The sequence below is a fragment of the Herpetosiphon sp. NSE202 genome (assembly GCF_042688385.1).
Lineage (GTDB): Bacteria > Chloroflexota > Chloroflexia > Chloroflexales > Herpetosiphonaceae > Herpetosiphon.
This window is the reverse complement of sequence record NZ_JBHUPY010000013.1, coordinates 1-115,343: the sequence shown is the minus strand read 5'-3', so window position 1 is coordinate 115,343 and position 115,343 is coordinate 1. Positions and strand designations below refer to the sequence as shown.

Annotated in this window: 96 protein-coding genes (1 of these 96 running past the window's edge); 52 read left to right on the top strand and 44 right to left on the bottom strand. The window is 51.2% G+C overall.

Translation table 11 applies throughout. The annotated features are described in order from the left end of the window. The 9 genes from ACFMKP_RS16960 to ACFMKP_RS16920 form a co-directional block, all read left to right on the top strand. A protein-coding gene (locus ACFMKP_RS16960; protein ID WP_110513445.1) for an NADH-quinone oxidoreductase subunit B crosses the window boundary here: on the top strand, positions 1-237 show its 3' portion. 303 nt of this gene lie to the left of the window's left edge; the window shows 237 of its 540 coding nt (coding positions 304-540); its start codon lies beyond the left edge, outside the window; the stop codon is at positions 235-237. Positions 238-383: 146 nt separating this feature from the next. Next, a complete protein-coding gene (locus ACFMKP_RS16955) occupies positions 384-899 on the top strand; it encodes an NADH-quinone oxidoreductase subunit C (RefSeq protein WP_110513446.1) in 516 nt (171 codons plus the stop codon). 6 nt (positions 900-905) lie between these two features. Beyond that, positions 906-2,174 carry an NADH dehydrogenase (quinone) subunit D gene (gene nuoD, locus ACFMKP_RS16950; protein WP_382293402.1) on the top strand — a complete coding sequence of 423 codons (1,269 nt, stop codon included), beginning with the start codon at positions 906-908 and terminating at the stop codon, positions 2,172-2,174. A 14-nt stretch (positions 2,175-2,188) separates the two neighbouring features. Continuing rightward, positions 2,189-2,713 (top strand): complex I 24 kDa subunit family protein, encoded by a 525-nt coding sequence (locus tag ACFMKP_RS16945; protein ID WP_382293400.1) that lies wholly within the window; start codon positions 2,189-2,191, stop codon positions 2,711-2,713. A gap of 91 nt (positions 2,714-2,804) precedes the next feature. Next, a complete protein-coding gene (gene nuoF / locus ACFMKP_RS16940) occupies positions 2,805-4,073 on the top strand; it encodes an NADH-quinone oxidoreductase subunit NuoF (RefSeq protein WP_382293398.1) in 1,269 nt (422 codons plus the stop codon). Positions 4,074-4,136: 63 nt separating this feature from the next. Continuing rightward, positions 4,137-4,559 (top strand): GxxExxY protein, encoded by a 423-nt coding sequence (locus tag ACFMKP_RS16935; RefSeq protein WP_382293396.1) that lies wholly within the window; start codon positions 4,137-4,139, stop codon positions 4,557-4,559. Positions 4,560-4,654: 95 nt separating this feature from the next. After that, positions 4,655-7,396: an NADH-quinone oxidoreductase subunit NuoG gene (gene nuoG, locus ACFMKP_RS16930; RefSeq protein WP_382293394.1), complete on the top strand. Its 2,742-nt coding sequence runs from the start codon at positions 4,655-4,657 to the stop codon at positions 7,394-7,396. A gap of 3 nt (positions 7,397-7,399) precedes the next feature. Next, the gene (gene nuoH / locus ACFMKP_RS16925) at positions 7,400-8,473 is read left to right on the top strand and encodes an NADH-quinone oxidoreductase subunit NuoH (protein ID WP_382293392.1); all 1,074 of its coding nucleotides are present in this window, start codon (positions 7,400-7,402) and stop codon (positions 8,471-8,473) included. Positions 8,474-8,592: 119 nt separating this feature from the next. Continuing rightward, complete coding sequence (locus ACFMKP_RS16920; protein ID WP_382293390.1) at positions 8,593-9,141, top strand: GNAT family N-acetyltransferase; 549 nt, start codon at positions 8,593-8,595, stop codon at positions 9,139-9,141. A gap of 573 nt (positions 9,142-9,714) precedes the next feature. Here ACFMKP_RS16920 and ACFMKP_RS16915 read toward each other — a convergent pair. From ACFMKP_RS16915 to ACFMKP_RS16875, 9 genes are all read right to left on the bottom strand, one after another. Further along, complete coding sequence (locus ACFMKP_RS16915) at positions 9,715-10,605, bottom strand: SDR family oxidoreductase (protein WP_382293388.1); 891 nt, start codon at positions 10,603-10,605, stop codon at positions 9,715-9,717. A gap of 96 nt (positions 10,606-10,701) precedes the next feature. After that, entirely contained in the window at positions 10,702-11,847 is a 1,146-nt protein-coding gene (locus tag ACFMKP_RS16910) for an NAD(P)/FAD-dependent oxidoreductase (RefSeq protein ID WP_382293386.1), read from the bottom strand. Continuing rightward, a complete protein-coding gene (locus ACFMKP_RS16905) occupies positions 11,844-12,230 on the bottom strand; it encodes a response regulator (protein WP_054534135.1) in 387 nt (128 codons plus the stop codon). The genes ACFMKP_RS16910 and ACFMKP_RS16905 overlap by 4 nt, the downstream gene beginning before the upstream one ends. Positions 12,231-12,355: 125 nt before the next feature. Beyond that, the gene (locus ACFMKP_RS16900) at positions 12,356-12,724 is read right to left on the bottom strand and encodes a response regulator (RefSeq protein WP_204754295.1); all 369 of its coding nucleotides are present in this window, start codon (positions 12,722-12,724) and stop codon (positions 12,356-12,358) included. A 12-nt stretch (positions 12,725-12,736) separates the two neighbouring features. Further along, positions 12,737-13,135 (bottom strand): hypothetical protein, encoded by a 399-nt coding sequence (locus ACFMKP_RS16895; protein ID WP_382293384.1) that lies wholly within the window; start codon positions 13,133-13,135, stop codon positions 12,737-12,739. A 139-nt stretch (positions 13,136-13,274) separates the two neighbouring features. Then, positions 13,275-14,807, bottom strand: a complete 1,533-nt coding sequence (locus tag ACFMKP_RS16890; protein WP_382293382.1) for a S1 RNA-binding domain-containing protein — start codon at positions 14,805-14,807, stop codon at positions 13,275-13,277. Between the two features lie 204 nt (positions 14,808-15,011). Further along, positions 15,012-15,809, bottom strand: coding sequence for a VWA domain-containing protein (locus ACFMKP_RS16885; RefSeq protein ID WP_382293380.1), 798 nt, complete (start codon positions 15,807-15,809; stop codon positions 15,012-15,014). Positions 15,810-15,985: 176 nt separating this feature from the next. Beyond that, complete coding sequence (locus tag ACFMKP_RS16880) at positions 15,986-17,080, bottom strand: ATP-binding protein (protein WP_382293378.1); 1,095 nt, start codon at positions 17,078-17,080, stop codon at positions 15,986-15,988. A gap of 285 nt (positions 17,081-17,365) precedes the next feature. Next, the gene (locus ACFMKP_RS16875) at positions 17,366-18,223 is read right to left on the bottom strand and encodes a DUF1028 domain-containing protein (RefSeq protein WP_382293376.1); all 858 of its coding nucleotides are present in this window, start codon (positions 18,221-18,223) and stop codon (positions 17,366-17,368) included. 118 nt (positions 18,224-18,341) lie between these two features. Here ACFMKP_RS16875 and ACFMKP_RS16870 point away from each other — a divergent pair, with 118 nt between their 5' ends. Together ACFMKP_RS16870 and ACFMKP_RS16865 are read left to right on the top strand one after the other, a co-directional pair. Continuing rightward, positions 18,342-19,436, top strand: coding sequence for a methyltransferase (locus ACFMKP_RS16870; RefSeq protein WP_382293374.1), 1,095 nt, complete (start codon positions 18,342-18,344; stop codon positions 19,434-19,436). 216 nt (positions 19,437-19,652) lie between these two features. Next, positions 19,653-20,609, top strand: a complete 957-nt coding sequence (locus ACFMKP_RS16865; protein WP_164689170.1) for a prohibitin family protein — start codon at positions 19,653-19,655, stop codon at positions 20,607-20,609. Between the two features lie 68 nt (positions 20,610-20,677). Here ACFMKP_RS16865 and ACFMKP_RS16860 read toward each other — a convergent pair whose 3' ends face one another. After that, positions 20,678-21,283: a sulfite oxidase-like oxidoreductase gene (locus ACFMKP_RS16860; protein ID WP_382293372.1), complete on the bottom strand. Its 606-nt coding sequence runs from the start codon at positions 21,281-21,283 to the stop codon at positions 20,678-20,680. A gap of 424 nt (positions 21,284-21,707) precedes the next feature. On the opposite strand from ACFMKP_RS16860, the gene ACFMKP_RS16855 reads away from it, so the two are divergent. Continuing rightward, positions 21,708-25,337, top strand: a complete 3,630-nt coding sequence (locus ACFMKP_RS16855) for a GAF domain-containing protein (RefSeq protein ID WP_382293370.1) — start codon at positions 21,708-21,710, stop codon at positions 25,335-25,337. 252 nt (positions 25,338-25,589) lie between these two features. On the opposite strand, the gene secF is transcribed toward ACFMKP_RS16855, so the two are convergent. From secF to ACFMKP_RS16835, 4 genes are all read right to left on the bottom strand, one after another. After that, the gene (gene secF / locus ACFMKP_RS16850) at positions 25,590-26,555 is read right to left on the bottom strand and encodes a protein translocase subunit SecF (RefSeq protein ID WP_382293368.1); all 966 of its coding nucleotides are present in this window, start codon (positions 26,553-26,555) and stop codon (positions 25,590-25,592) included. Positions 26,556-26,595: 40 nt separating this feature from the next. Then, entirely contained in the window at positions 26,596-28,116 is a 1,521-nt protein-coding gene (secD, locus tag ACFMKP_RS16845; RefSeq protein ID WP_382293366.1) for a protein translocase subunit SecD, read from the bottom strand. 595 nt (positions 28,117-28,711) lie between these two features. Further along, complete coding sequence (locus tag ACFMKP_RS16840) at positions 28,712-30,601, bottom strand: M14 family zinc carboxypeptidase (RefSeq protein WP_382293364.1); 1,890 nt, start codon at positions 30,599-30,601, stop codon at positions 28,712-28,714. A gap of 192 nt (positions 30,602-30,793) precedes the next feature. Further along, positions 30,794-31,381 (bottom strand): TetR/AcrR family transcriptional regulator, encoded by a 588-nt coding sequence (locus ACFMKP_RS16835; protein WP_382293362.1) that lies wholly within the window; start codon positions 31,379-31,381, stop codon positions 30,794-30,796. Positions 31,382-31,487: 106 nt separating this feature from the next. Here ACFMKP_RS16835 and ACFMKP_RS16830 point away from each other — a divergent pair, with 106 nt between their 5' ends. Continuing rightward, the gene (locus ACFMKP_RS16830) at positions 31,488-31,910 is read left to right on the top strand and encodes a VOC family protein (RefSeq protein WP_382293360.1); all 423 of its coding nucleotides are present in this window, start codon (positions 31,488-31,490) and stop codon (positions 31,908-31,910) included. 290 nt (positions 31,911-32,200) lie between these two features. On the opposite strand, the gene ACFMKP_RS16825 is transcribed toward ACFMKP_RS16830, so the two are convergent. Further along, a complete protein-coding gene (locus ACFMKP_RS16825) occupies positions 32,201-33,247 on the bottom strand; it encodes a hypothetical protein (protein WP_382293358.1) in 1,047 nt (348 codons plus the stop codon). Then, the gene (locus ACFMKP_RS16820) at positions 33,244-35,571 is read right to left on the bottom strand and encodes a hypothetical protein (RefSeq protein WP_382293356.1); all 2,328 of its coding nucleotides are present in this window, start codon (positions 35,569-35,571) and stop codon (positions 33,244-33,246) included. The genes ACFMKP_RS16825 and ACFMKP_RS16820 overlap by 4 nt, the downstream gene beginning before the upstream one ends. Before the next feature lie 437 nt (positions 35,572-36,008). Here ACFMKP_RS16820 and trmD point away from each other — a divergent pair, with 437 nt between their 5' ends. Continuing rightward, positions 36,009-36,758, top strand: a complete 750-nt coding sequence (trmD, locus tag ACFMKP_RS16815; protein ID WP_382293354.1) for a tRNA (guanosine(37)-N1)-methyltransferase TrmD — start codon at positions 36,009-36,011, stop codon at positions 36,756-36,758. Between the two features lie 470 nt (positions 36,759-37,228). On the opposite strand, the gene ACFMKP_RS16810 is transcribed toward trmD, so the two are convergent. From ACFMKP_RS16810 to pabB, 6 genes are all read right to left on the bottom strand, one after another. Continuing rightward, a complete protein-coding gene (locus ACFMKP_RS16810) occupies positions 37,229-39,793 on the bottom strand; it encodes a polynucleotide kinase-phosphatase (RefSeq protein WP_382293352.1) in 2,565 nt (854 codons plus the stop codon). 12 nt (positions 39,794-39,805) lie between these two features. Beyond that, positions 39,806-40,702, bottom strand: a complete 897-nt coding sequence (locus ACFMKP_RS16805; RefSeq protein ID WP_382293350.1) for a DNA polymerase beta superfamily protein — start codon at positions 40,700-40,702, stop codon at positions 39,806-39,808. After that, the gene (locus ACFMKP_RS16800; protein WP_382293348.1) at positions 40,692-42,086 is read right to left on the bottom strand and encodes a 3' terminal RNA ribose 2'-O-methyltransferase Hen1; all 1,395 of its coding nucleotides are present in this window, start codon (positions 42,084-42,086) and stop codon (positions 40,692-40,694) included. The genes ACFMKP_RS16805 and ACFMKP_RS16800 overlap by 11 nt, the downstream gene beginning before the upstream one ends. A 228-nt stretch (positions 42,087-42,314) precedes the next feature. After that, positions 42,315-43,331: a hypothetical protein gene (locus tag ACFMKP_RS16795; RefSeq protein ID WP_382293346.1), complete on the bottom strand. Its 1,017-nt coding sequence runs from the start codon at positions 43,329-43,331 to the stop codon at positions 42,315-42,317. A 51-nt stretch (positions 43,332-43,382) separates the two neighbouring features. Next, positions 43,383-43,700, bottom strand: a complete 318-nt coding sequence (locus ACFMKP_RS16790) for a hypothetical protein (RefSeq protein WP_382293345.1) — start codon at positions 43,698-43,700, stop codon at positions 43,383-43,385. A 295-nt stretch (positions 43,701-43,995) separates the two neighbouring features. After that, a complete protein-coding gene (gene pabB / locus ACFMKP_RS16785; RefSeq protein WP_382293343.1) occupies positions 43,996-45,747 on the bottom strand; it encodes an aminodeoxychorismate synthase component I in 1,752 nt (583 codons plus the stop codon). 99 nt (positions 45,748-45,846) lie between these two features. Between pabB and trpC the strand changes: the two genes are divergently transcribed. The 3 genes from trpC to ACFMKP_RS16770 all read left to right on the top strand — a co-directional run bounded on the left by trpC (position 45,847) and on the right by ACFMKP_RS16770 (position 49,685). Further along, complete coding sequence (gene trpC, locus ACFMKP_RS16780; protein WP_382293341.1) at positions 45,847-46,674, top strand: indole-3-glycerol phosphate synthase TrpC; 828 nt, start codon at positions 45,847-45,849, stop codon at positions 46,672-46,674. Between the two features lie 305 nt (positions 46,675-46,979). After that, entirely contained in the window at positions 46,980-48,659 is a 1,680-nt protein-coding gene (gene ettA / locus ACFMKP_RS16775; RefSeq protein WP_382293339.1) for an energy-dependent translational throttle protein EttA, read from the top strand. Positions 48,660-49,217: 558 nt separating this feature from the next. Next, positions 49,218-49,685, top strand: a complete 468-nt coding sequence (locus ACFMKP_RS16770; protein ID WP_382293337.1) for a hypothetical protein — start codon at positions 49,218-49,220, stop codon at positions 49,683-49,685. Positions 49,686-49,737: 52 nt separating this feature from the next. On the opposite strand, the gene ACFMKP_RS16765 is transcribed toward ACFMKP_RS16770, so the two are convergent. The 3 genes from ACFMKP_RS16765 to ACFMKP_RS16755 form a co-directional block, all read right to left on the bottom strand. After that, complete coding sequence (locus tag ACFMKP_RS16765; protein ID WP_382293335.1) at positions 49,738-50,802, bottom strand: saccharopine dehydrogenase family protein; 1,065 nt, start codon at positions 50,800-50,802, stop codon at positions 49,738-49,740. A 66-nt stretch (positions 50,803-50,868) separates the two neighbouring features. Then, on the bottom strand, positions 50,869-51,165 hold the full coding sequence (locus tag ACFMKP_RS16760) for a helix-turn-helix transcriptional regulator (RefSeq protein WP_204754325.1): 297 nt from the start codon (positions 51,163-51,165) through the stop codon (positions 50,869-50,871). A gap of 188 nt (positions 51,166-51,353) precedes the next feature. Next, a complete protein-coding gene (locus tag ACFMKP_RS16755) occupies positions 51,354-52,115 on the bottom strand; it encodes a DUF2249 domain-containing protein (RefSeq protein ID WP_382293333.1) in 762 nt (253 codons plus the stop codon). Positions 52,116-52,384: 269 nt separating this feature from the next. On the opposite strand from ACFMKP_RS16755, the gene lon reads away from it, so the two are divergent. The 4 genes from lon to mutL all read left to right on the top strand — a co-directional run bounded on the left by lon (position 52,385) and on the right by mutL (position 58,888). Continuing rightward, complete coding sequence (gene lon, locus ACFMKP_RS16750; protein ID WP_382293332.1) at positions 52,385-54,832, top strand: endopeptidase La; 2,448 nt, start codon at positions 52,385-52,387, stop codon at positions 54,830-54,832. A gap of 194 nt (positions 54,833-55,026) precedes the next feature. Then, positions 55,027-55,398, top strand: coding sequence for a response regulator (locus tag ACFMKP_RS16745; protein WP_110513487.1), 372 nt, complete (start codon positions 55,027-55,029; stop codon positions 55,396-55,398). Between the two features lie 12 nt (positions 55,399-55,410). Further along, positions 55,411-56,604 carry a class I SAM-dependent rRNA methyltransferase gene (locus ACFMKP_RS16740; protein WP_382293329.1) on the top strand — a complete coding sequence of 398 codons (1,194 nt, stop codon included), beginning with the start codon at positions 55,411-55,413 and terminating at the stop codon, positions 56,602-56,604. Between the two features lie 382 nt (positions 56,605-56,986). Continuing rightward, a complete protein-coding gene (mutL, locus tag ACFMKP_RS16735; protein WP_382293327.1) occupies positions 56,987-58,888 on the top strand; it encodes a DNA mismatch repair endonuclease MutL in 1,902 nt (633 codons plus the stop codon). 274 nt (positions 58,889-59,162) lie between these two features. On the opposite strand, the gene ACFMKP_RS16730 is transcribed toward mutL, so the two are convergent. Further along, positions 59,163-60,260 carry a hypothetical protein gene (locus tag ACFMKP_RS16730; protein WP_382293325.1) on the bottom strand — a complete coding sequence of 366 codons (1,098 nt, stop codon included), beginning with the start codon at positions 60,258-60,260 and terminating at the stop codon, positions 59,163-59,165. A 251-nt stretch (positions 60,261-60,511) separates the two neighbouring features. After that, positions 60,512-61,597, bottom strand: a complete 1,086-nt coding sequence (locus ACFMKP_RS16725; RefSeq protein ID WP_382293323.1) for a hypothetical protein — start codon at positions 61,595-61,597, stop codon at positions 60,512-60,514. A gap of 759 nt (positions 61,598-62,356) precedes the next feature. On the opposite strand from ACFMKP_RS16725, the gene ACFMKP_RS16720 reads away from it, so the two are divergent. Continuing rightward, positions 62,357-63,268: a pseudouridine-5'-phosphate glycosidase gene (locus tag ACFMKP_RS16720; protein WP_382293321.1), complete on the top strand. Its 912-nt coding sequence runs from the start codon at positions 62,357-62,359 to the stop codon at positions 63,266-63,268. A gap of 22 nt (positions 63,269-63,290) precedes the next feature. Continuing rightward, on the top strand, positions 63,291-63,908 hold the full coding sequence (locus ACFMKP_RS16715; RefSeq protein ID WP_382293319.1) for a DUF3105 domain-containing protein: 618 nt from the start codon (positions 63,291-63,293) through the stop codon (positions 63,906-63,908). A gap of 66 nt (positions 63,909-63,974) precedes the next feature. Here the strand turns inward: ACFMKP_RS16715 and ACFMKP_RS16710 are convergent, their stop codons facing one another. After that, on the bottom strand, positions 63,975-65,702 hold the full coding sequence (locus tag ACFMKP_RS16710; RefSeq protein ID WP_382293317.1) for a glycoside hydrolase family 99-like domain-containing protein: 1,728 nt from the start codon (positions 65,700-65,702) through the stop codon (positions 63,975-63,977). 575 nt (positions 65,703-66,277) lie between these two features. Between ACFMKP_RS16710 and ACFMKP_RS16705 the strand changes: the two genes are divergently transcribed. The 7 genes from ACFMKP_RS16705 (at position 66,278) to ACFMKP_RS16675 (ending at position 73,675) form a co-directional block, all read left to right on the top strand. Further along, entirely contained in the window at positions 66,278-67,504 is a 1,227-nt protein-coding gene (locus ACFMKP_RS16705) for a branched-chain amino acid ABC transporter substrate-binding protein (protein ID WP_382293315.1), read from the top strand. Positions 67,505-67,757: 253 nt separating this feature from the next. Beyond that, positions 67,758-68,771 (top strand): branched-chain amino acid ABC transporter permease, encoded by a 1,014-nt coding sequence (locus tag ACFMKP_RS16700; RefSeq protein WP_382293748.1) that lies wholly within the window; start codon positions 67,758-67,760, stop codon positions 68,769-68,771. Between the two features lie 13 nt (positions 68,772-68,784). Further along, the gene (locus ACFMKP_RS16695) at positions 68,785-70,536 is read left to right on the top strand and encodes a branched-chain amino acid ABC transporter permease (RefSeq protein WP_382293313.1); all 1,752 of its coding nucleotides are present in this window, start codon (positions 68,785-68,787) and stop codon (positions 70,534-70,536) included. 10 nt (positions 70,537-70,546) lie between these two features. Next, the gene (locus tag ACFMKP_RS16690) at positions 70,547-71,359 is read left to right on the top strand and encodes an ABC transporter ATP-binding protein (protein ID WP_382293311.1); all 813 of its coding nucleotides are present in this window, start codon (positions 70,547-70,549) and stop codon (positions 71,357-71,359) included. Between the two features lie 269 nt (positions 71,360-71,628). Further along, positions 71,629-72,336, top strand: coding sequence for an ABC transporter ATP-binding protein (locus ACFMKP_RS16685; RefSeq protein WP_239584038.1), 708 nt, complete (start codon positions 71,629-71,631; stop codon positions 72,334-72,336). Further along, the gene (locus ACFMKP_RS16680) at positions 72,333-72,707 is read left to right on the top strand and encodes a cupin domain-containing protein (protein ID WP_382293308.1); all 375 of its coding nucleotides are present in this window, start codon (positions 72,333-72,335) and stop codon (positions 72,705-72,707) included. The genes ACFMKP_RS16685 and ACFMKP_RS16680 overlap by 4 nt, the downstream gene beginning before the upstream one ends. 101 nt (positions 72,708-72,808) lie before the next feature. Then, on the top strand, positions 72,809-73,675 hold the full coding sequence (locus ACFMKP_RS16675) for a hypothetical protein (protein WP_382293306.1): 867 nt from the start codon (positions 72,809-72,811) through the stop codon (positions 73,673-73,675). 522 nt (positions 73,676-74,197) lie between these two features. Here ACFMKP_RS16675 and ACFMKP_RS16670 read toward each other — a convergent pair. Genes ACFMKP_RS16670 through ACFMKP_RS16660 form a run of 3 tightly spaced genes read right to left on the bottom strand, consistent with a single transcriptional unit; the run spans position 74,198 to position 76,802 of the window. After that, positions 74,198-75,214: a lysylphosphatidylglycerol synthase transmembrane domain-containing protein gene (locus ACFMKP_RS16670; protein ID WP_054534088.1), complete on the bottom strand. Its 1,017-nt coding sequence runs from the start codon at positions 75,212-75,214 to the stop codon at positions 74,198-74,200. Next, entirely contained in the window at positions 75,211-76,128 is a 918-nt protein-coding gene (locus ACFMKP_RS16665; RefSeq protein ID WP_382293304.1) for a glycosyltransferase family 2 protein, read from the bottom strand. The genes ACFMKP_RS16670 and ACFMKP_RS16665 overlap by 4 nt, the downstream gene beginning before the upstream one ends. A gap of 38 nt (positions 76,129-76,166) precedes the next feature. Beyond that, positions 76,167-76,802 (bottom strand): TetR/AcrR family transcriptional regulator, encoded by a 636-nt coding sequence (locus ACFMKP_RS16660; protein WP_382293302.1) that lies wholly within the window; start codon positions 76,800-76,802, stop codon positions 76,167-76,169. A gap of 96 nt (positions 76,803-76,898) precedes the next feature. Here ACFMKP_RS16660 and ACFMKP_RS16655 point away from each other — a divergent pair, with 96 nt between their 5' ends. Then, positions 76,899-77,450 (top strand): peroxiredoxin-like family protein, encoded by a 552-nt coding sequence (locus tag ACFMKP_RS16655; RefSeq protein WP_382293301.1) that lies wholly within the window; start codon positions 76,899-76,901, stop codon positions 77,448-77,450. Between the two features lie 57 nt (positions 77,451-77,507). Here the strand turns inward: ACFMKP_RS16655 and ACFMKP_RS16650 are convergent, their stop codons facing one another. From ACFMKP_RS16650 to ACFMKP_RS16640, 3 genes are all read right to left on the bottom strand, one after another. Beyond that, entirely contained in the window at positions 77,508-78,884 is a 1,377-nt protein-coding gene (locus ACFMKP_RS16650) for a UDP-glucose dehydrogenase family protein (RefSeq protein ID WP_382293299.1), read from the bottom strand. Between the two features lie 197 nt (positions 78,885-79,081). Then, a complete protein-coding gene (gene rimI, locus ACFMKP_RS16645; RefSeq protein WP_204757635.1) occupies positions 79,082-79,717 on the bottom strand; it encodes a ribosomal protein S18-alanine N-acetyltransferase in 636 nt (211 codons plus the stop codon). A gap of 25 nt (positions 79,718-79,742) precedes the next feature. Continuing rightward, positions 79,743-80,552 carry a hypothetical protein gene (locus ACFMKP_RS16640; RefSeq protein WP_382293297.1) on the bottom strand — a complete coding sequence of 270 codons (810 nt, stop codon included), beginning with the start codon at positions 80,550-80,552 and terminating at the stop codon, positions 79,743-79,745. A 267-nt stretch (positions 80,553-80,819) separates the two neighbouring features. On the opposite strand from ACFMKP_RS16640, the gene cmk reads away from it, so the two are divergent. The 6 genes from cmk to ACFMKP_RS16610 all read left to right on the top strand — a co-directional run bounded on the left by cmk (position 80,820) and on the right by ACFMKP_RS16610 (position 87,522). After that, positions 80,820-81,509 (top strand): (d)CMP kinase, encoded by a 690-nt coding sequence (cmk, locus tag ACFMKP_RS16635; protein ID WP_382293295.1) that lies wholly within the window; start codon positions 80,820-80,822, stop codon positions 81,507-81,509. Positions 81,510-81,795: 286 nt separating this feature from the next. Then, on the top strand, positions 81,796-83,079 hold the full coding sequence (locus ACFMKP_RS16630) for a PH domain-containing protein (RefSeq protein ID WP_382293293.1): 1,284 nt from the start codon (positions 81,796-81,798) through the stop codon (positions 83,077-83,079). Positions 83,080-83,124: 45 nt separating this feature from the next. Beyond that, positions 83,125-85,011: a hypothetical protein gene (locus tag ACFMKP_RS16625; RefSeq protein WP_382293291.1), complete on the top strand. Its 1,887-nt coding sequence runs from the start codon at positions 83,125-83,127 to the stop codon at positions 85,009-85,011. Next, positions 85,011-85,970, top strand: a complete 960-nt coding sequence (locus ACFMKP_RS16620; RefSeq protein WP_382293289.1) for an ABC transporter ATP-binding protein — start codon at positions 85,011-85,013, stop codon at positions 85,968-85,970. Before ACFMKP_RS16625 ends, ACFMKP_RS16620 begins: the two co-directional genes overlap by 1 nt. Beyond that, positions 85,967-86,842: an ABC transporter permease gene (locus ACFMKP_RS16615; RefSeq protein ID WP_382293287.1), complete on the top strand. Its 876-nt coding sequence runs from the start codon at positions 85,967-85,969 to the stop codon at positions 86,840-86,842. The genes ACFMKP_RS16620 and ACFMKP_RS16615 overlap by 4 nt, the downstream gene beginning before the upstream one ends. A 239-nt stretch (positions 86,843-87,081) precedes the next feature. Continuing rightward, positions 87,082-87,522: a response regulator gene (locus tag ACFMKP_RS16610; protein WP_204757663.1), complete on the top strand. Its 441-nt coding sequence runs from the start codon at positions 87,082-87,084 to the stop codon at positions 87,520-87,522. Here ACFMKP_RS16610 and ACFMKP_RS16605 read toward each other — a convergent pair. Then, positions 87,515-89,110 (bottom strand): ATP-binding protein, encoded by a 1,596-nt coding sequence (locus tag ACFMKP_RS16605; RefSeq protein WP_382293285.1) that lies wholly within the window; start codon positions 89,108-89,110, stop codon positions 87,515-87,517. The two genes, ACFMKP_RS16610 and ACFMKP_RS16605, sit on opposite strands and share 8 nt — an antisense overlap. Between ACFMKP_RS16605 and ACFMKP_RS16600 the strand changes: the two genes are divergently transcribed. Continuing rightward, positions 89,109-89,369, top strand: a complete 261-nt coding sequence (locus ACFMKP_RS16600) for a helix-turn-helix domain-containing protein (RefSeq protein ID WP_382293283.1) — start codon at positions 89,109-89,111, stop codon at positions 89,367-89,369. The genes ACFMKP_RS16605 and ACFMKP_RS16600 overlap by 2 nt on opposite strands. 498 nt (positions 89,370-89,867) lie before the next feature. Here the strand turns inward: ACFMKP_RS16600 and trxA are convergent, their stop codons facing one another. After that, positions 89,868-90,209: a thioredoxin gene (gene trxA / locus ACFMKP_RS16595; RefSeq protein ID WP_382293281.1), complete on the bottom strand. Its 342-nt coding sequence runs from the start codon at positions 90,207-90,209 to the stop codon at positions 89,868-89,870. A 107-nt stretch (positions 90,210-90,316) separates the two neighbouring features. Here trxA and ACFMKP_RS16590 point away from each other — a divergent pair, with 107 nt between their 5' ends. After that, positions 90,317-90,712, top strand: a complete 396-nt coding sequence (locus ACFMKP_RS16590) for a MerR family transcriptional regulator (protein ID WP_382293279.1) — start codon at positions 90,317-90,319, stop codon at positions 90,710-90,712. A gap of 66 nt (positions 90,713-90,778) precedes the next feature. Next, complete coding sequence (locus ACFMKP_RS16585; protein ID WP_382293277.1) at positions 90,779-91,543, top strand: sporulation protein; 765 nt, start codon at positions 90,779-90,781, stop codon at positions 91,541-91,543. 151 nt (positions 91,544-91,694) lie between these two features. Here ACFMKP_RS16585 and ACFMKP_RS16580 read toward each other — a convergent pair whose 3' ends face one another. Continuing rightward, positions 91,695-92,459, bottom strand: a complete 765-nt coding sequence (locus ACFMKP_RS16580) for a hypothetical protein (protein ID WP_382293275.1) — start codon at positions 92,457-92,459, stop codon at positions 91,695-91,697. Positions 92,460-92,622: 163 nt separating this feature from the next. Here ACFMKP_RS16580 and ACFMKP_RS16575 point away from each other — a divergent pair, with 163 nt between their 5' ends. From ACFMKP_RS16575 to ACFMKP_RS16560, 4 genes are all read left to right on the top strand, one after another. After that, entirely contained in the window at positions 92,623-94,776 is a 2,154-nt protein-coding gene (locus tag ACFMKP_RS16575; protein WP_382293273.1) for a DUF5107 domain-containing protein, read from the top strand. A 410-nt stretch (positions 94,777-95,186) separates the two neighbouring features. Beyond that, a complete protein-coding gene (locus ACFMKP_RS16570) occupies positions 95,187-96,479 on the top strand; it encodes an aminotransferase class III-fold pyridoxal phosphate-dependent enzyme (RefSeq protein WP_382293271.1) in 1,293 nt (430 codons plus the stop codon). 130 nt (positions 96,480-96,609) lie between these two features. Beyond that, positions 96,610-96,846, top strand: a complete 237-nt coding sequence (locus ACFMKP_RS16565; protein ID WP_382293269.1) for a DUF433 domain-containing protein — start codon at positions 96,610-96,612, stop codon at positions 96,844-96,846. Beyond that, on the top strand, positions 96,846-97,211 hold the full coding sequence (locus tag ACFMKP_RS16560; protein ID WP_382293267.1) for a DUF5615 family PIN-like protein: 366 nt from the start codon (positions 96,846-96,848) through the stop codon (positions 97,209-97,211). Before ACFMKP_RS16565 ends, ACFMKP_RS16560 begins: the two co-directional genes overlap by 1 nt. 43 nt (positions 97,212-97,254) lie before the next feature. On the opposite strand, the gene ACFMKP_RS16555 is transcribed toward ACFMKP_RS16560, so the two are convergent. Continuing rightward, positions 97,255-98,082, bottom strand: coding sequence for an SDR family NAD(P)-dependent oxidoreductase (locus ACFMKP_RS16555; protein WP_382293265.1), 828 nt, complete (start codon positions 98,080-98,082; stop codon positions 97,255-97,257). 218 nt (positions 98,083-98,300) lie between these two features. Then, complete coding sequence (locus ACFMKP_RS16550; protein WP_054534067.1) at positions 98,301-98,729, bottom strand: zinc-ribbon domain containing protein; 429 nt, start codon at positions 98,727-98,729, stop codon at positions 98,301-98,303. A 311-nt stretch (positions 98,730-99,040) separates the two neighbouring features. Here ACFMKP_RS16550 and ACFMKP_RS16545 point away from each other — a divergent pair, with 311 nt between their 5' ends. The 3 genes from ACFMKP_RS16545 to ACFMKP_RS16535 all read left to right on the top strand — a co-directional run bounded on the left by ACFMKP_RS16545 (position 99,041) and on the right by ACFMKP_RS16535 (position 103,412). Next, a complete protein-coding gene (locus ACFMKP_RS16545) occupies positions 99,041-99,655 on the top strand; it encodes a TetR/AcrR family transcriptional regulator (protein WP_382293262.1) in 615 nt (204 codons plus the stop codon). 93 nt (positions 99,656-99,748) lie between these two features. After that, on the top strand, positions 99,749-101,665 hold the full coding sequence (locus ACFMKP_RS16540) for a PAS domain S-box protein (protein WP_382293260.1): 1,917 nt from the start codon (positions 99,749-99,751) through the stop codon (positions 101,663-101,665). 94 nt (positions 101,666-101,759) lie between these two features. After that, positions 101,760-103,412 carry an extracellular solute-binding protein gene (locus tag ACFMKP_RS16535; protein WP_382293258.1) on the top strand — a complete coding sequence of 551 codons (1,653 nt, stop codon included), beginning with the start codon at positions 101,760-101,762 and terminating at the stop codon, positions 103,410-103,412. 62 nt (positions 103,413-103,474) lie between these two features. On the opposite strand, the gene ACFMKP_RS16530 is transcribed toward ACFMKP_RS16535, so the two are convergent. From ACFMKP_RS16530 to ACFMKP_RS16520, 3 genes are all read right to left on the bottom strand, one after another. Beyond that, entirely contained in the window at positions 103,475-105,523 is a 2,049-nt protein-coding gene (locus tag ACFMKP_RS16530) for a protein kinase (protein WP_382293256.1), read from the bottom strand. Positions 105,524-106,224: 701 nt separating this feature from the next. Continuing rightward, positions 106,225-106,980 (bottom strand): hypothetical protein, encoded by a 756-nt coding sequence (locus ACFMKP_RS16525; RefSeq protein WP_382293254.1) that lies wholly within the window; start codon positions 106,978-106,980, stop codon positions 106,225-106,227. A gap of 195 nt (positions 106,981-107,175) precedes the next feature. Further along, on the bottom strand, positions 107,176-107,880 hold the full coding sequence (locus ACFMKP_RS16520) for a hypothetical protein (RefSeq protein ID WP_382293252.1): 705 nt from the start codon (positions 107,878-107,880) through the stop codon (positions 107,176-107,178). Between the two features lie 495 nt (positions 107,881-108,375). Between ACFMKP_RS16520 and folP the strand changes: the two genes are divergently transcribed. Together folP and ACFMKP_RS16510 are read left to right on the top strand one after the other, a co-directional pair. Further along, positions 108,376-109,632: a dihydropteroate synthase gene (gene folP, locus ACFMKP_RS16515; protein WP_382293250.1), complete on the top strand. Its 1,257-nt coding sequence runs from the start codon at positions 108,376-108,378 to the stop codon at positions 109,630-109,632. Positions 109,633-109,635: 3 nt separating this feature from the next. After that, positions 109,636-110,556 carry a cytochrome c biogenesis CcdA family protein gene (locus ACFMKP_RS16510; RefSeq protein WP_054534062.1) on the top strand — a complete coding sequence of 307 codons (921 nt, stop codon included), beginning with the start codon at positions 109,636-109,638 and terminating at the stop codon, positions 110,554-110,556. Between the two features lie 212 nt (positions 110,557-110,768). On the opposite strand, the gene ACFMKP_RS16505 is transcribed toward ACFMKP_RS16510, so the two are convergent. Both ACFMKP_RS16505 and ACFMKP_RS16500 read right to left on the bottom strand, forming a co-directional pair. Then, complete coding sequence (locus ACFMKP_RS16505) at positions 110,769-111,206, bottom strand: hypothetical protein (RefSeq protein ID WP_382293247.1); 438 nt, start codon at positions 111,204-111,206, stop codon at positions 110,769-110,771. Positions 111,207-111,333: 127 nt separating this feature from the next. Then, entirely contained in the window at positions 111,334-112,347 is a 1,014-nt protein-coding gene (locus ACFMKP_RS16500; RefSeq protein WP_382293246.1) for an MBL fold metallo-hydrolase, read from the bottom strand. Positions 112,348-112,459: 112 nt separating this feature from the next. Here ACFMKP_RS16500 and ACFMKP_RS16495 point away from each other — a divergent pair, with 112 nt between their 5' ends. The 3 genes from ACFMKP_RS16495 (at position 112,460) to ACFMKP_RS16485 (ending at position 115,063) form a co-directional block, all read left to right on the top strand. After that, positions 112,460-113,176, top strand: coding sequence for a SpoIIE family protein phosphatase (locus tag ACFMKP_RS16495; RefSeq protein ID WP_204757660.1), 717 nt, complete (start codon positions 112,460-112,462; stop codon positions 113,174-113,176). Positions 113,177-113,235: 59 nt separating this feature from the next. Beyond that, entirely contained in the window at positions 113,236-113,583 is a 348-nt protein-coding gene (locus ACFMKP_RS16490; RefSeq protein ID WP_382293244.1) for a hypothetical protein, read from the top strand. A gap of 199 nt (positions 113,584-113,782) precedes the next feature. After that, positions 113,783-115,063, top strand: coding sequence for a hypothetical protein (locus tag ACFMKP_RS16485; RefSeq protein WP_382293242.1), 1,281 nt, complete (start codon positions 113,783-113,785; stop codon positions 115,061-115,063). The last annotated feature ends 280 nt before the right edge of the window (positions 115,064-115,343 follow it).

Below are 115,343 nucleotides of genomic sequence, written 5' to 3'. Positions count from 1 at the left end.
GGCGATTGTGCCTCGTGCGGTGGGGTCTACAACAACTATGCGATCGTGCAGGGTGTTGATGAAATTGTGCCAGTCGATGTCTATGTTGCTGGCTGCCCACCCCGCCCAGAAGCCTTGATCGATGGAATTTTGCAATTGCACGAAAAGATCAAGCGCGACAAAATTACCGATCATGCCGATGGCAAGCCAGTTCGGATCGAACAAGCAGAACGTGGCGCACTTAAGCCACTTGGCTAAATGTCGCCAATTGAGCGTGGGGCAAGCGGCCTTGATCACCGGCGATCAAGCGCCTTGCCCTACGCCGTATTTGGGGCAATCATTACGCTGTCTTCTCAATGGAGCAGCGTTTCGCCGTGGCTACGTCACTCTTCATTGAGGAAGCTATGATAGATAGAGCAACCTTGGAGCAGCGCGTCTCTGCCCAATTCCCTACCGTTCGCATTGGCGATGAAGCAGGCGATCTGTGCTTCACAGTCGAACGTGAGCTGTTGCCAGCAGTCGCTGGTTGGCTGCGCGATGAGCCAGACCTTAGCTTTACCTTTTTAAATCAACTCTGCGGGGTCGATTACCTTGGGCGTGAGCCACGCTTCGAGGTCGTTGTGCATTTAACCTCGTTCCAAAATAAAATGCGGGTCACCTTGCATATCGAAGTACCCGAAGCTGACCCAACCATCCCAACTTTGGCTCTGCTATTTCCAACCGCCAACTTCCAAGAGCGCGAAACCTACGATATGTTTGGCATCATCTTCACTGGGCATCCTGGCCTCGAACGCATTTTGATGCCCGAAGATTGGTTAGGCCATCCACAGCGCAAAGATCATCCCTTGGGCTATGAGGAAGTGGCCTTCACCCATAACGAAGATTGGATTTACGCCAATAAGCCCTTCGCGAAGGAGTAATGCGCTATGGTGATGCACGCACATGCGTACCCCGATATTCAAATTCCAACCCCCTCGCAGATTGCGGCGGTGGCCTTAGATAACGAGCCTGATGAAAACGGCGAGCAATCCATGATTTTGAGCATGGGGCCACAACACCCTTCAACTCACGGGGTGTTGCGCCTAGCTGTTGAATTGAATGGCGAAAACGTGGTGCAACTTGCGCCCGACGTGGGCTTTTTGCACACTGGCATCGAAAAAACGATCGAAACCAAAACCTACACCAAATCGATTGTGCTGACCGACCGCATGGATTACCTTGCGCCAATGTCGAACAATATGGTGTATGTGGCGGCGATCGAAAAGTTGATGAAGCAAGATGTGCCAGAACGCGCTCAAACCTTGCGCGTCTTGTTGCTGGAAATTACCCGCATCAACTCGCACTTGGTTTGGTTGGGCACGCACGCGCTCGACTTGGCTGCGATGAGTGTCTTCTTCTATGCAATGCGCGAACGCGAATACATTCTCGATATTTTCGAGATGCTGACTGGCGCACGCATGATGACTAGCTACTTCCGGGTTGGTGGCTTGGCGTGGGATATTCCCGCCGACTTCATTCCAACCGTCGAAGACTTCTTGACCCACTTTTTGCCTAAGGTCGACGAATACGAAGATTTGTTGACCAACAACTTGCTGTGGAAGCAACGCACCCTCGGCGTAGGCGTGGTCAATGCAGCTGATGCGATTGCCCTCGGCTTGTCGGGCGCAAACCTGCGCGCCAGTGGAGTCGATTGGGATTTGCGCAAAACCATGCCCTACAGCGGCTACGAAACCTACCAATTTGATGTGCCTGTTGGCCACAATGGCGATATTTACGACCGTTATCGTTGCCGCGTGCAAGAAATGCGCGAAAGCGTCAAGATTGCCCGCCAAGCAATCGAGCGGCTGAAACAAATGCATGGCCAGCCCTACATCACCGATAACCGGAAAGTTGCGCCACCCCCGAAGAGCGAAATTACCTACAGCATGGAATCGCTCATTCACCACTTTAAGCTGTGGACGGAAGGCTTCCGGCCACCGCGTGGTTCCGCCTATATGGCAATCGAATCACCACGGGGTGAAATTGGCTGTTATGTGGTGAGCGATGGCACTCCCCAACCATGGCGTGTCCACTTCCGCGCACCTTCATTTATTAATTTGCAAGCCTTGCCCCACATCGCCAAAGGCAAATTGATGGCCGACTTGGTGGCATTGATTGCGAGCATCGATCCGGTGCTTGGGGAAGTGGATCGTTAAGTAAGGAGCCTCTGGTGCTGTACGAACAACACAAGGCTGAAATTGATGGAATTTTGGCCCGTTACCCTGTCGATCGCAAACGCTCGGCCTTGTTGCCGTTGTTATATTTGGCCCAAGATGTCTATGGTCGCTTGAACCGCGATTCGATTCGCGAAGTGGCCGAGATTCTCGATTTGCCCTATACCGATGTTTTTGAGGTCGTAGGTTTTTATACACTCTTTTATAACGAAGACGTTGGCAAGATTGTGCTCGATGTCTGCGACGACGTGCCATGCTGCTTCTGTGGCGCAGAAGAGCTGGTCGCCGACTTAGAAAATCGGCTTGGGATCAAAGCTGGCGAAACGACCAAGGATAAGCTCTTTACGCTGCGCCGCGTGAAATGTATTGCCGCTTGCGATCAAGCCCCCGTGCTGCAAGCCAACTTAGAGTTTCACAACCGCGTCTTGCCCGATAAAGTCGAAGCGATGCTCACCAAGCTGCGCAACGATGTCGAAGCTGGCAAGCCCGTGAGCATCTCTGGCCGCCTTGCAGAACGCTAGTCTAAGGATGAAGGATGAGGGATGAAGGATGAAACGGCTTCGGTTATGTTCATACTTCATACTTCATACTTCATAATTCGTGAGGGTGCTTATGCCTAAGACAGAAATCAAAGAACATATTGTGATGCGCAATCGCGATATTGAAAATATTCGCGATCTCGATGTGTATCTGGCAAATGGCGGGTATGCAATGGCCAAGCAAGCCTTGACCAGCATGACTCCCGCCGCAATTATCGACGAAGTAAAAAAATCGGGCTTGCGCGGTCGTGGCGGCGCTGGCTTCCCCACCGGGGTTAAATGGAGCTTCGTTCCCAAGGAATTAAACCCCAAATATTTGGTGGTTAACGCCGATGAGAGCGAGCCAGGCACGTTTAACAACCACGAAATTATTGACGAAAACCCGCATCAATTACTCGAAGGGATTGTCATCAGTGCCTTTGCAATTGGCGCAAACGTCGCTTATATCTACATTCGCGGCGAGTTTGCCTATGGCGCACGCTTCCTTGAGCAAAAAATTGCCGAAGCACGCGAACGTGGCTTAATTGGCAAGAATTTGTTTGGCTCAGGCTACGATGTGGAAATTTATGTCCATCGCGGCGCTGGAGCCTACATTTGTGGCGAAGAAACCGCCTTGCTCGAATCGCTCGAAGGCAAGATCGGCCAGCCACGCTTGAAGCCACCATTCCCAGCAGTCGCTGGTTTGTATGCCAAACCAACCGTGGTCAACAACGTCGAAACCTTGACCAACGTGCCACGGATTATCGAAAAAGGCGCTGATTGGTTCCGCTCGTTCGGTACCGAAAAATCGCCTGGCACTAAGGCTGTTTCAATTAGTGGCCACGTCAAAAAACCTGGCAACTATGAAATTCCTTTGGGGATCACGATTCGCGAGTTCATTTTCGATTGGGCTGGCGGCATGCGCGACCCAAATCTACCCTTGAAGTTCATCATTCCAGGCGGCGCTTCATCCAACTGGCTCACCGAGGAACACCTCGATTTGCCAATGACATGGGATGATATGGCCGCTGCTGGTACGATGCTTGGCTCAGGCGCGATGGTCGTACTCGATACCTCGGTTCCGGTTGTACGGGCTGCCTTGAAGGTCGACGAATTCTTCAAACACGAATCGTGTGGCAAGTGTTCGCCATGCCGCGAAGGCACGCACTTCTTGGTCAAGGTTTGGGAGCGGATCGACGAAGGCCACGGACGAGTTGGCGATATTGAGTTGCTGGCTGATGTTGGCAAGCAAATGCTTGGCAAGTGTTTCTGCCCACTGGGCGATTCGTCAGTCTCAGCGGTCAATAGCGCGATCAAGTTCTTCCGGCCTGAGCTTGATGCAGCGATCGATGCACAGCACTAAGATTTATTGATCGTTTCAGTTGCGATAGCCATAACGCACATTTTTAGCCACAGATTGACACAGATGACACAGATGACCATCGACTGGCATTGTGCGATTCAAAAAGGTGTCAACATGCCTAAATTTATACACGGTGATTTGACCTATACGCTTATTGGTGCTGCGATGGAAGTTCATCAGCAACTTGGGCCAGGTTTGTTAGAATCGGTATATCAAAAGGCTTTAGCATATGAATTACAACAACAGCATATTCTTTTTGTTGAGCAGCAACACTTGCCTGTTTGGTATAAAGAAATCGTTGTTGGCGATTTTATCGCAGATTTTGTGGTTGAGCAGTGCCTCATTGTTGAGATTAAAGCAATTGATAAATTGCATCCCAACCATGTTGCTCAAACACTCAATTATTTATCAATTATCCGATTAAGTATTGCGTTGCTGTTGAATTTTGGCAGTACATCATTACAATATAAGCGTTTGGTTCGCTAAATAATCTAATCTGCGCTAATCTGTGCTAATCTGTGGCTAAAAAGTTCGTGGCTAAAAATAATTGAAACGTACTTTATACAAGAAAGGGCAGCCTCATGCCTGATATGGTTACGTTGACGATTGATGGGCAGACGGTCTCGGTGCCAAAAGGCACCTTGGTCGTCGAAGCTGCCCGTCAGGTCGAAAATCTGATTCCGGTGTTCTGCTATCACCCCAAAATGGCTCCCGTCGGCATGTGCCGGATGTGTGTGGTCAAGGTGGGCACGCCCAAGATGGACCCAGCCACCCGCAAGCCAGTCGTTGATGCTGATGGCAAATCGGTGATTGCGATGATGCCGCGTTTGCAAACCGCCTGTACCACGCCAGTCAGCGAAGGTATGGTGGTGGTTACTCAAGATTCCGAAGTTGAGCACGCGCAACGTGGCGTTTTGGAAGCCTTGCTCACCAGCCACCCACTCGATTGCCCAGTTTGCGATAAGGGCGGCGAATGCCCATTGCAAAACTTGACCATGGGTTGGGGGCCGGGCAAAACTCGCTTCGACTACAACGATAAAGTGCACTTTGAAAAACCAGTGCCACTTGGCGATTTGATTTATCTCGACCGCGAACGCTGTATTTTGTGCGCACGTTGTGTGCGTTTCCAAGATGAAATTGCTGGCGATCCGGTGCTGGGCTTCTACAATCGGGGCCGTGCTTGGCACATCATCTCGCAATCCGACCCAGAATTTGATAGCAAGTTCTCAGGCAACACCACCGACATCTGCCCGGTGGGCGCGTTGACCTCAGCCGACTTCCGCTTCAAAGCTCGGGTTTGGGAATTGCAGCCAATTCCAACGGTCTGTAATCACTGCTCAGTTGGCTGTAACATGACCTTCGATACCCGCTCGAACGACATCAAACGGGTCATGCCACGCGAAAACGATGCAGTCAATGAAATTTGGCTGTGTGACCGTGGTCGCTTTGGCCATCACTTCAATACCAGCAAGCAACGCCTGACCACGCCATTGGTGCGCAAGGCTGGCAAACTGCAAGAAACAACTTGGGAAGAAGCCTTGAGCATCGTTGCCCAACAACTTGATGGCATTCGCAGCACCACTGGCGGCAAAGCCATCGGTGGTTTGGCAGGCACATCGTTGGCCAACGAAGATCTCTACGCATTCCAACGCTTCTTCCGCGAAACGCTTGGTTCGGCAAACATTGATCATCGCTCAGGCTCGGCCTTGGACTTGCCACTTGATGACGTTGGTGCCCAATATGGCATTCGCAGCGGTACCGATCTTTCGACCCTTGGCAAAGGCACGGTTGTGCTGGTATTTGGCGCAGATCCCGAAGAAGAAGCACCAGTTCACTTGCTACGGATTCGTGGCATCAACACCCGTGGCGGCAGCGTGATTACGCTCAATGGCCGCCCAACCAAGCTCGATAGCATCGCCAAGCACGCCTTGCGCTACAAATATGGCAGCGAAAGCGCTATTTTGGCCGCCTTGCTCAAGCCATTGCTCGACAGCACCCCAGCAGATGGCAAACGCGCGACCTTGCGCGGATTCAACGATTTGGTGGCCGCGCTCAAGGGCTTCAATCTCGATGAACAAACAGCTGGCATTAGCAGCGATAAGCTCAACGCGGTTGCCGAACTGATCAACAGCGCCGAAAACTTGGTGATCTTCTATGGTCGCGATGCCTTGACTGCTGGCGCAAGCGTGCCTGCTGGCTTGGCCAACCTCTTGGTGATGAGCCGCAAAGCTGGCGCTGCCAATAGCGGCTTGATTAGCTTGCTCAAAGGTGCGAATGCCCGTGGCGCGCTTGATTTGGGCGTGCGGCCAGACCGTGGGCCAAATTATGTAGCCTTGAGCAATGCAGGGCTTGATGCCAAGCAAATGCTGAGCGCCGCCCGCGAAGGCAAACTCAAAGCCCTGTATGTGGCAGGGGTTGATCCTGTTGGCGATAATCCTGCTGCCGCCGAAAGCTTGAAGAAACTTGGTTTCTTGGTTGTGCAAGAGCTGTTCTTGACCGAAACCGCCAAATTGGCCGATGTGGTCTTGCCAGTCTTGAGCGTTGCCGAGCGCGAAGGAACCTACACCAACGCCGAACGCCGTGTTCAGCGCTTCCGCCAAGCAATTCGCCCAACGATCAATGCTCGGCCCGACTGGCAAATTTTGCAAGCCTTGGCCAACCAATTGGTTTCTGAAGCAGTGCTGAGCGCCGCTGGTGGCGATAAGAGCCGCAAGCAAACCCGCCGCGAAGAAGATAAAGCGCGGGTACGCAGCGAATGGACGTATGCTTCGCCAGCAGAAATTTTGATGGATATTCAAGCCAATGTTGCTGGTTATAAAGGCGTGAGCTATGCCAGCTTGCAAGGCCCAACTGGTCAATGGGGCCGCCAAGCCAACGAAAACTACTATTTCGATGGCACTTCCTACCAAAATACTGGTGGCTTGGGTGTGCAATTGCCAGCAGCGGTCGAAACCAGCTCAATCCAAACCTTGCAGCCATTCAGTGTTAGCGCCCCAGCCAGCATTGCTGACCACCCATGGACCTTGGTTGGCGCAACCTTCTTGTATGATGATGGCGCGTTGCTGACTGACACCGACTTGCTGAATAACCGCAAAGCCAAGGCTGTGGTCGCGCTCAACCCAGTTGATGCCGATAAACTTGGGGTCAAAAATGGCGAGCGTGTGACCGTTAGCTCTGGTCGTGGCAGCCTCAGTTTGCCAGTTCACCGTACCAAACTTGCGCCCGAAGGCGTGGTCGTCGTACCTGTTGGGGTTAATAATGTGGGCTTGGTCAGCGTCGTCGAAGGTGGCGCAACGCCAGTAGCCATTCGTCGGGAGGCCTAGGCCATGCAAGATCGCTCACTATGGGTGATGATTATCCACGCTGTGGTATTAGCATTTGCTGCATTAACCAGCTTTGCTTATCTCACGCTGATGGAACGCAAGGTATTGGCGCGCTTGCAACATCGGGTCGGCCCTAATCAGGCTGGCCCCAATGGCTATTTGCAACCGCTGGCTGATGCTGTCAAGTTGATGTTCAAAGAAGATATTATGCCATCGACCGCCGATAAATGGGTCTTTACGATTGCGCCCATTTTGGCGACGATTCCGGCAATTGTAATCTTCGCGGTGATTCCGCTCGGCCCTGATTTGGTCGTGTTTGGCGAGCGCATTCCGTTGGCATTCGCCAGCTTGAACATTGGCTTGCTCTATTTCTTGGCGGTTACCTCAATCGGCGTGTATGGGATTACCCTCGCTGGTTGGGCCTCGAATAACAAGTATTCAATGCTTGGCGGCGTGCGTTCAGCAGCGCAAATGATCAGCTATGAATTGGCCTTTGGGCTTTCGGTGCTAGTTCCAGTAATGCTAACGGCCTCGCGCTCAGCAGATGGCTTTGGCTCGCTCGATTTGGTGCAGATGGTCAATGCCCAGGCTGGCACGTGGTTCGGCTTTATTCCCAAGTGGTTTGTCTTTACGCCAACCGGCTTTGTGGCCTTCTTCTTGTTCTTGATTGCGGCCACCGCTGAAGTGACGCGCGCACCCTTCGACTTGGTTGAAGCAGAACAAGAGTTGGTCGGTGGCTACGCTACCGAATATAGCTCGATGAAGTTTGCGCTGTTCTTCATGGCCGAATATATGAAGCTGATCGCCATGAGCGGCTTTGCAGCAACCATGTTCCTTGGTGGCTGGCGCTTCCCATACCTCGAAGACATTGCAGGCAATTGGGGTGCATTGGTTGGCTTTGTGGTCATCGCTGCCAAAATCTTCTTTTTCTTGTTCTTGTCGATTTGGGTTCGCGCAAGCTTGCCACGGATTCGCTACGATAAACTGATGGATTTTGGTTGGAAGCGCTTGTTGCCAGTTTCCTTGGCAACCGTTGTGGCTACCGCCGTGATTGTCGTCTTGACCAACCCACTCTAAACCAAAGCTTTGGTTGCAAGCACTGGTGGAGTAATTCCACCAGTGTTTTTTTGTCCCTGCAAGATTTTAGCCCACTCAAGGCTCATTCTTGCTAGCTTTTTCGATTTAGGAGAATGGCGATGCTTTTACGTCAAACTGAGCGGCTGCAACTGCATGTGCTTGAAGAATACGATGCGCCGCGTGTACTTGAGTTTTATCAGGCCAATGCCGAATTTCGCCGCGATTGGTCACCGACGATGGATGCCAGTTTTCTGACGCTTGAAGGCCAGCGCGAACGCTTGCGCAGCGATCGCATTGGGCGGGATCGCGAACAGGGCTTAGCCCTCTGGCTGACCGAAATCGATCAGCCAGCAATTATTGGCATGGCGGCCTTGCGCAACATTGTACGTGGTGCCTTTTGGTCGTGCCATCTTGGCTACGAAATTCATCAAGCCTACGCCAATCGCGGCTATATCAGCGAAGCCTTGCAGGCAGTGATTGAATATGCGTTTGTCGATTTGCGCCTGCATCGGATCGAAGCCAACATTATGCCGCGCAATCAACGCTCGATTCGGGTGGTCGAAAAGCTAGGCTTTGAGCACGAAGGCCTGGCGCGTAAATATCTCAAAATTAATGGCATCTGGGAAGATCATATTCATTATGTCTATTTAAACACAGCTGTTGAATAGGGATAAAGTCAAAAGTCAAAAGTCAGAAATCAGAATAGGCTATTGGCTATCGAAATAGTTCACATCATTCAGGCAATTAGTTTTTAACGCAGAGGCGCAGAGGAAACATGGCTACTGGCTGAAGGCTATGTGTAGTGGTACATCAGGTTAACCACTGCCTGATCCCCTCACCCCAACCCCTCTCCCATCCGATGGGCGAGGGGCTTTAATCGCATGGTTCTCCCGTACTGCGTGGTGAAAATGGATGCTCCCCCTCGCCCGCGTTTTCGTGGGAGAGGGGGCTGGGGGGTGAGGGGACACGGTTGCCAAGCCAATGAACCAGTACAGCTATAGGCTATAGATTTCAATGTTTCCAATCATATTCCGATAGCCCAAAGCCTAGAGCCAACAGCTAATAACCATTTTTTAGCCACGAATTACCCGAATTACACAAATCATATTCCGATAGCCAAAAGACTTCAGCCATTTCCCTTCGTGCTCTTCGCGGCTAAGTTTCATCCCTCATCCCTCATAATTCATCCTTACTCAGTTCTTTGCTCTATGTTCTCAACTTCATCCCTCATCCTTCATAATTCATCCTTGGGCAGCTTGTTCGAGCACTTTGGCGTAAAACGCACCCCAATTGGGCTGACGGCCATCGACATCGAAGAAACCATATTCTTCCATCAACGTCCACGAGGCCCACGTCTTGCCAGCCTTTTGCGCCACATTGGGGTCGCTGGCCAAGGCCACAATTCCGCGTCCAAGATAATAAGGTGTTTCGGATTCGCTATAATGCGGCTCTTTGGCAATCGCATCGCGCCAATTTTCCTCAGCCACGCCAAAGTGGTCGAGCATTTGCTCGGAGCGCAAAAAGCCTGGCGTTACTGCTAAGGCCGTTACGCCATGGTCTTTCAAATCTTCGTGCATGCCAACGGCGATGCGCATCACGCTGGTTTTAATCAAATCGTAGATGCTATGGCCGCGATAGTTGAGCGTATCGCCATCGGTTACTTCGATAATCAAGCCTTGGCCACGAGCAATCAGCAATGGCGCTGCGTAAAATGAGGTAATTAAGTGGGTGTCAATTGAATTGTGCAAGAGGTTCAGATTTTTGTGAATATCGCCTTCCCAGAACTTTTGGCCCCAGATCACTGCCGTCTCGCCGCCCCAAATATCGTTGACCACAATATCAAGCTGGCCTGCTTGTTCAGCGTCAATTCGTTGAATGAGTGCTTGCACTTGGGCCGAATCGCTATGATCAACTTGGATGGCAATGCCCTGACCGCCAGCAGCCGTCACCATCTCAGCAGTATCGTCGATCGTTTCGGCGCGATCAATTGGTGAGCGTTGAGTACGCGTGGTGCGGCCTGTACAATAGACGGTTGCGCCAGCCTCGCCCAAGCTGACCGCGATTCCCCGCCCACAACCACGGGTTGCCCCAGCCACCAACGCCACTTTGCCTGCCAAAGTTTTGGTTGTCATCCGCGAGATCCTCCTAAAACAACAATCGCACGAACATCGAGTGTAGTACACAACGTACATTCACTCAACGGTCATGCGACCGATGTTTGAGCCTGATCAGATGAACAGGTGGCGAGTTTCGACAAAACGGCGAGCGCTAAACAGCGTCGCTGGCGTGCCAGCCAATTCGGCCAGCAGCTCATCGGCGGCAACCAAGCCTAAGCCAAGCCCATGGCCGCTAAAGCCCACCGCAAAGCCAATTCGCTCGTCGCGGCGCAAACGCCCCACTAAAGGCCGATGATCGGGCGCAAAGCCCATCGTGCCCGCCCAACGCCGCTCAATCGGCGCATTGATCGCCTCAGGAAAGTGGCGCTGCAAAAAGCCATCAAGCAAGGCTTGAATCATCGGCGTGGTGCAATCAGCAAAAGTCTGTTCTTCGGCAATGGCGCGATTGCGAAACCCGCCAATGACTAAATTACCAGCAGGCGTTTGCTGAAAATAGGTAAAGCCATAATCGCAATAACAGGCTTGGGCCAAAATTGGCTCGATGGGCGCAGTTGCCAACAATTGGCCACGAGCTGGAATGACCAACGAGCTAAATTCTGGCAATAGCAAGCCTGTCCAGGCGTTGGTTGCCACCAAAACCTGTTGGGCCAGCCAATTGCCAGTGCGGGCACGCACCAACACACCGTCGGCAGTTGATTCGAGCGCATAGACTTCGCTGGCTTCATACAACGCTGCGCCGCTTTCGCGTAACAGTGCTTCGGTCAACAGCGCTGCCTGAATCGCGCCATCATCGGGATTGTGCAACGCGCCCCAGAACCCCCGCTTGGTTGGATCTTCTGCGTGCCACTCGGTGGCAAAGCCATCCTCGTGCATCATGCGTGCTGCATTGGCTAGCTCGGCATGTTCTTGCTCGCTATAGGCAAAAATCAACGAGCCACAGCGGCGTACTGGCGAGCCAAGTTTGGTCGCCCATTCAATCATCAGTTCGCGATTGCGAATTGTGGTGCGCCACAAGGCTTGCGCCAAATCGCGGCCATACTCAGCGCAGGCCGCCTGATACGAATTGGCAATTCCAGTCAGCAAGAGGCCGCCGTTGCGCCCTGAAGCGCCGCCAGCAACGTGACGGGCATCGAGCACAACCTCGGCCTTGCTTTGTAAGGCTAAGTACGAGCCAATTAAGCCCGCGCCAATCACCAAGGTCTTGACAAGCGTGGGCTGGGCTGTTGGCTCAGGAGTTTGCCACAGCCCAACACTCATACCTTGCCCAGCACTTCCTTGATAATTTGCTCCAAGCGATCAAGCGAGAACGGCTTAGTCAGGAAGTAATCCACGCCAGCGGTGCGGGCGGTGCGCTCGACTTCTGGGGTAGCATAAGCAGTAATAATAATCACCTTCGTATCGGCATAATCTTGCTTGACCACTTGGGTAAGTTGGGTGCCGGTCATGCCAGGCATGTTATGGTCGGTGATCAACAAAGGGCATGAGCGTTCGGTCAGCACCCCTAGCGCATCTTGAGCACTATTGACCGTGACGATATCGTAACCGCCGGTCAAATCGCGCATAATCCGATGCAAAATGATCAAGATATCAGGTTCGTCCTCAACCAAAATAATAGCAGGGTTGCGAACAGCATTTGTCATTGTCGCCTCCACAAAGGTACCTCTAAGCGAGCGTCATTAACCCATTTCGGGTGCAAACGTGTAGCCATAAAAACAGATGCAGTATAACGGATAGCGGCATCTTAGGCAATGCACGCTAGCAGTACTTAGCCTGCACTCTGAGGCCGCACAAGGGTAGCAATGAGGTTGGGTAGATCACTACTAAATTTCGAGTTAGCCACCACCCGATCACAACCAGCGGCCCGGGCGGCTTTTTGGCGCTCAACATCAACGTGTGAACCAAAGGCCAGCACTGGCAATTGCGGGTCAAGCGCTTTGGCGGCCTGCACCAAGGCGCTTGTCGCTTCGCTCTCGCTGCGCAAATCAACAATCAACAAGCCCAGATCGGCGGCTAAAGCTTGTTGGGCAGCGGCTAAACTATCGGCCACAATTGCTTGATAGCCGAGTTGTTGCAGCACGTCGCGCACGCGAATCCCAAACATTAAATCTGGCACATAGGCCACAATTGTTTGCATAGCTAAAAATCCTTATTCTAGCGAGCTTTTTTGCAAGGTGCGTTTGGCAATATAGTTTGCCACCAACGCCGCCCCGATGGTTGCCACACATTGGGTAATCAGCATCGCCAAGCTATAATTATTTTGCTCCAATGGGGTATCGAACAACATCAGCAAGCCCCAACCACCAACCAATGCCCCAGCAGGGGTTGGGTTTTCCAGCGATAAACGGCCTGCAACCCCACCACCAATCATGGTCATCAATGCGGGCAAGATCAACGCCACAACAATGTGTAGCGGATTGGTCAATTGAATATCGTTGGGTGTATCAATACTGAGGGCTGCATAACCGAGTGGCACGATTAACATCGTCAGAAAATAATCGACCATCCAACCAGCAGCACTAGCCCAAATCATGCGAAACGTCCGCATGGCATTCAATCCTCACAGCATAAAATCCAGTAGCTATCAAACGTCGCTACGATTTAATAGGTTGCACTAAGTATACGCTTAAATGCCAACAGGGACGAGCCAAACGCTCATCCCTGTTGATGTTAAGCAGCAGAACGAATTAGTCTTCTTGTGAATCGCGCAAGGTGCGGCGAATTGCATCGCGGCGAGCACGTGATTCACGGTTTTCAAATCCGTCTTCTTCTTGTTCTTCAGGCTTTTCGTAGCGGCGGCGAGCTGAGCGACGATCGTCGTGGCCCGAACCAAACTTCGACAACAAGTCGTCGAGGGTTGCGTTACCACCAAAATCTTCTTCTTCCGTGACACCAACGCTATAAATTTCTGGTTCGCGGGCTGGGCGATCGCGGCGTTCGTTGCGGCGGCCACCACCAGCGTTGCCGCCAGCGTTACCACCAGCGTTGCCACCACCACGACGGTCTTCACGCGCAGCTGGGTTAGTCCAGTCGCGATCCAAGCGTGATGAGCCACTGGTTGAGATTGGGGTGGTTGGGGCTTCTTCAACCCGCATGGTCAAGCTGATCCGTTTTGAATCGGGATCGACTTCCAAGACGCGAACCTTGACTGGATCGCCAACTTTAACCACATCGTCAACTTTGCCAACCCGACCTTCGGAAAGCTCTGAGATGTGGACCAAACCATCGCGGCCAACGCCAAGGTCAACGAATGCGCCGAAAGGAGCAATCCCGCTGACTTTGCCATCAAGCACGGTGCCTGGGGCGATCACATCCAAGTTTACTTCGCGGCGGCGTGGGGTTTTTGGCCGTTCTTGGAAATCTTCCTTGGCGCGGCGCAAGCTCAAGCTAATGCGTTGAGCGCCAGTGTCCACTTCCAACACGCGGAAGGTGTAGCTTTGGCCAACGGTGACTGCATCTTCGGCTTTTTCCACACGGCTTTCTGAAAGCTCTGAAATGTGGACCAAACCGTCTTTGCCAACACCGATGTCAACGAACACGCCGAATGGCGCGATGCCATTAACCGTGCCATCAACCAAATCGCCTGGCTTCAATTCGCCCAATTTGTCGTTGTTGACTTCTGGGCGCTTGGGAGCGCGGCGGCGGCCTTCTGAACGAGGCGAGCGCATTGTCAAGCTAATGCGGCGAGCATCAGGATCAACACTCTTGACCCGAACTTTGACCATATCACCAATTTGCACAACATCGGTTGGCGATTCGATGCGTTGGTCGCTCATTTCTGAGATGTGAACCAAACCATCGCGGCCAACGCCGATATCAACAAACACGCCATACAGAGCGGTGCTGGTGACGCGGCCTTCAAGTTCCATGCCAGCGTGCAAATCGGCCAAACGACGTGGCGTGGTGCCATCTTCGTCGCCGCTTGGTTCAAAGGTTGCGCCAGCTTCGTCGGTGGTTTCTTGCGTCGTTGCTTCAGTAGCTACTTCGCTCGTTTCGTCGCCACCACCTAAGCCAACCCGCTCTTTGACATCAGCCAAGACTTCGCTTGCTTTTTCGCGCGCTTCAGCCAATGCTTCGCCAAGATCTTCCTTCACTTCAGCCAGTTCTTCCTTCACTTCGGCGACTACTTCGCGAGCCTTGTCGGCCAGCTTTTGCAATACGCCTTCTTTTTCTTCCTCTCCACCGTTAGTCGCGCTGACATTTTGCGCTTCGTCCGTCATTCGAGCAGCCTCCATAGCAGATCATTGCGTTTCCAACCCAATACCGCATTCGCGATCTAGGGATTGCCATGTTGGGTGGCATACCAATTCCTAGACCGTGCCATCAAATCCAACTCATGGTGCTTCAGCTCAATGCTTGTGGGGAAACGCTACATTCACAAGCATCAGAGCAAAGACCAAAATGTATCGGCGAGCTACACAGATTTAGATTTTAATCTGTGATAATTCTTGGTGTGAGCGTACCAGTTCGGCAAGGCCAACACTCAGTTCTTCCAGCTGATAATACGAGCCATTCAAGCGATCAGCCAATTCTTTGGCCAAGCCGCGATAGAAATTTGGCAATTCGGTATCAATCACCACCGTCGGAATCTGTTGGCTGGCGATAAATTCGGCCAGTTGGTAGGCTTCTTGTTGTGGTGGCTGGCCAGTCATCGAGACATTGGCATGGCCATCAGTCAACAACACCATCAAGGGTAAAATTTCGCGATCACGCAATTTGGCGCGGGCAAGCAATTCAAAGCCTGCCATCATGCCACGGCTCAACGGAGTTTTGCCCCCGGTTGGCATGGTGCGCAACCGTTGTTGCGCCATTTCCACGCTGTTGGTCAACGGCAAAAGCACCGTCGCCCGATCGCGGGCAAAACTCACCAATCCAACCAAATCGCGCCGTTGATAGGCATCGCGCAGTAGCGAGAGTACCGCAGCTTTGGTTGCTTGCATCCGCGTTTCCGCTGCCATCGACCAGCTTGCATCAACCACAAAACAGACTGCGTTACGCGTCCGCCGCACGCGGACTTTTTCGCGTAAATCGCTACGATGTAACACCACCGCCCGTTTGATATGCGGCTGGCGGCGTTGACGCTGAAATGGTGCTGCCACCCGCAACGTCGCATCAAAGGCCACATCGGTTAATTGGCCGCGTGGCACGCGACTGGTAATATAGCGACCTTGCTTGCGCTCAGTTCGCGTGCGCGTGCGACGACCACCGGCCTTGCGGCGCATCGAGTCAGCTTGGCTTTCCAAACGCTTGGGGCGATATTCTTGGGCAATGTTGAAAACTTTGCCATCGCCTTTTTCTGCTTGGCTACTACTTTGGGGTGGCGAGCCTTTCGGAGCCCCAGTCGGTGGTTCTTCATCGCCCGCTTCTTCGCTATCGCTGGACGCTTCCTCCGACGGGGCTAAGCTTTTTTTAGCTCGTCGCGCCCCGCAGTTTCTTCATTGCCGCGTTGGCGCTCTTGGGCTGCTTTGTTCAGCACATCGCTAAGCTGCTGCTCATCTAGCCGAACTTCGGCAAATGGTTGGCGACGCATGCGGTGCGGTAACGCCAATTGGGCTGCAACCCGAATATCTTCGAGCGAAATCGTGGTGCGGCCTTCAAGCGCAGCGTGGGTACGCGCAGTTTCCAGAATTGCTAAGTCTGCGCGGTGACCATCAACGCCCAATTCGAGCGAGAGCATCGCCACCGCTGCCATATCTTGCTCCGAAATTTGCACTTGGGGCAAGAGTTTTTTGGCAGCAGCAATTTCTTCAGTCAAATTGTGCTCGTTGCTGCTCCAGCGTTGCACAAATTGCTCAGGGTCTGCATCATATTCCATCCGGCGTTGAATCACATCAACCCGTTCGCGCACATTTTTCAGGCCACCAATTTCCACTACCAAGCCAAAGCGATCCAGCAATTGAGGCCGCAGTTCGCCTTCTTCTGGGTTCATGGTGCCAACCAAAATGAAACGGGCTGGGTGCGAAACTGAAATGCCTTCGCGTTCGACTGTGTTAATACCCATTGCCGCAGCATCAAGCAAAATATCAACCAAGTGATCATCCAAAAGATTCACTTCATCGACATAGAGCAAACCACGATTAACTTGGGCCAACAGGCCTGGCTCAAAGCGGCGTTGGCCTTCGACCAAGGCATGTTCAAGGTCAAGCGAGCCAACCAAGCGATCTTCCGAGGCGCTAACAGGCAATTCAACCAAGCGGGTTGGGCGTTGAGCCAATAGCAAATCTTCGCCAGCTTGCAAACGACTACGACATGAACTACACATCCGATCAAGCTGATCTGGTGGGCAGCTATAAGGGCAATCCGCCACAACGGTGATTAATGGCAGCAAATGTGCCAAGGCCCGAACAGCCGTCGATTTGGCAGTGCCTTTTTCGCCACGAATCAACACGCCGCCAATTCGCGGATTCACTGCATTCAGCACCAGTGCTTGTTTCAAGCGAGGCTGACCAACAAGCGCGCTAAATGGGTAGGTTGGTCGAATATATGGTTGCATAGTCGTCTTTCGTTACCACAAGCGGTTACACAAAAATAAGCCCGCATCACAGGGCTGCCAATTGGAGGATTCCAAATAGTGAGGGAATGTGTTTACGCTTTTGAGGCAGAGGATGAATCCCGTCAATGTTCACGATCCCAACGCATGTCCCTACTGTCTGGCCCTTCCAGACACCGCACGCGCCATTATCGCACACACCTGTGCCTGAGTCAACTGCTTGAAGGCTATTTTTAGGGCCAATTTGGCGCTTTTTTTAACCAATTTTGGCCCTTGCAGTTTATGTAATCAGCGCACAAAGTGCTTACGCAAATAATTCAAGACCTGCCGATCGATATGCGTAGCGCTTACCAAGCGTTCTTCGAGGTTTTCAACTCCGCCATAGGCTTGTAACGCAGCGTGCGTCGCAGCATCATAATCGCCAGAAATTTCGCCCTGATAATAGCCAAATTGCTGCAACATGGTCTGGATTTCGCGTGCCAGCTCCGCATCAATTGGCAATAAATCATCGGGCTTGGGCGGCGTAAGGTAAAAACGATGCAAACCAAGCAAGCGCCCAAGTTCAGGCACTGGGTTTTGATGATCGTCAACGCGCAGATCAATATAGCGATCGAGCACCCCGCCATATGCGCCACCCTTGCGCGCCACATACAACGCCGCCGATTGTCGCCCACGCTGATCGCCGCCAGCTTGATCGCCAGCTAACAGCGCCGCCAATAAGCGTTCAGCCAATTCGCCCTGGGTTTGCTCGAAGGCAGTTGCCATCACCTCAACCACATCAGCTCCAGTTAAGATGTTACCTTGGGCAGCATAGCCTGCACCAGTTCGGCCACCAGCCCAGCCATGACATGCCTTGCCAGTCCAGGTTGCAGCATTGCCCTGCGCATCAACCACGCCAACTTGGCGTTGCTCACGGCCCTCATCAGCAGCCAATAATTGATCAAGCGTGGCTTGCGCCGAATGGCCTTGAGCCAACAACGCCAAGCCATGCGGGCCAAAGCTCATGTTGGCATACGATTGAGTCGCAATCGCGCCAGCCTCGGCCTGCGCCCAACTTACCACCGAGCCAACCGCCAAAAATTTAGAAGCGACCGCCACCCCCAGATCGCCAGTGGTTGGGTCGTAGCCAACAATTGAAAATGTCATTGCAGCCTGCCTCAAAACTATCGATAGCGCAACCAGCCAATCACGATTAAAATGATGCAGCTATTCTACCAAAATCACACGTGCGTCGTTTGGCGCACAGTATAAGGATGTTATTAATATGAATGCTTGGTTGTTGCCAGTGCCCTTCGATAGCGAACGCGACGATTGGGGGGCTACGTTGTTGGCCGAATGGGGAGCGAGTGTCGTTACACAGGGCCAACATGCGTTGGTGATCGGCGCTGGCACTGGCCGCATTGGCTTAGCGCTTGCGCGGGCAGGCGCACATGTGAGCTTTGCCGATGATTCGATTGTGGCCTTGGCCGCCGCCCGCCAAAGCTTTGCCCAAGCCAAATTACCAGCCCAATTCTTTAGCACCACCGATTTAAAGCCCAGCAAACCATTCGATCTGGTGTTGATTAACATTTTGTGGTGGAGCGATAACCAGCGTGGCGCAGAATTGATTAATTTGGCAGCCCAACACACCAACGCTGGCGGCATTGTGGCCATCGGCGGCGGCAAGCAAGCTGGTCTAAGCGGAGCCACAACCCTTTTAGAAAGTATTGTCGGGCCAAGCGTCAAAACCTTGTATAAAAAAGGTCATCATGTGGTGATGGCGTTTCGCAACCTAAATTGGCAAGCGCAACCAAGCCAAGCAAGCCAACACACACTTACGCATGGCGACAATGAACTCACCATTGAAGCAACAGCAGGCGTGTTTGCCCAAGGCCAGCTTGACCCTGCCAGCGCTATGTTGCTCGATGCAATCCACGTTCAGCCCAATCAACGGGTGCTTGATCTTGGCTGTGGCGCAGGCATTTTGGGCATGGTGCTGCAACGGCGCGAAGCGACGCTTGATTTAACCTATATCGATAGTACCATGGTAGCAATCGAAGCAACCAAACGCAATTTGCAAACCAATCAGTTAACTGGCCGGGTGCTGGCATCTGATGGCATTCAAGCAGTTAGTGGAGAGCAATTTGATTTGATTGTGTCGAATCCACCATTTCACGTTGGGCGGGTTCAAAGCCCGCAATTGGCCGAAAATCTCTTGAAACAAGCAGCCCAAGTGCTTGCCCCAAACGGCCAATTGGTGATTGTGGCCAATCGTTTTTTACGCTATGAGCCATTGCTCGAAGCTGCTTTGGGCAACGTGCGTGAGCTAGCTGGCGATCAACGTTACAAAGTGTTGCTTGCTGAGCGCAAAATCGGCTAATTTAATTGCAACTCTGGCGCATGAGCCACGTAGTAGATGCTGTGAGTGCTACTACCTCACAGGAGGCTGTTATGAGTAGAACATTAGGCGAGCTCGCTATTGCTATCGTTGTCCTCGTCTTATGCTACCGTTTAGGGCTTGAATTAGCTCCCATGATTATGGATTGGTGGCGCGGGTTACGCTCCGCTGGCCAAGATGATATTGAAAGGAATGACCATGAGCAACGCTAGCAAGCGCCCATCGGGCCGTCGCATTGGCACAATTGCCATTGCGATCGTTGTCGCCGTGATTGGCTTGGTGCTGTTAACGGCATCATGGAAGACGATTCCACCAGGCTATGTTGGGATTGCTTTCAACAAAGCCAATAATAATGTTACAACCACAATCGAACCAGGCTGGACCTTGATTAATCCGTTTACCACGGCGATTCAAGAATATCCATTCACTCTGCAAACCTATATTATGGTGCAAAGTGGCGATGAAGGTCGCACTGGTGGCGATGATTCAGTCAAAGTACAATCGAGCGAAGCCCAGCAACTTAACCTCGACATTGCAGTGCAATATCGGGTCAAAAAAGAAGAAGCTGCGGCACTCTACACCGATTGGGGCGGTCAAGATCTTGATGTGATTGAACTTCAAGTTGTACGCCAACAAAGCCGTTCGATTTTGACCACGATTGCTGGTCTCTACACCTGGGAAAGCATCAGTGGCGACAAACGGGCTGAATTGGCTGATAAAGTCAAAGAACAGCTGATTATTGAATTTGAACGTCGGCACTTGATTTTGGAAGATTTTGTGATTCGCGAAGTGCACTTGCCCGATAATTTGAAGCAAGCCTTGGAAAACAAAATCACCGCCCAACAAGCTGCTGAACGCCAAAAATATGAGCTTGAACAAGCCCAAATCAAGGCCGAGCAAGATAAAGTTGAGGCTCAAGGCCGCGCCGAAGCTCAACGCGCTACCGCCAAAGGTGATGCAGACTCGATTTTGATTCGCGCTGAAGCCCAAGCAGATGCTAACCGCCTGCTGGCTGAAAGCGTCACCGATGCCTTGATTCGCTATCAAATGGCCTTGCGCTGGGATGGCAAGTTGCCAGTGTTTAGCGGCGAGGGCGCAACACCGTTGGTCGATGTGAGTGAATTGGTCAATCCAACTCAAACAATTACTCCATAACCTTAAACAAAAAACGCTGGCGCTGCTGAAATCAAAGTAGCGCCAGCGTTCTTTTTAGTTAAAGTTAATTAGTCAGCGTGTCGTTCTTCTTGCCATGGGTCAGCATTGTTGTGGTAGCCGTAGCGTTCCCAAAAGCCCAAGCGGTCGGCGCTCATAAATTCGATGCCGCGCAGCCATTTGGCGCTCTTCCAAAAATATTTTTTGGGCACAAACAAGCGCAAGGGAAAGCCATGGTCGGGCGCTAGCTCCTCGCCTTCGTACAAATAGGCCAGCAACACATCGTCATCGTACATAATTTCCAAGGGCATATTGGCGGTATAGCCGCCCTCGGAGTGGGCCAGCACATATTTAGCGCTTGGCTTGAGCGCAGGAATATGCTGGATAAAGTCACGGAAGCGCACGCCTGTCCAGGTGGTGGCTAATTTGCTCCAGCGGGTCACGCAGTGAATATCGATATTTTCGATTGTGACGGTTGGTAAAGCACGAAATTCGCTATATGAAAAGGTTTTTGGGGCCTCAAGCTCGCCAAAAACCCGTAAATCCCAGCTTTGTTCAAGCTCTTTGTAAACCGGAGTCTCGCCGTAGTGCAAGACTGGAAATTTTTGGGTTATATACTGGCCTGGTGGCACGCGTTCTTCCATTCCTTCTGGGATGTCGTACTTATTCGAGAACATTGGCTAGCTCCTTCTTGCACAATACTGCTATTGTAGCACTGCTTATGCCAGCAACCAAGCCATAATTCATTTGTTCCCTCACCCCAACCCCCTCGCCCACTCGACGCGGGCGAGGGGCTTTAACGCTGTTGTTCTTGCGCAACGCGTCGGTAAAAACAGGTGCTCCCCCTCGCCCGCGTTCAGTGGGCGAGGGGGTTGGGGGGTGAGGGAACGCTCCACTGCCGACCAATCGCTCAAAACCTACCCTTGTAAGGAGAGGGGGTTGGGAGGTGAGAGGATGTTTGACCACCACGCTTTTTTAAGAACTTACCCTTGAAAGGAGAAGGGGTTGGGGGTGAGGGAATCTCGAAAATCGCTTCACAAGCTTTGTCAAAAAGCCTAAGATTTGGTAAGATAGGCCAGTCACATGTGAGGCGTGATGTGTATGCAACCCCAAGAACAGGCATTTGAAGATTCACCTGCACGCTTAATGATTGAGTGGCTTCCCCGTTTGGCTACTGCCACCACCATCGATGGGTTGCACACGACGTTAAGCGCCGCCCTCAAGCAATTTCGCCACAATCCGCACTATCATCTGGTTTGGCTTGATTTAGCCGAAACTCAGCCTGAAATTCCCTTGGATTTAATGCTTTCAAGCAGCCAACAAGAGCAGCTTGAGCAAGGCATTATTCTCACCATCACAACCGCCGATAAGCTGCGCTGGACGATGCTGCCCCTCTTGCACATTACCTTGCGTGGCTGGCTGGCCTTGCCCGAAGCTCAACCAAGCGATCAACAGCTGTTGGCGTTGGCGTTCCAAACTGCCGCCAGCATGTGCACCATCACCAATAATCAGCAATTGGTCGCCGAACTGCGCGAATTGACCCAGTTTAACTTGATTAGCCAACGCCTGAATAGCTCGCTTGAACTTGGGCCGTTGATCGAGGCAGTCAATCGTGGCATTCAACAGATGTTTGGGCCGCAAAATCTATTTGTGACCTTGTATGATACCGATTCGCAGTTGTTTCAAGTGGCGGCGCATTTCTACGCCGATGGCCACAGCACTACTCCAAATTCGCAATGGACGGTGGCGCATGGCTTAACTGGGGTAATTATTCGGCGCAACGAGCCAATTATCACCGATCGCTATCTCGAAACCTGTGCCCACTATCACGTTACGCCATTGTTTATTGATGATGATACGCCGCCGCTGTTTTGGGCTGGCGTGCCATTGCGCTTTGGTGAGCGGGTTTTGGGTACCTTGGTGATTTATACCCGCGAACCAGAGGTGCGCTACAACGCCGATACCTTGCGCAAATTGGAGATGTTGGCGCATCGCGCTGCCGATAATTTTGAGCAAGCCCGCCTCTACGAACGCACAACCCGCCAAGCTCGCCAACTTGAATTGCTGAATGAGCTTGGCCGCACGATCACCTCAACCCTCGATTTTGAGGCCGTACCATCGTTGATTATGGGTCGGGTGCAAGAGCTGTTGAATGTTGAAGAAGGTTCGTTGCTCTTGCTCGACGAAGCCACTAACGAACTGGTGTTTCGTTATAGCCTGAGTCCAGTTGGTCAACAATTGCTTGGCAATCGTATTCCTTCAAATGTCGGCATCGCAGGCCTCGTATTGCGCACTGGCGAATCATTAATTGCCAATCGCGCAGGCGATCATCCAGCGTTTTATACGGGTATTGATATGCTGGTGGGCCATGAAACCCGCGATTTGCTGTGTGTGCCCTTGTTGGGGGCGGGCGGAGTCAAGGGCGTAATTGAAATTCTCAATCATCGCAGTGGCTTGCCATTTACCGCCGCCGACCGCGCCTTGCTCGAAGCCGTGGCCGACCAAGCAGTGATCGCGATTGAAAACGCCAACCTCTATACTCAAACCGATCAAGCTTTGACCCGCCGCATTAGCGAGCTTGACCAGCGCAATAAGCAGTTTCAAGAGATTGTGCAAATTGGCAATGCGCTCAAGGCAGCATCGAATCTTGGCGCAGTCTTGCCAGCTTTGGCTGAAGCTGTGCAAAGCGCAACCGGCTTTAATCAAGTAACGATTAGCCTTGTACAAACCACGCCCGGCCACAAAGCAATTATCAAACGCGTTGCCAGCGCTGGCATCGATAGCCAAATTTTTGCTGCCCAAGCCAGCATTACGATTGAACCTGCGCGGGTCGAAGCCTTGCTCAAACCCCAATATCGGCGCGGCGAATCAACCTACTACATCGATCATCGGCGCAATGGCGATGCCCGTTTGTGGCCCGACCCACCAAATGCGGTCGAAGTGCCCGAGTTGCGCACTGGGATGTGGCATCCCAACGATAGCTTATTTGCGGTTTTACGCAGCACCAATGGCGATCTCTTGGGCTTGTTGACGGTCTTTGCACCCAAAAATGGCTTGCAACCAACCACCGATCAAATTCAGATGCTGGAGATTTTTGCTACTCAATTGGCGGTTGCGCTCGAAAACAATCGGCTTTACGACCGCCAGCGCCAAACGGTCGAAGGCCTGACCGCCTTGAGCGCACTTGGCATGGCGATTAACAGCACCTTCAGCGATGCCCAAGCAATTTGGCAATTTACGGTAGGCGGTATGGTCGATTGGACGGGAGCGCTTGGCGCAGGCGTGTTGCTCAGCGATCCCAACGATCCTACAACCTTGCAACCAATTGTTGGCTTGGGGATTGAGCACACACCTGATGAGGCAATCATTCAATTTGCCCATAAAGTGCTCGAACGCGACAAGCCCTTGTTGCTTGGCGATAGCGCGCAATTGCCCAGCGTGCTGCGCGAGTTGGGCGGCCACGCCTTGGTGATGTTGCCCTTGCTAGCAACCCACAAAACCTTGGGCGTGATTTATTTGTGGTATCCAGAAACTTTGCCCAACCGCGAAGCCCAAGATTTGCTTTCGCTGTTCGTTGGCCAAGCAGCAGTGGCAGTCGAAACCCGCCGTTTGGCCGAGGAAGTCAGCAATGGCCGCGACCGTTTAGCCTCGATTTTGGCCTCGACTGAAGAAGGCATTATTTTGCTGAGCTCCGAGCTGCGGGTCGTCGAAGTTAATGCTGCGGCTCAAACCATGATCGGCAGCAGCGAAGTCGCCGAATTGCTGGGCGAGCCAGTCGATTTGCTGCTTACGCATTGGTGCGCGCAATGGAACAAATCTGAGGAAGCGTGGAGCGAATTGACCTTGGCGATTTACAAGGTGAGTCGCGGGCGCTTGGCTGAAGGTCGCGGCCAATTAGAGCTGGGAGGCTTGCGCAGCCAATGGCTTGAATGGACGACGCTGCCAGTGCAAAGCGCTGCCAATCAAAGCCCGCACCCCATTATTATTGTGCTACGTGATATTACGACCGAGATCGAGGCCGAAAACCTGCGCCACGACCTGACCTATATGATGATTCACGACTTGCGCGGGCCACTAAGCTCGGTTATGACCTCGCTGGATATGCTGGCCAAAAAGATGGTTGGCGATCTCAGCGAAGGCCAAGATAAAATTGTCAAAATTGCGCTCCGCAGCAGCGCGCGCCTGCTGGATATGGTCAATTTGCTAATGGATATTAGCAAGTTGGAAGCAGGCCAAATGCCGATTACGCCAATCACAGTGGCGGTTGATGATGTGATTCGTTCTGTGATGCAAAATTATGAGCCATTGCTCAACGAGCGCAAAGTGCATGTGGCGCTGAATATTGCCGAAAACACCCCCAAAGCTTCGGTTGATGTGCAAACGCTGGAGCGGGTTGTGCAAAACCTGCTGGATAATGCGATTAAGTTCAGCCCAGCTGCATCAACCATCACCATTGATGTGCATAAAGCCCAAGCAGGCCAATTGCCCAACGATCATCCTCATGGTCAATGGATTTTGCTGGGTGTGCGCGACGCTGGGCCTGGCATTCCAGCCCAATACCGCGAACGGGTTTTTGAAAAATTTGCCCAAGTTAAGCAAACTGGCATCAAAGGCACAGGGCTTGGTTTGACCTACTGCCGTTTGGCGGTCGAAACCCACGGCGGGCGAATTTGGGTCGCGAATGATGATGGCCCAGGCGCGCTCTTCCTGCTGACCATTCCTATTGCGTGAGTTTCCCTCACCCCCCAACCCCCTCTCCCACTGAACGCGGGCGAGGGGGAGCATCCGTGGTTCACCAAGGAATTGCCGCAGAACCACAGGGTTATAGCCCCTCGCCCGCCGCGTGGGCGAGGGGTTGGGGTGAGAGGATCAAGCAGTGATTGACCTGATAAACCAGTATATCTAGTCCATATTTGCTAAAACAGAAAACCCCGCTCGTAGCAACGAGCGGGGCATTTTTGGATCTGCGATGGGCAGGATCAATTAGGCAGCGGCTGGTTTGGCGTTATCTTTGCCACGACCAAACCAGTTGCGCCATTCGCGATTTTCCCACACCACCAACAATTGGGCAGCGTTGAAGATCGATGAATAGGTACCGCTGATCAAGCCAAGCAACAGAATCAAGACAAACGAGCGAATGCTTTCGCCACCAAACAGCAACAAGGCTGTCAAGGTAAAGAACGAGGTAAATTGGGTGTTGATCGAACGAGTCAAGGTTTGGACAATCGAGCGATTGACCACCCGTTCGTAATCGTCGCTTGAGCGGCGCAAGTTTTCGCGCACGCGGTCGAACACCACAATTGTATCGTGAACCGAGAAGCTAATCACGGTCAGAACAGCGGTCATAAACAGCGCATCAACTTCGAGGCCAATTAACCAGCCCAAAATTGAAGCCATGCCGATCACGACCAACACGTCGTGCAACATTGCGATGATCGCGCAAACGCCGTAGCGAATTGGGTTGGGTGTGCCACGGAAGGCGGCCCACAAGTAGCCCATAATCGCCAATGAGGCAATAAAGATTGCCACAATCGCGTTGCGAATCGAACGGCCGCGCACCGTTTCACCAACGGTTTGCAAGGTTTCGATGCGGGTATCAGCGCCGAACTTGCTGATCAAGCCAGTTTCAACTGCTTTACGTTCAGCTGAATCGCTCTGCACCAACTTCGAACGCACAAAGGCAATCACAAATTGTTGATTGTTGGTCGTGCCTTGTGACAACTGGGTGCGTGCACCCTCGATACCGCTCGCGGTGAAAACGTCATTAATCTCGTTTTCCAAGCCATCACGGGTTTGGCTAATACTTGGAATGTGAATTTCCCAGCGCGCGCCGCCAGAGAAGTCAACCCCAAGGTTCATGCCAAATACCAGAATGCTAATCAAGCCTGGAATAATGGTTAGGATCGAAATCGCAAACCACAAATAGCGCCGACGCACTAAATCTAACATAGCCCAATCCTTTATCGATGATATAGCTGAAAATCAGCTATTAAGCTTGCTCTGACGACAAGGCTGCAACTTCGGCAGCATCTTCTTCGGGGTTAACCCCGAACCAACGTGCATTCGAAACCCCAAGATCAATAGTCAAGCGCAACAACATGCGCGAAACCGTGATTGCCGTAAACAAGCTGATGATAATCCCCAAGGCCAAGGTTAATGCAAAGCCTTGAATGATACTCACACCCAGCCCGTTACCCAAGACATACAAGATAAAGCTTGTAATCAAGGTCGAGGCGTTGGAGTCGCGGATTGATGGCCATGCGTGGTTGAAGCCATCTTCAACTGCCCGTTCCAATGAGCGGCCACGGTGCAGTTCTTCTTTGATCCGTGCGAAAATCAACACGTTTGCGTCAACAGCCAAGCTAATCGACAAAATGAAACCGGCGATCCCTGGCAAGGTCAAGGTGACCGGAACCAAGTTATAGACCGCAAATGAGAGCACAGTGTAGATAAGGAGCGCAATGTTGGCGATTAAGCCAGGCAAACGATAGTACATCAGCATAAACAACATAACCGCGATCAAGCCAACCGCACCAGCAACTTTACTGGCTTCGATTGAATCATTGCCAAGGGTTGCGCTAATGCTGCGGTTACTATCTTCGATCAAGGTTACGGGCAATGCGCCATATTTGAGTTGGTTTTGCAGCGCTTGGGCTTGCGAATTTTGCTCAGCAACGGTTGTGCCCGTCGAACCCATGGTAATGATCCCTTCGCCAGGCAAAGAACCATTGACTTGAGGACTCGAAATAACCCGGTTATCAACCACAATCGACATTGGCCGACCAACATTTTGGCTGGTAAAGCTAGAGATTTGGTTGGCCGAGTCTGAGCCGGTTTGGAAGCGGAAGAACACCGCTGGACGGCCAGCTTGATCAGTTGTCAAGGCAACTTGGCTGGTGTCGAGATCCGTCCCACGAGCAATCGTGGTGTATGGCTGTTCACAAGGCCGCTCAGTCTGAGTCACTGGGGTCGTTGGAGCCAAATTGCTGGTTGGCGACAACGGATTGGTGTTGCTCAAGCTATCGGTGGTGGTTACGCCACTGGTGCCAGTTACGGTGCTTGGCAACTGAACCGTGATTGGATAGCGCGGCGTAGCCGTGGTACATACTTCGGTCCCTTCGGGCAAATATTGACCTTGAGGATCAATAAATTCGAGGTTACCAGCACCTTTGAGTGCTTCCGAAGCTGCCGCAGGATCTTTGACCCCTGGCAACTCGACGACAATGCTATCGCCGTTCACAACTTGAACAACTGATTCGCTCACGCCAAGCCCGTTGACGCGACGTTCAATCACGCCAGCGGCATTTTCGAGTTTGGCGGTCAAATCAGACTCGTTGGGGTCGGCGGGACGTAAAAAGATTTGCGAGCCGCCTTGTAGGTCGAGACCTAGGTGGGTTGAAACATCGCGACCGGTCAGGCTTTGAAACGACTTGGGAAAGAAAACAATCCAAGATGCCAAAGCAACTACCACAATCGTCACGACGAGGGCACTAATTACTTGCTTACGCACGACGAACGCTGCCTCCGTGTTTGGTGAGGGATGGGCGTGGCGAGGAATACAGCCCACCCAGAGATACCTAAAGAAACTCCCATCGCAACAGCGCATTATAGGTGCGATACCCAGTCGCGTCAAACGCCCTACCACATTATGACGAGTTAAATCAATCTCGTCTGCACCCAAAGAGCGCAGACGAGATTAAGCCCAAAATACGTTCGGCTAGCTGGAATGGTTGATTGCGTTAACCACGGCTTGATCCTCTCACCCCCTAGCCCCTTACACGAGTAGGTTTTGAGCGATTGGTCGGCGGTGGAGCGTTCCCTCACCCCCCATCCCCCTCTCCCACTAAACGCGGGCGAGGGGGAGCCGACCCTTGTTTCCCAACGAATTGTCCAAGCGTCACACCATGAAAAGCCCCTCGCCCACCGCAGTGGGAGAGGGGTTGGGGTGAGGGGATCTTAACAACCTACCCTTGAAAGCTAGCACCCTCGCCCATTCGATGACCGAGGGGGAACCACGCAACCCGTGCTCCCCTCGCCCGCGTTCAGTGGGCGAGGGGTTGGGGGTGAGGGCATGTACGCGTTGCCAATCCCATGAACCGTTACACTTAGCGTTGGGTAACGCTGACATTATCCACGGCAGCTTCTACCAAGCTTGCGCTGCCTGCATCGGAAGCCTCGAACACAAGCCGGACTGATTGGCCAGCATAGCTATTTAAGCTTACGTTGGCGATCGTCCAAGCTGCATCAACATCGCTGGCGCTGGCTAATTTTTCAAAGACTTTGACCGTGCCAGAGCTGGTTACAACCAAGACGCGGAAGTAATCGGCGCTGCTGGCATTTGAGCCATGAGCCAAGTAGTAGCTGAAGCTCAGGCTCAAATTACCAGAGCTTGGCAGCGTAAAGGCTGGCGAACGCACCGACGAAGCGCCACCATCAAGGTCGTAGGCTCCTGCAGAGCTACCAGCCAAACGGCCAGTTACCAAGTCGTTGCTGCCATTGACGGTTGTGCCAAGTTGTTTGGCTCCGCTGCTATCGGTTGCTTCTGGGTCGCCACGTTCCCATGCGCCAGTTGTTGCCGTATCGGTGCTATTTGGGTTAATTGTCCAACCTTTGTTGGTTTCAAAATCGTCGCTGAACACAGTAACCACTGGGCTTGGCGTTGCGGTTGGGCCAGGTGTTGCGGTTGGGCCAGGCGTTGGAGTTGGCGTGCCGCCACCGCAATATTGGGCTTCTTTGCCAATCGCACGATAGGGACAATCGGTTTGTTCCAACAGATACAAGACCGATTCGCGGTTGCGGCTGGTTTCACGGGTAATCACTTCATCAGGTGGGTAAAAACCTGGGCTGGCGCTGGTTGGATACATTTCAAAGGTATAAGCAAAAATGCGATGCACACCATAGGCCCAATCTTCATACGTGCCATCGGCAACATACAAATCGCTTGCTTGCTGGGGCGTGTAGCCATTGCTCGAAGCCATCGTGCGGCCAAGCGCAGCCATGGCATCATAATCATCGCGCACCATATCGCTAGGATACGAATCGTAGGTGTAGCCATAGGGCCACAGCACCAACTCGCTATAGGTGTGGAACGAAATCGAGGTTTTGATTTGTTGCTTGCCACCAACCACCCGACTCGCCACAAAGTTGCGAATAGCTTGGGTTTCTGGCGCAGAGAAGGCACTGGCCCCGCGATAGGTATCGCTCGAGGTTGAACCACTGGAGCCGCCACAGCAGCCCCATTTGTAGCTATAGTTGCGGTTGAGGTCGATGCCTACATATGAAGAGCCGCTGTTTGGTTGGCGATTTTTGCGCCAGCTACGATAGCTGCCACTTGCCACGTCGTATTCGCTGCCATCAGGATTCAAGCTGAAAACGATATAAATTTCGCGATTATTAACGATGTTGGTAATGCGATTGTCGAGGCCATAGTTATCGACCAACAAGTGCAACAGATACAAGGTCATTTCGACAGTCAGGTGCTCGCGGGCGTGGTGTTGGCCAATAAACAAGGCTTCTGGCTCGTTCTCGTCGGTGCCAACATTATCGCTAATTTTTACCGCAATCAAATCGCGATTTTCATACGAGCGGCCAATGCTAAAGCGGCTCACGATGTTTGGCTTGCTGGCAACTACCGCTGCAACGTTGGCGGTCATCTCAGCATAGTTGTGGTAGGCCGCATCAGCCCCTGGAAAATCCGTCAATTCAGGCAGTTCGACCAACTTAAAGCCCAAACGCTCAATCGCGGCAGCTTCTTCGGCGTTCGCCGTAATATCCAACACCTTGCCATGAACTGCATCAATGGAAGCACCGGTTGCGGCAATCGCATTGCGATCTTCGCGCGTGGTAACGCCTTCAAGATGATAGGCCCGCGCTTGATCAAGCGGCTCCGTTTGCTGAACTGGCTGCCGCGTTTGGCCTAAAGCACTGAGCGGAGCCATAAGACCTACCGTTAAAGCGAGTGAACCAACCAACCGAACGATGCGTGACGGCTTCATGAACCCTCCTAGACAGATAGGGATTGAACCAACCACACGAACAACCTTGTTCGCTCGATAGTGTCTGAACGCCACTAATTCGACACAGGTGTTGTTGTCACTAGGGAGTGGTGTCGCTTGATGGTTTGGGGTGGATAGGAGATATATTAAATGATCTTAATAAAAATGTCAAAAAAGTATTAACAAAAATTATCAATCTAAACGCAAGCCGCTGAGCAGTTGTTCAAGCACAGCGATTGTTGCATCGAGGGCTGGTTGAGGTTCGGCTGCTTGGGCAATCCACAACACGGCCTCGTTCATTGCTCCCGAGAGTAAATGGGTGGCAGCAGATACCGAAGCAGGCGCAATTATGCCGCTATCAGCTAAGTGCTGAATGGACGACTCAAGCAGGCGCATTGAGTTTTCTGCATCAAGCTTGCGCCAGGCTTCCCAGCCAAGAATTGCCGGGCCGTCGAGCAAGCCAATCCGTTGAATATCGCGCTCAAGGCTGGCACTTAAAAATGCGCGACAGCCAACCAACAGCTGCTGCCATGGATCGCTAATTGACGCGGTAGCGCTGATAATTCGTTGAGCCAAATCACGTTGAATTTCGGCCACCACTGCGCGAAACAAGCCCTCTTTGGAATCGAAATAGTGATAGAGTGCGCCTCTGGTTACGCCAGCCAACTGCACAATTTGCTCGGTTGCGGCATGAGCATAGCCATGTTCGGCAAATTGCGCCCGCGCCACCGCAATCAATTTTGCAATCGTGGCTGCTCGTTGTTCCTGCTTGGTCGGCATTAGCAAGCTCCTGCTTTTGACAAACATACAGCATGTATGTATAGTGTTTATAAAGAAACATACAGCTTGTATGTTTTCTACAAAGTATAGTGGATTAGGAGTGAGTATGCAACTTAGCAGTATGTATCCAGTGATTGCGACCAATCGAATTGCCGAAACCGCAGCGTTTTATATTCAGCACTTTGGCTTTACGTCAACCTTTGAGTCGGATTGGTATGTGAGTTTGCGCCACGCTACTGCTCAGCACTACGAGCTTGCAGTGCTCGACTATAGCCATGCCAGTGTGCCCGTGGCTGGTCAACGCCCAACAACTGGCTTACTGCTTAATTTCGAGGTTGAGAATGTTGATGAGCTGTATGCACGATTGATTACCAGTGCAAGACTGCCAGTGCTGCTTGATCTGCGCAGCGAGGAATGGGGCCAACGCCATTTTATTACTGCTGACCCCAATGGAGTGCTGATTGATGTGATTACGAATATTCCAGCCTCTGAGGCTTATGCAGCCCAATATACTGGCGAGCATGAATAATAAGTCCCTCACCCCCCAGCCTTTCAAGGGTAGGTTTTGAGCGATTGGTCGGTGGTGGAGCGTTCCCTCACCCCCCCAGCCCCCTCGCCCACTGAACGCGGGCGAGGGGGAGCCGCCGTTTTTCGCCAAGGAGTTGCGGGAGAACCAGCGCATTAAAGCCCCTCGCTAACGGAACATGGGCGAGAGGCTTTTGCATCCTTCATCCTTATGTTCTATGCTCTCTGTTCTTATTTTGATTTTTGCCTTCTGACTTTTGCCTTCATCCCTCATAATTCATAATTCATCCTTAACTATGGTTTACATGGCAGAAACTCGATGCCGCCATAGATTTGGGTTTGGGCCGATTGACCATCGCTGCCTTGGGCCAAAATGTAATATTCAAAGCCACCATAGCGTTGTCCCGACATCTCACGCGCCCCGCGAATTGTGCGGTTCCAGTTACCGCGACCATCAGGCTGCATCACTGTCGATTGCCAGCGGCTGGGGCCAGCGTGATAGTACAAGCTAACATCACCAGCAGGGAAATTCTCGACCGAAACGCTAATTGAGACGCTATCAGGATAGGTACAATCAGCAACGTTGGTAAACTCATTGGTCGAGGCTGATGGTTCGCCAAACACTGGCGGCAAAATTGGTACTGGCGTGTCGGTCGCTGTTGGTGGCGCTGGCGTATCAGTTGCCGTTGGTGGCGCTGGCGTATCAGTTGCCGTTGGTGGCGCTGGCGTATCAGTCGCCATTGGTGGAATGGGAGTATCGGTCGGCGGGATGACAGGCACATCCGTTGGCCGAACAGGCGTATTTGAAGGACGCACGCGCGTTGGCGATGGCCGAGCTGTGGCGCTGGAAATTGGCCGGGTTGGAGTAGCCGTCAAGGTTGGCGAACTGGTTGGCGTTGCCGTGGGCGTAATTGTGGCCGTTGGCAGGCTGGTAGCACTGGGCAAGGCCGCGACACTAACAGCATTGCCTTGGCCAACCGCAACTTCAGCAATTGCGACATCGCTCCATTGGCCTTGGCTACTTTGGGCGCGAACCGCCAAACGATAGGCCGAGGCCTCACTTGCTTGCCAGTTGAAGGTTGCATAGCCAAATTGCGAGCCACGCATTGTTGGTTGTTGGCTGCCCACAACTGCACCGTTAACGCTTAATTCAATCGTGCTCAAGCCCAATGGATGATAGCCATGAGCCAACACCTGAATTGCGCCAAGCTCCAACGAACTTCCCGCTAAGGGCGCGTCAATCCAAACTTGGGGCACAATTTGGGCTGGACTTGGCGCAGGCGCTTGTTGCTGGCACGCGGCCAAGATGCCAATGAGCAATAGTCCAAGCAATCGTTTCATGGTTGCACCGTTAGTTTCAGTGAAAAATCGCTCAGCTCGCTGCTACAACGCTGGTTCAGATTGGCAAGTTGGCGCTCAGCTTGCAGCATAAAGCTTAATTTCGGGGCGCTTGCTTGGCCAAGTTGATCAAGCAACGCCTGATCAAGCGTGAGCTTAATTTCGCCATTCGCTGGTAAGCTTTGCCAAGCAATGGTTTGGGTTGCACTGCCAAGCTGTAGGCTTGCGTTGGCGTTGCATGGTTCAGCTTGGCTTGGTTCACGCTCACTGGTTCGATTAAAGGTTAATTCTAAGCTCGTCACTGTTTGATCAAGCCGTGGCAAAACAAAGCTCACAGCGCCATCAAACCAGCTGGCAGTGTAGCGGCGGCAGCTCGTTTCAGCGACACTATAGCGTTGCAGCAACAACAAACTGCTGGCATACGGATAGGGTTGGGTGGTTTGTTGGCTGTGATTGATTGGCAACGCAGGGCAGTCAGCACCAACCGTTTCTTGAGCCAAGCCAGCGCCAAATTGAAATTGGCTTGGCAGCAGTTGATAGCTTCCAGCCGCCAATTTGATTGCTGGCAAACAAACCACTTCGCTATCCAGCGAAATTGCCAAACCACGATAGGCGCGCACGCTCAAACATTCATCGGTTGCGCTTGGCGTGGTGCGCGGGGCCAAAAACAGCAAGCGCTGAGCAGCAGCAACTCTGGTTAATTCGAGTGGCGTTCCAGCCAAACGATCGCTTACTTGAAAGCCTTCAAGATTGGCGTTGGCGCTACAATCTTGGCCCTCAGCAGTTGGAAAACAGGCTTGCTCGTTCCAATCCCAAATTAATACCGTCGCTCCTGCCGCCAAATTGGTGCTACAGGCAGTACGCCAAAAATCATCATCCTGCGGTGCAGCTTGCAGACATTCATCAAGCGTGGTGGTTAGGCGTAGGTTGGTTGGCGGAGCAATTGAACTCAAGGTTGGCACTTGCTGAGCGGTGGTTGCTGTTTGCAATTGGCCTTGCAGGCTGAATAAATCAGCATCAAGCGCGATGGCTTGGGTTTGGCCCAAATTTAACGTGGTGCTGGTAGCGCCCAATAATTGCGGTTGAGTACCGTTCCAGCCCCAACATTCTAAATTCCAGTTTTGGCTGGTGCTAATTGCGCTCAATGGCAAGGCACTAGCTAAATCGTAGCCGCCAGCAAGCGGCGCTAAAAAGCCTTGATTGGGCACACGTTGCCATGGGCCATTGGCTAGCGAACTATAGCAATAAACATCGTTGACCGCAGTTTTTGGGGTAAGAATGAGGCTCGCAAATTGCGGCACTTGCAAACTTGAGCAAGCAGAATCAGCATTATTCAAAGCCACGACTGGGCTGGTTGCAGCACCAGCTGGATTAAAAGCCACCACATAATACAGCGTCTGGCCAAATGCTGCTGGCTCTTGCCAACGCTGAGGGCCAGAGCCATTGGCGGCAACCGTCGCTACCAGATTAAATTGGCTTTGGTCGGGGCCGGCGCGATAGATAAAAAAGCCATCAGCATCAGCAGATTTGGGCGTAAAGACCAATTCGGTTGTGCAATTGCTGCTGCCCACCAGCGCCTCAGGGGCTAACGGCAAGCTAGCAGTGCCAAAACGTCGCTGCAAATCAAACCAGATTGTATTGGGATCGTAGGGCGTGGCAAGCGGCAGGCTGGCAAAATCTGCTGGCAAGCTGGATTGATTCGGGCTAAGGCTGGTCGTATTGCTAATTGGCGTGAACTCGCCAGCAAGCTGAACCGTAATCAACTGATCACGCCCCAAAGGCTGATTGACTGACAAATCGCCAAGCTGTGGGTTGAGCTTCAAGAGGGTTTGGGGTTCGATGCCAAAGGCTTTGCCAAGGCTTTCGATGCTTTCGCCCGCCGCTTGTTGCACTTGAAAGGTAACGACTGGTTCGTAGGGCAACACCGCATTCAGGCGCACAATTGCCGAGGTTGAAGGAATTTTGGTTGCATCATTGGTGCGCGCTACCAAACTATGGTCGCCTAAACTGCGCGATTGCCACGCAAAAAGGCCTTCGTATAAGGTCACATTATTGGCAGCTTGCAGATCCCAAGGCTGGCCATCGGCCCATAATTCAACATTCTCGATTGGCTCGCTACCCCACGAACGCGAATGCACGGTGAGCACTTCGCCAACCGGAATCAGGCTCGCATTAAACGGATACTGAAGTTGGGTAAAGAGCGTTGGCGAGCTTGGCGCTAATTGATCAACGACTGGTCGCACCGCCAGCGCATAAGCGGTTAAGCCCAGCATCATCGCCAAACTAACGAGCGCAATAATTAAAATTCCAGCACGTCGACTCATCATTCATACCTCCCGTTGTAGTCCAACAACTGCTGCACTAGCAACGGTTATGCGTAAAGACGCTGGTCAGGTCGCGGGATTGGGCCGAATCAGCAACGAGCAATCCGGCGCTTGGCCTTTATGGTGCATTGCTCAATCTGGCTGTTAAAGGTCATTAATTAAGCATGCCTATGTCACTTTAAGCTATTGACGAGTCGTTGCTGCTGGTTATTTCCCGCTCAAGCCGCCAAATAAACGCCCTTTGAGCAACAATAGCCAAGCGAGGATTCATAATGGTTATGGTAAAGTTTTGCTGGCATTGTACCAATACTATTGCTTGCTTGGAAGATCAGATTCATGGCGATTTCCCTGCTGTTTTGCACCAGCCCCAAGCCATCGAGTATCATATTTGGGTAATGAACGACAAACAATTCTCACTCTTGGCACGATAGGATTTTGCAATGCGCTTTGATATTTTGACTTTGTTTCCGGCCATGTTTACTGGCCCGCTGACTGAAAGCATTTTAAAACGAGCAGCTCAAGCTGCATTATTGCAATTTCAGCTGCACGATATTCGCGATTACGCCACCGACAAACACAAGATGGTCGACGATTCGCCAACTGGCGGCGGCGCAGGCATGGTGATGAAGCCAGGCCCGTTGGCGCTCTGCACCGAAGCGGTCTTGGCCGCCGATCCAAATCCTGCACCAGTGGTGTTGATGACTCCCAGTGGGCGGGTATTTAACCAAAATATGGCGCGCGAATGGGCCAAATTGCCACGCTTGGTGCTGGTTTGTGGCCATTACGAAGGCATCGACGAACGCTACATTGAACGCTATGTCACCGATCAAGTGTCGCTTGGCGATTTTGTGTTAACTGGCGGCGAGCTAGCAGCAATGACGATTGTTGATGCAGTTGGCAGGCTCGTGCCCGAAGTGCTTGATCCCGAATCGCTGGCCCACGAAAGCCACGACGATGGCCTTTTGGAGTATCCGCACTACACCAAACCAGCAGATTGGAATGGTGTAGCAGTACCGCCGATTTTGCTCAGCGGGCATCACGCCAATATTGCCAAATGGCGACACGAGCAACGCCTGCGCCGCACGCTCGAACGCCGCCCCGATATGCTGCACCATGCCACGCTCTCCAAAAAAGATCGCCAATTACTCAAAGAGTGGGGATGGCAAGAAAAGTCAGAAGGCAAAAGTTAAAAGGCAGAAAGCTGAGACGCAGAGGAATGTGGCTAGAGGAATGTGGCTAGAGGCTATTGGCTATTGGCGATAGATTGTAAGGCAAAAGGCAGAAAGTAGGGTTTAACGCAGAGGCGCAGAGAAAATGAGGCTATAGGCTATGTGTAATGATTTATTGGATTGGCAACCATGTCCCCTCACCCCCCAGCCCCCTCTCCCACGAAAACGCGGGCGAGGGGGAGCCGACCATTTTTCGCCAAGCAATTGCGGGAGAACCACGGGAATTAAAGCCCGTTGGACGGGAGCGGGGTTGGGGTGCGGGGATCAGGCAGTGGTTAACCTGATGAACCAGTACATCTATGCTCTAGCGGAACATTTGGATTCCAGTGGTCGTGAATCCGATAGCCAAAAGCCTCTAGCCAATAGCCCATCTTCGTGTCCTTCGTGGATCAACAACCGATCCCCGACCCCCAGCAACCGATCCCCAATCCCTACAAACGCGGGTCGACTGGCTCACTTTCGAGGGCGAGCACACCAAAGACACATTCGTGCACCCGCCGCAATGGCTCGCGATTGACAAAACGATCAAGGGCTTCGAGGCCCAAGGCCGATTCGCGCAAGGCCAGCGAACGCTTAGCACTCAGACCACGCTTGCGCAAACGGGCGAGATTTTCGGGCAAATCGTATTCTGGGCCATAGATAATGCGCAAATATTCAGGGCCGCGACATTTGATTGCCGGCTGCACAAGGCCGCGGGCATTCTGGACAACCCATTGCTTGGGTTTCACGACCATGCCTTCGCCACCAGCAGCGGTCAGGCTTTGCCACCATTCGATGGCTTGCTCGACTTTGGTTTGATTGTGCAAATCGACCACGCGATACTCGGTGGCAAGCAACAAACGTGGCTCAGCTTCGGCCAACGCCGCCAAGGTTTGCATATGCCATTCGTGATCACGATCGTAGAATGGGCGTTGCTCGCAGGCCAAAAGATGAAACGGCGCGAGCCGCAAATCGTCAAGGCTTTGCACGGGCCAGCAATATTGCTGATAAGCATCAACATAGCCTTGAACCGCCTGTTGACGCAGTTGGGTATGTGCCAGCAAGGCTTGCAATTCAACCGATTCGGGCAAGCGAGTGACGGTTTGCAGCAAGGCTGCTTGGGCCGCGCTCATGCTGGCGGTTGCGGCAGCACCAACTGGTGCATATTGATGACGAATCAAATCTTGGGCCTTGGCCGACCATGGCAGCAACTCGCAATCCAAGGCAAACCAGCCCGAATCGAAGCTTTCCCACCAATTCAGCTTGCTAATTGCCTGCTGCAGCCGTTGCAAAAAGGCGGTTTCCAGCTCAGGATCGTTAAAGAAGCGTCGCCCAGTTCTGGTATAGCAAACCCCGATCTGCTCGCCAACCACGCCAAATCGGGCTTGGGCCACAGCACTATCGCGGCAAATCACCACGATCGCCCGCGAACCCATATGCTTGGCTTCGCAGATAACCTCATTAACTCCCGCTCGCCGATAGTAATCGAGGGCTTCGGCGGGATGCTCCAAGAAACCATCAAGTTGACTGGTTTCCGAGGGCGACATGGTTGGTGGCAAATACATCAGCCATTGCGGCTCGATGGCAAAGCGGCTGATCACCTCCAAGGCAGCGGCGGTTTGTTCTTCGCGCAGAGTAATTTGGCTCATCAGGCTGGTGCTAATTTTGAGCTTGCCTTGAAAATCGCTCAAATTGAGCACGTGGTCGTTTTCCTGCTGCGCCGCAAGTTGGCTTGCATTGTATTCCAAGGGTCGTTTTGGAATTGCATATTGGGCAAATGCTGGCACCTGCACAAACTCGCGTTCTGGGTATCGCAAGGCGGTCAAGGCTCCACCAAAGGCACAACCAGTATCAATATCAACTGTATTATTGAGCCATTCTGGCTGCGGAATCGGCGTATGGCCATAGACCACCAAGCCCTCGCCGCGATATTCCTTGGCCCACGGATAGCGCACAGGCAAGCCAAATTCATCGGTTTCGCCGGTCGTTTCGCCATACAAGGCAAATTCGCGCACATGCTTCGACATGCGGCCTTGCAATTCTTGCTTCATGCCAGCGTGAGCCACAACCAATTTACCATCATCAAAAATCAGGTGGCTGACCATGCCTTCAATAAATTGGCGCACTGCTTGGCGAAAAGGTTCGTCAGTTTCGGCCAAGGCTTGCATAGTTTCGGCCAAGCCATGGGTTTGCTTCACCTTGCGCCCAGCCAAAGCGCGGGCCAATTTATCGTCGTGATTGCCGGGCACGCACAAGGCCGCGCCCGTTTCGACCATGCTCATCACCAGCCGCAGCACAGCGACCGAATCCGGCCCACGATCAACTAAATCGCCAACAAACACAGCGCGACGGCCAGCAGGTGGCGTGACCGTAAAGCCATAATTGTGGCATGGCGTGAGGTTAATGCTATAGCCCAATTCCAACAACAAACGCTCTAGTTCTGGGTAACAACCATGAACATCGCCAATAATATCGAACGGGCCATGCTCGGTTTTGCGGTTGCTCCACGCACGTTGACGCACAATTTCAATTGCATCGACCTGCTCTGGTGTAACGCTATGCACAACCCGAAAACCTTCATCGCGCAGGTTGCGCAACGAACGGCGCAAATTATCGACTTGGCGCTTGACCACAAAATCGCCAAAGTTGCGATTGGCACGGCCTACGTTGCGCTCCAAACAAACCTTTTCAGGCGTTTGCAGCACAATCGCTACCGGCCAAACGTGATAATGACGGGCCAAGGCCAGCAACGGTTGGCGGGCTGCCGCTTGCACATTTGTCGCATCGATCACGGTCAAACGGCCCAAGGCTAGCCGTTTGGCAGCAATCGTATACACCAAATCAAAGGCCTCTGATGAAACTGCTTGATCAGTTTCATCATCGCAAAGCATGGCGCGGCAGGTATCGGAAGAAATAATTTCGGTTGGCTTGAAATGGCGCTGGGCGAAGGTCGATTTACCCGCCCCAGAAGCGCCAATCAAAACTACCAAACAAAATTCGGGTATTCCTAGTTCCATCAATATCTCTCCTTAGGCCACTTGAGCGCGGCGCACAGCTAAGAGCCAGGCATTTGCCGCCGCAAGATCGGGCAAAATTGGCAATTTGGTGGTGGCATAGGCTTGTTCAAATTCAGCATGCAGGGCAATCCGCCAGCGGTTAATCGCTTCCCATTGCATTTCGCCAGTCCGAATCGCCATCAGTTGCTCGCGATGTTCAACATGGCGCAAGCGCAATTCGCCATGGCGTAAGCCATGAATCCCACTGAGCAATAGCCGAATCAGGTGCATCACATGTTTCCAGCGCAAGCTGCCATTGGTGCGTAAATCGCGTTCGAGCAGGCGAAATTGGGCCAGCACATAGCTATTGTGGCTTTGATAAATGCGGCTGGTCAGCAGCGTATGGCGCATTGCCCGCAGCTCAAGCGCCAAGGGCGAGGCATGTTCAACCAAATCGCTATACAAACATTCCAAGGCACTTGGATTGGCGCGCAACAGCAAAGTCAAAAATTTTTGCACTTCCCAATAATGCTCCTGCGTTTCGCTCAATTCATATTGCTCAGGAATGCCAGCAAGCCCCCAATGCACGTTGGCTGGCGGCACAAAAAAGCCACGCCAATCAGTATCCGATTCGGGCGTATCAAGGCCATAGGCTCGCGAGCCAATCACGCAACGATACTGAATCCAGTCGCGCTGTTCGGCCAAATTTGGTTGCTCTAAGCCCACTAATGGATCGTTGAATTGCTTGCGCAAGCCAAAATCTTGGCGGGTTAATTGCAAGAGCGTGCCATCAACACAGCGCACCGTGTAGCGTTCGCTATGCTCGCAGGGCGTTGCAACCACTTGGGCCACGCTGTGTTTGGTTTGGTTTTCGATTGCGCGCAACAAAACCACATGGGTTCCGAGCGCTAAATGAAGTTTAGGTTGCATCTTCAAACACCCCCAATTGCGAAGGCGCGCCATGGTTGGCATCTTCTGGGCCTAATGGCTCGATTGTCACCCGATAGTTGTAGGCGGCGGCCACGCGCTCGGCCCAAGCTGCAAACTCAGCGCGCGTCCACTCAAAACGATGGTCGCGGTGGCGCAACTGATCAGCGGGCAAGCTGGGAAACAATTGGTTGTACTCACGGTTGGGCGTTGTCACCAGCACCAATTTCGGGTGCGCAAAGCCAAAAATCGTTTGCTCAAAAGCTGGCAAATGGCCAAGCTCAAGGTGCTCCAGCACTTCGACAATCGCCGCAGCGTCGAAGCCCTTTAATCGTTGATCGCGATAGAGCAACGAGCCGTGTAATAGGCTGAGGCGTTGGCGTTGGTGGCTGGGCAAGCGCTCAGCTCGTTGCTGCAAAATCGCCAACGAGCGTGTGCTCAATTCCATGCCAACCACCGTGCTAAATTGCGCATCTTTGAGCAACTCGCGCAGGAGTTTGCCCTCACCACAGCCCAAATCCAAAATCCGTTGTGCGCCTGCTGCCTTCAAGCGTTGCACAATCACGTTGTGGCGTTGGGTATGCAGGCTTTGTTGGCGAACTTCGGGCGGTGCTGCTTCGTCAACTGCTTCGGTTTGCTCAACTGTCTCTGGCGCGGCCGCTTGCAGCAATTGCTCTAGCGCAGTGCTGGCCAGGCTTTTTTGATAGCGCAAATAGCGCATTGTAATTAATTCGCGTTCAGGGTGCTGCGCCAACCAACCATCACCTTTGCGTAACAATTTGCTCACCTCATCTTGACCAATCCAATAGTGCTTGCTATTATCCAACACAGGGATGAGCACATATATGTGCGTGAGCAATTGTTTTACGGTCAAATGGGCACTTAATCGTATTGATAGATAGGCATGTTGGCTCGCAGTTTGGCTGGGATCAAGCTCGATTGGCGTTGCTTCTACGCTATAGCCCAATGGCTCAAATAAACTTTTAACCAAGCCCAAACCAGCTTTGGCACGTACCGCCACGACTGGCAGCTCGACGGTTAGCGGCATACGTTGCTCGACCAACTCTGGCCGTTTTTTACAAACTCCAGCAATTGCGCTCGAAAACACTGCACCTAAGGCGACGCTCAGCAACGACGATGCCACATACGGGCGATCGTTCACATACTGGCTGAGCATACCTTGACCGCCAGCATTGCCGCGCACCAACGCCACCGGATCAACCTCAAGCAGCAAGGCTACGCGACAGAGTTCTGGGCTGGTTTCTGGATAAAAGACATGGGCTGTGCCAAATGGCAATTCAAACTGCTGCACCCGATCAGGGTGCTTATGTAAAATAAAACCCAAATCGGTGGCGGGCGTGTGGGTTGTCGATAACGTCATCAGCATATGCAGTTCCCTCTAAATTCAGCTCGGCGGTATGGCTATTTAACCACAAAAAACTCGCTTGCAATCCATCGCAAGAGGGAAGCAGCGATTCATCATTCGACTGATTGGATTGACAGCCACTGCGCGCTGGAAATGCCTAACAATTCTAGCAGCTTAAAAAGAAAAGAACTGCATCTCTCACAATACAGTTCCTTCATCCAACACACCACTTCAACAACCAATCAAGCGCTACGCACAATATTGCGAGCCATGTAAACCTTCGGTCGAGGTTTGATAGCGCGAGGTCATGGTTGACCAATCGTGATTGGCCCGCATCCATGTTGCCAAGCCATCGACAAAACGATACAGCGTGGGCGAACAAATTTCAGGAGCCAACTTATCGAGCATCATTCGTTCGCGCGTAAATTGATTAATCGTATCGTTATGCAAACGCGCAACGTAATTTAATGCTTCGCCAATGGGCAATTGATGTTGCGCATGAATCAAATAGACCAAATTTTGCCAATCGCCAGCTAATAATTCTTTGCGCAATGAAATAATATCATTCGAGTAGAACACCACCCGATTCACATACTCACACAAACGCCGCACCATTGGATGCAACCGCACTTGAGGATGCAAAAATTCGTTATTGCCAAATTCAATCAAGGCTAAGCACAAATAGGTGCCACTCGTATACAAACGCTGCATAGCATAAGTTTTTTGAGTTGGAATATAACCCTGAGCACGATTGTTGGCTTCCCATTGCACCGCAGCAAACGATTTGCGCAACGAATCAAAGAAGAAATGTTGCCATGCTTCTGGCGAACCCTGCACGAGACGGTTGGTAACATCGCCCATGGCTCGAACAATTGGCAAATCGTGGCGTTTGGCTGGCGAACCTTTGAGCACTTTCATCAAGCGTTGTAAAAGCGTCGCCATGGCGCTGGCATCGTGATCGCGGCCAAAACGATCTAATTGATCATCAAGCAGAAAGAGGCTAGTGCTCCAATCGGCGATGGCTGGCATGCGCTCGGCCAAGGCATTGGGGTAGGCGCGGGCCATCAACGTGCCATAGCCGCGTTGATTGAATGAGATTCGCGTTTCCAAATCGTCGAGCAAGCCAAAGTTATCAGCCCAGGCTTGGGTTGAGGCCTGAATCGCCAGCGCATCGGGGTGGATAGCTGCCGGAAATGGACAATAGAGCACAGGAAGATCGCGGGGCATAAGCGTCGCTAAGTGATGCAATGTAGTACGGGTTGGCATTGAGTCAATCTCCTAAATGCTTGACAAACCTAACTCTAGGTTGGTTGCTTCTCAAGCAAATAATTCATCTCTACTGGTCAGGCAACACGCGCCAATTGGCCCAAGCAACAGGGTTGCCGAGGCAGGGCAATTGGCGAATGCTTGCTGATGTGCCACACGCCAAAGGTTTTGTTGAGTTTGCATAACTTGTGCATCAAGCCGCGACTTGGAGGCTGTTTGACTCAATAAAATCAGTTTCGGAGCTACGATAGTTGTGGGTTGCCAAACGGGATCAAGCGAATCCCGTTCAGCGGCAGCCGACGCTTCCAGCTTGGGAATTGGCGCTGGAACCGTTCTCGCTGCTGGTTGTAGGTGTGTTGTGGTTGGCATAACATACCTCATCTACACGTTCTACACGGCCTGCCATCTGTGCTTTCTCAGGGCAACATATGGCGATTAAGCTAATTACCTGAGTACTACCTTAATCTATCCAACTAGCCTATGTCTATCACCCAAAGCGCATTCTTTAGTCCTCTCTTTGATCACCGCTAAAGGTGAACCAGTTAATAGCTAGTTAGCTATGCAAATGCGCGCGTATATCATAATTATATGAATATAAAGTGGTATAACATCGGGCGTTATACCACTTTTTGCTATACCTTTAGTCCTAGTACCGCTGGGGTTATTAATCAGAAGTGGTAACGTCTGTAGTATTAAGTTCAACTAAAACCCAGCCGCGGATACTATTAATCAGCCAAATTCTGTTCGCCGCTTGTAGATCGGCTAGGACTAAAGTACGCTCGTAGATGGCTTGTTGTTGCAACAATTCGGCGCGATATGTGCCAGCCAATAATCCGGCACTAACTGGGGGAGTCCAACGCTGGCCATCAAGCTCAAGCACCAGATTGCCTCTGGTAAATTCGGTCAACTGACCATGCTCATTCCACAGCAAGACATCAAAATACGTGGGGGATTCTTGGGTGAAGTCTTCATACACCATGCGGTTGGTTGTTTTGTGGTAGAGAAAGCGATTTTGCGAGTTAACCGCTGTGGGAGCCAGCATCACCTTTTGGCCATCGGCGGTCGGCGTTAATGGCGTACTGGCAATTACGATCTCACCCGCAGGGGTGAGGTTCAAGCGCACTCTTAAGGGGGTTTCGCACGCTTGGCTATGCTGGTTGAGCGCTGTAATAATTGCAGCTTGATCATAAGCAAAGCCAAAATAGGCCGCCGAAGCCTGCAAGCGCTGCAAGTGATGCTCCAACAACCAATAGGCTTGACCATCCCAGCGCAAGGTTTCAATCAAATCAAATTGCGGCCAGCGCTCGGTCAATAGTTGGGCTTTAAGCTGAGCTTCTGCATATTCATCATCGGCCTGCGAATCCCAGGTTATGCCGCCGCCCACGCCATATTCCGCCTGCTGCTGGCGCTGATCGATCCAAACGGTGCGAATTGCCACATTAAAGGTTGCACTGCCATCAGGCCGCAACATGCCAAGCGCACCACAATACACCGCCCGTGGCTCAGCCTCAAGCTGGCGAATTAATTCCATCGTTTTAACTTTGGGCGCACCAGTAATCGAGCCACATGGAAACAGCGCTTGCAGAATATCGAGCAAGCTGGTGTTGGGCTTGGTTTTGGCGGCCACGGTTGAAGTGAGTTGCCACAGCGTGCGATAGCGCTCTAGCTCAAACAAACGTGGCACGCCAACGCTGCCAATTGCGGCAACTCGACCCAAATCGTTGCGCAACAGATCAACAATCATCAAATTTTCGGCGCGATTTTTCTCCGAGGTCTGTAATTGACGCGCCAAGCGTTCATCTTCTTCGAGCCAACGCCCACGTGGGGCAGTACCCTTCATTGGCTTGGTGGTCAAACGCTGATCGCGCCAATCAAAGAAAAGTTCAGGCGAAGCCGAAAGAATTTGATACTCGCCAAGGTCGAGGTAGGCGCAATAATTGGCTGCTTGGGCAGCCCGTAAATCGTGGTAGAACGCCAATGGATCGCCGCTAAAATCGGCCCGCAAGCGCAAGGTATAGTTAACTTGGTAGGTTTCGCCGCGGGCAATTGCCGCATGAATTGCGCTGACAGCCTGCCGATACTGCTCAAGGCCCATGCTTGGTTGCCACGCCGAGAGCTGATAGGGTTGGGTTGCTGGCTCGACAACCTGCGGTGCTGCAAAAGCCGCAAACCATACCAAGGGCAAGCTGGATGGTGGATGACACGCCAACGCTAGATCAAACGCCGCTGCCGCCTCGTAGCTCAGATAGCCAATCACATAGGCTCCAGTTTGAGCTGCAGCCTGCGCAGCTTGAATCGTCGGAAGCACCTCGGCGCTGGTCGTCGCCTGATAGACCGCCAACGGTTGGCGAAACTCCAACGCTTGGGGTTGCCCAGTCGCATCGGCAAAATCAAAACGCCCATAAATCGCACTCACGAATTGTTGCCTCCCAACAATAAAGCCAATTGGCATAGCGCTAAACCATATGCTACTCTAGCGCCATGCACAGCTGTTTCTAGCCCACGAGGTTTCCCAATGAATGCGACAATTTTAGATCAGATTTTTGCCCATAAACGCACCGAGGTCGAACGCCAAAAATTGAAGGTTCCCCAAGCCAAGCTTGACCAGCAATTGGGAACCTCGCCTGCGCCACGCAGTTTGCGCCAAGCCCTGCGCCAACCAAATCGAATTAGCTTGATCGCCGAAGTCAAAAAGGCCAGTCCATCCAAAGGGGTCTTTTTGGAGCATTTCAACCCCACCGAACTTGCAGAAACCTATGCAATCAACGGGGCGGCAGCAATTTCGGTGTTAACTGATGTGCGGTTTTTTCAAGGCAGCCTGATCTATTTGCGCACCATTCATGAGCATCTCGACAAATTAGGCTATGCTACGCCGTTATTACGCAAGGATTTCATCTACGATCCCTACCAAATTTACGAAGCACGGGTCTATGGTGCTGATGCAATTTTGCTGATTGTTGGCATGCTCGATGATCAAACCTTGCAGGAGTTGTATACACTGACCTATGGCTTAGGCATGGAAGCATTGGTCGAAGTGCATACTGAAGCTGAAATGGCGCGTGCCCAAGCACTGCAAGCTCAAATTATTGGCATCAACAACCGCGATTTGCATAGTTTCAGCGTCGATATTGCCACCACCCAGCGCGTTGGTGCTAGCTTGCCCGCCATCGGCGATCCGCAACGGCCTGTGTTGGTGGCCGAAAGCGGCATCCATGGCCCCGACGTGTTGCCAACCTTGCGCGATTGGGGCGTTGATGCAATTCTCGTCGGCGAATCGATTGTGCTGGCCCCCGACCATGCCGCTCACGTTCGCGCCTTGAGCCAAACCGAGTATAGAACATAGAACAGAGAGCATAGAACATAAGGTTAGGTGCTAGATATAAAGGTTTATTAGGTTAACCACGATTTGATTCCCTCACCCCAACCCCTCTCCCGTGCGCGGGCGAGGGGCGTTAAAATCTTGGTTCTTCCCAATTCCTTCGTAAAAAAGAGTCGGTTCCCCTCGCCCGCGCACGGGAGAGGGGCTGGGGGTGAGGGCATGCTCTGAATTGCAAGTCCTATGTTCTATGTTCTTTGCTCTATGTTCTACTCCCCCCAAATTCAAGTACAATAAGGCCGAATGAAATCTGGCATAGATGTGAGGTGTTTGTGGATAACAAAGTTATCTACTCGATGGTTCGGGTGAGCAAAATTCATCCGCCCAATAAGCAAGTATTGAAGGATATTTCGTTATCCTATTTTTTGGGTGCAAAAATTGGCGTGCTTGGGACAAACGGTTCCGGTAAATCGAGCCTCTTGCGCATTTTGGCTGGCGTTGACCAAGAGTTTCAAGGCGAAACGGTTCTCGCGCCAGGCTATACGATTGGTTACCTTGAGCAAGAACCACAATTAGCCGCAGGCAAAACCGTGCGCCAAATTGTCGAAGAAGCGGTTAAACCAGTCGTCGATGCCCTGCGTGAATACGACGAAATTAACACCAAATTCGGCGAATCGATGAGCGACGACGAAATGGATGCGCTGATCCAACGCCAAGGCGAAGTGCAAGATAAACTTGATCAAATGAATGCCTGGGATTTGGATAGCCGCCTCGATTTTGCTATGGATGCATTGCGCTGCCCACCATCGGATACACCAGTCGAGGTGCTTTCTGGCGGTGAACGTCGGCGGGTTGCGCTGTGTCGCTTGTTGCTCGAAGAGCCGAGCATTTTGCTGCTCGACGAACCAACCAACCACCTTGACGCTGAATCGGTGGCTTGGCTCGAAAAGCACTTGCAAGACTATCCGGGCACGGTCATCGCCGTAACCCACGACCGTCACTTCTTAAATAATGTGGCTGGCTGGATTTTGGAACTAGATCGTGGCCAAGGGATTCCGTGGAAGGGCAATTATTCATCGTGGCTTGAGCAAAAACAAAATCGCCTTGCCAACGAAGAAAAAGCCGAATCACAACGCCAAAAAACCCTCCAACGCGAGTTGGATTGGATTAATATGGCTCCCAAGGCCCGCCAAACCAAAAGCAAAGCGCGGATCAATGCCTACGAGCAATTGCTGAGCCAAAATACTGAAAAAGCTCAAGGCGAATTGGAAATTTTCATTCCACCAGGGCCACGTTTGGGTGATATTGTGATTCGCTCCAACGATGTCAGCAAATCGTTTGGCGACAAATTGCTCTACGATAACCTGACCCTCGATTTGCCTGCCGGCGGGATTGTGGGCATCATCGGGCCAAACGGTGCGGGTAAAACCACCTTGTTCCGCATGATCACCGGCCAAGAACAGCCAGATAGTGGTGTATTTGAGGTTGGCTCAACCGTCAAGTTGGCCTATGTCGACCAAAGCCGCGAAACGCTCGACCCAGAAAAAACCGTCTGGGAAGAAATTTCCGAGGGCGCTGAACAAATTCAGCTGGGGCCACGCACGGTCAACTCACGCGCCTATGTCGCGCGCTTCAACTTCTCTGGCTCAGACCAACAAAAGAAGGTCGGCAGCCTCTCAGGTGGCGAGCGCAACCGCGTGCATTTGGCCAAAATGCTCAAATCGGGTGCAAATGTCATTCTGCTTGACGAACCAACCAACGACTTAGACGTGCATACCCTGCGCGCCTTGGAAGAAGCCTTGGAAAATTTTGGCGGCTGTGCCGTTATCATTTCCCACGATCGCTGGTTCCTCGATCGGGTTGCCACCCACATGCTAGCCTTTGAAGGCGATAGCCAAGTGGTTTGGTATCCTGGCACCTACAGCGAATACGAGGCTGATCGCCGCAAACGCCTAGGCAGCGCCGCCGATCATCCCCATCGCATTACCTATCGCAAGCTGCGCCGCGATTAATTTCGAGCGTTCTCACTTCTAAATAATCCAAAACTCCATGCTCAAAGCCCCTCTTCCGTTCGACGGGAGAGGGGCTTTCTTACAAGGGTAGGTAGTTAAGATCCCCTCACCCCAACCCCGCTCCCGTGGCGCGGTCGAGGGGCTTAACATGGTGGATTTCGCATGATTCGTCGGAAATCCACGGAAGCTCCCCCTCGCCCGCCTTTTGGTGGGAGAGGGGGTTGGGGGGTGAGGGAACGCTCCACCGCCGACCAATCGCTCAAAATCTACCCTTGTAAGAGAGGGGCTTTGGGTGAGGCAATCACAAATCCCATTGACAAGCCAAATTGGCTTTGCTATGATCATCCCCGAGATTAAGAGTCGCTCCATCGCAACAAACCACTAAGCCTCATTCGTTCTTCCTGCACTTAATTTCAGCACGCTTCAATCGATCAATCCACCAAATAAGCGTGATAGTTATGCCTAAATCCATAAACAAATTACAATTCAGCATTTTACGCAATAAATGAGAAAATAATTTAATTTTCAAATTAAACCTACTTTTGAGTGTGAGGTTTTATGCTTTTCTATCTATGGCTGCTTGGAACAAGCCTGATTGCATGGATCAGTCTCTGTTATGGCTATGCATTTTTCAAAACAACAATTCGCTGGTTTCTGCTGCATAGTTTACGTTGGCTGAGCATTGGCCAATATTTTGCACTATTGATCTATTTGATTCAGCAAGGAGCATTACCGCTGCCCTATGCTGAATTAATTATCGTTGGCATAATTGGGTTAATCATAGGCCGAAAATATGTGCCAATGCTGCGCAATGCCTACACCGAAGGACCATATCGAAGCAGTGATCTGCTGCGGTTGCGGGTGCAAGCGCCTGCCCAAGCTGCTACCCAAGAGGTTTTTGTGCCATTTAATCACGCTGTTGATGTTGGCTCACAACCCACATTGCGCAACGGCTTAATCGTGCATAGTGCAATCGTTATCATTAATTTTCTGATTCTGTATGGGGCCTTTGTGATGGCACAATAAGCATACAAAAATAAGCAGCGCCTTGATATTTCGCAAGCCGCTGCTGATCCAATTAATTCAATTCCACCCCAAGCTGTTGCATGCGCTCCAAAGCATAGGCCAACTTTGGCGCAGTTTCAGGGAAGTAGATGCCCGCATCCAAGGCTGGGCTGCCATCCAACCCCACCATGGTTTCAAGCTGAATCACCGCGCCCACCGCGGTCAAATGGGTCTGGCCTTGCGGATCAACAATCGTTTTGGTAAGTTGCTGTGGGTTGCCAGCAGCATCACGCCCGCTAATCTGCCAAACTAATTCATGGGCAGCGCCTTTGCCTGGGTTGTAGAGCAAAGCATGGCGCAAGCGATCAAAGCGCCGATGCAGCAACAATTTCCACACGCCCGAGCGCGCCAAACCCAACAACAAACCCATCGTCAAGCGATCATCAAAGGTGATGCGGGCGGAAACACTCGCTGCCTTGGTGCTTTGCGGCAACGTCCATTGATCGGGCGTATCGAAGCGATAGGTTTTCGCGCGGTAGCCATTGGGAAAGGTAACACTTTGCGGCTCGGTATAGGGATAAACCTCACGCGGCTGATGCTTTTCAGTGATTGTAAACGGCGTAGTAAGATGCTGCATATATTCAATCGAATTTGGTCCAGCTTTATCCTTGAGCGAAAACAGCACATGCAAATCGAGCTGTTCGGTGTGGGCTAATTGCTGAGTTGCTGCAACCGCCACCACGCTCGCCAAGCCCGCCATCCAATGCGAAGCAAAAACCAATGGAGCCTTGAGCGCAGCCCGATCAAGCCGATTCAAGGTGTGTTGGAGGCGCGCTGTCCAGCGGGTAATATCGACCAGCGGAATTCCCCGTGCAACTGCTTCGTGCAACAGATAATCATGTGGATCGTTAACTGCATTGATGATTGCGCGCGGTTGCAAGCCCGCCAATGGATTCGGTTTGAGCACATCAACCGCCGCCGCGCTGGTGTGTGCGCCAAGTTCGGTCAGCAAAGCTTGAGCCTGATCTGGATTACGCCCCGCCAAAATCAAAGGCAAATCGCCATGGCTCTGGCGTAAGATTTGGGCAATTTGCGCACCAACTACCCCATAGCCGCCAACAATTACGATTGCTTGCATTGGTTTGCTCCTTAGCTAACATATCGTCATTTCGGAATATAACGATATATTGAATAAAAAAAAGTGCTATTCGTAGGTACAAGTTTTTAAATAGGCCAATAATTCCTCGGCATAGGCCACCATTTGTTGGTTATCTGCTTGGTAAATGACCTCTTTGCCTTGGCGGGTTGAAATCAACAAGCCTGCGCGTTTGAGCATGGTTAAGTGTTCCGAGGCGGTCGATTGCCCAATTTGGGCCAGTTCGGCAATTTCGCCAACCGTTAGTTGTTGGTGGCTGGCAAACAGAAATAAGATCGTTTGGCGGGTTTCGTTGCCCAACGCCCGCAAAAAAGCCTGAATTTCATGGGGCAGTGCCGATGTCATAACCAATCCTCATTTCGGTAATCTCCGATATGATAACCGAGCTTTGGCCAAATGTAAAGCCATATTTTGAATATATTGAGGATTCATGTTGCAACTAGACGCGGGCATGCATTCCACGGATCATGCGAAAATCATCAGATTAAAGCCCCTCGCCCGTCGGACGGGCGAGGGGTTGGGGTGAGGGCATGCTAATTAACTGAAATCAATGGCCGGCTAATGGTGGTGATATAGCCATAATCGATTGCGCGACTCGTGCTATAAATAAAACCACGTTCGTCGAGCATTGGAAACAAATAGGTTGGCTGAAGATCGGTCAAGCTCAACAATTGCTGGCCTGGCTCCAAGCTGGTCAAGGCTTCTAAGGTATTGACCAAGGGCAACGGCGTTTTCAGGCCACGATTATCAATGACTGTGTAGTGCTGTGGCTCAGGGCGGACAGCAAACCATTGCTCTTCGCCAGGCAGTTTGCGATACAGATAACAATCCCAAAATGCTTGATTGGCCCGTTGCCAACTAACAAAGCCTTGATGCTCTAAGCTGGCGCTGAGCTGGCTAGGATCAAACGAATTAACCAATAATAAGACCGTTCCGGCGGGCACAGCTTTGGCGCTGCGCAAAATCAATTGTACGGGGTCATCAACTTCGTTGCTGATCTGATCGACGTGGATTGTTTGATGAATTGGGCGTTCTTGCAGCCAAGCTGGGGGTTCAATCAGTGGCGTAACTGGTTGTTTGGTCGTATTCAAGGCTTGATTGACCGCCATCAGCAGCTGATCAACATCTAAGTGCATCATTTGGGCGAGCTGGCTCAAGGTTAACCAGCGGCTTAACATCCGGCGCAAATGGGGATTCGAAAGCCGAGCCAGCCTTGGCAAATTCAACACCAGCCAATCTTCCAGCTCTGGGTAGCGCCCCAGTAATTCTCCAACACGCATCGTTGCGGTAATCATCGCAGCCTCCCCCAGACCTTCAGAGCCTGTTGCCGTTGCGTGGCCATACCATCCTCCTTTGTGGTGCTTCAAGTGTAATCAGCCAAGCCCAAGCGCTAAAGTACGATTTTGCTTACCATATGTAACAATTTCTTCACGCAGCCCATAAAGGCCGATCTGGATGGTCGCGTAGCGGGCCAGCAACCGTTGATCGCAAGAAGGCTGTGCTATAATGCCCCGTATGTTTCTGCAAGCAACTCAATCTGGACTTGTGACAAAAGGTGTAACCCATGGCAGATGATGGACAGTTGGTGGATGATGTGCAGGTAGCAGCCAGGGTTGAATTACCTGTGCTCCCGCTGATTAATACCGTGCTTTTCCCGACAATGGTCACTCCGCTCTTTGTAGCTCGTGAGCTATCGATGGCCGCAATTGAAGCCGCCATGAGCGCTGATCGGCGGATTGTTGCCGTAGCCCAACGCACTATTGAAATCGAGGAGCACGATACCAGCCAACTGTATCAGGTCGGGGTCATAGCCCATATCGAACGGGTGTTGAAATTGCCCGATGGTACAACCTCGGTTTTGGTTCAAGGCCAACAGCGGGTGCAAATTGTCGATTGGCTGGCAACCGAACCCTACATCAACGCCCAAGTACAGATTATCGAGCCTGATCAGGAATCGAGTTTGGCGGTTGAGGCCATGATGCGCGGCGTGTTGGCCTCATATGAAAAAGTGGTCAAGCTCAGCCGTACCATGCCCGATGATGCCTATGTTGCCGCGCTCAACCTTGAAGATGGCAGCGCCCTCGCCGATTTGATCGCCTCAACCTTGCCGCTTGATATTGGCCGCCGCCAGCAATTGCTCGAACTATTCGAGGTCGAGGAACGCTTGCGCCGTTTGAGCGTCGTGCTTTCGCAAGAGTTGGATGTGCTCGAGCTAGAGCATCACATTCAAAATCAAGTGCAAAAAGAGGTCGATAAATCGCAACGCGATTTCTTCCTGCGCGAACAACTCAAGGCTATCCAAACCGAGCTTGGCCAAGACGATCCGCTGACCCGCGAATTGAATGAATTGCATGATCGGATTGTGGCCGCTGATCTGCCTGCCAAGGCCCAAGCCAAAGCCCTCGAAGAGCTTGGCCGCTTGGAAATGATGCCGCCAGCAGCGCCCGAATATAGCGTTATTCGGACCTATTTGGATTGGCTCTTAGAATTGCCTTGGTCGAAAACCAGCACTGATGTCAACGACCTTCAAGTGGCCGCCCAGGTGCTCGAGAATAACCACTATGGCTTGAAAAAGGTCAAAGATCGGATTCTCGAATTTATTGCGGTACGTATGCTTGCTGGCGATAGCACCAAATCGCCAATTTTGTGCTTTGTTGGCCCGCCAGGCGTTGGCAAAACCAGCCTTGGCCGTTCGGTTGCCGAAGCGCTAGGCCGCGAGTTTGTGCGGCTTTCGCTTGGCGGCGTACACGACGAGGCCGAAATTCGCGGCCATCGCCGCACCTACATCGGCGCAATGCCAGGCCGCATCATCCAAACCATGAAAGACGCTGGTACGATCAACCCCGTCTTTATGCTCGATGAGATCGATAAGCTGGGCAACGATTTTCGTGGCGATCCAGCGGCAGCCTTGTTAGAGGTGCTTGATCCTGAGCAAAACAACACGTTTGCCGATCACTACCTTGATTTGCCATATGATCTCTCGAAAATTATGTTTATTACCACCGCCAACATGCTTGATCCGATCGACGAGCCATTGCTGGATCGGATGGAGATTGTTGAGCTGCCAGGCTATATCGAAGAAGAAAAAGTGCAAATTGCGCGTAAATTCTTGATTCCCAAGCAAATTGAAGCCAATGGCTTGAAGCAACATCCCATCAGCATTAGCGATGAAGCGTTGCGCCAAATCATTCGCACCTACACATGGGAAGCAGGCGTGCGTAATCTTGAGCGCGAGATTGGCGGCATTTGTCGCAAAATCGCCCGCCGTGTGGCCGAGAAAAAGCGTTATCCACACCGAATTACGCCAACGATGCTCACCGATTTTCTTGGCCAGCCACCATTCGACTATAGCCGCGCCAACGACCGCGATGAAATTGGCGTAGCAACCGGCATGGTTTGGTCGAGCAATGGCGGCGATGTGGTCGCCATCGAAACCGCAATCGTCGATGGCAAAGGTACAACCACCTTGACCGGCCAGCTTGGCGATGTGATGCAGGAATCGGCGCAAGCAGCGCTCTCGTATGCGCGGGCTTCCTCGCGGCGCTTGGGAATTGATGGCAAGCGCTTCGAGAAAATCGATATTCATATTCACGTGCCAGAAGGCGGTGTGCCCAAGGATGGGCCATCGGCAGGCATTACCTTAGCCTGTTCGGTTATTTCGGCCTTGACCCATCGGCCATTGCGCCGCGATGTAGCCATGACTGGCGAAATTACCTTGCGCGGGCGGGTGCTGCCAATCGGCGGCCTGCGCGACAAAATCTTGGGCGCATTTCGGGCGGGCATCACGACCATGCTGATTCCCAAAAAGAATCTGCGTGATCTCGAAGAAGTGCCCAACAACGTGCGTCGCCAAATTACCGTGATTGCAGTAGAACATATGGATGAAGTCTTACCAATTGCCTTTGTTTCGAATCCGCTTGAGCGTGGCAGCCAACACACAAGCGATAGCGATCAGACCAGTTTAGTGCTGCCAACGATCACCCAACCGCAACTTGGCTCAGTCGAATTGTGATTTATTGCGCAATTTGGTAAGCTTAGAAGTAAAGTCACCCTCGTAAGCTAGGACTAAAGTCCTCCATTGAATCATTACAACGCGGTAATCTTGACAGTGGCTATGGTTGCTACCATCGATTACCAGTTTGGATGAAATAAGCGTGACCTTTGCGAGGTTTTATATCGATCTACATTACGGGGGTATAGAAAATTATGCAACATATCGTAGTTGTTGATGATACACCATCACTTGCCGACCTAGTTATGCGCATGTTGACCCGCTACGGCTACAACGTGCGCACTCTGAATGGCGGGCTACAACTCATTGAATATATGCGCCAACATCGCCCGGCGCTTGTACTACTTGATGTAGGACTGCCGGTTAAAGATGGCTGGACGCTGATTCGCGAAATTCGCATGCAGCCCGATTTGGCGCATATTCCGGTGATTGCGGTTACAGCCCATGCTGCCGAGGAAGATCGCCAACGAGCCTTTAGTGCTGGCTATACCAACTACATTTCCAAGCCGTTTGATGTGCAAGATTTATTGCAGATGGTGCGTGGTTACGTGCCATCGGCAGTCTAAGAGGAGTCGTGTGTGGCCGCCCGTTCAATGCCAACTATCAATTTGCCAACGCAGCTCAAGGCCCATTTACAGGCAGGCCATCCATGGGTTTATCGCGACCATGTGCCGCCTAGTACCCGCTTAGCCAGCGGCACATGGGTTCGGCTGCATTGTGGCAATTGGCAAGGTTTTGGTTTGTGGGATGCGCGCTCGCCGATTGCGCTGCGCATCTTCTCCAGCCGCATGCAACCAGATGCCAACTGGATCAAAACAATGGTTCAGCAGGCATGGCAAGCGCGCGAACCATTGCGCCAAACTGCCACAACCGCCTATCGACTGTTGTTCGGCGAAGGCGATGGCATGCCAGGCATCACCATCGATCTCTACAACCAATACGCGGTGATTGCGACCTATGCAGATTGTGTTGAGGTGTTGATTGCTGATGTGGTCAAGGCCTTGCAAGCTAGCGTGCCGCAACTGCGTGGTGTGGTGCGTCGCCGCCGCGACGATAGCGAAAACGATGATGAAACTGGCAAGATTGAGTTGTTGTGGGGAGAACTGCCGCCAGCCAATTTAGTAGTGCAAGAGCATGGCCTCAAGTTGATTGCTAATCTGTTTGAGGGCCAGAAAACCGGCTTATTTCTCGATCACCGTGAGAATCGCCACACGATCGAGCAATGGAGCAAAGGCAAAACGGTGCTCAATTGTTTCTCCTACACCGGAGCATTTTCGTTATATGCAGCCCGAGGTGGGGCCAGCGCAACCACCAGCGTCGATATTGCGCCAGCAGCGGCCCGCGATGCAGAGCAAAATTTTGTGCTCAACGATTTGATGGGCGAACAGCATACGTTCTTAGCCCGCGATTGCTTTGATTTTCTGCATCGCACGATTCAGCGCGGCGAAACCTACGATTTGGTGATTCTTGATCCGCCCTCGTTTGCCCGTTCGAAGAAGAACATCCATGCCGCCACCCGTGCTTATGTCAAACTCAATGCCTTGGCGATTCAGTGTGTGGCAACTGGGGGGCTTTTGGCTTCGGCCAGCTGTACCAGCCAACTATCGCCTGCTAATTTTCGCTTGATGCTTGGCGAGGCGGCGGCCCAAACCGACCAACAAGTGCGGATTATTCATGAAGCTGGGCAGGCGCTTGATCATCCAGTGCCAGCGCATTTCAATGAGGGACGCTACCTCAAATTTGTGCTCGCCCGCGTTGATGAGCGCATGTAAATAGTTTGCCACCCTTCCGTCCCGCCAGCGGGAAACGCAGGGGGTTTTCAGCCCCCTGCACCCCCAAATGTTTATTTTGTGGATTGTTTAATTCCTTCTAGTACCCAATTGTGAGCCTTCGTGAATCAATGGTAATGCAGATGTGCAGAGGGATAACGCTATTGGCTTTGGGCTGACAAAAACATAATCCTAAACATCTGTGTCAATCTATGGCTAAAAAATAATTATCCTTCGTGATCTTCGCGTTCTTCGCGGTTGCTGCTTTTCCGATCCCCAGCAACTAACCCCCGATCCCCATTTCCAGAATAGCTCATTTATGCTAAAAAGCCCAAATTATGCTACAATGGCAGGGTAAAATGTGCATCTACGAGGAGCCAGAGCAATGCCAATTCGTGTTTTAGACCCAACTTTAGCCGCCCAAATCGCCGCTGGTGAGGTGGTTGAACGCCCTGCTTCGGTGGTCAAAGAATTAATTGAAAATTCGGTTGATGCTGGCGCTACTGAGATTCGGGTCGAAGCACGCGAAGGTGGCAAACGCGAGTTGCGCATCCAAGATAATGGCTCTGGGATTCCAAGTGACGAGGTTGAAACGGCATTTTTGCGCCATGCGACCAGCAAAGTTACCGAGATTGAGGATTTGTTCTCGATTCGCACGCTTGGGTTTCGTGGCGAAGCCTTGCCATCAATCGCCTCGGTCGCCCAAGTAACCTGCCTTACGCGTACCGCCGCTGACGAGGTTGGCACCGAATTACGAATTGCTGGTGGAGAGATTCAGGCTAAAACTCCCCGTGGCTGCTCGGTTGGCACGACCTTCACAATTCGCAATTTGTTCTATAACACGCCAGCGCGGCTCAAATTTATGCGTTCCGATGCCACCGAAATGAGCCAGATTAGCACCATCGTGACCCAATATGCCTTGGCCTACCCCAATATTCGCTGGACATTGCTGCTTGATGGCAAGCTTGCGCTGCAAACGCCAGGCAATGGTCGCTTGCTCGATGCTTTAATCGAATTGTATGGCATTGATGTTGGCCGCGAGATGATTAGCGTCGATCGCACCTCGGAAGCAGAAGATGAGACGGTGCGGGTGCATGGCTTCGTTAGCCAGCCTTCAACCTTCCGCGCTGCTCGTTCCTACATGCATTTATTCGTCAATCAACGCTGGATCAAGCCTCAAGGCAATTTGGTTTATATGATCGAAGAGGCTTATCATACGTTGTTGATGAAAGGCCGCCACCCAATCGTGGCCTTGAATATTGAGCTTGAGCCAGAAGCGGTTGATGTAAATGTGCACCCAACCAAGAGCGAGGTCAAGTTCCGCAATCAATCGCATGTCTATGGCGCGTTGACCAAGGCCGTGCGCGAAGCCTTAGCAGCACAAAGCACCATTCGGGCTTGGACAGGCTTTGGGGCCAATGAAAGCGTCAATCGGCGGGTCGAATTACGCTCGCCAAATGGTGAACGGCGTGGGTCGAGCAACGATGCGCCCTTATTTGATGATGCACCAGTCGCGCCGCGTCCACAGGTCAATAATTATCCCGATGATGATTTTGATTCGACCGTAGCGTTGCCGCCAATCGCCAAACAGGCGCGCTTTGAAACACCAGCAACCAGCCAAAGCCAGCCAAGCGCCTTTTTGCCACCTCAACAACAAGCCTTCGATCCGGCATATGCGCCGAGCATGCCTGAGCCAGGCGAGGCCAAATTGCCAATGCTACGGGTGGTTGGCCAAGTAAACGAAACCTACATTGTGGCGGAAAGCAGCGATGGCATGTACTTGGTCGATCAACATGCTGCCCACGAACGAGTGGTTTATGAGCGCTTGATGGCTGAGCACCAAGATGTGCCGATTGAGCGCCAAACCCTGATGCTAGCCCAGCCAATTGAATTGCCGCCAGCAGTAACGCGCTTGCTCAGCGCGCATTTGGCCGATTTGGAACAATGGGGCTTTGAAGCAGAGGAATTTGGCGAAGGCACATTGATGTTGCGGGCGGTGCCAAGCAATCTCCACGTTGGCCAAATTGCAACTGCATTAATGGAAATCGCCGATCATCTAAGCTACGAAGGTGGCGCTACCAGCGATGATCGACGCGAAAAGATGTTAACCACCATCGCCTGCCATAGCTCAATTCGGGCTGGTAAAACCCTGACCCACGAAGAAATGCGCCAACTGCTGCAACAACTTGAACGCTGCGAAATGCCGCGCACCTGCCCCCATGGCCGCCCAACCATGCTCCAAATTACTCAAGGCCAAATCGAACGCCAATTTGGGCGCAAAGGCTAGCTAAAGAGCATAGAGCATAGAACATTGAACATAGAAGATGTACGAGTTCATGAGGTTAACCACGGCTTGATCCCCTCACCCCCTAACCCCTCTCCCACGTGGCGGGCGAGGGGCTTTAACGCCGTGGTTCTTGCGCAATACGGGGGTAAAAACCAGTGCTCCCCCTCGCCCGCGTTCAGTGGGCGAGGGGGTTGGGGGTGAGGGAATGCCACGTGTTGCTAATCCAATGAAACAATACATATAGCCTATAGCGATCGTTCCTATCCTTCGTGAATCAAAGCTCCTGATCTGTGCTCGCTTCAATTATCCTTGCATAGGGTGGAATCGCGATTAAGCTCAGGCAAAAGCCCAAAATCGCTACTTCAAACACCATGCCCGTCCACATATGGGTAATCCAATTGAGGCCGATACTGGCCATAATTATCAGATAGTAGCCAAGGAAGAAGCCAGCAGGCAGCAAACTGCACAGCAGGCGAACGCGCAATGGGCGTTGTTGATTAATCTTGAAGCCATGCATAGCCAGATCAGAAAGCAAGCCTACGATTGCTGCCCAAACTACGACTGACCAATAGGCTCTCGATGTTTGATTGTGCACAAACCAAATTAAAGCTGTGCTCCCGCCAAGTAATAGCGTCATTGCCCCAAATGGCAAGGGCCAGAAGCGCAGCGAGAGCAGCAACACCCCAATTAACACCAGCGTGGTGATGATGCCTGTACTAATCCCACGTAGATCAATATCCGACATCGTTGTGGCAACATATGGCTCGGAGAGCAATGGCGCATTGACGATTGGGCTGGCATATTGGGTAAAAAAGCTCACGGCAGCCATCAGAAAAAATAGCGACATCACCATCGGGCCTAAATCACGCCAGCCATGCAAGCGCGCTCCAGCTTGGGTTTGAATCCAGGCAGTACGTAATGGCGCAGTGCCAAATAACATCGCCCCGCTGATAATCATCAAATGTGGTGGGCTAAATAACGCATCGATGCGCAATTCAAAGCCAAACCATTCGTGCCACATAAAATCCAGCGGGGCAGCAAATGAAAACAGCAGAATGCCCAACAATGCAGGGAAATAGCCGCGGGGCAAGGCTTTGGTCAGCGGATAGTGGCGATACATATTGCGCAGTTGCACCGTGCCAATCAAGCAGGTAATGCCTAAAAAGCCCGAATAAAGCACTGCATGCCACGGCGAAAAAAACGTATCGACCCGTTGCTCTTTATGCGCCAAACCATCAATAAAAAGCCCTATAATCAACCAAATGCTAAAGAAAATACACAATGCATCAAGCCGTTTGCTGAATGGTGGATAGCCTACAGGCGCAGGATTCAGCCGTGCTGCGGTAGTTTTGGTTGGGCCGACCGTTGCCATGCTTGGCCTCCTTGCATGTGATAGGGCTATGGCGATAAAGAGCAAGTAGAGTGGAATGCTAAGCAAGAATGGCTCGACCGCCTTGTCATAAGTATGGCCATAGTAGCATAGATTCCAGCGGCGACGATAGCCAAAAGGTAAATACTTAGCACACCAAAAGGTGCTATCCGGCCTAGTTTCCCTACACTTCTTAAAAACTAAACGCACTTCATCGGCCATGAAGTGCGTTTGCAAACGGCGAAATTGCGTTTTTAGTCAGCTTTAGGCAGGGTTTCGTAGGGCGGAGCCACCAAGAAACTCAACATCAAGCCAACAATGGCTACTTCAAAAATCATGCCTGTCCACATATGGGTAATCCATGTCAGGCCAGGCCCAGCCATAATAATCAGGTAGTAGCCCAAAAAGAAGCCTGCTGGCAACAAACTACAGAGCAAGCGAATGCCCAAACGGTTATGGCGATCGATCTTCCAATAGTGCATAGCGCAATCGGCAGCCAAGCCAATAACCACTGCCCAAACCAAAACCGGCCAATAGTTCATGACTTTCGAGACCCGCATAACCCAGAGCATAAACATACTGCCGCCGACCAACAGCGTAATTGAGCCAAATGGCAAGGGCCAGAAGCGCAGCGAAAGCAACAAAATGCTAATCAAAACGAAGGTGCTGATATGGGCTGAAGCAATCCCCCACAGGTCAGTCCGATACATCTCGATTTCGACACTATAAGGCGAGGAAAGCCATTTGGGCGAAGCCAAAGGATGGGCATATTGGGTCATAAAGGCGGTTGTGACCATAAAGAAAAACAGCGACAAGACCATCGGAGCAAGCCCACCCCGCCAGCCAACCAGTTTCTCGCCTTGTTGCAAGCGAATCCACGCCGTACGTAAAGGAGCGGTTCCAAACAACATCGCGCCAGTAATCAGCATCAAGTGCGGCGGGCTAAGCAAAGCATCAAGCCGCAGCTCAAAGCCAAAAACGTCGTGCCAAATAAAATCCAGCGGCGCAGCAATCGCAAACAAAATAATGCCCACCAAGGCCAGCAAATAGCCGCGGGGCAAGGCCCGCCAAATGCTGTAGCCTTTGTACATATTGCGCAGTTGCAACCCGCCAATCCATAGTGCTACCGCCAAAAAGCCAGAGTAGAGAATAAGATGCCATGGCGTAAAGAAGGTATCAACTGCATTCTCTGCATGGGCGGCACCATCGGCGAATAAACCAACCAACCACCATGCAGCAAAAACCATTGACATGAAATCAAAGGTGATGCTCGACGGTGGATACTCATCTGGGCGTGGCAAACTCGAAACATTCCGATCAATCCGTCCGATTGAGGCCATGGGAATCCCCCTATTCTGATGTTGCTGGACTGGTGTAGACGCGCTGGTTGGTAGCCTTTCCACAAGCATGGGGGAAATGCCGTTCTGATTGATGCGAGGACGTTGCTCAAACATGGAGTGGCCCTATTATGCCATAAAATCATAGTCTAGTGGTAGGGTATCGAGAACAGAGAACAGAGAGCATTGAACAGAGAGCATTGAACAAATTGGGCATTGGTTTTGATCCACGAAGGCCACGAAGGGCTACGAAGCCTCGCAACCGTGAAGATCACGAAGGACACGAAGATGGGGCTTTTGACTATGGACTGTTGACTTGCCTTTTGACTTTTAATTTGGCATTTCATTCCTCATACTTTTATTTTAGCCACAGATTGGCACAGATTTTTAGGATTATGATCGTGCCAGCCCATAGCCTATAGCCATCATTGCTCTGCGCCGCTGCGTTAAACTATTAATCCATGAATAGTTTTTTTGCCATGAATTGCCCGAAGCATGTTCCGCTAGCCAATAGCCTATCACCCATAGCCTCGTCCCTTTTTGCCTTTTGACTTCTGACTTCATACTTTCGTTCTATACTCTTTTTTGCCTTTTGACTTTTGACTTCTGATTTGATTGCTCTTGTTCTTGAGTAACTTGCGTTAGAATATTAATTTAGGACTATTGGCACGCATGGAGAAGATGTAGTTATGGTATAGTTTTGTTTCGATTGAAGTTATCGAGGCTGACCTACTTATTTAATCGCCACAGAAGGAATAGATTGTGACCAACTTAATTCTCGCACCTGAGGTGCAAGCAGCGTTTGCCAATGGCCAACCAGTGGTGGCCTTGGAATCAACAGTCATTAGCCATGGCCTGCCCTACCCGCATAACCGTGAAATTGCCTTGCAACTTGAGGCAACGGTGCGGGAAGCAGGAGCCGTGCCAGCCACGATTGCCGTGATTCAGGGCGCGGTCCATGTTGGGTTAACCAACGAGCAAATTGAGCATTTTGCAACCGCCAAAGATGTGCTGAAACTGAGCCGTCGCGATATTGGCTACGCTGTTGCCACAGGCCGCGATGGCGCAACAACCGTTGCGGCAACCATGGCCATCGCTGGCTTGGCTGGTATTCAAGTCTTTGCAACTGGCGGCATTGGCGGCGTACATCGTGGTGCGCGCGAAAGCTGGGATGTTTCTGCCGACCTTGGCGAATTGGGCAAAACCCCAGTTTTAGTGGTTTGTGCAGGCGCAAAATCGATTCTCGATTTGCCAGCAAGCTTAGAAGTGCTCGAAACCTATGGCGTGCCCGTAGTTGGCTATACCACCGAAGAACTGCCAGCTTTCTATAGCTCCCACAGCGGCTTGCAACTAGGTCGCAAGGTTGATGATCCAGCGCAAGCGGCAGCAACTTGGGCTGCGCATCGAGTCTATGGCGGCGGCAGCGGCATGGTCTTGGCAGTGCCACCACCAGTCGAAAAAGCGCTTGATCCTCAATTTGTTGAAGCAGCAATTGGGCGGGCAATTGCTCAGGCCGACGCAGCAGGCATTCGGGGCGCAGCAGTTACCCCATTTTTGCTCAGCGCCATGGCCCGCGAAACCGAAGGCGAAAGCATCGCCACCAACACCGCTTTACTCAATAATAATGCTCAAATTGCTGCGCAAGTAGCAGTTGCCTTGTTCCAATCAGTTTAATCTATTTCAAGGAGTTCTTCGCATGTCTCAACCTCGTCGTGGTCGTCGCCAAGTGAACCAAAAATCGCAGTTGCCGTTGGTTTTCGGCATTGGGGCTTTAATCTTAGTGCTTGTGGTGGTTGGCGTTATCTTGCTGAATCGTGGCAATGGCAATGAAGTTGAAAAGGTGACGGTTGCTGAAGGAACCACAGCGCCCTCAACGACTGGGGTGGTGCAAGAATTGCCCGATGAGGGCCAACAACACGTTGCTGATGGTACAAAAGTGGAATACAAACAGAATCCACCAACCTCCGGCAGCCACTGGGCTGGCCCAGCGCAATGGGGTCTTTATCAAACTAATCCGCCAGAAGATGAGCGGATTGTGCATAACATGGAGCATGGCGGGGTGATTATTTGGTTCAAGCCAAGCGCCACCAGTGCTGCCGAAAACGAGCAATTGGTCAAATTGTTTACTGCCTTAAGCGCCGAACAATATCGCACCATTTTGGTTAGCCGCGAAAATATGGATACCAAAATCGCCTTGACCGCGTGGAACCATCGCCAATTGTTGGATAGCGTTGATGAAACTGCAATTCGGGCCTTCTTTAACGAGTATATTCTCAAAGGCCCCGAATGTGTCAACATGCGCTGTCCTCAATAAGCTTAGTTAAATTGACGCGCCCACTTCGTTATGTGAAGTGGGCGCGTTTTGATTTAATGCTAGCGCTTAGTTGCCGTAGCGCCAACGGCGATAGTGTTGGCCAACATTGCCCATCTCTACTTGAAAGGCAGCGGAGTTGGTTGGGGTATAGGTCAGAATCCGGCGTTCGAAGGCTTGCACCAACATCCAGGTTTCAGTCCCACCAAGTTTGGCCCGCATCCAATAGGCATCGCTCAGCGGATAGCCGAAAGCAAAGACCCAATCGACAACTTGGCCTTCAACGAAGCGACCATTTTCATAGACTGTGCCGCGTTGGTTCATAAAATTCCAGAAAACATCGGGAATATTATGGCTGGTTTGGCTCACAAACTTGGCGTTGGTCACCACGCTTGGTGCCTCAATGCCGCTGGTCGTTGCATCGCGTTTAAGCTGAGTAACGATGGTTTGGCCTGTTTTGTCGGGCTGCGCACCCAAAACATCGCGCAGCGAGCTATAGCCTGGCGCAACATCGTTAATCGCGCGTGGATCGCCGCCCAAGGCTTCATCGGCAGGAATGCGTTGTTCAAACGAGCTATCGCCAATTTGCACTTGGCCACGAATCATTTCAACCACCAACAAGCCATTGGTCACAAACCATGGCTGGCTGCGGTCGCCATTGGGATTATTAACTTCCATGCGCGATTTGTCGAAGTATTGGACTAAGCGCGTGCTGCCACCATATGGCTCGTATTGGCCTTTGGCGATTGCTGGCCCCCAAACCCACGAGCGGTTGCTGCGCGCATCTTGGACGGGCTTATCGGTGCGTTGCCAGGTTTTCTCAAAGTTGGCATCGGCAAAGCCATCGGGAATCGTCGGCACATTATTTTTGAAGGCATTAATTTTTTCGCGCGAAATATCGAGGTAGAGATTGCCATAACTTTGGCTTGGCTCAAGCTGGCTGCCTTCATACCATTCATTCCAGCTGGTCAGAATCACCGCCCGCGCCTGATAATTCATGGCCGTATCCCAGCCAGCGCGGTAGTAGTTGCCATTCTCGCGGTCACGCAAGTGGCCGTTGCGATAGAGCAAATCATCATAACCAGGCATAACAGTTGCCACAAATGGTTTGTTACTATTGCGACGCGTGTTGTAGTCGCGCAAATTGCGGCTATACGAACTCATGGCATCGCCTTGCTTGCGTTCCCAGGTAATATCGAAAAAGTGGAGTGCATCGAACACATCGAGGAGATTGAAATTGACCCCGCCGCCGAGCCAAAATTGATTGCGATTGGGATCAACGCGATTGCGCAAATCAGTCCAATCATTCAGTGAGCCACGGCCACCAGGCAAAATCGTATCGTTCCAGAAGATGAAGACTGGCTTGCCATCCCAATGCCAGTAGGCACTACTTTTGGCGAGGTCAGCCATTTCGCGCATATTATCGACAATTGCTTGAGTTGAGCCAAGCGTGCCATCGGCCACCGGATCAACGCTGAAGGCGATGTTGAAATTGCCTTCTTGCTCGGCGAGTTGCAGCAAACGTGCACAGGTATAGCGCCATGTACAAATAAAGCCATCGATGCCAGCGTTTTTGGCTTGGCGAATATGGTTGAGCATGGTGCTATCGCGGTCGCTCTCGTAGAGTTCTAGTGGGCGATCGCGAATCTTATCGAGATACCACGTTTGGCTGCCCCACCAGCCGTAATAGTAGGCAAAAACCGGGCGCGAAGGCTCGGCAGCGCTGGTTGCGGGCGAGTTGGAGGGAATGATGGTGAGGCTTAAGATCAAGCCCAGCAGGAGAAGAATCCGTCGCATGTTTGCTCCTTTCGTCCACTGCGACTCAGGTGTTCTTATTGTACAAGCAAAATGGAGATTTAGGAGTCCGTTTGGTATGATCCACGAAGATCACGAAGGGAACGAAGGCCGAAACCGCGAAGGACGCGAAGATCGCGAAGAACGTCAAGCTCCATGTGGAGAGCATATCCCTTCATCCCTCATCCTTCATCCTTGCCGTTGGCCACAGATTGCACAGATTGTTGTGATGATGCTTCCCATAGCCAATAGCCGATAGCCTCGTCCTTTTTGACTTTTGACTTTTGACTTCTGATTTGGTATTTCATCCTTCATCCCTCATCCTTCATCCCTCTCATTGTCCTACCTCGATTGTTTGACAAAACCATGCTCGTTGTGTACACTACCGCCCTATAAGTCCCTCTACTTTCTCCCAATCCAACCCGCTACCATTGCAGGTAGCTCGTCGTTCAATGATTGCACCTTAGAGTTCAATGTGGCTTTTAAGGAGGTTAATGCCTCATCACTAAAACCATGTATGGCTTTGGGCTAGCCAGTTTTAGGCTTTCCTCGCTTTTAAACAAGGAGCAACTGGAATTATGAAACGTTTTCTTTCATTCTCGCTCGTCTTGACCATGATCATGGTAATTTTGGCCGCATGTGGTACCCAAACTGGTGGATCAGGCACCAAAACCACCGTCACGATTGTTAGCAGCTTACCTCGCACCGGTTCCTCAAAAGGACAAACAGATACCATCGTAAACGCCATTAAGATGCGTTTAGAAGAAGACAAATACGCCGCGTGCAATGGTAATGTTGAAATCAAGTATGAAGATCTTGACGATGCAACCGCAGCCAAAGGCGCTTGGGACGAAACCAAAGAAGCAGAAAACGCCAACGCTGCTGCCTCAAACAAAGATGTGATGGTCTACATTGGGACCTTCAACTCAGGTGCTGCCAAGATTTCGATTCCAATCTTGAACAACGCAGGGATTGTGATGATCAGCCCAGCCAACACCTACCCTGGCTTGACCAAGGAAGGCAAAGGCGCTGAAGGCGAACCAGCAGTCTACTATCCAAAAGGCACCCGCAACTACACTCGGGTTGTGCCAGCAGATGACTTACAAGGTGCAGCAGCAGGCAATTGGGCCAAAGAATTGGGCGTAACCAAAGTCTATGTGCTCGATGATACCGAGTTGTATGGCAAAGGCATTGCCGACGTATTCGCTGCTACCGCCGAAAAGAATGGCATTACAATCCTTGGCCGTGATGGTATCGACTCAAAGGCTAGCGACTACAAAGCCTTGATGTCGAAAATCGCCGCCACCAACCCAGATTTGATCTACTTCGGTGGGATTACCCAAAGCAACGCAGGCCAATTGGTCAAAGATATGCGCGCTGCTGGCATGACCGCTGATAAAGTCAAGTTCATGGGTCCAGACGGCATCTACGAACAAGCCTTTATTGATGCAGCTGGAGCTGATAACGCTGAAGGCGTATACGCAACCTTCGGTGGCGTTCCACCATCGAAGCTTGAAGGCAAGGGTGCCGAATGGTACAACGCCTACAAGGCCAAATTCAACGCCGAGCCAGAAGCCTACGCTGCTTATGGTTATGATTCAACCAACGTTGCCTTGGCTGCAATCAACAAATCGTGCGATAGCATCAACCGCGAAACCATCTTGAAGAACGTCTTCGCAACCAAAGATTTCGATGGCGTGTTGGGCAAATGGGGCTTCGACGCTAGTGGCGACACGACGTTGACCCAAATGAGCGGCCAACAAATCAAGAATGGTGCATTCGAATTTGTTCAAGTCCTCAAATAAGTTTGCATACCGTTTCCAAGGGACGATCGATCGATCGTCCCTTTCCCCTGTGTGGATTATCGTCACCAGCCCCTTGCTGGGTACATAGGAATAACGCGCTATGGCAGCATCTCAAACTCCATCGTCGCCGCAGGCGGCTCCGCTTGTACCACGCGAGCCATTTCTGACCAAGCGACGGGCATTTTCGATTGTCGGCCTGATTATTTTCCTCGGATTCTTTGCCATTCCCATTTACCAAATGATCTTATTTAAAATGTGGGATAACCCTGGGCAACTAACCCAACAAATGGTGATTGGTTTGACCAAAGGCACCTATATTGCGGTAATTGCGCTTGGCTATACCTTGGTGTATGGGATTTTGGAGTTGATCAACTTCGCCCACGGCGATTTATTTATGATCGGCGCATTTTTGTCGTTGATCTTTATCAGTTTGTTTGGCTTAGATCCCAAAACCAGCTCAGGTATCACGATTTTCTTCTCGCTGATTGGCATCTTGGGCTTGGTGATGCTCTGCACTGCCTTGATGAATGCAGGGATTGAGCGCTTTGCCTATCGGCCATTGCGCAAAGCTCCGCGTTTGGCTCCCTTGATTTCAGCAATTGGGATGTCGTTTGTGTTGCAAAATTTGGGGATCTTCCTTGGCGATGGCCTAATTTGGGATAAAATTGCTGATGGGCTGGGCTCAGATGCAATTGGCCGAGTTGCCGATGCGATGGGGAGCCAATCAGTTGCCCCCAAGAATATTCCCGACTTGCTGCCCAACGGCCAAGTCTTTTTTATTCCCAATAGTTTGAAATATACCTATAAAGATCTGCTGGTAGCCGTTGTAAGCCTTGGGTTGCTTGCGGGCTTATATTCGTTTGTGCGTTTTACCAAGCTTGGTAAGGCGATTCGGGCAACCGCACAAGACCGCGACGCAGCACGTTTGATGGGCATCAACGCCGACCGCACCATCTCCGTAACCTTCCTTATTGGTGGCGCGTTGGGCGGTGCTGCCGGTATGATCGTTGGCCTCTACAACGGGACAGCAGTATTTACCATGGGGTTTACCGCAGGCTTGCTCTCCTTCACGGCAGCAGTGCTTGGTGGCATTGGCAATATCCTTGGTTCGGCTTTGGGTGGCTTGCTGATTGGCTTGATCCTCGCCTTGAGCGATCAATACATTGGTACACGTTGGTCGAATGCGGTGATTTTCGCCATTCTTGTCTTGATTTTGCTCTTCCGACCAACTGGGTTGCTCGGGCAAGAAGGTGGCCAAAAAGCCTAGAAACGAGGATTGTATGCCAAATACACAGCGCTACTTAAAAACTGGCGGGATTGGCTTTGCGGTTGGGGCATTCTTCCTATGGAATTATCCCAACCTTGGAATTGGTGCAGCATTGCTTGGTGGTTTGGTGATTGCCGCCCTCTGTTTGCTGTATAGTGCGCCATTGCCCGATATGATTAAAGCTGGCTTGATTGCTGGCTTGTTCGGCGCGGTCATGACGATTGTCTATGGAACTGATAAACCAGGGGTTGCAATTATTGCGGGAATGCTCAGTGGTTTAGGGGCTGGTTTGCTGGTCTTTCAACGTAGCCCGCAGGCCAATCCTAAGAAGGCCGCAATCTTAGGGGCCGAAGCAGGAGCAATTGCCGGGGCATGGACAGCCCTCGCGCTCCTTTTAACCGCGTTTGTGATCGCTCCTGCGGCTGGGGTTGATGCTGGCGAGTTTGCTGAGCATTTATCCGAAACCGTGATTTTTGCCGATGTGCTTGGCTTGGGCAGCGATATTTTGATTTTGCTGTTTGCCTTCGCTTTTTCGACGCTCTCGGCAGCTATCTTGGGGGCCGCTGCTTGTGCTGCTCGCAGTTTGCCATTGCGCCCAAACATTCCACTGTTGGCGGTTATCGCCTTGCCAGTGCTTTTGATTCCGTTGATCGATCGGGCTGGCAACTTGCTGTTGCTCGATGCCTTGATTCCAATTTATATCTTCATTCTGTTGGCCTTGGGCTTGAATATTGTGGTGGGCTATGCTGGCTTGCTCGACTTAGGTTATGCAGCCTTTTTCGCGATTGGAGCCTACACCACCGCGATGCTCTCATCGCCGCACCTTGGCATCAACCTCAGTTTTTGGTTGGTGATTTGGGTGGCAGCGGCGGTGGCGGCGATCGCTGGCTTAACGCTCGGTGCGCCGACATTACCCTTACGCGGCGACTATTTGGCGATTGTAACGCTTGGTTTCGGCGAAATTGTGCCAATTCTCTTCCGTAGCCTTGGTGGTGGCCCACCAAGTGGTACCTTGACCTTACGCTTCTTTGGCATGCCAATTGGGATTGAGCAAGTCGACTTGACTGGTGGCAACAAAGGGATTAACCCCATTTCACCGCCGCATTTGCCATTTATTGGCGATTTCGAGCCATCAAACAAAATTCCATGGTACTACCTGCTGATTGTGATCATGGGCTTGGCGATTTTCTTCATCAATCGCTTGCGTGATTCACGCCAAGGCCGCGCTTGGATGGCCATGCGCGAAGATGAATTGGCCGCCGATGCAATGGGCATCAACGTCGTGCGCACCAAATTGCTAGCCTTCTCGATGGGCGCGATGTTCTCGGGCTTTGGTGGCGCGTTCTATGGCGCATTTATCGGGGCGATCTTCCCAAGCTCCTTCGACTTTAGCGTCTCGATCATCTTGCTATGTATGGTGATTCTCGGCGGTTTGGGCAATATGACGGGGGTGATTATTGGCGGCTTGTTGATTCAAGGCGCTGATAAAATGTTTATTCCCAAGGGAGCCGAATTGTTCCGCGATATTGCCAACGAGCGAGCAAGCGCAACGGGCAGCAGTACGGTTGGGGTTTCGGCGCTGCAAGATCTGACTCAACAACGCTTGTTGCTGTTTGGAATTGTGTTGGTAGTGATGATGCTCGTCCGACCGGAAGGCCTCTTGCCCAACGAACGCCGTAAAGCCGAACTGCATCCCGATGACGATACGATCAATAGCAATAGTGTTGCAGCCGAGGCGGAAGCTGATCCGTCGTTGGCGGCGTAGGAGACCTGCTATGGCACCCTTGCTGCAAGCTCGCGCCATTACCAAGCGATTTGGTGGCCTAACCGCCGTGAGCGATGTTTCATTTGAAATTGAAAAAGGTTCGATTGTTGGGCTAATTGGCCCCAACGGCGCTGGCAAAACCACCTTCTTTAATATGATCACTGGTTTGTATACGCCCAGCGATGGCGATATGATTTTCGATGGCAAGCGGATCAACGGCACCAAGCCCAGCGAAGTGACCAAGCTTGGGATTGGCCGCACATTCCAAAATATTCGCTTGTTTGCGCATATGACTGCGCTCGAAAATGTATTGGTTGGCCAGCATTGCCGCATGAATACTGGCTTGCTGGGCACGCTATTTCGCACTGCCAGCATGCGCGCCGAAGAAAAAGCGGCGCGCCAAAAAGCCTTTGAGTTGCTCGAATATGTTGGCTTGGGCCGCAATAGCGCCGACGAAATGGCCAAAAATCTGCCTTATGGCGATCAACGCCGTTTGGAAGTGGCACGGGCGTTGGCAACCGATCCCAAATTGTTGTTGCTCGATGAGCCAACCGCTGGCATGAATCCCAAAGAAACCGATGCCTTGACCGCGTTGATCTATCGGGTGCGTGATGAGCGCGAACTAACCGTGCTGCTGATCGAACACGATATGAAAGTGGTCATGGGCATTTCTGAACGAGTGACCGTGCTCGATCGCGGGATTAAAATTTCCGAAGGCATGCCACGCGAAGTCCAAACCGATCCCAAGGTCGTCGAAGCTTATCTTGGCACTGGCCACGCGGCCAAGGGCAAAGGCGGCGGCGCTCCAGTATTTGATAAGTAGGGCTATTGGCTCTAGGCTATAGGTAATGGTTAATTGGATTGACAACGAGGAGCATGCCCTCACCCCCAGCCCCTCTCCCACTGAACGCGGGCGAGGGGAGCAACGACTCCGGGGTTCCCCCTCGCCCGTTCGACGGGCTAGGGGGCTAGGGGGTGAGGGGAAATCGGTGGTTAACGTGACGAACCAGTACAGTACAGCTATAGGTTGGGAATACGGTTCAATCGCCAATAGCCCAAAGCCTATAGCCTACTAAAACAAGGACATTCGCGATGTTGCAACTGCAAAATGTACATACGTATTATGGCAACATTCATGCACTCAAGGGCATTTCGCTGGAAATTAATCAAGGCGAAATTGTGACCCTGATTGGCTCGAATGGCGCTGGCAAAAGCACAACCTTGCGCACAATTTCTGGCATTACACCGCCACGAACCGGCCAAGTGCTGTTTGAAGGTAAACCGCTGAATAGCGTTCCGGCGCATAAAATTGTTTCGCAAGGCATTTCGCAATCGCCAGAAGGGCGGCGGATTTTCGCCAACCTCACGGTACGCGAAAACTTAGAAATGGGCGCATTCACCCGCAACAACAAAAGCGAAATCGCCAGCGATATGGATCGGGTGTTTGAGCTATTTCCGCGTTTGAAGGAGCGGGTCGCTCAGCGTGGCGGCACACTCTCTGGCGGCGAACAGCAAATGTTAGCGATTGGTCGCGCACTTATGTCGCGTCCCCGCTTGCTGTTGCTCGATGAGCCATCGATGGGCTTGGCTCCAGTGTTGGTTGACCTGATTTTTGAAATTATTCAAAATATCAACAGCCAAGGCACGACGATTTTGGTAGTCGAACAAAACGCCTTGATGGCCTTGGGCATCGCCCATCGCGCCTACGTGCTGCAAACTGGGGCTATTGTTAAAGCTGGCGATGCGGCTACCTTGCGCGAAGACGAAGATGTGCAAAAAGCCTACTTGGGGATGGAATGAGCGAACAAGCTTACGTGGCCCATTTGCGCGATCAAAGCGAGTTTGTGGCTGGCGATGGCTGCCATTTGCGCGAACTGCTACATCCAGAGCGCCATCCGGTTGCGCTTGGCTATAGTTTAGCCCATGCCTATGTTGAAGCTGGTGGGCGAACTGCCGATCATGTGCTTGAACAATCTGAGGTATACTACATTATCGCTGGACGTGGAACGATGGTGCTTGATGGTCAAGCCCATGCAGTCGAAGCTGGCTCGTATTATTATATTCCGCCCCGTTGTTCACAATGGCTGCGTAATGATGGCGAGCAACGCTTAGAGTTTTTATGTATCGTTGAGCCGCCCTGGACGGCGGCAGGCGAAACCATTACAGAGTAGCCTCGCTGACGAGTCTTAAGGCGCGGGTCTTCCCGCGCTTTTTTGGTGTCTCTGTTCCAGCCAGCATCGAGCTTTTTAGTGACACACCAAGGTGGAACACGATGGTTTTTGGATTAACCGCTTTAGCAGTAGTGGCCTATTCGGGATTGTCGCTGCTGTTCAAGGCCCTCGCAAGTCGGACGCGTCCGGCGCAATTGGTTTATGCTTCAAGCGTGATCGCAACAATCTGTGGATTGATTTATTTTATCGCTAGCGGCGAATCGTGGTCGTGGCCTGCGGCAATTTTGGCATTTCTAGCAGGCGTAACCTTTTATTTTGCCACGATTGCCCGCGCCAAAGCGCTGGAACACTCGCCCGCCTCGTTGGTTTTTGCGATCAGCAATTTAGATTTAGTTATTGCTGGAGTGGTGATTTTGCTGTTGCCCGCAGCCTGGAATGCGCTGCAATTTGGCTCAGTCACAATCAATTTGCCCTCGCAGGCTGGCAATCCAACGCTTGGCAATGTGCTAGCCTGTATTTTAACAGCGGTTGCGGTGTTGATTGGCGCGCAAGTTAAAGGCAGCGAAACCTTGAGCAAAGCTACCTATGTTTGTTTGGGCTTGTTGGTCATTTCAAGCTTTGCCGCCGTCACCTATGCCCGCAATTTCGGTGCTCAAATTGGCTTGTTGATGTTTGTTGATTTTGCTGCTGGCGTGATTCCAGGCCTCCACCTTACCCCTCAAGTGCGTCGCCACGAGTGGGGCTGGGGCGCAGTCATCGGCTTGGTAACCTTTGGCGGCTTTGTGGCCATGATGCATGCTCAAGCCATGTCCGATGCCGCAACCTTGCCATTTGTGCTGCTGGCGATCAACCTCAAAACTCCAATCACCGCGATTATCGCCGTGCCATTGTTCCGCGAGCAATTGACCGCCCGCAAAATAATCGCCGTCAGCTTGGCAACCTTGGCCTTGTTTATTTGGCAAATTTAAGTTTGGGGTTCAGGGATTGAGGATCGGGGTCGGGAGTTCGCATACTGCTCAGTAGGTCTACAGGTTTAAAAGCCCCTCACCCCAACCCCTCTCCCCCGTGGCGGGCGAGGGGCTTTAACACCGTGGTTCTGCCGCACGGTGCGGTGAAAACCAGTGCTCCCCCTCGCCCGCATCCAGTGGGCGAGGGAGGTTCTTACAAGGGTAGGTGTTAAGATCCCCTTACCCCAACCTCGCTCCCATCCACTGGGCGAGGGGCTTTAACACCGTGGTTTTCCCCAAGTCATTGGTAAAAAATGGTCGGCTCCCCCTCGCCCGCGTCCAGTGGGAGAGGGGGTTGGGGGTGGAGGGGACGCTCCACATCAAATGCCAATAGCCCATTCCCCTTCGTGCTCATCGTGTCCTTCGTGGTTTCCGTAACTAGCCAATTCCTCTTGCTCGCGCCAACAAACATCTGCAACCCAAAAGTCCCTCATCCTTCATCCCTCATCCTTCATCTTTCATCCCTCATACTTAACTGCAAAGCTACTCTTCAGCAGTTGCTAAATCGGTTTTGAGCAAGGCATCGCCCAGCGGGTAGCGCAACGAAACCAAGAAGCCCAGCACCACATTAATCACATTCAACACCAAAAACAGGGTTGAGATACCAAGTGCCAAGCTGGTAGCTTGTTCGCTGCTAAAGCTGCCGCCAGCAACCGGCACCATCTGACCAGTCTGAGCCAAGTTGGTCATAATCAAAATCATTACTACATCGCGAATCCCAATCCCCGCAATTGAGATGACACTCACCAACGAGATGATCGCAATCATGGCCATATACGGGCCAATATCAATCTTGACCCCAGTTGCCAAAAATAGCAAATAGAGCCGCACAAACGTCCAGCCCAAGGTCAGGAACGAAAACAGCACCAAGGTAACAATCCGGCTCAGCGGCATATGCAACACGCGATCTTTCAAGCCTGCTTTGACCGCGAGTTGGCGCAATTTGGCGGGCACGACCACGGGCAAAACTTTGGTGCTAAACCAGCGCCGCAAGCCAGCACTAGCCAAAATTGCAACCCCAACCACCACGCCCAACAGCGAGGCGATAATCAAGAGTTGCACATTGCCCGGCAAAAAGGTGCGATAAAAATACAACCCTGAGCCAGCAATAATGCCCATAATCGCTACATCAAAAAAGCGATCAACCACAATTGAGAGCAGGCTTGGCCCCAAGGGATGGCCTTCGCGGCGCAAATACCAAGCTTTAACCGCATCGCCGCCCTGCCCAGGCGTGACCGAGCCAACAAAAATTCCCAAGGTATACAGCAACGAGGCAAACCATGGGCTAATGTTGATGTTCCAGCCTTGCAAAATCAAGCGCCAGCGCCAACCCTTGGAATAGAGAAAAGGAAACACCAGCACAACCGACGCGCCAAACAGCAATGGATCGGTCGTGCGAATCACATTCCAAATACTCGTCAGATCGTTGGTCGCCAGAAACCAAATCAAAATTGCAGGCCCCAACGCCGTCAAAAGCCCATTGATAATTCTTTTTTTCATTGGCGAATCCGTTCAAAGCGCAGGGCCGCAATTGTTTCGGCCAGCAAGCCAAAACAGAAGAAAAACATGGTTGCAATCAAACAAAACAAGGCCGTCGGCGGCAAATGCAACCAATTATTATCGTTCAGCGCGCCAAGCACATACGAAATAATACACAGCACAAAGAAAAAGCCACTAACTGGTATAAACACCCGAATTGGATTAAATAGGCTGATAATCCGTAGAATGATGATCGTAAATTTAAAGCCATTCTTCAACAGCTTTTGCTTGGAGCGCCCACCCTGGCGGCGTTGCATGGCGATTGGCTCGAAGCGTACGTGGTAGCCAGCTTTGGCAAAGGCCAAGGCGCTGGTGGTTGGCCACGAAAATTGATTTGGCAAGAGGTGAATATAATCAAGCAAAATTGAACGCCGAAAGGCCCGAAAGCCCGAGGTTAAATCTTGCATTTCCATGCCAGTCAGATACGAACCTAAGCCGTTCAAGGCGCTATTGCCCAACCAACGCAGCCAATTTTCTTGGCCTGCGCGTGAACGAGCGCCAATCACCATATCGTAAGCGCCGATATAGCTCAGCAGGCGTTCGATGTCGGCAGGGTTGTGCTGGCCATCGCCATCCATAATAATTACGATTTCGCCAGTTGCGGCGCGAACACCGGTTTTGACCCCAGCGCCGTTGCCAATGTTATAAGGACGAGTGATCACCCGTGCGCCAGCTTCGGTGGCAATTTCCACCGTGGCATCGTTCGAATGATCATCAACCACGATAATTTCAAGCTCAGGGTAGCGTGTACGAACCTCGCGCACCACCCCGCCAATTGTTGCGGCTTCATTAAAGGCTGGAATCACAATGCTCACCGTCCAAGGAAACGGTGATGACGTTGTGGTTTGAGCACTTGCAAGCGTTGTGCGTTCCACAGTTGAACCTCCGGAGAGGCATTGTACCAGAAACTAGCCTAGCGCAAACGCGCTGCTTGCGGCCATAATTGCAGCGCATTCGCCACAATCGCTTGCAGTTGGCTGGTGCTCGCTCCCAAGCGCGCTTGCAACGACATGCCTTGCAACACACAAACGAAAAATTGGGCTAATTCTTCAGCGTTCGTGGCAGCTGGCAACTCGCCCATTTGCACACCCAAGGCCACTAATTCCTCGATTTTGCTCATGCGTTGCTGGCAGCGCTCGACAATAGCTTGCTCAATTTCATATGAATCGTAGGTTGCCGAAATACTAGCCAACACAAAACAGCCAGCGGGATAGGCTGCATCGCTAAAGGCTTCAGCTGCCCGTTGCAACAGGTGAGCGAGCATCGCCCGTGGCGAGCCTTGATCGCTTGGCATGGCATAGACGTAGGCTCCGCGCGTGGCCAAATAATGGTCAATCGCTTCGAGAAAAAAGGCTTGCTTGCTACCAAAGGCTGCATATAAACTTGGCGGGTTAATCCCCAAGCAGCTCGTCAAATCAGCCATCGAGAGTGTTTCATAGCCATGCTGCCAAAATTGGCGCATCGCACACTCCAAGGCATTGGTACGGTCGAATTCGCGTGGCCGACCACGCCGTTGAGTGCTCGTCGTTGAAAGTTCTTGCTCTGCCATCACATCCCCTTGCTTTGAGTATTTATTGCTATTATACTATTCTGTAATAATCACTACACAATTATTATACCGAATTTAGTAGCAAGGAGCAAGCGTATGTCGCGTTATCAAGCAGGCCAAACGATCGATCCACGGCATTTGATCAGCATTGCAGATCAAGCCATTAGCATTCCCCACCAGCAGCAATTGACCCATCTACAATTTCGGCGGTTTGCAGGCTGCCCGATGTGCAATTTACACATTCGTTCATTTATTCAAGGCCATGCGGCCTTAGCTGAGGCTGGAATTCAAGAAGTTGCGGTCTTTCATTCATCGAAAACTGCTATGCTCGCCAGCCATGCAGCAGCACCTTTTGCACTGATTGCTGACCCCACCAAAAAACTCTACGCAGCCTTTGGCGTTGATAGCTCAATTTGGGCCGTACTGCACCCAAAATCGTGGTTGCCAGCACTCAAAGGCCTGTTCAAGCATGGAGCAGGCATGCCCGAAAAAGGCCAAGACCCGCTGGGCTTGCCCGCCGATTTTCTTATTGCTCCCGATGGCACCATTGTGGCCTGCAAATATGGAGTCCATGGCTACGATCAATGGTCGCTGAGCGAGGTCTTGCAATTAGCTCAGCACTATCAGCAACGCAGCGTGGGTCACTAAAACAAGCAACCGCCCTTGATCTTAAGCAAATCAAGGGCGGCTGCACGTACAACGAAGCTATTTGTCTAAGTAGGGTGAGCCAACTGCCAAGTAGCTGTAGCCGCGTTCGACCAATTCATCGTAATCGGGAATCATGCGGCGACCATCGATAATCAAGTATGGCGCTGGCACGGTGCTTTCAATTGTGCTCGAAAGTCCACGGAATTCTTCCCAGTCGGTCGAGATAAACAGAATATCGCTACCTTCGAGGGCTGCTTTGGCCGACGAGTGGTAGGTGATGCGTTCAAACAAGTGGTTGTGTTCGGCGTTGAAGAAGCGTTTGGCTTCTTCTTCGGCCATTGGGTCGTAGGCGCGAATTTCCTTGACCCCACGGCCAAGCAAGCTTTCGACGACCTTCAAGGCCGACGCATCGCGCATGTCGTTGGTGCGTTGCTTGAACGCTAAGCCCAACAACGCTACAACTTTGTTGTTGAACTTCACGCCAGCTTCTGCCGCAGCCCGATCGATCAAGTAGGTCTTTTGATATTCGTTAATTTCATAGACCGATTCGAGCAAGTCGGTGCTTTGGTTGCGGCTCTTGAGCTGATAGATCAACGATTGAATATCTTTGCCAAAGCACGAGCCACCAGCGCCGTTGGACACAAACGAACCCCATTTGCTAATCCGAGTGTCGGCGGTTACGCCACGCTTGAGGTCTTCCATGCGCACGTTTGGCACCGATTCGGCCAAGCGTCCGCCAACCCCGTTCCAGAACGAAATGTAGGTCAGCAACAAGGTGTTGGCAACATACTTAATCGATTCAGCAGTTTCGGGCGTGGTTTCGATAAAGGCAATCCGCACGTGGTTGATAAATTGCGAGTAAATGCGGCGCAAAATGCGGAAATCTTCCTCGGTATCGGCCCCAACCACCACCCGATCAGGATGGCGCGATTTTTCAACTGCGTTGCCTTCGGGCAAGAATTCGGGGTTCGAGGCAATGCCCACGTTTGGCACATTATGGCTTTTCAACACTTGCTCAAGTTGGCGACCAGTGCCAACCGGTACAGTGCTCTTGTTGATAATCACCACGCGGCGTTGATCTTCACGTTTGGCCAACAACTTGGCCAAATGGTTAACCGCATCGAAGTAGTAGCTCAAATTCGAGGAGCCATCGCGATTAGGCGGGGTTGGCAAACACAAGAAAAAGGCATCGACCCCTTCGATTACCGGCTCAAGATCATCAATAAAATGCAGGGAACGATCGATATTTTCTTCGATAATGCTGGCTAAGCCTGGCTCATTGACATATTTTTCAATTTCTTCGCGCTTAGCGGTTTTGTAGGCAGCAATCCGCTTGGTATCAATATCATAGGCATAGACTTCGTGACCATATTCTGAGCAGACCGCAGCGTGGGGTAAGCCCACAAAGCCTGTTCCTGCAACGACGATCTTCATGCAAGCTCCTTCAGTAGGCCGCTTCGACGGTGGAAGCAACCCCAACCATTAATTAGCAACGGCACCGTCCCATGTTAACCAGCGAACAATGAACCAACATCCTCATTAATGGCTGTGCGCCCTCGCCGCACCTGACAACCAATTATCAGCCATGAATTTATGCATCATAGCCAACATACAGCATTTGTGCAACAGGACTATTCGACCATTCCAGCCTGACGCTGAAGGCGTAGCGCCAAGCGTTCGCGCAACTCACCCAAGCGTTGTTGATAGCTCGGCTCGGTAATCACATCAGTCCACATAATCAGGGCATCTTCGCCGTTGTCGGTGTAGTAGCGCACCCGCGTGCCGCTTGGCTCGAAGCCATATTTCAAATACAAGCGTTGCGCCGATTCATTCGAGATCCGCACTTCCAAGGTCAAGCGGGTTGCGCCCATATCAACGCCTTGGTCGATCAAGCCATTGAGCAACAATTCGCCGAGGCCTTGGCCACGCTGCGAAGGCGTTACCGCAATCGTTGTGATATGGCCTTCGTCGACCATCAACCACAAGCCTGCATAACCAACCAAGGGATAGGGGCTGACAGGCTGCGGCTTGGTAAACACCGATGGCAACAAGGTTTGCAGCAACGAACGCCGTGGCACATAGGGCATAATTGGCTCATCTGGCGGCAACGTCGGGCTGGAACGAGCCACAATATAGCGGCTGGTCGCTGGCGAGCTTAATTCGCGGCGATAGGTATTGGCCGACCATGGTGCAGAAAAACTTTGGCGCTCAATTTCTTGCACACGCGGAATATCATCCTCGTGCATTGCCTTTAGGAAGTAATACATTGCAGCCTTCTATGCTGATGAATGCTTATTTAATTGCTTTAACTGATGCTGGGTCGAGAATCAATTGCGAGCCATGGCGGCCTTCTAAGCCAAATTTCCCGCCAGTTTCAAAGGTTCCAGTTACTTCGACCAAGCCCCAAACAAAGCCATTGCCTGGCCCGACGTTGAGTTGGCTTGAAAGATCAGGTGGAAAACCTTCCATCGAAATCGGCGTGCCCATTGGCTGCGGATTAACCCCGCTGGCAATATCAGCCCCAAGCGGCTTTTCGGTGCGCACCCCAGTTACCAACAACCCAGAACTAGCTTGAGTCCAGTAATACATCCCACGGGTGGTGACGGTTTGGCCGTTGTAGGCGGCGGGATTTTTCTCAAGCTCATAGATTGAAACTTGATTGGGCTGCGCTTCGGTCGGCGCTGGATATTCAACCCGCTCGACTTGCTCAATCGCTTCAGCAGATTGCACGACCAAGCGGCTGGTATAGCTGCCATCTGGGCCAAACGAGCCAGTTTCAAACTTGCCCTTGACCCGCACTGCGCCATAAATGCTATCGATTGGGCGGTGTAAATTGGCGCTGGCCTCAGCAGGAAAATTCTCAAGCCAGACCAAGGTATCGACTGGCTGGGCATCGGTGCCATCATTGCGGGTCGAAACCCCCTTCGCCAACACTGAGAGGCCAGGATTACCCGGCTTCCAGATATACACACCCTCGACCGTCACATCTTGACCGTTATAATTTGCCGGATTTCCGGTAAGATCGTAAATTGTCAGGCTGCCACAACCTGTTAACACGACTAAGAGCAATAAACAACAACTTCGCCAGATGCCAGAGCGCATCGCAACCTCCAACTATGATCATGGTTCGGCGTGCGATTATAGCAGATCGTCTGGGTCGTTGCCATAATCCCTGCAAATTTAGCTCATTATGCTACAATAGAACCATGGCTTTTCCAGCCTTTTCATGATTTATTGTCTCCTCACTTCCACAAGTGGGGTATTGCATACGCTGGGTACTCAACAGGAGAGTGGTTGCGATGTGTACCCTTCACCTTTCAGCATGCGCTCAAATATTGCCTGTTCGGAGGTATCCAGCAAGGAATATCTGTGTTTTTGACTATGACAACACCACATACAATTGCAATTGATGGCCCGGCAGCGTCGGGGAAAAGTACGCTCGGTAAGTTGTTAGCCGACCATTTTGGCTATATCTATTTTGATACAGGGGTGCTCTATCGGGCATTGACCTATGTGGCCCTTGAACAAGCCGTTGATCTTGCGAACGCCGCCGCTCTCGCCAAACTCGCCCAAACGAGCAATTTTGAAATCCTCGCGCCAAATGTCGCCGATGGCCGCCAATACACGGTGCTGGCCAATGGCAACGACATTACCTGGCCATTACGCGCCGCCAATGTCGAACGTAATGTCTCGCAAGTTGCCGCTCATCCTGCGGTGCGCGAAGCCTTGCGCGATACCCAACGCCAAATCGGCAAAGCTGGCCATGTGGTGATGGCTGGCCGCGATATTGGGGCGGTGATTATGCCCGATGCCCAATTAAAAATCTATCTTGATGCCTCGGTTGAAGAACGTGCCCAACGCCGCGCCCAAGAACTGAATGCTCGTGGTCGCGCAATTAGCTATAGCGAAGTCTTGGCCGATTTGACCCGTCGCGATGCAATCGACGCAGCTAACACCTTCTTAGCCGCCGATGCAATCACCATCACCACCGATGGCCGCTCGCCGGAAGATGTCTTTCAAGCAATCGTCAATCTCATGGGCGTTGAAGCCCAGGCTTAATCGGCAAAACGAACGGCGTGGAGTTACATCCACGCCGTTTTTGTTTAAACATTGTTACAATCGTCCAGCGCAGCCGCAGCAATTGGCGCTTGACGATTGGCTGATAAACAAAATACTATAGCACTAGGCTTGAGTCCAACACCTGGCTAGCCAAAACCTAGCTGCCATTCAACCAGCAGCACAATTATTTGGCTGAGCAAACGATGGCTCACGTTGCAGTTGGATACCTACAAGCCAATGGCGGCACGAATGTCAGCCAACTCAGCTATGAATAGGATGGGATGCTATGCCAACCACCGTGCCTCAAATCAGCTTCAATATCAACCTGCAATCAGATGAGCGTGTCAAGCTGATCGCCTATCGCCATTGGCTGGTTTTGGCGCGCAACCTTTCGATTTGGTTCACATTTTGGTTTTTTTGTACCATTATTTTCTTGTGGCGAGTCTCGCTCGTTGGCATCGATACCTTGAATACTGTGCTGTTTGGCGCTGGCACGATCTTTTTCTTCGCCATGATTTATAGCTATTTCGATTGGCGCAACGATGCCCTCGTCGTAACCAACCAGCGCGTTATTTCCTACAACTCGCGCTTTTTGATTAGCGTCCAGCGCAACGAGCTGTATGTACGCGAAATCGAAGACGTAAAAACTGTCACCGAATCGGTATTTTCCCGCTATTTTGATTATGGCGAAATTGAAGTCCAAACTGCCAGCCGTTTGCGCAACATTGCCTTTCTTGGGATCGTCAATCCTACATTGGTTCGCGATACGATTCTCGAATTCGTTGAGCCAGTTAAAGAAGAAGAACAAGTTGGGCGGGTTGAGCAAATTGTCAGAGCCAAAGTGCTCAAGCAAGGCGTTCTACCAAGCCTGCCGCCATTAAGCGATTTTATTCCACCAGAACAAACTGGCCGTACACTTTTGGGCATTATTCCACCAAGCCCCGAAGTGCGCGGTAATTCGATTATCTGGCGCAAACATTGGCTGTTTTTATTCGTCGAAGCTGCCAACCCAATTTTGCTGTTTTTGATTTTGAATTTGTCGTGGTCGCTATTAATCGGCAACGATTTTATTCGCTCTGGTGGTTCGTTGCTAATTCTGGCTGTGCTCGATCTGTTTTGTATTGCTTGGCTGATTTACGAGGTCATCGATTGGCGCAACGATGAATATATTGTTACGCCAGTTAATATTATCGATATTGAGCGCAAACCGTTGGGCCGCGAAACCAAACGCGAAACAACCTGGGACAAAATCCAGAATATTTCGCTCAATCAAGAAAATTTATGGGCACGGATTTTGAAGTACGGCGATGTCGAGCTGTTTACCGCTGGGCAAAACGAAAATTTCACCTTTCGCGGCGTAGCAGCACCCGATAGCGTGCTGGCGGTCATTTCCGATTATCGCGACCAATTTGAGCAACGTGCCCGCGATCGTGATTTTGATAGTACCTTGATGCTATTGCAGCATTATCACAAGCTCCAACGTGAGGAACTACAAGTGTTGTTTGATGATCATCGAACCCATATCGAATCCAAATTGCCGCCCCCTGAGCAATTGGAAACCGGAAACTAAGATCAACGCAGTGGGAGTCAGAATCTGTTGTGCGAAGGAGTTTTCATGGCGCATTCAGCCCGATGGCGTGGGTGGATTTGGCTTGGCTTAGTCCTCGCTTATCTGCTTTGGCCAAGCTCAAGTTATGCCCAAAATGCCACCCCCATTAGTATTACCATCGATCAAGTTGGCTTCGATGCCCAAGGGCATGTGCTCAATAATGGTTGGTATCCGGTTATCACGACAATCGAAAATACTGGGGCTGATATTCAAGCCCAAGTGGTGGTTGAAACTGGCTTTGGCCAAGCAGATTTGCTGCAAACTGTCGATTTGCCTGGTGGCGCACGCAAACAAGTGCGTTTGTTGATGCGCGCCAATCTCAACCAAAGCGTCGTAACCATCAAAGTGCTCGATCAGCAAGGCAAGCAACTTGCGCTCAATCGTAGCAATATACGAGTTCACGATAGCGCAGAGGTCTTGGTTGGGGTGTTTGGCGGGCCAGCCTCAAGTTTGGCGGGCGCTGCCATTCCGGGCCGACTTACCACGATTATGCTACTCGATCCGGCGCAACTGCCAAGCAACGATGGTGAGCTGTTTAACTTTGGCGCGATTGTCTTACAAGATGTGCAGCCAACTGCTGAGCAAGCAGCAGCCTTAGAACGCTGGGTTGCAACTGGCGGCACCTTGATCGTCAGCGGCGGCCCAAACGCTGCCGAATTGCCCAAAGAATTAGCAGCTCTCCTACCTGGCAGCCTCAGTCGCAGCAATAGCTCGGCAGTTTTGACCAGCCTCAATAAACAGACAGTGCCCCAATTTGCCCAAGTCGAACTGAAGGTCAATCAACTTACGCCCAATGCCGAGGCAACACCTTTAGGCCTTGGCGCGAATAACGAGCCGTTATTGCTCAGTCGCAAGCTTGGCACGGGTCATGTGCTGCTCACCGCCTTTAACCCAAGCGATTTACCAGCCGAAGTGAACGATCGCCGCGTGTGGCCAGTGATTCTGCAACCGCAACTCTATCGCGATTGGAACGTGGCGCTCTCGCCATGGTCAATGCAAATTAGAGGTAGCGACCAAAACTTGCCTTCAATTTTCACCTTCATGGGTATTTTGTTTGGCTACATTTTGCTGATTGGGCCAATTAACTACTTCGTTTTGCGGCGCTTAGATCGCCGCGAATGGGCTTGGTTTACGATTCCCTTGATTGTGTTTGGCTTTGTGGGCATTATGTATTTAGCTGGTGGCGATTTGCGCACTGGCAATATCAACGTCACGACAATCAATGTTGTCGATAGCCAACTTGGCGCGCAGCAAGGTCGAGTAAGCGTCAATTATGGCTTCAATGCTGGGCGACGGGGCGCATGGAACGGCAGTATCGATTCGAGCTTAACTGCTGGCAATCAATCGACGCAGACTTTTGGCGATAATGGCTCAGGCACGATCGAGCAAACCAGCGATAACCGCACACTCCTGCCAAACTGGCAAAGCAACATTGGCGATATGCAAACCCTCGCGGCAATTGGCACAATCGCGGTTCCCTATAATTTTGAGATCAAGATAGCCAAACCTAACTCGTGGGAAGGCGCGACCATTACCAACCGTAGCGAGCGTACGGTCGAGTATGCGGTTGTCTTCGCTGGCGAGGATAGCATTGTGCTACCCACGCTTGAGCCTGGTGCTTCGGTGACGATCGATAATAGTCTCAATCGCGTAAATCAAAGCAGCCCATCGCTCAATAGTAACGACCAACTCAATCAAGCGCTGCAATTGCTCTGGAGCGCAGGCAATGAGCGCACTAATTACAATGGCTTGCCCAAAAATTCGCTCTATACCGCGCCGCATATTAGCGTGCTCGATACCGAGGTTTTGCACGAAATTATGGTCGATGGCCTAGCTGCACCCCAAAAAAGTAGCAATATCTACAATTTATATGTTGATTTGGAGCAACGCTGATGGAATTGATCGTTGAAACTCACAATTTAACCCAGCGTTTTGGCACACATGTCGCGCTCAATCAGGTCAATCTGAGCATTCCCAAAGGCGCGGTTTATGGTTTTATCGGGCCAAACGGCGCTGGCAAAACCACAACCATGCGCATTTTGACCACCTTGCTCCAACCAACCGCTGGCGAAGCCTTGGTCAATGGCATTTCGGTGCGCCAAGATCCCGATGCAGTGCGCAAAGTAATTGGCTTTATGCCCGATTATTTTGGGGTCTACGATAGCATGCGGGTCTGGGAATATCTCGATTTCTTCGCTCACGTGTATGGCATCAAACAGCCGCGCCGCACCAGCCTGATTCAGGAACTTTTGCAATTGGTCGATTTGACCGAAAAACACGATAGCTATGTGATGAATTTAAGCCGCGGCATGAAACAACGCTTGAGTTTAGCCCGCACGATGGCCCACGATCCAAGCTTGTTAATCCTCGATGAACCGGCCAGCGGGCTTGATCCGCGGGCACGCATTGAGCTTCGCGAATTGCTACGCGAATTAAGCCGCATGGGCAAAACAATTATGGTAAGCTCGCACATTTTGTCTGAGCTGGCCGAAATGTGTAGCCATATTGGCATTATCGAGCGCGGCACGCTCTTGGCAAGTGGCCCAGTTAACGAAATTATGCAAGACTTACGGCCCCACAAGCTGATTGAAATTCAAGTTGTTGAGCGGGCAATGGCAGCCTTGCACATGCTCAAGCAAATTCCAGCAATCAACGATGTCAATTTAATTAACGAGCTTGCAGATGACCAAGCAGGTGGCAAATTGGCCATCAATTTTAGTGGCACAAGCGACGAGAGCAGCAGCATTTTGAGCAACCTGATTGGCCAAGGCTTTCGGGTCAATCACTTTGCCGAACGCCAATCCGACCTTGAAGAAGTCTTTTTGCATGTGACGCAAGGAGTGGTGGCATGAAGGCAATTTTGCAAAAGGAATTTCGCTCGTATCTGCGCGGCAATCGGGCCTTTACCATGCTCAGCATCTACTTATTCATTTTAAGTGGTTTGTGTGTGCTGATTTATGCAGGCTACAACGACAGTGGGTTTGCTGATCGCAGTGATATTGGGCTATCATTGTATGTTTCTTCAGCAGTAGTCGCCTTATTTCAGCTAACATTTTTTGCGCCGTCGCTGAACGCTTCATCATTGGGCAGTGAACGCGATCGTCAAACCATCGATGTGCTGATGGTCACGCCGGTGCGCCGCTACCAGATTATTTTGGGCAAGCTGATTGCGCCATGTTTATTTCTGTTTCTGCTCAGTCTCGCCACCTTGCCGATTGGCGCAATGGCCTTGCTGATTGGCGGGATTGAAATTCGCGATTTGCTGATTGCCTTGGCGATTCAGGTTGTGACAGTTTTGGGCTATGGTACGGTCGGCATTTGGGGTGCATCGTGGGCCAAAACCAGTCGCGGCGCAATGTTGGCCACTTTAGGTTTAGCGCTGGTCATGACCGTTGGATTGCCATTGCTAGCACTTTTGGTCTTGGCAATCCTTTCAAACGATCAAGCGCTGTTCCAGTCGATTATGAACAATGGTTTTATCCGAAACTTGGGCGTGGTGATCTTATCGTTTAGCCCGTTCTTCAGCCTCGTCATGTGGATTCAGAGCATTAGCGAGGGGAGCGCCACAACGTGGACATTAGATCTCCAAGGTCAACTAGGTGGCGGCGTGATTTTACAGCCGTGGGTTATCTCAGTGTTGATTTGGCTGGTGCTGATTCCATTATTAATTTGGCGTAGCTCGAAGCAATTGCAAAAGTCGGTTGCCCGTTCAAGCGGCGGCTAAAGACTGAGTTCCCGCACCTCCCAGCCTCACAAAGGTAGGTTTTTAATATAGCGTGGTGGTCAAACATTCCCTCACCCCCAGCCCTCTCTCCCACGAAAACGCGGGTGAGGGGGAGCACCAATTTTCACTACAAATCATGCAAAAACCACGTTATTAAAGCCCCTCTCCCGCCACGTGGGAGAGGGGTTGGGGTGAGGGAACGCTAAGCATATTGCCCAGCGCACAGCTTTCGCGGTACAATTCAGCCAACCGCTGAATCCAAGGAGGCTTGTATCGCTACGCTTGTTGTCATCGAAGACCAACCAGATACGCTGTTAATTATTCGCAGCACCTTGCATCAACAAGGCCATCAACTGCATTTCTTCCCCAATGGCCGCATTGCCACCGCCCAAGCAATTCAGGCCTTGCAACCAGCACTCATTTTGCTCGATGTCCAGTTGCCAGATCAATCAGGCTTTGATTTGATTGGCTCGCTACGTTCAATTGCTCCCTGCATTGCTTTGACAGGATTTAGCGATATGAGCATTGTTGAACGAGCCAAAGCGCTGGGCTTTTTTGGCTTTTTGGGCAAGCCAATTCGGCCAGCCTATTTTCCCCAACAAATTGCCCGTTTGCTTGCTGGCGAAGCAGTTTGGGAGCAAAGCTGGCTGAGCGATATTCCAATGCCCATTTTCAGCTAAATAGCAGCAGAATCGGCTGCAATTCGGCCCGCTGTTGCTCGTTAATCATACTCATCGCCGAACGCAGCCACAATTTGCCCTCTGGGCTTTCATAGTGCAACCAAAACTTCCATAAACCAGCGATCAGCTCTAGTAATTGATCTTGGGCATAAATCGAAGCCCACTGCAAACAACCCCGAATCGTTGTATAGCTATCCCGCAACAACGAAAGATCATTCATTGGCGTAAGCAATTCGCCATGATCTTTAGCGCGTTCAATTGTTTGTTCCCACTGTTGCAATATCTGCTTAATCTCGCTAGCCCAATATTGGCTGAATTCGAGCATCAGCTGGTGATAGACATCGCGTTCAAGCGCAACTTGGCGTGCATACAAGCGCGTGACCAGCGGCATACTAAACCGCGTTTCACCACGACTATCGACGCTGCCTTCTAAGCACGAAGCATCGACCAAGCTGCTCGCCACCCGCCAATTGACTTTAAAGGCTTTGGTAGCTTGGGCTAGGCTAAAATGATGTTCAAACAGTGCCAAGCGTAGGCATGCAGCCTGCACATCATCACTCAATAACGAAAAGCTATATTCGACCATTTGGCGCAAGGTGCGATGCGGCGCTGAGCCATTGGCCAACGATTCAATCTCGAGCATCTCTACATTGGTCATGGCCAAAATATCGCTGGCCGAGACTAATAATAATTGCGAAGCAGCAATTTCGATTGCCAATGGATGGCCAGCTAAGCGTTGGACAATTTGCTCGGTTTGGCGGCGCTCAACCTGGCGATTCAAATCGCGAGCACGTTGCTCAAACAGCAAAATTCCTTCCTCAAGGCTCAAAGCTGGCACCGGAAACCGCCGCTCGCCGTTGATACTCAGGGCAATTTGGGTGGTGGTAATGATTGAAACATTGCCAAAATTCAACAGCGGCAACAACATTTCAGCAATCGAGCGAATATGTTCGCAATTATCAATAATCAGCACCGTGCGCCGATTGGATTGCTGAATATAGCTGGTGAGATCGGCTTTGGGGTCGCCCAGCCAGCGATTGAGCAAGGCCTGCCAGCTATCGTGCACCGTATATTCATTGCGCAAATCAACAAAGACCACTTCTTGGGCAAAGCCAGCATTGGCGATATAACTGGCCAAGGCAATTGCCAAGCGAGTTTTGCCAATACCACCGATGCCATGCAAGGTCACTAGCCGATAATCGCGGCAAAGCTCAAGCAACTCTTGCAGCACAGCTTGGCGGCCAACCAATGGAGTTAGCGGAATCGGCAGGCCGATAATTGTGGTAGGCCGCAGGCTGGGCAGATGATCTAAGAGATGGCGTAATTGCTCGTAGAAGCGACCACGTTTGGCATAGTAGGTGCTATCGGCCATATTAAGATTTGCAGCTTTTTGACTTTCTGTGGTATAACGATTGACCTGCTGTTCAAAGAAGGCAAGTGCATCAACATCGTGGCTCATGCCATCACGCAAGGTTTGCACAACCACCTGACGACCACCATGATTATCGACCCATTGCTGCAACGATTGTGATAATATCTCACCGCGGAGTAATTGGCGAAGCATTTTATTTGGCCAAGGATGTGGCATGGAACAGCCCTCTGGTCTAACCTACGACCCACCAGCCAGCCAACTGCTCTCCTTGCAGCAGGCGGCGGCCTATACCCGTGAATATTACCCAGCCCAGTCGCTAACCGAAGGCAGTTTGCGCGTTTACCTTAATAAAGGTAAAATCCGTGGCATCAAACTTGATCGCTATTGGTATACAACTGCCGCTGAGCTTGATCGCTATCTTTCTCAACCAGCATCAACCCCGAACGAACCGCAACAATCAGTTACGGATTCGTAATTTCTCCAAGGTTCTCCAGCAAAACTCTAGATACAATCAAGAGCAAAGCCGCATTTTCAGCGCTTGATTGTATGCTATCGTAGCACTATCGACTGCTAACGCAATCCATAACTTAATAACCAACCGAACCAGTGCGAATAGGGCATTGCTGAGCATCATTATAGCCGACGATTGGTTTTCAACGAACAGCATGTGCTAGGCAAGCAGCCAGATTCAAGCGTCGTCGCGCTCAATCGGTCACCCCTAGGAGGTCTCATGGTCGCCAGCCGTGTGCTCTGTAGCTGTAGAGGGCTACATTGCCACCCATTGCAAACCCACAGTAGCCGCTGTAACAATGTTACACCAGCTACCATCAGTCTATCATTAACGCTTGTGGGAGAGAAGAACAATGGAGTAGGTTGGAAGAATACCAATAGTCCGCTTGTGGGAGCTTAGATACTGTACCGAGGAAGAATAAACTAGGCAGGCCGCCGTGAGAAGCAGCCTGCCTATTATAATTTAATGGCCAAGCAAGCGTTGCACTCGTTGCTCAAACGCTGCTTCGCTCATCGCCCCAATCCATCGGTCAACCTCTTGACCATGCTGAAACACCACCATTGTTGGCAAACCACGCACGCCCAAGCGACTGGCATATTGCACATCTTCATCAGTATTGATTTTGGCCACCACAATTTCGCCAGCATAGCGTTGGGCTAGTTTGGCCAAAATCGGCGCAATCACGCGGCAATGCACACACCACGGAGCCCAAAAATCCACAATTACTGGCGTTGCCGATTGCAACACGTCGGCTTCAAAGCTGGCATCGGTAATATGAACTGGTTGATCGATCACGGTTGGCATGAATGTGTTCCTCCACTTGACAGCTATTGCATGATTACCTTAGCTTGTTAGGAGTCTACAAGTTCAAGTTAACTGGAAGTCAAGCAGCAATTTGCAGGGGTCGGCATATGCAACAACTCAGCATCAGTATGGTCGCCAAACAGGCTGGCATCAAAGCCTCAACCATTCGCTATTACGAAGAAATTAATGTCTTGCCGCCTGCTGCCCGTCAGAATGGACGGCGGTATTATGATCAACAGATTTTCGAGCGCCTGGCCTTTATTCGCACCACTCAACGGCTGGGGTTTAGCCTGCATGAAATTCAATTGCTCTTTCAGCACGAGCAGCAACAGGCTCCGCTCGCTGGTTTATGGCGCAAAATGGCCAAACAAAAATTGGCCGATCTTAGCCAATTGCTCGAACAGGCCAGCCATGTGCAGCAGTTGTTGCAGCGTGGGCTGCGTTGCCGTTGCGCCACACTTGAAACCTGTGTGCATTGTGTGTTACAACATTGCCAAGATTAAGTGAAACCTTTTGATACTATGTCTACGTATAAGGCGATAATAACTCGATAACCTAGGAGGATGTGCATGTTCCGTAAATTGCTCGCCAGTGTTGGTATTGGCAATGCTCGTATCGAAACTCATCTCCACAACAATACAACTGCGCCTGGTGGTACAATTGCCGGTGAAGTGCATATTATCGGCGGCGATGTCGAACAAGATATTGAAGCGCTGTATCTGTTTTTGGTCACGCGCTACACCCGCGAGTACGACGACAGCAAAATCACCCAAGATCATACAATTGGTCAATATCCGTTGACCCAGCGTTTTGTGCTGCAACCAGGGGCGCAACAACGGATTCCATTTAGCATTAATTTGCCGCTCGATACGCCTTTGACCATGGGCCATCAGCCAGTCTTTATTCGCACTGGCTTGTCAATCAGCGGTGGGGTTGATGCCAGCGATGTTGATCAGCTGAACATTCAGCCGCATCCATCGCAATCAACGATTATTCAAGCCATTCAACAAATTGGTTTCCAACTCTACACCGTGCACAACGAATACAATTCGCGCTGGCGCGGCCCGTATCCTTTTGTGCAAGAGCTTGAGTTTAAGCCCTACGGCCACCAAAGTTTCCACATCGAAGAATTAGAAGTCGTGCTTGATCTGCAAGATTATGGGGTCGATGTCTATTTGGAAATCGACAAGCGCTTGCATGGCTTTGCCAAGTTGTTTGCCGATTTTGATCTCAACGAGCGTTATGCCAAGCTGACCTTTACTCACGCCGATATTCAGCGCCCAGATTTGGCGCATATTATCAGCCAAACGATTCAATCACGCATGCGCCATTAAATTCGAAATCCCTCACCCCCAGCCCCCTCTCCCACTAAACGCGGGCGAGGGGGAGCACCCGTTTTTACCAAGGATTTTTGCAAGAACCACGGCGTTAAAGCCCCTCGCCCAGCGCATGGGAGAGGGGTTGGGGTGAGGGAATATTTTACTTTTAGCCCAAAACATATTGGGATAGCGCAGTGTGCAGTAGATTGCGCACCATCTGGCCAAAATGGCGATTCAAATCGACAGGCAACAAGGCTAATTCTTTAGTCAGTGGCTGTGGTTGCCAGCCTTGGGTCACCAGCATCAACGCGGCTTTTTGAAATTCGGCCAAGACTGCTTTGGCCAAATCGCCGCCAAGGCACCAAACCTCGAATTTTTGCAAGCCTTCAGCCGTTTCGCGATCATGTAAATCAACCAGCGAATACATATCGATATTCGTCCAGAGCGCGCCAGCCTTAGCTTGCTCCAACAAATGCCCGCCGTGAAACACAATTAAATCGCGAAAGCCCTCGCCGCCAGCAACACAAAAGACCGCATCAAGCGCCGCGAGCTGCTCGGGATAGCGTTTGGCAAAATGTTCAAGCGCCAGTTCGATGCTGCGCAAATAGGCGGGTAAAATATAGGGCTTGCTGGCTTGAGCATATTCAACAATCCGATGGGCCAAATTTGCTAGCAGCACCTCGCGCAGTGCAGCCAAGGCCGCCATAATTGCTGGCAATTGGCTGGCCTCGAACGATGATTCAACCCCAATTGAGCTAATGCCTGGATAAATGGTTGCCAGATGTTCGCCATATTTTTTGGCATAAACTGCATGCATGCCGTGGCGTGGGCAGCCGCCACGTTCAACGCCAGGCCCGCGAAAATGGGCACGAATTGGCGCAAAAAGACCATAGCTCGCTTGTAGTTGTTCGGCAATTTGCAAATCGTTCATTGTGGCAACCCCTTTCGACCATACACACTGCCAATACTATAGAGCATATTCGGCCAAGCTTTGACGATTTTCAGGTTTCTCAGGCCAACTTCAGCGAGATGCTATGGTTTTTGTCAGCCTCCAGCGCTATACTCGCACCAGATGTTTGGTTTTGGAGGAATAGATGATGCGCCGAATAACCCTCGTTGGTTGTCTCTTGATGGTAAGTCTTAGTTTAGTTCAGCAACGGCCAAGTTATGCTGCGTTTGCCGATGGCTTTGCCGATTCGGCCTTTCGCCAACGCTGGCAACGCGCCGATCAAGCGGTTGCCGATGCTCAGACCAGTCGCTCGTGGATTTGGGGTCAGCAAATTGGGCCACGCAGCTTTGAGCGCTATCAGGAATCGCCGCAAAATAATCGCCTGACCCAGTATTTTGATAAAGCTCGCATGGAAATTACTCAACCAGCTGCCGACCGTAATAGCGAGTGGTTTGCCACCAATGGTTTGTTGGTGGTCGAGATGATCAGTGGTCAGATGCAAACCGGCGATCAGCGCTTCGAGCCACGCACCGCAGCCAATGTGCCAATTGCAGGCGATCCCGATAGCCCCAGCCCAACCTATGCCAGCCTTGGGCCAATTGCCACAACCAACGGCTATAATCGCAGCGAAAATCGCCAAGGCCAACGCATTAGCAGCGTGCTGGCAGCCAATGGTCAAATTAGCGATGAGCCAAATCTAGCAACACCCAACACCACAATTGCACATTACGAAGCCGTAACTGGCCACAATGTGCCCAAAGTATTTGTCGATTTTCAGCAATCGCTGGGTGATGTAACCAATGTGCTCGGGACATTTGGCTATCCCATCACCGAGGCATATTGGATCGATACCCGAATCGGCGGCCAAGCGCAACGGGTGCTGTTTCAAGCCTTCGAGCGCCGTGTGCTGACCTACAATCCCAATAATGCGGCCAATTGGCAAGTTGAAATGGGCAATGTGGGCAGCCATTATTATCGCTGGCGCTATGCCACGCCAATGCATTATTTTCAGGCGAGCGAGAACAAAGCCACCGTTTCGGAGGCGGGAACGATCGCGTTGAACACCGAAGGCTATCAAGGCGCACTCGTCGATAGTCAACCCAACGACCCAATTTTCCCGTACAAGCGCATTGATCGCAGCAAAATCACCGCCTATCAAGCAAAAAATTATCGTTTGCTCAAGCTTGAAAATCGTTATGTCACGCTGACGATGCTGCCAGAACTTGGTGGCCGTGTCTATCAATTGACCAACAAAGCTACTGGCCAAAACCTGCTCTATCAAAATCCGGTGATCAAAGCCAGCCATTTGGGTCAACGCGGTTGGTGGTTGGCAGCGGGCGGCATCGAATGGGCAGCGCCAACCGAGGAGCATGGCTACCTTGAATCGGAACCATGGGATTATCGTTTGGAACAAACCAACGATGCGGCGCGGGTGATTGTTTCAACGACCGAACGCCACACCGGAGTGCAAATTGAAATCACGGTTGAGCTAACCAACGATAGCCAAATTGTGAATATGCGTGGCAGCTATCGCAACCCAACTGCTAGCCCACAGCCGTTTCAATTTTGGATGAATGCGATGATTGCGCCTGGTGGAGTTAACCATTTGCAACCGAGCCTGCATTTCGTGGTGCCAACCAAGCAGATGATTGTCCATGCAACCCAAGATGCGGCCTTGCCTGCACCCCAGCAAACCATTAGCTGGCCCACGTTCAACAATCGCGATCTTAGTCGCTATGCAACTTGGAACGGCTATATCGGCCTGTTTGCCGCCGACAACTTGAGCGGCGGCTGGGCTGGCGTGTATGATCCGGCGCTCAACCAAGGCCTCATGCTGGTTGATCTTGATCCAAATTTGCCTGGCATCAAAACCTTTGCCTTTGATGATCAATTTGATCGTAGCCTCTACACCACCGATGGCAGCGATTATGCAGAGCTATGGCATGGCGCTCAACGCACGTTCTGGGATTATCCAGCCTTGCCAGCAGGCCAAAGCCGTTCATTCGAGGCTCATTGGCTGCCCTTACACGACCTTGGCGATCTCAGTGCGGGCAATCGCTTTGGCGCAATTGGGCTGGATCGCAGCAGCACCGGCCATTTGGTGGTCGCAATTCAACCAAGCCAAGCCTTCGCCGCCACGCCAATCAAAATCATGAGCGAAGGCAAATTGCTATGGCAAGGCACGCTTGATCTCAAGCCCCAACAGCCGTTACGCATTGAACTAGAGCAACTTGTCTATCCCAATCGCCCCATCAGCGTTGAATGGGCTGGCCAAACCCAAGCATTAATCACGCCATAAGCTTGTAACCGCGATTATGCCCTCACCCCCAGCCCCCTCCTTTCAAGGGTCGGTTTTGAGTGATTGGTCGGCGGTGGAGCGTTCCCTCACCCCCCAGCCCCCTCTCCCACGAAAACGCGGGCGAGGGGGAGCACCAATGTTCACCACCAATCATGCCAAACCACGCCATTAAAGCCCCTCTCCCACTGAACGCGGGCGAGGGGTTGGGGTAAGGGCATACCCTTTTGATTGTTAATCCAACGAATCTCCGATAGCCAAAAGCCTATAGCCAGCGTAATTAAGCTATTTTTGACAAACCAATGCCCCTTCCGTATACTAGCGCTCAAATAAAATCTATTTAATCCGACTAAATTGATTTTATTCTACATAATCATCACATTAGCCCAAAATATATGGAAGGATCGAGCAGCATGAGCGCAGCACAACTGCCAAAGGTCAGCGGCGAAGCCCTCAATCTCAGCAAATCGATGGAATTATTGGCCCAAGCAGAAGCAATTGTTCCTGGCACAACTCAATCGTTGATGAAGAGGCCAGAACAATTTGCCTATGGTTCGTTTCCAGTCTTTATTGATCATGGCGATGGCGCATTAGTGACCGACGTTGATGGCAACCAATATATCGACTACATCTGTGGTTTGGGTGCAACCACCTTGGGCCACAATCACCCAGCAGTTGTCGAAACGATTCGCAAGAATTTGGATAAAGGGCTGATTCATTCGCTGCCCACGGAAGTTGAGGTTCGCGCAACCCAAGCCTTGCTCGATATTATTCCCAATGCCGAAATGGCGCGTTTCTTCAAAACTGGCGCTGATGCAACCTCAGCAGCTGTGCGCTTGGCCCGCCACGTTACCAAACGCGAACGGATTATCACGGTTGGCTACAACGGTTGGCACGATCATTTTATGTATTACACGCCTGGCGTGCCCGCAGGCCTGAGCCAATACACCGAGCAAGTATCGTTGATGGCTCCCCACGAAAAGCCCAACTTGATTGCAGCAATCAACAAACATGGCGATCAATTGGCCGCCGTTTTGCTCTCAATGCCCTACAAACACTGCTTGGATGCTGAGTATTTGAACGAAGTGAAGGCCGCGTGTCATGCAGTTGGAGCATTATTTGTGCTCGACGAAGTGGTGACGGGCTTCCGCTTGGCGCTTGGTGGCGCACAAGAATTCTATGGCATTGATGCAGATTTCGTCTGTCTCTCGAAGGGTATCGCCGCAGGCATGCCACTTTCAGCGATTGCAGGCCCCAAAAAGTATCTTGAACGCTTATCAGATTTGCAAGTTTCAACCACCTTTGGCGGCGAAATGCTTTCCTTGGAAGTCTGCTACGAAGTGATCAACGTCTATCGCAATACCAATTACTTTGCGCATGTTGCCCAGCTTGGCCAGCGTTTGCGCGACGGCGTGAATGCCAAAGCAGAAGCGCTTGGGGTTGCGTTGCGGGTTTACGGCTACGATGCAATTCCATTCTTTTCGTTTGCCCCTGATATGCCAACCCATGCTCGTTTGATGGAAGGGCTGTTGGGTGCAATTGCCAAACATGGCGTGATTTTGCGCCGCGATGTTAACTTCTTGACCAGCGCTCACACAATCGAGCAAATCGACTTCACGGTCGAAGCGGTTGCCAAAGGCTTGCAAGAGTTGCTTGATCGCGGCATCATCGAATCGACGAACGGCAAAGAACAAGCAGCAGGCTAGTTCCATAGCTCCATAAAAGAAAGCGCCTCGGTATGTTTAATACCGAGGCACTTTCAGCTCTAAAAATAAATAGAATATGGTATGATCATTGAGATATAGACGAGTGCATAGCTCCAATTTGGAGGAATTTATGACATCATGGCAACAGTATCTCCATGCTGATCACACAATTCTAGCAGGAAAACCAGTAGTCCGTGGAACACGGTTAAGTGTCGATTTCCTCTTAGAATTGCTTGCCAATGGTTGGCGAGAAGAAACCATTCTGCATGAATATCCTCAATTAACCCCAGAAGCTATGCAGGCAGTTTTTCAGTTTGTAGCTGAATGCATGCGTGATGCAGCATTCTATACAAGGATTGCCGCCTAATGCGCTTTCTTGCTAACGAAAATATTCCATATAGTGCAATTGCTTGGCTACGCCACAATGGCTATGATGTCAGTTCAATCAGTGAAGATACTCCAGGAATTCCAGATCATGCAGTGTTAGAGTATGCTCGAAATGAGCAACAGATTATCTTAACCTTTGATCGAGATTATGGTGAGTTAATTTTCCGTTTTGGCTTGCCCATTCCTGCAGGTATTATTTATTTTAGATTTCCACCGACAACCCCACTTTTAGTTGCCGAAAGACTAATAGCACTGATCAAAAGCCAAGTGCCGCTCATAGGAATGTTTACGGTTGCAGATTTAGATCATATTCGGCAACGTTCACTCCCAACATCTTCAGCATAGAAAGATCGCGAATGATCTCCTCCTCTCAGCTTGCTCTCATTGACTAAATCCCCATCCCGCCGGTTACTTCCAAGATTTCGCCATTCACATAATTGGCCAAACTCGAAGCCAAAAAGACCATTGGCCCAGCTGCTTCCTCAGGCGTACCAGCCCGCCCCATCGGGTGAAACATGGTAATTCCAGCCATCAGGTTTTCGGGCACGCCAAGTTTTATTTCCTGTTCGCCACGCTGAATCGTTTCGCCCTGTTCTTTGGTAGCGGTCAAACGGGTTTCGATAAAGCCATAGCAGACTGCATTGGTTTGCACATTGAAACGGCCCCATTCCTTAGCCAAGGTTTTGGTTAAGCCAACTACGCCTGATTTGGCAGCCGAGTAATTGGCCTGGCCAGCATTGCCATACACGCCCGAAACCGACGAAACATTGATAATTTTGCGTGCTTTGGCCGCGCCATTGACCTTGATTTCGGCTTTGGCTGTGTCGCGCAAATAGGGAGCAGCGGCCCGAATCAAGCGAAATGGTGCTGATAAATGCACATCGAGCATAGCTTGCCATTGTGCATCATCCATCGTGTGGAGCACCCCATCCCACGTGTAGCCAGCATTGTTGACCAAAATATCGAGGCCGCCAAAATGCTCTAACGTGGCGGCAATCGCTTGGGGAGCAAATTCAGCGCTGGTCACATCGCCAGCAAATGCCAGGGCTTGGCCACCAGCAGCCTTTAATTCAGCTGCCAATTGCTCAACTGGTGCAGCATCCAAATCGCAGAGCACCACATGCGCTCCGTGTTGGCTGAATAAACGGGCGGCTGCCGCCCCAATTCCACGTCCAGCTCCCGTAATCAATGCCACTTTTTCGGCCAATAACGCCATTGTCTACCTCCAAAAACAGCTAGTATCTGGCGATCATACTAGACCTTGGGATAAAATGCTATCCAAGCTGAATATTGCCCTTACTTTTACCAAGCAACCTTGGATGTAAGCCATTGCAAAGGAGCAATAGCTATGGCTTGATTAAGCGGCTAAAAAACAATTCAGCCGCCCCAATTGGCGACTGAACGACTGCCCCACCAACCTAAAACGACGCTAGCCTACCAACGCGAAGAAGTTCGTTGTTTTTGAAAACAATCGCGGCAATACACCGGACGGCCCTGCGTTGGCTTGAATGGCACAGTCGTGGTGCGACCACATTCAGCACAAACGGTATCGTACATTTCACGGGGAGCTTGGCCAGCAGCATCGCGCCGATTGCCACCACCAAAGCCAGAGCGCCCACCACCAAAACTATCGCGCCCGCCATATTCGCGGCTGCGCTCCCGACCACCAAAACCACTATCTCGATCATAGCTTGAGCGACCACTTGGCTCGCTGCGTTGTTGCTTTTTGCTTTGACGACATTGAGTGCAGCGCCGTGGTTCGTTGGTAAAGCCTTTTTGTGCGTAAAACTCTTGTTCACCAGCAGTAAAAACGAAGTCATTCCCGCAATCGACACAGACGAGGGTTTTGTCGGTGAAACTCATAGGATTCCTTCCAAAAGGTAAGACCGGTTTTCGGGGTGAAAGGGTTTGGGTCAACGCAAAACTCAAGCGTGAAAGCCGATTGCGAGTGGGGCAGCAAAGCTCCATTTGAGGTCGCGACCAAAACATTCACTTGCGGCCAAGTATATCACAGCCAAAACGCATAGCAAGCCTCTTTTTTAGGCATGTTTAAGCCTTTAGAATGGGCTAAAAAGCTTGTGTAATTGTTCAATTGGCTGGTTCTGGAGCCAGTGATTTTTGCTATAATCAAGCAACACTCGCCACATTGTTCAAGCCGACAAAGGAGCTATCCATTGGCACGTACCGCCGACCCTCATCGCCGCCAAGCTATTCTCAGTGCCGCCCGGGAAGTGTTTATGCAGCAGGGCTATACCAAAGCCCGTATGCTCGATATTGCTGCCCGCGCTGAAATGGCCACCGGAACGCTCTATCTCTATTTTGATTCCAAGCAAACCTTGGCGATGGCGCTGGCCGATTCAGTTTTAGAGGGCTTAACTGAAGTCATTGTGCCCATCTTGGCGCTCGAATCAACCCCAACCATGATTCGCGAATGCGTCCAAACCGCAATTCGCTATTCACTGCAACACACCGATTTATTTCGCTTGCTGGGGCTGGAAGCTGGCTTGAACCTTGAGGCCGAGCAACAACAACCATCGCGTTTGCGCTTGCACGCTATTTTGGCCGAAGCGCTCGCTCAACGCATGCAGCAAGGCAGCATCTACCACTATCAACCGCTGGCCTTGGCCGAAATTTTGGCAGGCTTAATTGAATGGGTTGTAACAATGGCCATGCTGCGCGGCGAAAGCGATGTGAGCAACTACGAGCCAACCTTGTTGCAATTTATCGAGCAAGCCTTGTTGCCGCCCCAAAACCAACCCCAGCAAGCTACGACAAAGCCTGCGGTTTAGCCCATCAAGCAGCCTGAAAGTGCTACTGCACAAAAGTACGCAGGTGTGCTATCATAAGGGCCAACCACACCTCAGCCATTAGGTATACGAACCATGCGTGCATTCTTTACTCCAGCCACATGGCTGATGAAACGCCTAACGTATCCCCAAAAATTCGGGTTATTGAGTTTGGTTTTTGCCATTCCATTAACCTTTTTGCTGAGTGCAATATTAACTGATCTGCAACGTGAAATAAATTATACCCGCAGCGAATTAAATGGCACAACCTATTTGCAACCGTTGCGTGGCCTCATGCAATCGATTGTTGAGCAACAATTGTTGGCTGAACGCTATCTCGGTGGCGACCAAGCCTCATTAAGCCCACTCTTGCTCAAAAACGAGATGATTAGCCAACAACTTGAAGCATTTAAAGCCTTCGATGAGCAATATAAAGGCCGCTTTGATACCCAAACCCAAGTAACTGTGCTTTTCAATGAATGGGAACGGCTGCAAGCTCAATTGACTTTGCGCAGCGTGCCTGATAGCAATGCCGCCCACAATCGGGTATTGCAAGCGGTGCGCGCATGTATGCAACGCATCGGCGATCAATCGGGCTTAATTCTCGATCCCAATATCGATAGTTACTACTTAATGAATGCGCTGATTGAAACCCTGCCAGCCCACCAAGCAGCAACTGCGAGCGTGGCCAGCGCAGGCGGCAATGCAATCGATCGCGGCACAGTTAGCCCTGAGGAACGCAACACGCTCACCGTCGTCAATAGCCAATTGCAAGAAACCAACACCGAAATCAACTATAGTTTAGGCGTGGTATTTAACAATAACGAAGCCTTACGCCCAGTGATGGAAGAATCGGTGCGCAGCTTTATTCAAGCCACCGAAGAGCTTAGTTTCCAAATTCTGCTCCAAGTGATTCGGGTTGAAACCCCAACCGTCGATCCAAGCACCTTTCGCCAAGAAACCGAACGCACAATCGACAGTAGTTTTAAGCTTTGGGATGCTACCTCAACCCAGCTTGATGCGCTGCTCAACCAGCGAATTAGCCAAGCCCAAACTCGCCGCGCCTTCTTCATTAGCCTGATTGCCTTGTTGGTGTTGCTGGCAGTGTATCTCTTCCTTGGCTTCTACCGCGCAGTTATGGATACGGTGCGGGCCTTTCAACAAGCTGCTGGCAGTATGCTCACCTCGAATACGCTGAGCAACGTCAAGATTGATACTCGCGATGAATTAGGTCAAGTTGCGACTTCGTTCAATTCAATCGCCAGCGCCATGGTCGAATCGAGCAGCCAACGCCAAGCAATTGTAGACCACGCTGCCGAAGCGATTATTACCTACGATCAGCAGGGCATTATTCGCTCGGCCAATCGCGCTGCCGAACGCATTTTAGGCCGCAACGTCGATCAATTAAACATCGCTGAGGTGCTAGGGGTGGAATTGGCTAGCCTGCAGCAGCAAAGCGCAGCCGCCGAGTTTGATGTGCGCTTGCCCAACGGCGAAACCCAACCGGTTGAAATGGTGCTCGGTACCATGCAAACTGACGAGCACCAACTTTGGATCGCCTTCCTGCGCGATATTCAGATTCGCCGCCGGACCGAGCAAGAACGTAACCAACTGCAAGCTGAAATGATTCGCGGCCACACGGCGATGCTGGCTCGCTTGAGTGCACCGTTAATTCCGCTGAGCGATACAGTGATGGTTATGCCATTGGTCGGGGCGCTCGATGGCGAGCGGTTGCAACAAATTACCAATAATCTGCTTGATGGCATTTCGAGCCAACGCGCGCGGGTTGCCCTGCTCGATATGACTGGCGTGCCAAATGTTGACCGCGAAGTTGCCAGCCGCTTGTTGCGGGCAGCTCAAGGCATTCGCTTGCTCGGCGCAAACCTCATTTTGACGGGCGTTCAGCCAGATGTAGCCCAAGCATTGATCAGCGTTGGCGGCAATCTCGACGATCTCCAAACCTACCCCACCTTGCAACAAGGCATTCGCACGGTGCTGCGCAACCACGCGTAACCTCAGCCATCCAACCCGCGTATCAGCAACGAACCTTTCTTAACGCCTTGCAAAGCGCTACAATAGAGCTTGTCAGTTTAAGGAGATTAAGCTTATGCAACGCTTCTTCCGAAGTTTCCTCATTGTCATTATGCTCATCCTCGCCGCCTGTGGTGAGGAAGCCCAAGTACCTACGAGAACGAGCCAAACCAGCGGCCCAGTTGTAGGCGCGAATGATCTGCTGATTAGCATCACCTATAGCCCAGAAAAAACCAAATGGCTACAAGAGCGCATCAGCACGTTCAACAACCAAAATGTGCAATCAAATGGCAAACGAATTGTCGTCCAAGGCACTGAGCTTTCCTCGGGCACGGCCCGCACTCAATTGCGCGCTGGTCAGCTAAAAACTACCATCTGGACTCCATCGGCCTCAACCTGGCTCGAAGTCTTGAAGAAAGAAAGCAATAACCCCAGCATTGCCGAGCCAGATCCACAATCGTTGGTGTTAACCCCAGTGGTTATTTCGATGTGGAAACCAATGGCCGAAGCCATGGGCTACCCCGACAAAGAGGTTGGCTGGTCGGATATGCTGGCCTTGATTCAGGATTCCGAAGGCTGGGGCAAATTTGGCCAACAAGATTGGGGCCGCTTCTCGTGGGGCCACACCGACCCCGACATTAGCACAACCGCGCTTTCAACGGTGTTAGCCGAGTTGTATGCAGCCAACAGCAAAACCAGCGATCTCACGGTCGAAGACATTAACCAAGAAAAAAGCCAACAATTTTTGCGCGATTTGGCGCAAGGCATCAAGCACTATGGCTCGAACACCTTGGTTTTTAGCCAAAACATGCAAAAATATGGCATGGCCTATATCTCAGCCTTCCCAATGGAAGAAATTACCCTGATTGACTTCAATAAGCAAGGGCCAAATGTGCCGTTGGTGGCAATTTACCCCAAAGAAGGTACGTTCATCCACGATAATCCATTTATTGTGATGAGCGATGCCAACGCCGACGAAAAAGCTGCGGCCAGCGTGTTCTACGATTTCTTGCTTACACCCGACAGCCAAAATTTGGCGATGCAGCAAGGCTTTCGGCCAGCGAATGTTGATGTTGCATTGGCCTCGCCATTAACCCCGCAATTCGGCGTAGACCCCAATCAGCCACGCAATTCGTTGGCAACTCCACCAGCAGATGTGATTGTGGCCGCCAAAAACGCTTGGGCCAATAACCGCAAGCCAGCCAATATTATGTTGGTTGTCGATAGCTCTGGCTCGATGCGCGACGACGATAAGATGGATCAAGCCAAACTTGGTGTAGAAGTCTTTCTCAGCCGTTTGCCCAGCAAAGATAACGTCGGCATGATTGGCTTCTCATCAAGCCCAACGGTGTTGGTGCCGCTTGCCACCCGCAGCGAAAATATGTCCAACTTGCAAATGCAAACCCAAGGGCTCGTGCCCGATGGCAATACCTCGCTCTACGATGCGGTTGATCTCGCTCGCAAAGAACTAGAAGCCCTCAAACAGCCAGATCGCATTAATGCGATCGTCGTTTTGAGCGATGGCGCTGATACCGCCAGCCAAATCTCAATCGATCAGATGTTGGGGAATTTTGGCGAATCGAGCATTCAAATCTTCCCAATTGCCTACGGCGCTGATGCAGAAAAGAGCATTTTGCAACAAATTGCCGATTTCTCACGCACCGAATTGGTCGAGGGCAGCACTGGCGATATTGATAAAATCTTCGAAAACCTCAGCCGCTACTTCTAAAAAACCAACAGCGCTGGCGTTACTTGTAACGCCAGCGCTGTTTTTAATGCCAACTAGTCGAGCTAGTAAATAAAAATAACGAAGATCAGCGTAATCAGCAAGGCAGCTGCGAGTGCAGCAACCCCAAGCCAGCTGATAATGCGCGCCCAATCGCGGAAAACCCGCGATTCTTCTTCGCTAATCGTATTTTTGAAGCCCAGCAGGTGTAAGGTAAACAAATCGCTTGGCAATTCGCCTGGCTCCTCGACAATCACTGGCACGCTGGGCGTATCAGCATCGTTATCGGTATCATAGAGCTTGACCACATCGCCATCATCAAGCTGCTGGCCAAGCGCAAATTGCAACTTCGTAACTGGCACCATATGCACAATCAAGCGCGCCAGCACAATGCGCTTATCTTTGCTCACTTCGGCCATGGCTTTTTCCACCAAGCTATCGAGCTTGGGAATCAGCGCCCATTCTTTGGGAATGTTAGTCAGCATATAATTGCAAACTTCGACGGCCTCAGCCTGCAATAAACCCTCATCAACATCGGGCAAATCGTCGTGAATGCTCCAATTGAGCGGGATGCGCTGCCAATTGAAGGCCTTGCGCTTGACGATCATGCCAATGCCTTGGCAATCGGGGCAGACCAAATAGCCTTTGCCCTTACAATCGCTACAGGTTTGGACTTCGTTTTCGACAACTTGGGTTGGGGTTTGAACCTTATTGCCATTGGCATCGGTGACATCGACCATCTTTTCAACAGTTTTGGTGATGGTAACGCGGCCATTGCCTTTACATTTTTGGCATAAGATGTTGCCCTTGGTCGAACAACGGCCGCATTGGCTGACCTGTTCTGAGCCTTTGATCCGATCGACCAAGCCTTCGGAAGCTACAAAATCGCTAAATTCTGGCAGCTTTACATCCCACACGCCCAATTCCATCTCGCCACTCATGGGCTGGCGCTCGCGGTCGGCTTCTTGTTTGATAAAGGCTTCGCCACGATGTTCATACAGCACATCGAGCTTGTAGTAGTAGATATTTTGGCTTTGGATGCGATAGAAGGTGGCGAGACGACCAAGATTGCGCCGCCGGAAGCGCTCGCCCATGCTCCAAGCTTCGAGCAAATTAACCAAATGCTCTGGCTGGCTCAAAATAGCGGCACGCCGATGCGCACGCTTAATAGGTTCCGATTTAAGCTGCGGGCCAAGGTATTCTTCGACGGCATTGGGTTCGAGACCTTCCGCGCGGAAGGATGGGGCGAGATAGATCGAGTGGCGCTGCACAGAGACGCTCCCTTCACTGGTAGTCAAGGCAGGATGCTCCGAAAAAATCCGACGTAGTGCTGCGCTTGCCTCGGCTACTGTTTGATAGCGTTGAGCAGGATCGACCGCCAGCAATTTGGCAATAATTGGGTCGATGTCAGGCGAAAGACCAACTAACGTCGATATGGGTGGATATGGTTGAACATTCTGAGGGTCGGCATAATCAAGCGGATCGGCCCATGGCAAACGGCCAGCCAACATCGCATACAAGATCAAACCAAGCCCAAAAATATCGGATTGAGCGTTGACTTCGCGTGCGCCGCGCAGATGCTCGGGCGAGAAATAGCCAGGCGTGCCCATCACCACGCGGTTGGTGGTGTTGCTATGGGCTTGTTCCCAACGGGCAATCCCAAAATCGCACAGCACAACCCGTTGCAGATCGTGATCAAACAGAATATTGCCAGGCGAAACATCGCGATGGACAATCCCTTGGCTATGGGCAAAATCCAAAGCCTCACCAATTTGGTAAAAGACGCTGAGCGCAAGCTCGGGCGTTAGATGTTGCTGAGGCGCTGTTTCGAGCATGCGCTTCAACGAGCCGCCCATGAGTGCCGCCATCACCGTATAGGCAAACGGGCCTTGCATGCCATGATCATAAATTTCGATGATTTGCGGATGGCGCAGTTTGCTGGTAATTTCGGCTTCGCGCTGAAAACGCTCAACCAACTCTTCGGTATGATTGAGCAAAACTTTAATCGCCACTTGGCGCGGCAAGGCTCGATGTTGGCCGAGAAAAACTGCCGCAACTCCGCCTCGATCTAATTCGCGCTCAATCGTATAGTTGCCAAACGTTCGAGGTAGCACAATGCGGCTCCTGTTCAGCAGACAGCTTCAAAAACTCAATCCAAGCGCAGATTATAGCATAGCCGTCACACATGTGGGGGAGATGGGCGAAAGGATGAATTATGAGGGATGAAGGATGAAATCAGAAGGCAAAAGTCAAAAGGCAGAAAAGAACATAGAGCATAGAACATAGATGTACTGGTTCATCACGTTAACCACCGATTTCCCCTCACCCCCTAGCCCCCTCTCCCGTCGAACGGGCGAGGGGGAACTACACAATCCGTGCTCCCCTCGCCCGCGTTCAGTGGGAGAGGGGCTGGGGGTGAGGGCATACTCATCGTTGTCAATCCAATGAACCAGTACACATAGAGCATAGAACAATCGAAAGGCAGAAGTCAAAAATCAAAAATCAAAATGCTCAGGCTATAGGCTATCGGCTTTGGGCTATTGGAACAATAATCAAAACAATCTGGGCAATCTGTGGCCAACGAAAAGGATGAAGGATGAGGGATGAAATCAGAAGGCAAAAGTTAAAAGGCAAAAACCTATAACCTCAATGTTGGGTAATCTGTGCAATCTGTGGCCAAAAATAATCCTTCGTGCAATTCGTGCAATTCGTGGCAAAAAATAATCATCATTCGTGTTCTTCGCGTTCTTTGCGGTTTCGGTTCTTCGTGTCCTTCGCGTCCTTCGTGGTTTCGCTCCTTCGTGCTCTTCGTGGATCACTTATCGGTGCTGGTGGGTGTCGCGCTCACTGGAATCGGCGTACCATTGGGATCGAGCCATTGGCGGGTTTCAAGATTGAAGATTAAGTGTTGGGTCGGCGTGGTTTGGGTGGTGATATACACCAATGGCCATGTCGCCGAATCTACCATAAGTATGCCCTGCACCTGTGGTGTATGATATTCATGTCGCCGCAGTTCTTCAATGGTTAACAAGTTACCAAAAGCATACACAATTATCATTCCTTGATTTGGATTCGCACTTAATGCCCCAGCAAAGATATGATAGTTGACATGCTTGCTTCTATCATTAACCGTCCAACAGTTACCACGAATTGTATCCGTGCCATGATTACATTCAGCCGCTTGCCCTTCTGCGGGAAGTGGTTTTGGCGTTGGACTAAAATTGTTATCAAGATGGGCAACACTGGTCATTATTTCAGCTAAATCCGCTTCTATCGTTCCTTGCGTTATGGTTGGGAGTACACCGCCAGCTTCAACCGTTGCCAAATCCCACATTTCTTGGGTTTGTTGCACGGCCATCTTATCTTTAAATGCGACTACGCTGGCGCTCTCGTTGAGTTCGGCTTGGGTTGCCACTGCAACAGCCGTAGCGGTGGTATCAGCGGGAGCAACGGTGCTTGCGGGTTGGCCACTCAGCGGCTCGCTGGATTGATTGCGGCCACAACTTAATAGCAGTCCACTGATTAAAAGCGCGAGCAACATCATACTGCGCAGGAATCCATGATGCACCATTTAAATCTCCTCATCTTCCATACAATGAATCTTCGAGTCCTTCGTGGATCAGTATTTAACGCAGAGACGCAGAGAGCGAAAGGATGAATTATGAGGGATGAGGGATGAAGTCCAAAAGCCTAGAGCCTCATTCCCTTCGTGTTCTTCGCGTCCTTCGTGGTTTCGGTGCTTCGTGTTCTTCGTGCAATTCGTGGATCAATTGCTGGTGGGCGTAGTCGTCACTGGAATTGGAGTGCCAGCACGATTAGCCCATTGGTAGGTTTCAAGATTGAATAACACCTCATACTGATCGCCCACCGAAATCACCAAATAGGGCGAGAGTTCCTGCACAATCGTTAATACATGGGTATTGGAAGGAAGGTATTGCTTCCCCATTGGTATGCCGTTTTCAACGACCCCAATGGAACCACCATCGATTCGATTATTGGCCGCTTTATTCCGCCCTCCATAGCCATAGACGATAAAATCTTTATTGTTAATTACGCCATGCCAACAATTGGTGATAAAGGTTGCGGGGCCTGGCTCGTCGGTTGTGCATTCAAGGTGGTCAAACAAGCGATATTCCCGGGTTGGTAATGGCGTTACGGGTTCGAAAGTAGGCCATGGGAGCATGGTGCGATAGGGTTCAGCAAGGCTCGTCGCCGTTTTGTCAGCAAGGTATTGCTCGAAGGCTAAATACTCAGCTTCTTTGGTTGCGCCTTCGACAACGGCAGTTTGATCAAGCATCGTCGCGGTTAGATTCGCGGTTGGGGTTGGCGATGTGGCAGTTATTATCGGCTGACTTTGACTCAAGCGCGGATCAGGGATTTGGCTGGAGGCGGGCAAGGTTGTGCGGCCACAGGCACTCAACAACAGACTTCCAAACACAATACTATTTACGAAGATTCGGTACTTTCTCACCTACAACTCCCACAACTCATCCAATTCAGGGCTATGCTAGCACGCAGCGAGCTGAGCGCACAATGAACGAGTGCTGATAGTAAGCTGAGAAGGAAGAGAAAGGATGAAGGATGAGGGATGAAGGATGAAATCAGAAGGCAAAAATCAAAAATTTAACGCAGAGGCGCAGGAGAGCGCAAGGATGAAGGATGAGGGATGAAGGATGAAATCAGAAGGCAAAAGTCAAAAACCTATAAACTCAGTGTTGGGTAATCTGTGCAATCTGTGGCTAAAAAAATAAGCATCATTCGTGCAATTCGTGGCCAAAAGATTGTCCTTCGTGTTCTTCGCGTCCTTCGTGGTTTCGATGCTTCGTGCTCTTCGTGCGCTTCGTGGATCAAAAAGCAATCTTGGTATCCCCAAGTACAATACACATTTAAAATCAGCTATTGAACCGAGTCGCAAACTGCGGTATATCGGCTAGAATAGCCATGGCTTAGCACGAAAGATTGGATTATGCCTGAATTTGCCTATAACATTCGTCAATATTACCCCCAACAACGCGCTGAATTGTTGCAGGTTATCGCCCAAATTGAAACCTATCCCAACGCCGCCGAACGGGTGTTGACCAAGGCCAACCTGATTATGCTGCATTGCGATCAGGTTGATCCGCATACGGCGATGATTGTGAAGCAAGAGCTATTAGCACTCGACGGCGATGCCTTGGTTAGCCCGCACGTCTATTTAGGCCAAAGCAGCAACCCAACCAAGCTGCTGGCGTGGGCGAATGAGCGTTCGTGGCGGGCCTTATGCGCCAAATTCCAAGCGATTCCGTTGCCAGCCTTGCAAGCCTTGGCTCAACAAATTGGCGCATTGCTTGTGCATAATCAAGCCCGTGGCAGCCTCAAACTTGGCTCAACCCAGTGGCATTGGGGCCAAAAAACCTTGGTGATGGGCATTCTCAATGTTACGCCTGATTCATTCTCGAATGATGGCTTGCTTGAAGCAGGCCAAATCCAGATTCAGCAACAAGCACTTGATTTTGCCGCTGCTGGAGCCGATATGTTGGATATTGGCGGCGAATCGACGCGGCCAGGAGCCAGCATCGTCAGCATTGAGCAAGAAATTGCGCGGGTTGTGCCAGCAATTCAGGCGATTCGCCAAGTGTGCCAGCTGCCAATTTCGATTGATAGCTACAAAGCAGAGGTTGTGGCGGCGGCGCTGGCTGCTGGCGCGAACGTCGTCAACGATATTTGGGGCTTGCGGCAGGCTGATGATAGTTGGAATACAGCCTTAGCGCAGATCGTGGCGCAGGCCCAAGTACCAATCATTTTGATGCACAATCGGGTCAGCACAGTTGAACAATTTGCCCATGGCACAAATTACGCCGCCAGCAACTATGGCGATATTATTGGCGAAGTCTGTGCTGAATTACGCCAAAGCATCGATTTTGCCTTGCAAAGTGGCATCGCCAATGATTTGATTTTGCTCGATCCAGGCATTGGTTTTGGCAAAAGCCCTGAGCAAAACCTCCAAGTATTACGGCAACTTAGAACAATCGCCAGTTTGGGCTACCCATTATTGGTCGGCACTAGCCGAAAATCCATGATTGGGATAACATTAAACCGACCAGTTGAGCAACGCTTGTGGGGCACAGCCGCCACCGTTGCTTATGCAATTCAGGCAGGAGCCGACATTGTGCGCGTTCACGATGTTGCTGCGATAGTCGATGTTTGTCGAATGACCGATGCCTTAGTTCGTCACGAAGGATAACATATGCAACAAGCGCAAACCCAGCGCCAACCCTCCCGACTGTTTACCATGGCTATGATTGGGCTAGCCGTGTTTGTGGTAGCAGCAATTTTGCTGATTGGGGTCGCCCAAGGTGGCCAAAATGTGATTACCTTGGCGGTTCCGGCTTTTATGGCAGGCGTTTTATCGTTTCTCTCGCCGTGTACCTTGCCAGTGCTACCAGCCTATTTTGCTTGGACATTCGGCATCAATAGCGCTGGAGAGGAGAGCGTCGCCCAAAAACGCCAACGCACCATTATCTCGTCGTTGGCTTTCTTTGCAGGCTTGGCAACCACGATGGTTGTACTGGGCATGGCGATTACAGCAACCAGCCAAGCCATCCGCGGCATTTCATCCAACAAAGATTTATTTGCCCAAATTGGCGGCGTTATTATCATTGTGATGGGTGTGATGAGCATCTTTGGCATTGGCTTCACCGGAGCGAATATCAAGCGCAGTTCAAGCGCCACCGTTGGCAGCGCCTATCTCTATGGCCTGACCTTTGCGCTGGGCTGGACGGCGTGTATTGGCCCAATTTTGGGTGCAATTTTGACCTTGCTGATCTCAACTGGAGCTTCGATTATCGCTGGCGCAACATTAACCTTCATCTATGTGCTTGGCCTAGCCCTACCCTTGATGATTGTCGCGACCTTCTTCAACAAGCTTGGCCAAGGCTCGAAGGGTTGGAAGATTCTGCGTGGACGCGCTTTGGAGTTTAATATCGGCAAGCGCACAATTATTTTGCACTCCACCAGCGTTATTAGCGGCATCTTGTTGATTGCGGTTGGAATTTTGCTAGTGACAGGCCAAATGAGCACATTAAATGATATTGCGCTCGATAACCCAATTAGCAAATGGGCCAACAACGTTCAATACGATATTCAAAACTTCTTCACTGGCGAGTAGAATTCCCTCACCCCCCAGCCCCCTCTCCCACTGAACGCGGGCGAGGGGGAGCCGAGCTTTTTCACCACCTAGTGCGGCAGAACTACATGGTTAAAGCCCCTCGCCCGCCGCGTGGGAGAGGGGTTGGGGTGAGGGAATTTAAATCTCTTCACCCCAACCCCTCAAGCAAGCAGGAATATTCCGATGAATCTGTGAACCAGCCATGGCAAAGATCAGTCGTTCGCAGGGGGTGCTGCGGTAAGTGGAAAGCGAAATTCCTGATTAAATTCATCCACGGTGAAAAATCGGCATCCGGTCATGGATTGCGTCTCAATAGCGGCACGAACGTCGTCATGCATAAAGATCTGCGAGCGAAATGTCTCATCGAGGCAGATTGGTGGGGCTGAGCTATCACGATCAGGATTCAGCCGATATGGTGCGTGGAGATTGTCTGCATCGAGGGTCTGTGGGTCAAGCAATGGTGCTGTCGCTAAGATACGATAGACCACATAATCGTCGCTTTGGGCCAGGACATCCTTGGTTCGCTTATCACGCAACACTACGGGATAGGCTTCATGGGGTGTGTCAAACGCATTCAATACCGCCGCAAGTCGCTGATGAATCAATAAAAAACCAGAAGCATTCCAATAGCTATCAGGCGGATTTGGCACCGAATGGACGACAAACTCTAAAACTTCTGGGTAGTGTAAATGGTATGCATCTGCATCCTTTCTCTATCAATCAAATCTTGAGTAATTATCACCCAAAACGCGGGCGATGCTAACGGAACTTAGCCACTTAAAACAACTCATACACCACATTAATCGGGTCGCGGTCATCGTCGTCGGGGGCGATATTGACTGGCCGCACATAGCCGCGCAGATACAAATATTCGACAAATGCGCCAACTTTTTCGATGCCCAATAGCTCGTCGTAGCCCTGCAAACCACGATACATTGCAGCACTCAACTGCGCCACAGTTTGCGGCTGAGCCTTGAGCAAATCGCTAATGCGCTCGATTTTACGCTGGTTCGAAGCAAAAATTTGTTCCAAACGCTTGGGCAAGTTTTCGATTGGCTGCTCGTGACCACCCAAGGTTAACTCAATGCCATCAAGCCGAGCGACTTGTTGCAAGCCCCAAATATAGTGCTCCAAACCAGTGCCTGGAGTAATCATTTCGGGGGCAAGATGCGGCGCGGTGCGAGCCAAAATATGGTCAGCACTGAACAACACTTCATCCAAACGCAAACAAACTTGGCCTGGGCAATGGCCAGGCGTATACACCACATCGAATAAATTGTATAGCCGATCGCCATCTTCAAAGGTTTGCTCGATTGGCGCGGTTTGAAAGGCCTCTTTATTTTGCAAATACATGCCCATTAAATGCTGATGTTGCGCGCCAGAAACCCCAGCATGGCGCAAAAAGCGGCTTAATGCCTTGGATGCGAAGAGCAACCGCCCATCGTAATTGGTAATCACCCGTCGATCGGCAATGTGGATGGCGGTTGGAGCTTGGGTAAATTGACGCACAAACGGCAAGCCGCCAAAATGATCGATATGAGCGTGGGTCAGAATAATCTGATTAACATCGGCCAAGCTTAATCGTTCGCCCCATTGATCCTGAAGCGCAACGAAGCCCGCTAGCAGATCGCGGTTGGAATTGCCGTGGCCTGAGCCAGTATCGATCAAACAGATGGTACTATCGGCAACCACCAAATAGACATTAGCATAAAACTGCGGAAAAACCTCTACAGGCAGGCTGTAGATGCGTACACCAGCTTGGGTTTCAAAGCGTAAAACGCGCTGCTCCACAGCGGCCTCCTTATACTACTAAGGCCAATTGTACCGCACCCAAAGCGCGCTGTCTCGTGGTATGATGAACAAAGGCAATCGCACCATCAATACTAGAAATCTGAGGATTGTTATGTTGGAACTGCAAGTTGGTGTTGCAAAAGTTGGCAAGTATGCCACCCCAGAAAGCGGCGACACCCTTGAGATGATCGAGCGACCGCATGGCGGCTTTTCGTTTGTATTGGCCGATGGCCAAGGCAGTGGGCGTGGAGCCAAAACGCTGAGTAACCTTGTTACAACCAGGGCAATTTCCATGCTCAAAGATGGCGCACGCGATGGTGCTGTTGCGCGGGCAGTTCACGATTATCTGTATGCTTACCGCCATGGCCAAGTCTCAGCAACACTTAATATACTTTCAGTAGATCTTTCAGCCCGAAGTGTGTTAGTATCAAGAAATAATCCTTGTCCATTTTATGTAATCGATGAACAAGGAATGACGACCTACAACGAGCCGTCAACGCCGATTGGCTTATATTCGATGACCAAGCCGGTGATCACCAAAATTACCTTGCGTCCGTATGTGTATGTTGTGGTGTTTACCGATGGCATTTTGCATGCAGGCCGGCGTTACAACGCAAGTATTGAGCTAGAAAACTATCTTGGCAATTTCAACGTTCGCCAAGGACGAACAGCCCAAGAAGTTACCGATGATGTATTAGGACGTGCAGTGGAACTCGATCAAAATCGACCGAACGACGATATGAGCGTGATCGTGATGGCCGCCTTACCGATGGAGTCGGAAAATAAAGTTCGCCGCATGACCGTCTGTTTTCCAGTAGAACGAGCCTAATTCACAGGCTTCATCGAGGCAAAGCTGGCGGTCAGCAGATACGCTGAAAGGAACCGCCGATGAGTGATCAAGCTGAAACAGTGGTCATTGTGGGGCCATGTGCCGCCGGTAAAACAACTTTACGCCAAGGCTTGGAAACCCATGGAATTCAAGCGCGGGTGATTGCCCAAGAACATTCTGGCATCCGTGGGCTTTGGCGCAAACATCAAGCAGATTATGTCATTTATCTTGATGTCGATTTACCAGCCGTCCATGAACGTGGCCGACCCACATTCCCTGCTTGGTTACACAATCAGCAGCAACAACGCTTGCAAGAAGCGCGTGATGCTGCCGATATTTATCTTGATACAACCAAACATTCGATCAACGATGTCCTGCGCCGGGTACTTTCGGTGATCAGCAATTAAACGAGCAAAACTGCCTACTCGCATCACAATGCTTGAGTAGGCAGTTTTCGGTTTTAACCAGCAAATCCAGTATAATCCTCGTATTCAGCCCCAACCGATAGCGAGGATTATAATGTTCAAACCACTCAGAAATTGGTTTCTGCAACAAGATTATCTCACCCTGATTGCTTTTATATTGATTTTCGCAATGAGTGCCTGTATGAACTTTAGCAGTGATACATGGTGGCTCTTGCGCACAGGTCAAGATATTTTTCAGCAGAAAAGCATTATTACCACCGATCTCCACAGTTGGACCAACCTCAATGCCTACTGGCCAAATCATGAATGGCTAACCCAAGTGCTAATGTATCTCGTTTATTCAATTGGTGGGCTTGGCCTTATTGTAATCGTATTTGCATTGATTGTTACCCTCACATGGCTGATTATTTATCGATTAAGCCCCAGTAGCAGCAAAATAACCCTATTGCTGATCACTTTAGGCATTATTGATAACATTAGTGCATGGAGCATTCGGCCCCAAATTATTTCATTTTTATTATTTATTAGTTTGATTGTGTTGATTCGCCAGCCAAAATTGCACTGGTGGATTGTGCCGTATATGCTAATTTGGGCCAATTTACATGCAGGCTTTGTGATTGGCATCGTTTTGCTTGGTTTAGTTGGAATTGCAGCAATTATCAAACGTGAAGCAATTTTACACTGGCTGATGATTGGGATTGCAGCGGTAAGTGCAACCATGATTAATCCTCATGGCTATAAATTATGGCTTTTCACGCTTAATTCACTTGATAGCAGCACCTATAGCTTCATTGAAGAATGGCGCAGCCAAAGCCTGAGTAATATCAGCAGCTACCCTTTCTTTGTATTAGTTGGTGTGGTTGGACTGGTTTGGTATAAAAAACGCTATAAACCGAGCACAAGCTACGATTGGTTTTTAATGTTGGCAACACTTTTATTTGGTTTTATGGCATTTCGTTCAGTGCGCCAAAGCATCTTTTTCGATGGCCTAGCGGTTCTGTTTCTGGCGCAAATGCTCGCACCGAAGCAGCCGCTAACGCATAAAGCCACGAAGGCCGAGCCAATGCAATTAATCTTAGTTGGGGTTACCGGTGTTATTGCAGTTGGATTAGCACTATTTGTGTGGAATCAACGCGAGCCATTGCTTTCCGAGCCAATTATTGCAGCTTTAGAGCAATGTCCAGGCAACATGTACAATAGCTACAATATTGGTGGCGAGCTAATTTGGTTTGCACCACAAAAGCCAGTTTTTATTGATAATCGTTTTGATCCGTATCCCAAGGATTTTATGCAAGCAAACGTAAATATGGAACAAACGGGTGATTACCAAGCGCTGTTTAGTAAATACAATATTGGTTGTGCCATTGTTGAAAACAATAGCCAACTTGATACTGCGCTCACTCGCGATGGCTGGCAACGTCAAACCAATAATCAAAGTTACAGCGTTCTGTATCAACCATAGCTGCTAGATAATTAATGCAATCGTTGAGCATACTATGTTTATATAAAAGTACAATTGATTAATCAGCTGGCTTATTAAACAAGCATTGAAACAATGATCTAGAGACTATAAACACCCTTCATGAATATTGCATTCATGAAGGGTGTTTTGCTTGATAGCTTAAACAAAAAGAAGACTCCGTTGGAAAACCAACGGAGTCTATCTGGAATGGTACGCATCCCCCTACGTTCCCACAGCGGGTGCTGCAGTAGCCTCGGTGTGTGTCGCGTTCACGGCCTGG

Coding starts and splice junctions, on each gene's coding strand:
- ACFMKP_RS16955 (WP_110513446.1), top strand. CDS start 384: ATGATAGATAGAGCAACCTTGGAGCAGCGCGTCTCTGCCCAATTCCCT.
- nuoD (WP_382293402.1), top strand. CDS start 906: ATGGTGATGCACGCACATGCGTACCCCGATATTCAAATTCCAACCCCC.
- nuoF (WP_382293398.1), top strand. CDS start 2,805: ATGCCTAAGACAGAAATCAAAGAACATATTGTGATGCGCAATCGCGAT.
- ACFMKP_RS16935 (WP_382293396.1), top strand. CDS start 4,137: ATGACACAGATGACCATCGACTGGCATTGTGCGATTCAAAAAGGTGTC.
- nuoG (WP_382293394.1), top strand. CDS start 4,655: ATGCCTGATATGGTTACGTTGACGATTGATGGGCAGACGGTCTCGGTG.
- nuoH (WP_382293392.1), top strand. CDS start 7,400: ATGCAAGATCGCTCACTATGGGTGATGATTATCCACGCTGTGGTATTA.
- ACFMKP_RS16920 (WP_382293390.1), top strand. CDS start 8,593: ATGCTTTTACGTCAAACTGAGCGGCTGCAACTGCATGTGCTTGAAGAA.
- ACFMKP_RS16915 (WP_382293388.1), bottom strand. CDS start 10,605: ATGACAACCAAAACTTTGGCAGGCAAAGTGGCGTTGGTGGCTGGGGCA.
- ACFMKP_RS16910 (WP_382293386.1), bottom strand. CDS start 11,847: ATGAGTGTTGGGCTGTGGCAAACTCCTGAGCCAACAGCCCAGCCCACG.
- ACFMKP_RS16905 (WP_054534135.1), bottom strand. CDS start 12,230: ATGACAAATGCTGTTCGCAACCCTGCTATTATTTTGGTTGAGGACGAA.
- ACFMKP_RS16900 (WP_204754295.1), bottom strand. CDS start 12,724: ATGCAAACAATTGTGGCCTATGTGCCAGATTTAATGTTTGGGATTCGC.
- ACFMKP_RS16895 (WP_382293384.1), bottom strand. CDS start 13,135: ATGCGGACGTTTCGCATGATTTGGGCTAGTGCTGCTGGTTGGATGGTC.
- ACFMKP_RS16890 (WP_382293382.1), bottom strand. CDS start 14,807: ATGACGGACGAAGCGCAAAATGTCAGCGCGACTAACGGTGGAGAGGAA.
- ACFMKP_RS16885 (WP_382293380.1), bottom strand. CDS start 15,809: ATGCGCCGCAAGGCCGGTGGTCGTCGCACGCGCACGCGAACTGAGCGC.
- ACFMKP_RS16880 (WP_382293378.1), bottom strand. CDS start 17,080: ATGCAACCATATATTCGACCAACCTACCCATTTAGCGCGCTTGTTGGT.
- ACFMKP_RS16875 (WP_382293376.1), bottom strand. CDS start 18,223: ATGACATTTTCAATTGTTGGCTACGACCCAACCACTGGCGATCTGGGG.
- ACFMKP_RS16870 (WP_382293374.1), top strand. CDS start 18,342: ATGAATGCTTGGTTGTTGCCAGTGCCCTTCGATAGCGAACGCGACGAT.
- ACFMKP_RS16865 (WP_164689170.1), top strand. CDS start 19,653: ATGAGCAACGCTAGCAAGCGCCCATCGGGCCGTCGCATTGGCACAATT.
- ACFMKP_RS16860 (WP_382293372.1), bottom strand. CDS start 21,283: ATGTTCTCGAATAAGTACGACATCCCAGAAGGAATGGAAGAACGCGTG.
- ACFMKP_RS16855 (WP_382293370.1), top strand. CDS start 21,708: ATGCAACCCCAAGAACAGGCATTTGAAGATTCACCTGCACGCTTAATG.
- secF (WP_382293368.1), bottom strand. CDS start 26,555: ATGTTAGATTTAGTGCGTCGGCGCTATTTGTGGTTTGCGATTTCGATC.
- ACFMKP_RS16840 (WP_382293364.1), bottom strand. CDS start 30,601: ATGAAGCCGTCACGCATCGTTCGGTTGGTTGGTTCACTCGCTTTAACG.
- ACFMKP_RS16835 (WP_382293362.1), bottom strand. CDS start 31,381: ATGCCGACCAAGCAGGAACAACGAGCAGCCACGATTGCAAAATTGATT.
- ACFMKP_RS16830 (WP_382293360.1), top strand. CDS start 31,488: ATGCAACTTAGCAGTATGTATCCAGTGATTGCGACCAATCGAATTGCC.
- ACFMKP_RS16825 (WP_382293358.1), bottom strand. CDS start 33,247: ATGAAACGATTGCTTGGACTATTGCTCATTGGCATCTTGGCCGCGTGC.
- ACFMKP_RS16820 (WP_382293356.1), bottom strand. CDS start 35,571: ATGATGAGTCGACGTGCTGGAATTTTAATTATTGCGCTCGTTAGTTTG.
- trmD (WP_382293354.1), top strand. CDS start 36,009: ATGCGCTTTGATATTTTGACTTTGTTTCCGGCCATGTTTACTGGCCCG.
- ACFMKP_RS16810 (WP_382293352.1), bottom strand. CDS start 39,793: ATGGAACTAGGAATACCCGAATTTTGTTTGGTAGTTTTGATTGGCGCT.
- ACFMKP_RS16805 (WP_382293350.1), bottom strand. CDS start 40,702: ATGCAACCTAAACTTCATTTAGCGCTCGGAACCCATGTGGTTTTGTTG.
- ACFMKP_RS16800 (WP_382293348.1), bottom strand. CDS start 42,086: ATGCTGATGACGTTATCGACAACCCACACGCCCGCCACCGATTTGGGT.
- ACFMKP_RS16795 (WP_382293346.1), bottom strand. CDS start 43,331: ATGCCAACCCGTACTACATTGCATCACTTAGCGACGCTTATGCCCCGC.
- ACFMKP_RS16790 (WP_382293345.1), bottom strand. CDS start 43,700: ATGCCAACCACAACACACCTACAACCAGCAGCGAGAACGGTTCCAGCG.
- trpC (WP_382293341.1), top strand. CDS start 45,847: ATGAATGCGACAATTTTAGATCAGATTTTTGCCCATAAACGCACCGAG.
- ACFMKP_RS16770 (WP_382293337.1), top strand. CDS start 49,218: ATGCTTTTCTATCTATGGCTGCTTGGAACAAGCCTGATTGCATGGATC.
- ACFMKP_RS16765 (WP_382293335.1), bottom strand. CDS start 50,802: ATGCAAGCAATCGTAATTGTTGGCGGCTATGGGGTAGTTGGTGCGCAA.
- ACFMKP_RS16760 (WP_204754325.1), bottom strand. CDS start 51,165: ATGACATCGGCACTGCCCCATGAAATTCAGGCTTTTTTGCGGGCGTTG.
- ACFMKP_RS16755 (WP_382293333.1), bottom strand. CDS start 52,115: ATGATTACCGCAACGATGCGTGTTGGAGAATTACTGGGGCGCTACCCA.
- lon (WP_382293332.1), top strand. CDS start 52,385: ATGGCAGATGATGGACAGTTGGTGGATGATGTGCAGGTAGCAGCCAGG.
- ACFMKP_RS16745 (WP_110513487.1), top strand. CDS start 55,027: ATGCAACATATCGTAGTTGTTGATGATACACCATCACTTGCCGACCTA.
- mutL (WP_382293327.1), top strand. CDS start 56,987: ATGCCAATTCGTGTTTTAGACCCAACTTTAGCCGCCCAAATCGCCGCT.
- ACFMKP_RS16730 (WP_382293325.1), bottom strand. CDS start 60,260: ATGGCAACGGTCGGCCCAACCAAAACTACCGCAGCACGGCTGAATCCT.
- ACFMKP_RS16725 (WP_382293323.1), bottom strand. CDS start 61,597: ATGGCCTCAATCGGACGGATTGATCGGAATGTTTCGAGTTTGCCACGC.
- ACFMKP_RS16715 (WP_382293319.1), top strand. CDS start 63,291: ATGTCTCAACCTCGTCGTGGTCGTCGCCAAGTGAACCAAAAATCGCAG.
- ACFMKP_RS16710 (WP_382293317.1), bottom strand. CDS start 65,702: ATGCGACGGATTCTTCTCCTGCTGGGCTTGATCTTAAGCCTCACCATC.
- ACFMKP_RS16705 (WP_382293315.1), top strand. CDS start 66,278: ATGAAACGTTTTCTTTCATTCTCGCTCGTCTTGACCATGATCATGGTA.
- ACFMKP_RS16700 (WP_382293748.1), top strand. CDS start 67,758: ATGTGGGATAACCCTGGGCAACTAACCCAACAAATGGTGATTGGTTTG.
- ACFMKP_RS16695 (WP_382293313.1), top strand. CDS start 68,785: ATGCCAAATACACAGCGCTACTTAAAAACTGGCGGGATTGGCTTTGCG.
- ACFMKP_RS16690 (WP_382293311.1), top strand. CDS start 70,547: ATGGCACCCTTGCTGCAAGCTCGCGCCATTACCAAGCGATTTGGTGGC.
- ACFMKP_RS16685 (WP_239584038.1), top strand. CDS start 71,629: ATGTTGCAACTGCAAAATGTACATACGTATTATGGCAACATTCATGCA.
- ACFMKP_RS16680 (WP_382293308.1), top strand. CDS start 72,333: ATGAGCGAACAAGCTTACGTGGCCCATTTGCGCGATCAAAGCGAGTTT.
- ACFMKP_RS16675 (WP_382293306.1), top strand. CDS start 72,809: ATGGTTTTTGGATTAACCGCTTTAGCAGTAGTGGCCTATTCGGGATTG.
- ACFMKP_RS16670 (WP_054534088.1), bottom strand. CDS start 75,214: ATGAAAAAAAGAATTATCAATGGGCTTTTGACGGCGTTGGGGCCTGCA.
- ACFMKP_RS16660 (WP_382293302.1), bottom strand. CDS start 76,802: ATGGCAGAGCAAGAACTTTCAACGACGAGCACTCAACGGCGTGGTCGG.
- ACFMKP_RS16655 (WP_382293301.1), top strand. CDS start 76,899: ATGTCGCGTTATCAAGCAGGCCAAACGATCGATCCACGGCATTTGATC.
- ACFMKP_RS16650 (WP_382293299.1), bottom strand. CDS start 78,884: ATGAAGATCGTCGTTGCAGGAACAGGCTTTGTGGGCTTACCCCACGCT.
- rimI (WP_204757635.1), bottom strand. CDS start 79,717: ATGTATTACTTCCTAAAGGCAATGCACGAGGATGATATTCCGCGTGTG.
- ACFMKP_RS16640 (WP_382293297.1), bottom strand. CDS start 80,552: ATGCGCTCTGGCATCTGGCGAAGTTGTTGTTTATTGCTCTTAGTCGTG.
- ACFMKP_RS16630 (WP_382293293.1), top strand. CDS start 81,796: ATGCCAACCACCGTGCCTCAAATCAGCTTCAATATCAACCTGCAATCA.
- ACFMKP_RS16625 (WP_382293291.1), top strand. CDS start 83,125: ATGGCGCATTCAGCCCGATGGCGTGGGTGGATTTGGCTTGGCTTAGTC.
- ACFMKP_RS16620 (WP_382293289.1), top strand. CDS start 85,011: ATGGAATTGATCGTTGAAACTCACAATTTAACCCAGCGTTTTGGCACA.
- ACFMKP_RS16615 (WP_382293287.1), top strand. CDS start 85,967: ATGAAGGCAATTTTGCAAAAGGAATTTCGCTCGTATCTGCGCGGCAAT.
- ACFMKP_RS16600 (WP_382293283.1), top strand. CDS start 89,109: ATGGAACAGCCCTCTGGTCTAACCTACGACCCACCAGCCAGCCAACTG.
- ACFMKP_RS16605 (WP_382293285.1), bottom strand. CDS start 89,110: ATGCCACATCCTTGGCCAAATAAAATGCTTCGCCAATTACTCCGCGGT.
- trxA (WP_382293281.1), bottom strand. CDS start 90,209: ATGCCAACCGTGATCGATCAACCAGTTCATATTACCGATGCCAGCTTT.
- ACFMKP_RS16590 (WP_382293279.1), top strand. CDS start 90,317: ATGCAACAACTCAGCATCAGTATGGTCGCCAAACAGGCTGGCATCAAA.
- ACFMKP_RS16585 (WP_382293277.1), top strand. CDS start 90,779: ATGTTCCGTAAATTGCTCGCCAGTGTTGGTATTGGCAATGCTCGTATC.
- ACFMKP_RS16580 (WP_382293275.1), bottom strand. CDS start 92,459: ATGAACGATTTGCAAATTGCCGAACAACTACAAGCGAGCTATGGTCTT.
- ACFMKP_RS16575 (WP_382293273.1), top strand. CDS start 92,623: ATGATGCGCCGAATAACCCTCGTTGGTTGTCTCTTGATGGTAAGTCTT.
- ACFMKP_RS16570 (WP_382293271.1), top strand. CDS start 95,187: ATGAGCGCAGCACAACTGCCAAAGGTCAGCGGCGAAGCCCTCAATCTC.
- ACFMKP_RS16565 (WP_382293269.1), top strand. CDS start 96,610: ATGACATCATGGCAACAGTATCTCCATGCTGATCACACAATTCTAGCA.
- ACFMKP_RS16560 (WP_382293267.1), top strand. CDS start 96,846: ATGCGCTTTCTTGCTAACGAAAATATTCCATATAGTGCAATTGCTTGG.
- ACFMKP_RS16555 (WP_382293265.1), bottom strand. CDS start 98,082: ATGGCGTTATTGGCCGAAAAAGTGGCATTGATTACGGGAGCTGGACGT.
- ACFMKP_RS16550 (WP_054534067.1), bottom strand. CDS start 98,729: ATGAGTTTCACCGACAAAACCCTCGTCTGTGTCGATTGCGGGAATGAC.
- ACFMKP_RS16540 (WP_382293260.1), top strand. CDS start 99,749: ATGCGTGCATTCTTTACTCCAGCCACATGGCTGATGAAACGCCTAACG.
- ACFMKP_RS16535 (WP_382293258.1), top strand. CDS start 101,760: ATGCAACGCTTCTTCCGAAGTTTCCTCATTGTCATTATGCTCATCCTC.
- ACFMKP_RS16525 (WP_382293254.1), bottom strand. CDS start 106,980: ATGGTGCATCATGGATTCCTGCGCAGTATGATGTTGCTCGCGCTTTTA.
- folP (WP_382293250.1), top strand. CDS start 108,376: ATGCCTGAATTTGCCTATAACATTCGTCAATATTACCCCCAACAACGC.
- ACFMKP_RS16510 (WP_054534062.1), top strand. CDS start 109,636: ATGCAACAAGCGCAAACCCAGCGCCAACCCTCCCGACTGTTTACCATG.
- ACFMKP_RS16495 (WP_204757660.1), top strand. CDS start 112,460: ATGTTGGAACTGCAAGTTGGTGTTGCAAAAGTTGGCAAGTATGCCACC.
- ACFMKP_RS16490 (WP_382293244.1), top strand. CDS start 113,236: ATGAGTGATCAAGCTGAAACAGTGGTCATTGTGGGGCCATGTGCCGCC.
- ACFMKP_RS16485 (WP_382293242.1), top strand. CDS start 113,783: ATGAACTTTAGCAGTGATACATGGTGGCTCTTGCGCACAGGTCAAGAT.